The organism is Aeromonas sp. 603079 (genome assembly GCF_049172135.1).
Classification (GTDB): domain Bacteria; phylum Pseudomonadota; class Gammaproteobacteria; order Enterobacterales; family Aeromonadaceae; genus Aeromonas; species Aeromonas veronii.
Genome location: NZ_JAAKPX010000007.1, coordinates 1 through 115343, shown reverse-complemented (window position 1 = coordinate 115343; position 115343 = coordinate 1). Strand labels below are relative to the sequence as shown.

The following is a 115343-nucleotide window of genomic DNA, read 5'->3' as shown; positions in this document are numbered from 1 at the left end:
TGGTCATAGAGGCGAATTCGCTCCCGTCCGGCGAGCTGCACCCCCAGCCAGTCACTGTTCTCGAAGCGGCTCTTGCTGCCCTGGGTTATCTCGAGAAACCGGCTGTAAAACGACTCGAAGCGTTGCAAGATAGTCTCGGCGACGGCCTGTTCCAATGGCTGCTGCATCTCTCTCTTCCTTGTGATCTGTCGGGCCGATAGCGCGAAGGATTGGGTGTAATTTGTTCACACGTCAGGCCACTATCGCAACATTCAAACGTCTGTTCAAGTGGCAATTTTCGGGGATAAACGGTAGATTGCGCCCCTGTTTTGGTGATGGTTTAGCGACTGTTTGCTGTCTGTTTGAGAGGCCGTCCGGCCTGTGAGGAAACCCGATGAAGCTCTATTTTGTCCTGGTGGCACCTGCCCGTCCTGCGAATGTGGGGGCGGCTGCCCGAGCCATGAAAACAATGGGATTCGATGCCATGCGACTGGTGGCGAGCCGGGTACACGAAGAGGAGGAGGCGAGCTGGGTGGCCCACGGCGCCCAGGAGATCCTGACTCAGGCCGAAGCGTTCGAGACTTTGCCCGAGGCGCTGGCCGACATGGATCTGGTGATCGCCACCACCGCCCGTGAGCGCGGTCGTTACCAGCACTACCTCACCCCGGGAGAAATCCGCGAGCAGATCCGCAGCAAGCCATCGCTCGGCAAGGTCGCCATCGTCTTTGGCTGCGAGGAGTCGGGGCTCTCCAACGAGCAGCTGGCCGAGGTCGATCTCATCAGCTATCTGCCCCTCAAGGTGAGCTACCCCTCCCTCAACCTGGGGCAGGCGATCATGCTCTACGCCTACGAGATGAGTCAGCTGATGGATGAGCTGAACGCCGACGGCGCCGCTGCGGTAGCAGAAAATTTTGATAACGCCGGGCAGGTTCGGGTGCTGAAAAGCAAAACAGCAGAATTGCTGGGTGAACTCGGAGTTTCGCAGGATGAAAAACTACATCAATGGGTGATGGACCGGGTGCCCATGCTGCCGCAGCGGGATTTGAACATGCTCCACCTGCTCTGCAAAGACCTTGCGCGCAAACTTGGCAAAGAGGTTTAAGTTGACAGCCCAGCGCCCGCCGCGGTATTGCTAAAAGCCAGCTTCGTCAACGAGTGTTCGTCATGCAGTTATTCACCAACGTCATCACCACCACCATTATTACCGGTACCACCACAGGTGGCACTGGGGCCGGTTGATGCGCTGACGAACAAGCACAGAAATCAGAAAAGGCCCGTACCCACCCAGTACGGGCCTTTTTGTTGGACTGGTTTTTAGATTGAATTTCATAGATTTACAGGGAGAGAAAGCGATGAGAGTGTTGAAATTTGGCGGGTCTTCACTGGCCGATGCAGAGCGTTTTTTACGGGTGGCCGATATCGCGGTCAACACCCACGGCCAATCTCAGGTAGCCCTGGTGCTCTCTGCTCCTGCCAAGGTGACCAATCATCTGGTGGCGCTGGTGGAGCAGACCAGTCGCGGCATGGATGCCAGTTCCACCCTGTTTGAAGTGAATGGCATCTTCTCCCGCCTGCTGGCCGGGTTGAAGGCGGCCTATCCGGCGCTCGATGACAAGGCGCTGCTGGCCCGCCTCACCGCCGAGCTGGATCAGGTGGAGCGGCTGATGCAGGGCATCCGTCTGCTGGGCCTCTGCCCGGACAACGTGCAGGCGCGCATTCTGAGCCGTGGCGAGAACCTCTCCATCGCTTTTATGCACGAGCTGCTGCGGGTGCGTGGTCTGGATCTGGAGCTGATCGTGCCGGAAGAGTTGCTGGTGACCGATGGCGGTTATCTGGAAGCCCACGTCGATATCGAAGCCTCTCGCCTGCGCTTTGCCGCCAAGGGGCTGCGTAGCGATTGCCTCTACCTGATGCCGGGCTTTACCGGTGGCAGCGACAAGGGCGAGACCGTGCTGCTGGGTCGCAACGGCTCCGACTACTCGGCCGCCGTCTTGGCTGCCTGCGTCGATGCCGAGTGCTGCGAGATCTGGACTGACGTCGAAGGCTGCTACAGCTGTGACCCCCGTCTGGTGCCGGATGCCTATTTGCTGAAAACCCTCTCCTACAAGGAGGCGATGGAGCTCTCCTACTTCGGCGCCAAGGTGCTGCACCCGAAAACCATCGCGCCGGTGGCCCAGTTCCATATTCCCTGCCTCATCAAGAACAGCTTCAACCCGCAAGGGCCGGGCACCCTGATCGGCCCCGAGAGCGGCGACGATGACCTGAAAGTGAAGGCCATCTCGGATCTCTCCGGCATGTGCATGTTCAACGTCTCCGGCCCCGGCATGAAGGGGATGGTCGGCATGGCCGGTCGCATCTTCTCAGCCGTCTCCCGCGCCGGGGTCAGTATCGTGCTGATCACCCAGTCATCTTCCGAGTACAGCGTCAGCTTCTGTATCCACAGCTACGACAGTGAGAAGACCCGCAAGGTGCTGGAGCGCGAGTTCGAGCTGGAGTTCAAAAACCAGCTGCTGGAGCCGCTGGATATCATCAGCGATCTGGCGATCATCTCCCTGATCGGTGACGGCATGCGCACCAGCAAGGGGATGGCGGCCCGCTTCTTCACCTCGCTGGCGCAAGCCTCCATCAATATCGTCGCTATCGCGCAGGGTTCTAGCGAGCGCTCCATCTCGGCGGTGGTGCGGGATCGCAAGGTGGCGGAAGCCATCAAGGCGTGCCACCAGAACTTCTTTGGCAGCCAGCAGTTTATCGATCTCTTTGTGGTCGGGGTCGGCGGCGTCGGTGCCGCGCTGGTGGATCAGATTGCCCGCCAGCAGCCGGTACTGGCCGAGCAGGGCACTGGCCTTCGCGTGGTCGGCATCGCCAACAGCCGCCAGATGGCGGTCAACAAGGATGGCTTGAACCTCGCCAACTGGCGCGAACAGCTGGTGGAAGCCCGCGACAGCTTCTCGCTGGAAGGGGTGAAAAAGCTGGTGGAAGATAGCCACATCATCAACCCGGTGATCGTCGACTGCACCTCCTCCGAGGCAGTAGCCGTCCAGTATGCCGACTTCCTCGCCGCCGGTTTCCATGTGGTTACCCCGAACAAGAAGGCCAACACCGGCTCGCTCGATTACTACAAGGCGCTGCGTCGCACCGCCCGCCAGACTCGCCGCAAGTTCCTGTACGAGACCAACGTCGGCGCCGGTCTGCCGGTTATCGAGAACCTGCAGAACCTCATCAAGGCCGGTGACAAGCTGCGCGCCTTCGACGGCATTCTCTCCGGCTCCCTCTCCTTTATCTTCGGCAAGCTGGATGAGGGGATGGCCTTCTCCGAGGCGACCCAAATCGCCCGCAGCAACGGCTTTACCGAACCGGATCCCCGCGACGATCTCAACGGCATGGATGTGGCGCGCAAGCTGCTCATTCTGGCCCGCGAAGCCGGCATGGCGCTGGAGCTCTCCGATGTGGAAGTCGAGCAGGCGCTGCCGCCCGGATTTGACGCCAGCGGCGATGTGGAAGCCTTTATGGCCCGTCTGCCCGAAGCGGACGGCTGGTTCCGCGACCAGTTCGCCGCTGCCCAGCGTGAAGGCAAGGTGCTGCGCTATGTGGGCTCCATCGAGGGTGGCAAGTGCAAGGTCGCCATCAAGGCGGTCGGGGCCGACGAGCCGCTGTTCAAGGTCAAAGACGGGGAGAACGCGCTCGCCTTCTTCTCTACCTACTACCAGCCGATCCCGCTGGTGCTGCGCGGCTATGGCGCCGGTACCGAAGTGACTGCAGCGGGCGTCTTTGCCGATGTGCTGCGCACCCAGAACTGGAAGCAGGAGCTATAAGCATGAGTTCAGACATGTACCCCTCTTATATGGCTGAAGGCGGCAGCGTAGTCGCCTACGCCCCCGCCTCCAGCGCGAACCTGAGCGTGGGATTCGATGTCCTGGGGGCGGCGCTCGCCCCCGTGGATGGCTCTCTGCTCGGCGATCGGGTGCAGGTAAAAGCGGCTGACGTGCCTTTTGCGCTCTCCGCCGTGGGCCGCTACGCCCACAAGCTGCCGGACGATCCGAAAAAGAATATCCTCCATGACTGCTGGGTGGCCTATGGCGAGGCGCTGGAGAAGCGCGGCCTTAAACTCAAGCCCCTCGAAATGGTGCTGGAGAAGAACTTGCCGGTCGGCTCGGGTCTGGGTTCCAGCGCCTGTAGCGTGGTGGCGGCCCTTGAAGGGCTCAACGCCTTTCACGGCGAGCCCCTCGACGAACACGACATGCTGCTGCTGATGGGGGAGATGGAAGGCAAGATCTCCGGCTCCGTTCACTACGACAACGTGGCCCCCTGTTATCTCGGTGGCATGCAGCTGGTGCTGGAAGAGCACGGCGTTATCAGTCAGGGCATTCCGGTGTTCGATCAGTGGTACTGGGTAGTCTGCTACCCGGGGACCGTGGTTTCGACCGCTGCCGCTCGCGCCATTTTGCCGGCCCAATATCGCCGTCAGGATTGCCTCACCTATGGCCGCCGCCTGGCTGCCTTTGTTCACGCCAGCTACACCGGACAGGAGGGGCTGGCCGCGAGCGTCTTGAAAGACGTGATTGCCGAGCCCTACCGCGCGGCGCTGATCGAAGGCTTTGCCGAGGTGCGGGCGCAGGCGGCCCAGAACGGGGCGCTCGCCACAGGCATCTCCGGCTCCGGCCCCACAGTATTTGTGGTGATGAAGGAGCTGGCGCAGGCCGAGCGGATGAAGGATTGGATGGAAGCACATTTCGTGCAGAACGAAGATGGATTTGCCCGGGTCTGCAAACTGGACATGGCCGGGGCACGGGTAACAGGAAGCGAGCTATGAATCTCTACAACATCAAGGACAACAGCGAACAGGTGAGCTTCGCGCAGGCGGTGCGTCAGGGCTTGGGTCGCGAACAGGGGCTCTTCTTCCCCGAACAACTCGAACCGCTCGCCGATGTGGATGCCCTGCTCGATCTACCGCTGGCCGAACGCTCTGCCCGCATCCTGAGCCACCTGCTGGGGGACGAAGTGCCCGCCGCCAAGGTAAGCGAGCTGATTAATGCCGCCTTCACCTTCCCGGCGCCGCTGGTGAAACTCAAAGATGGCACCTATGCCCTCGAGCTGTTCCACGGCCCGACCCTGGCATTCAAGGATTTCGGCGGCCGCTTTATGGCCCAGTGTCTCGCGGCGTTTCGCACCAACGACAAGATCACCATTCTCACCGCCACCTCCGGCGACACCGGCGCCGCCGTGGCCCACGCCTTCTACGGGCTGGAGGGGATCGAGGTGGTGATCCTCTATCCCAAGGGCAAGATAAGCCCGCTGCAGGAGAAGCTCTTCTGCACCCTCGGCGGCAATATCCGCACCATCGCCATCGACGGTGACTTCGATGCCTGTCAGGCGCTGGTGAAACAGGCCTTTGACGACGAGGCGCTGAAAAAGGCCATTGGCCTCAACTCCGCCAACTCCATCAATATCAGCCGTCTGCTGGCGCAGGTTTGCTACTACTTCGAGGCTGTGGCCCAACTGCCCAAGGCCGATCGCGCCAAGGCGGTGATCAGCGTGCCGTCCGGCAACTTTGGCAACCTCACCGCAGGCTTGATTGCCAAGGCGCTGGGGCTGCCGGTGAAGCGCTTTATCGCCGCTACCAACGCCAACGACACCGTGCCGCGCTACCTGAAAACCGGTCAGTGGGAGCCGCACCAGACAGTGGCCACCCTGTCTAACGCCATGGATGTGAGCCGCCCCAACAACTGGCCACGAGTGGAAGAGCTGTGCCGTCGCAAGGGCTGGGCACTGGAGACCTTGGGTTCTGGTATGCGTGACGACGCCCAGACCCGTGATGCGCTGAAGCGGCTGCACCAGCTGGATTACCTGTGCGAACCCCACGGCGCCATTGCCTGGGATCTGCTGGGTGAACAGCTGGCTGATGACGAAGTGGGGGTGTTCCTCTGCACCGCCCATCCCGCCAAGTTCAAGGAGTCGGTGGACGAGATCCTCAATCTCGATGTACCGCTGCCCGGCCCGCTCGCCAAGCACGCCGAGCTGCCGCTGCTCTCCGTTAATTTGCCGGCGGAGTTTGCCCGGTTAAGGGCGTTTTTGGTGGGGTAAGTAGCTGAGCTGAGATAACCGATAGAAATAAAAATCCCCCGGTAACGGGGGATTTTTTTGCATAGGGAAAGGGTAATCAAGTCTGATGGCCTGAACGATAGAGCCGGGCAACCATCTTGCTCATGCTTTGCTCATTGAGGGGGAGATGGCTAAGGCTGCTTTGCCGTGTTCCATGAGTGCGCCCATCCTCTCCCACTTTAGAACTTCTCCAAAATCAGGCATGCTTCGCGATTCAGCGTAATAAATTCCTGCCAGCTAAAATGCTGCAGGTAATTAAGCTGATACTGCTTCTCAATTTGGCAAATCAGCGGACGCGTTTCATAAATTGCGCACAACTTTGTTTCCATCTGATAGTGCCGACAAATACCGTCACCTCGATCGAGGAACTGCGTTTCACTGGCACGATCAACATGACGACAGCATGCTCCGCACTGGTTGCAGGGAAATTTAGGAGTGAGCGTCATAAATTTTGTAGCCAGCTACGCACAGAACGGATATTGCCCGCTTCAAACGGCAGAGTTATATTCCGGCGCTCGACCTCGGCTTGCAGCAACAAGCCGCGCTTTATTTCGCTATTCACTGCGTTAAGATGTAGTGTAAAGCGTGCTAGCTGTGACGAATCTATCGCGAACTCCAGTGCTGAAAGCTCCAGTAAATAACGATCGAGTTCGATATTAACTCGTTCATAATACTCAAGCGCTTTCTGGTACTTATCTTTAAAGGTGTCCAGAAACGCCCAGACTTTTTTCATCAACGCGCTGTGTTCAAGAAAATAGTTCATCACTAGCGTCAGGATACCGGTCGCCAGCGCACCGCAAAAGGCGGCCAATTCCGGGCCAAAGGGAAAAACGAGAATTTTTGCTAATGCTTCGTTAATCACCACACCTGCTGCGACGGCTACCCCGGCAGCCACTAGCTTACTGACCGCCTTTGCCAACTGCCCCGGCGCCAAACTATCTGGATTAAAGACCATCACTTTGAAGGCCTGCACCAGATTGTTCCACATCTCGCGAATAAGCCTCACCATCATTTTCTTTGTAGTAAAGAAGATATTGAAGAGCGTGGTTGTAATGCTGGACAGCATGCCGCCAATCGCGCCGTCCTTAAAGGCGGTCAGGAAGGTATGAAATTTGGTCTGCACCCGTAACCAAACGGCGCGTAATACTTCAGTAGCATCCTGCAGAAAATCTCCGGCATCAAATGCGTAACGATGTTTCTCAAACATCACAGGAATACGTTCGCGGAATTCAAACCAGGTCTCTGCCAGAATCAGTCCAAGCATCTGCCGCGTTCCCATACGAAAGGCGTTGTTCAGCGTAGCGCTGGCGACATTCTTCGCAAACTTGCTGCTGGTGTAATATTCTTGGCTGATAGTGCTGTTGTATTTTTCTCGCGCCTGCTTATCCGCCTCTTTCATGCGTTCAAAATCGGCGGCAGCTTTATTTTCTAGCTGATTCAGGTGTTTCTTCTCTTGCTCGGAGAGTGCTGGTTGGCTGCGCAATCGGGCAATTTCCTGCGTTGTGGCAGCATGTTGGTCTTGCAGCGTTTGCAAGAAGGCATCCATCGTTTTTGCCTTCTTCGCCTTATTTAGTGACTCGTTCGTGAAGGTAAGATTCGATGAGTCATTGGCCAGATCGGCTCCATCTCGCTCGGCAAGAACACGCCCGGGGTCGTTGTGAATCTCATGGGCGGAAATAATGTGGTCGAGATTTTTTTTGTCATTGGCCGAAAAATGTTTACCGGTATAGGTATCAGTTAGTGTACCGTCCTCATGCGCCTTTTTTCCTGCTCGGTTGGTGGCGATATAGTTTTCGTGGTTGTGGTAATGATGCGAATCATACCCTTCGCGCTGTTCATACCGCTGACGTTCGGCATCTGAGGCATACACCCCCTGACGGACATTGTGAATGGTATTCACATCGCCGCCGTGCTTATCCTCCAGCAAGAGAAAATCTAACCCAAACGAGGTTGTGAGGCTCTTGACCACCGTCTGATGTAACTCTTCCCCCCAGTCAAACCTGGCTGCGTTCATTGTGCTTTGTCCATAGCAATGCCGGGCTGGTTAGCCCGGCGGGTTGATTAAATACGAGAGGAAAACGTGTCGAAATCAGAGGCTGATGCCGTCAGTTTTTCATCCAGCGCCTCTTTGTTAAGCAGATTCATACCGTTGCTGTCGGTCTGCAGTTGGATCACCCCATCTTCAATAACGGCTTCGCCATTTTCCTGCGTTACCGGTTTGAACAGTGGCGTGGTAATCACGTCGGTCATGATGGCTGCTAATTTGTAGCCGTGGTCGATAAGCGTTATGATCTCTTCCGACTCATCAATTTTGGTGGTGATATTTTTTTGATGACGTTCAACGATGACCGCGTGCATCGCTTTCAGTGGTTCAAAGTAATGCTGAACGAAGACGGCATGCATACAGGTGATCGACTCATAAATACTATTTACATATTGCTGCACTGTTGTTAGATGTGCTTCAGCTGCATTCATTTTCTCTACAGCCGCGCTCACTTCACGGGAGCTTTGGTAGGCGTTGTTAAGCGCTTTTTCTGCATGGTTATCGTAGGCCCAGCCAGCAATAGCTATCAGTGGAGCCACCACCGCGCCGCCAAGTACCATCGCACCGCCTGCCATCCCCCAACCACCAGCAGCTAGCGAACCGCCACCAATTGCCGCCATCGTGGCATTATAAGCTGCCGCACCAGACAGCGCCGCAATCGGCGTTCCGGTAGAAGCCGCAGCAAAAGCCATCACTCCGCTGTACACGGCAAAACCGGCGGCGGCGCCAGAAACGCCAGCACCGACAACCGTGGTCAGGTATTCTGTTGCCGAAATAGCCAGGTTCTGAATCTTATTAATGCTGTGCTTTGGTACCGTCAGCTTGAGATTCTTATGCCCATCCTTTGCCATTCGTTCAAGAAGTTCAATAGCAATTGTATTGAACTCATTGAAATCATTACCTATTTTAAGCTCCGCTTCGCCTAATTCTGCGAGTTTTTCTGAGGTCGTCTTGTTGGCCGTCTCAAAACTATCTTTATGTTTATCAAAACGGCGCTGTGCGCGATCTAATACGTCGTCGGCTTCTGATTTTTTCTGGTAGCCGTCATACGCTTTTTTTCCACCAAACGCTGTTGCCGCTGCCGCGGCACCCAGAATAATGAAAGGTAATGCCATCGATTGTTATCTCCTGTGCTAAATAAGTTTTGAACGATCGTCAACAGTGGAGTATTGGGTTAGGCGGTATTTCTGTCTGATTCATCCCGTATCTGTATTACACCGTGCTGTGGTCAAGTAAAACTGGCAACGGCTTTCAGCTCCCTGATATCCCGAGTCAGTGAAGACAAACAGTTCCTTGCCATGGACTCGATATTCACTCAATTGAAGTTGTGCTCGTTGGCTGGTCTGGTCTCCAAGCTGTGGGTGAGGACACATTTGGCATGAACGCCGATATGGACCTTCATACCGAGATACTATTGATTTCCTTTTGGGTCAGTTGAATCTTAAAGTCACGCTCTCCACGCTTGTTATTGGTGGAGTTGGGGGCCATCGATGACAGTGGCATCGACCAGAGAACCTTGCTTCATCATGAAGTCAGCCTCACACCACGAGAGTTGGACTTCGCTGCGAACTACATAAATCTCAGCTTAAAACCCACGCAGCCCCCGTGGATTACAGCTGCCAATATGCTCCATTGACCAGCAAGGACAGCAACTCAGCGCAGTAATAGGCACCGGATGGCTATGTTAATCCAATCGAATCTGGTCTCACCAGTCAAAAATTGACGTAACTATCAGGAATATCTGCGTTTTATGCGCTGGCTCAAGAAATCGCTGAGGCAGGGAAAGGATTCCCATGGCCCTTGATTTTATTAGGGGTTGGCGGGTGTGGCGGGAAAGTAGGGGACAGGCTTGCCGCTGAGGAAGGGTTGGCCGGGGACAATCCCGCTCCGGCAATCGGCGCTATAGTGCGGGCGATGGTTGCCCTGTGCTCCGCTCCCAAGCTGGCGAGACGTGGGATCTGCGGCAACAATCAGCTGTTGCCATCACAGCCATTTGCAACACATCGTCATGCAAATATGACCATGCAAACACATCACCAGAGAGAGAGGAGATCTCCCATGAAGCGTACCATCCTGTTCGGCCTGCTCTGCGGCAGCGTGCTGCTGGCCAATCCGGTCTTTGCCAACGACGCAGCCCAGTTGCAGTGCGAGGCGCAGGCCGCGGCCAAAAAGCTTAACGGCGCCGCCAAGACCAGCTTTGTCGGAAAGTGCGTGAAAGATGCCGCTGGCGCCGCAACTGGCGAGTGCGAGAAGGCGGCCGCCGACAAGAAGCTGGCCGGTGCGGCCAAAAACAGCTTTATCCAGAAGTGCGTGAAGACGGGCGCGGCGGTGGATCCGGTGGCCAAGTGCGAGAAGGCGGCAGCCGACAAGAAGCTGGCTGGCGCGGCCAAGAACAGCTTTGTCCAGAAGTGCGTGAAGGATAGCGCCGCCAAGTAAGGCATTTTCTCATCCGGTGTGTTTGCGGGGGGCCATAAGGCCCCCCGTGCTTTTTATGCGTAGTGAACGCCGTGAAGCCCAAGCGTTGTCGGGAACATTAAACTCGGTTGCTGATCTTCTATGACCGGGCTCCCTATCTGGTTTTGGACATATTATCTCCCGCTTGCTGGGCTTTGCCTTGTTCAGCGTCAACCCATGAATGGTATCCATCACGGTTCACCGCCCACGCGATCGCCGATGGATTACCACTTCCGATTTGAGCCATTAACCCGCGAGGGGGCCACCCATCACTGATAAATAGGCATCGGATGGCTGGCGATAAGCCCCTCTTCAGCGGGAAGAGGGGCCGCAATAGTGCTCCCTGGCGGGCCGAGTTAGCCGAGGCTGGCCCAGGCCAACCGCAGTTTCAGTCCCGGGCCCGAGCTCCAGCCAGTGGTGGAGCTCACCACTTTACCCTGCTTGATGATGAGGAAGCTGGGGGTGACGCTCACCTGCCAGCGGGCGGCAAGGTCGCCATGCTCATCATTGTGGGTCGGGAAGGTCAGCCCCTTCCTGGCCATCCCCTGCTGCAACCTGGCTTGGTCGCCGGAGCGCAGCGCCACTGTCAGCACGTTTTCGCCGTCTCGCCATAGCTGCTCCACTGTCGGTGTGGTAACACGGCAGACTGCGCACCAGCTGGCCCAGTAATAGATCAGCAGTGGTCTGTCCCGACTCATTGTCTGCAGGTCGGCCAGAGTGCCATCTTGCAGCAGCAGTTGAGGCAGCGGGCTTTCCTCTGGCAGCGCCGGACTGCGCCAGAGGTCCAGCGCCGTCGAAATAATCACCGCCAACAGCAGCAGCCAGAGGGCCTCCTTGCTCCAGCGGCGCAGACGGAGGATCCGGGATGATGTTGCTGTCATGACTGCCCCTTGATGACCAGTGCGTTTTTGACGTTGCCCCCGAGCGCTATATGAGGGAGATCAGCCGATTGCCGATAATTTCCCCCTTGCGCTGCGGGTATGCCCCGCTCTCCCGGCAGGGTCTGTATGAGCAGGATATATCTCATCTTGTTTCTCCTTGAACAGGGGCGTTCGCAGCGTGCTCCAGAGTGGCCAGCAGAGTTGCACGATCCAGCAGGGGAGAGAGGATCTCGCCACCCGGTAGCCCGGGGCCATAGATTTGGTTGAAAGGAATGGCCACACTGCCGCGTTGGCGCAAGAAGCCGGCGATGCTGTCTGAGGGGCGGCTCCAATCCCCGCGCAAGGCCACCACATCGGGGGCACTCAGGGCTCGTTGCACATCATCGCGCAGCAGCACGTTGAATTTGTTGGCTTTGCAGGTGATGCACCAGTCGGCGGTCACATCGACGAAGACCCGCTTGTGTTGTGCCAGGGCGTCCTGGATGGCCTGCTCCGAGAGTGGCTGCCAGTGGACGGTATCCTGTTGTGGTTTGCCCTCCATGGTGAAGGCGCCGCCGAGCAGCAGGGCTGCGGCCAGCAAGCAGCCCAGCGCCAGCCCCAGGGTTACACCGCGAATACCGTGGCGCCATACGACCGCCAGCAGCAGGGCTGCCAGTATCAGAGCCATCAGGATCACCACCCCGTTATGGCCGATATGGTTGCCAAGCAGGCTGAGCAGCCAGAGGCTGGAGCCCAGCATCATCAGGCCGAGCAGGATGCGCAGGCGCCCCATCCAGCGTCCCGGTTTTGGCAACCAGAGCGCGAGACGGGGCAGGGCGGCGATGAGCAGCCATGGCAGGCTCATGCCAATCCCCAGTGCGGTAAAGACAAGCCAGAGTTGACCGGATGGCGCCCCGAGCGCAAAGGCGACTGCGGTGCCAAGGAAAGGGGCGGAGCAGGGTGTTGCCAGCAGAGTGGCAAAGCAGCCCTGCATAAAGTGACCGGCCATGCCGTTGCCACCCGCGGTTGCCAGACGGGTGTTGACATTGCTCGATAACCTGATCTCGAACAGCCCCAGCAGGTTGGCACAGAACAGCAAGGTCACCACGACCATGAAGCCGATAAACCAGACGCTCTGGAACTGGATACCCCAGCCGACGGCCCCCTGGGTGGCGCGCAGCAGGGTGCTCATCAGTGCCAGCGTCCAAAAGGAGACCAGGATACCTGCGCTTGCCGCCAGGAACTGCAAGCGAACCGGGCGACGCTCACGGGTCTCCAGTTGCAGTACTGATCCCAGCTTGAGGGCCAGCACCGGCAACACACAGGGCATCAGGTTGAGAATAAGCCCCCCAAGCAGTGCTGCCCCCAGGATCCAGCGCAGCGAGTGGCCACCAGCGGGTAGTGGCAGGGGATCACCTATGGTGACCTGGCTCTGCCAGGCTTCGTCACCGTTGACCAGTACCACGCCCAGTTGCTGATGACGGATATCCGGTGCATCCCCTTGCCAGCCATCGCTGACCGGAATGCGGGCAATCAGGGTATTGCCCTGCACCTCCAGGCTGGGCTCGCCAAACTCGACCCCCTCCAGCTGCTGGAGGAAAATCTGCGGAGCCCGCCACCCCTCTTGCTGCTTAGCGCTCAGCTGTAGCCGGTTTTGCTGGTAGCCGGCCTGGAGGTTGACGCTCTTGGGCATGGCTTGAGGCAGCTTGCTCATCGCCTGTGCATAGGCAAGGTCGAATCCGTCCGGTGCCGTACCATCCAGAGCAAGGGCAAAAGGGTAGTCGGTCAGGATGCAGACGTTACTGCAGGTTGAAAGGCGTAACGTGCCGGTCAGCGCCTTGCGGTTGCCATGGCCAAGGCTGATGGGAAAGGTTACGGCCTGCTGATACCCCTGGGTCGACATGCCGCTGACCGCGAATCGCTCTGGCACTGGCCAGTGCCATTGTTGAGTGAGTTTGGGATCATCCCAGAGAATTTCAGGGGCAATTCCCCCTTCACCCGGGTTTTGCCAATAGGTTTTCCAGCCGGACTCGAGTGCCAGACTGAGCAGCACCCGGGGCTGTGCCGGATCCCGGCTATCTGCTTGCAGCCGGATTTGTGCGTGATCGTTGCGGGGGCTGGTGAGCCAGCCGGTATCGCTGGCCAATCCGATGGATTGCCACAGCAGGCTGCCCAGCAAGAGGGCAGTCTTGAAGATGTTTGACATGGTGTTGTCTCTTGAAAATGAAAGTCAGGGTTGTTTAAGCCGCGACTGACTCATTCTCGCCAGACACAAAGGGTGAGATGAAGCCGCCGTTCTGGCGGGGAGATATTTCTGGGTGGGGGGAGGGGGGGCGAGCAACGGGGCAGTGGTGCCAGCAGGGCGATCAGGAATGCGATGGCAAAGAAGAGCTGTTCGGCGCATTGCACGCTGGCGGCACTGAGCCACTTGCCGTTGAGCTGGCAACTGCCGGGTTGCGGCGTTGCTGCGCGGCCATCCTCATCGACATCGACATCGATGGCGGAGGATGGGACGGTCAGCATATGGCAGCCAGCGGCTATCTCCAGCTGAGCCAGCCTGGTCAGCGGCTGGAGTGCACAATTGAGCAGCAGAATGCAGACCAGCAGCAGGAGTCTTGTCGCCACGCGTTGTCGCAAAATCATGTTGCTCCTGCCCTCTTGGAATGGGGCACATCCTATCGATCAATGACAGCCCGGGCAAGCCGGTCGGATGAAGCCCCGTTTCTTGCAACCGGTGAGTCGCCACGTTTGCCCTCGTAGCTGGCCGAGTACCGAGCGTGCTGGCCAGATCAGTCTGCCAATGCTCCGGACAAGGGGGGAGTCGTTCAGCTGCCAATCGCCGATAATGCCCCGCGCATTCCGGCGGTCAGGGCCAACAGCCCCCTCGAGCCCTGAATGGAAATGGGTATATGGGATCCATGCCGCGACGAGGAAGGCCGGGTTGGAGATGGTTCATTTGGTGCAAGATCATCTCTTTAGGTCGTCAAAAATTGAAAGCGTTTTCAGAAATCCTTTTCAATTGTGATCCGCTTCAAAGCTTTTTAATACGTCAACCTCTAGCATTGGCCCCACGAATTAGGGGCTAGCGCTCCCGATTTTCCCGCTGTGGGAGGTAACCGGATGATCCGGCTATTTCCTTCGTTACTTTCGACGGTCATCATGGATGGCCGTTTTTTTTTGAGTTATTTCACGGTAAAGGGTCGAGCCGCTGGCGCTTTACCGTTAAAATTCCGCTTTTGCACTTGCCCGTGAGTCTTGATGTCTGCGTCCACCCTCTCTTCGGATAGTTATGCCCTGCTCGCCACCCTGCAATTGCAGCGCGTTGCCAGTACCCGTTTGCTGCAAGAACAACTGGCGATAGGCCATGCCCTGATCGATAAACTGACCCGACTGCAGGATGCTGGGCTGGTCAGATTGCGCGGGGAGCAGCAGTGGAGCCTGACCGCCGAGGGGACGCTGGCGCTGATCCTGGGGGTGCGTGCCGGTCTTTGCCCGGCGCCGGACTGGAGCCGGGTGCCCTCATTGACCGGGCAGGATCTCACCCATGCGGTGGTGCGCGAGCTCTGCCGCGGCAAGGCGGGGGAGATCCCGACCTATTTCTCGGCCAGCGATCTGCTGACCCTGCTCGATACCCCGGACGCTCACCAGTTGCTGGCGGGCTCCAGCCCCGCCTGGCAGCAACTGTTGCTGGAGCACTTCTCGCTGCAACTCTTGCTCGATGCCCCCTATGAAGAGCGCTGGCCGCTGGCCAATGCGCTGGTGCGCTGCGCTCCCGAGGTGCAGGCCCGGGCCAAAGCGTTCGAGGCGGAGTGGCGCTGGCTCTGCGGGGATGGCGAGAGCACATCGCCAACCGGCGAGGACCAGGATGCCGCCCCCGGCTGGCCAGCCCTGCAGGCACTGGCCCAGCAGAGCCAGAGCGGCCCGCTTGGCGAGCGGCTGCTCACCGCGCTGGGCCAGTGGCAGGCAACCGATGAGGGCGAGGCGGGCCAGTGGCCCCGTTCATTCAGCGCCCTGCTCTGGCTTGGCTGGTTGCAGCAGGCCGATCCCGTCATCGCCAGCGAACAGCGCAAGAAGTGGCAGCGCAGCCTGACTGGTCAGTTCCCCCTGCTTGCCGACCTGCTCAGCCAGTGGGCGGGGGATCGCCACGGTCAGGCGGTCGGCCTGTTCGATACTTTGCAACTGCCGGTAGAGGAGCTCCACTGGGGCTATCTCTGGCTCGATCTCTGCGCGCTGGCCCGTCACGGTGCCCAGAGCCCGCAGGTGGCCATGTTGCACAAGTGGGATCTCTCCCATCTGCTCGATGCCGAGCCCCATCATCGCCTTATGGCATTTTGTCAGGATCTGCTGCGTATCTTGTTGGGCGAGGCGGCCAAAGGGGCGCCCTTGTGCCAACTGCGCGGCAGTGAGGAGAGTGCGCAAGAGGGCTGTGACGAGCAGGATGATGACGGGGACGAGGATAAAACCGCGGCCTCTGCCAGCTGGCTCAACTGGTTGCAGGGGCTGGGACGCTCCAGTGGCGTACGCAAGCCGCAGGAGCGGTTGGTGTGGCTGCTCCATGCTGACGGCCCCGAGCTGGAGTGCAAGATCCAGAAACTCAGTACCAAGGGGGAGTGGACGGCGGGCCGCCGGGTCGATCCGGCCTTGCTCTCCACCCAGTATGCCGCCATGCTCGACGAGCATGACTGGGCAGTGGTGCGCACCCTGCCGCGGGTGATGGGACGCTTGCCCCGGGATGTCTGGGCGCCGCTGGCCGATCACCCCCGCCTGTTCAACGCCAAGGGGCAGAAGCTGCAGCTCGCCATCACGGCGCCGCTGCTGCAGATTATCGCGACCGAAGAGGGGATGAGTGCCTTGCTGATCCCAGATGCAGCCGCCCGCGGGGCCCATATCATGCCGCTGGCGCAGGATCTGTGGCAGCTGATCCTCACCCCGCAGCCGCTGCTCGACCGCTTGCCTGCGCTCGAATCCATCCCGCTGCTGCCCGCCGAGGGGCTGGCCGAGCTGCAACGCACCCTGGACGCTATTCCCGAGCTGCCCTGGCACAGTCAGGTTGCGGGGCTTAGCGGCAACGCCGAACTGGCTCCCTGGCCGGGCATTCCTTCGGTGCAACTGGATTGGCAGGATGGCCAGCTGTCGGTCAAGCTGGTGACCCGCTTTGAGGATCTGCCGCCCCAGCCCCTTGGCAAGGGGGAGGCGATCGTGCGGCAGGGGATCAAGGCGTACCACTATTGGCAGCGGGATCTCGCGGCCGAGAAGCTGCAGGCCCAGCTACTGCGCAATCAACTCCCCATCGGCCTGCCCGGCAGCGAGTGGCTGCTGCAGGGGGAACAGGCGCTGGCGCTGGTCAATGCCCTGCCCGAGCTGGTGGATACCGGTGTGGTCATTCACTGGCATCAGGACAGCGCTCGCCTCAAGAGCCTTGATGAAGCTGCTCTGAGCCTGCGCATCGAGCGGCGGCAGGACTGGTTCCAGGTCGAAGGGGCACTGGCGCTTGATGAGCACCAGATCCTCGATCTGCGCCTTATTCTGCGCCAGATGACCCCGGGGCAGCGCACCGTTCAGCTCGACGAGAAGACCAGCCTGATGCTGAGCGACAAGCTGGTGGAGCGGCTCACCATGCTGGGGGCCATGCTCGATGAAGAGCAGCGCATCAACAACAAGCTGGCCTATCCCCTGACTCGCCTGCTCTCGGTCATTACCACCGAAGGGGATGCGGCGTGGCAATCCCTGCAGCAGGAGTGGCAGCAGGAGGTCGATTGCCCGGACGAGCTGCTTACCTCCCTGCGGGACTATCAGAAAGAGGGGGTGCGCTGGATGGCGACCCTGGCCCATCACGGCTTTGGTGCCTGTCTGGCCGATGACATGGGTCTGGGCAAGACGCTGCAGGCGCTGATTGTGTTGCGCATGCGCCAGCACCTTGGCCCTGCGCTGGTGGTGGTGCCCAAGTCAGTGGTCACCAACTGGCAGGAGGAGGTGGCCCGTTTCGCCCCCGAGCTTGATGTGGTGGTGTTCGAGAACCCGGCCGAGCGGGAGGGGATTATTCGCGAGGCCAAGGCCGGTCAGGTGATCCTCATCAACTACGGCATGCTCGGCAGCCTGGCGGAGGCGCTCAAGTCCCGCCGCTGGTCCAGCATGGTGCTCGATGAGGCGCAGCAGATCAAAAACGCCGGCACCCAGCGCGCCAAGCTGTTGTTCCAGCTCGACGGCGATTTTCGCCTCGCCCTCTCCGGCACCCCCATCGAGAACCATCTGGGGGAGCTGTGGAGCCTGTTCACCTTTATCAACCCGGGGCTGCTCGGCAGCCTTGGCGAGTTCAAGCGTCGCTTTGGCAAGGCGGTCAAGGATCCCCAGCACATGGCGCTGCTGCGGGCGGTGATCAGCCCCTTTATCCTGCGTCGTCTCAAGCAGCAGGTGCTGACCGAGCTGCCGGACAAGACCGAGATCATCCACCACATCAGCCTCTCCCCCGAAGAGCGCCAGCTCTACGAGGCGACCCGGCGGGAAGTGGTGCAGCAGGTGCAAAGCGCCGATGGCCGCGCCCTGATGCATGTGCTGAGTGGCCTGACCCGGCTGCGCCGCCTATGCTGCTCGCCGGAGCTGGTGATGCCAGAGTGGTCGCAAACCAGCAGCAAGCTGGACGAGGCGATGGCCCTGCTGGAAGAGGCGATCGACGGCGGTCATCGGGTGCTGGTGTTCAGCCAGTTCGTCGATCTGCTGAGTCTGTTGCGGACCCGCATCGAGCAGAAGTCTTGGGACTACTGCTATCTGGATGGGGGCTGCTCCGCCAAGTCCCGTCAGGACTCCATCCTGCGTTTTCGTCATGAGGAAGTGCCGCTGTTCCTCATCAGCCTCAAGGCGGGGGGGACCGGCCTCAACCTCACCCAGGCCGATACCGTGCTGCACCTCGATCCCTGGTGGAACCCGGCGGTGGAAGATCAGGCGAGCGATCGGGCGCACCGGATGGGCCAGACCCAGCCGGTGACCGTGTACCGGCTGGTGTGCGAGCAGACGGTGGAGGAGAAGATTGTCGCCCTGCACGACGAGAAGCGGGCGCTGGCAGATGGTCTGCTGAGCGGCCAGTCCGAGGTGCGTGGGCTGGATGTGGAGAGCCTGCGGGCCCTGCTGATGGGCTGATTGGCGACGCCGCCTGACATACCGTCTATCGATACAGAAAAGGGGAGAACATCCAGAGATGTTCTCCCCTTTTCTCGTTTGGGACGCAGATGCGGGATACTCGTTTATCGCGGCAAGGCGACGCAGTTATCCCTGCACCAGCTATCCCTGATCCAGTCACCCCTGATAGAGATAGAGGTGCAGCCGCTCGATGATGGGCTCGCCGCCAATTTTGCGATCTCGCCGCGCCTGCCGGCTCTTGGGAGGATAGTTGCCCAGATGGGTGACTGCGGGCGGGGTATCCGAGCAGAGCAGCAGAGGCAGGCTCGCCTTGATCTGCTGCTTGCGCGGGGTGCGCTCCAGCCAGAGCAGGTTGATCATCGGGTGAGTCTTGACCGGGCGGCGGATCCGCAGCTCGGCATCGGCGGGCAGACGGCGAATGTCGTACACCTCCTGATCCACCATCTTGCTCCACTCCTCGTTGTTGGAGAGGGCCGGTATATAGCGGCGGCTGCGCTCCAGCATCTCCAGCACCTGCTCGCGACTTAGGCGATTGATGGTCTGCTTGTCAGCCCAGGTAAAGCCGAGGGATTGCAGCTCCCCCGCCAACAGGGTCAGTTTGCGGTAGACCTGCAGGGTGATCACGCCGGGCAGGGCGGTATGTACCAGCTCGAACTTATCGTCCCGTCCCCCCGCCTGCTGCACCAGCGCCTTGAAATCGAGCTTGTGCTGGTTGATTTGGTCGATCAGCGGTTGCAGCAAGGGGGCTGCGGCGGCAGGAAAGCGCAACCAGCCGGGCAGCCGATGAGTTGCCTTGGTGGAGCAGCCGGGGCGGGCGCTGTGGTCCCGATAAGCGGCGAGGGTGGCCGCCAGTGCGGCTTCACCGTTGAGATAGCCCACCTCAATTTGCTCGATCGGGTCGTGCTCTTCCCCCTGCGCCACCGGGGGGAGGGGATAGACATGGGCCTCCTGCAGCTCGAGCTGGCCAAGCAGATCGGCCAGCTGGTTGAGAGAGGTTTCAATGGCGGCCATCTGTTGACGCAGGGCGGCGGTAGGGGTAAAGGTATCCATCGATGATCCTGTGGTCTGACCCGCTGTTGACGACATCAGGTATGACATCTGCTGCGGGTAGCAAAACTACTGTATAAATAAACATACCAGCATGCGGTTGGAGTGCCAAGAGGCACTTTGGGGAGGAGGCAATGTGCGCCTCTGAATGGGGATGCAGTAAGGGTTTTATTTATGTTTCGGCATGTTAAATAAAGATCGCCACAAGATCATTAAATTAACAATCACGTGTAACTCCGCTGTTGCCAGCTGTTCACACCTTGTCCATCCCTGCATATGTAAAGCAGTAAAATGCATATATAGATGGGTGCCATGCAGCACAATATGCTGCGCGACTCTGCTGGCCAACCATGAAGATAATTAGTTGTTTAAAATCAAAGCGTTAAAATTAAATCCTGCCATTTTTAGACATTAGATTTACTAATGTAACGTATCAAAATTCGTCAATTGAGTCGGTCTGACTCCCTGACTAAGCTTTGCGCATCAAATTGAAGCCCAGTGCGTAAACAAATATTCAGAGGAGCCACATCATGGCCAACATGACTTATACCGAAACCGGTTACCAGCATTCCAGCCAATTGAATCTGGTTGCTCGCGTTAAAATGACCGTTCTGACCTGGCTGGAGCGCAGCCGTAGCCGTCGTCAGCTCTCCGAGCTGCCCGAGTACCTGCTCAAAGACATCGGCCTGAACGAAGCTGACCGTTATCAAGAGACCACCAAGCCGTTCTGGCGTGGTTGATCTACCGGGCATGGATGCCTTGTTTTTCTGCTGAGTCGTTTGCTGTTCTGCCCCTGTGGGGACCAACTGCCAGGTCTGTTATTGTCTGTTTTATCTCCCCCCGTTTTCCCCCTGTTATTTGTTGATCCTTTTTCCTCTCCTCTTTATTCCACATCGCTACTGTCATTGCTGTCATCGTTCGATTGTTATCACATTTGTATCGTTAATGTTTGAATTTGTTTAAAAAATGATTTTAAGCCACGATGCCTTGCGTATAATCCGGCCATAGTATTCCAGAGCGAGAGGGTGAGACGGATGATTCCCCAGCACGATTTTTTGGCCTTGACCCGCAGCCATGAGTGGCAGCTTGAGCCCTTTGAATTTGCCCTGCCCGATGGTGCGCGGGTCAGCGTCTGGGATACGGGCGTGCTCTGTCTGGAGCCTGCCCGTGGCGCGGGCGATCAGCCGGGAGGACGCAAGGATATCGTCCTCTCCTGCGGTATCCACGGCAACGAGACTGCCCCCATCGAGATCTGCAACCAGCTGCTGAGCCGTCTGCTCTCAGGCGAGCTGAGCGCCCGCCATCGGGTGCTGTTCCTGTTTGGCAATCCGGCGGCGATGAATCTGGGGCTGCGAGAAGTGGAGGAGAACATGAACCGGCTCTTCTCTGGCGCCCACAGCAAGGGGGAGGGGCTCTGCAATCGGGAGCGGATCCGTGCCATGCGCCTCGAGCAGTATGTTAGCCGCTTCTTTGCCGATCCGGCTCGTCCCCGTTACCACTACGATCTGCACACCGCCATTCGCGGTTCGCGCCACGAGAAGTTCGCCGTCTACCCCTTTCCCCACGAGCGGCCCCACTGCCGCGAGCAGGTGCAGTTCCTCGGCGCCTGCGGGGTGCGCACCATTCTGCTCTCCGCCAGCCCGACCACGACCTTCAGCTACTACAGCTCCCGCCAGCATGGGGCCCATGCCTTTACGGTGGAGCTGGGCAAGGTACGGCCATTTGGTGAGAACGATATGACCCGCTTTATCGAAACCCGGCAGGCACTGCAGGAGCTGGTCACTCAGGATGAGGTGGCGCTGGAGCCGTGGCGGGCGGACGATTTCACCCTGTTTGCCATCGATCGGGTGATCACCAAAAAATCGGAGCAGTTTCGCTTTCTATTCGCCAGCGATGTGGACAACTTCACCGAGTTCCCGCAAGGGTTCGTGTTGGCCGAGGATGGTGAGCTGCGCTACACGGTCGAGAAGCCGCGTGAGGCGGTGGTCTTCCCCAATGCCAATGTGGCGATCGGCCAGCGCACAGTGCTGATGGTGGTGCCGACAAGGCTTTGGGAATAGCAGTGATAGTTTTGCCTGCAGAGCGGTGATGCATCCGCAGGTGGCGCCAAGCCATTGTTTTAGTCGGCGGCTTAGACACAGCAGCGGTTAGCCGCAGTAATAAAAAACGGGGCCAGTCAGATGACTTGCCCCGTTTTTATCGGGTTCAAGCGGTGAGGCTTAGGTGTTGTTCTTCACAAACAGTGTCAGCTCCTGACCAGGCTTGAGGTAATCCCCTTTATCCAGCTGATTCCAGCGCATCACATCGTTGATGGCCACCTGGAAGCGAGCCGCGATGGAGGAGATGGAGTCGCCACGGCGAACCTGATACACCATCGATTTGTCGCTCTTCTTCCCTTGCTTGGGATAGACCACCAGCTTCATGCCTGGCTTGAGCGCCGACTTGGCATTCAGACCATTCCACTTGGCGAGCTCTTCGTGGGAGACTCCGTGCGCCTGGCTGATGCTCCACAGGTTGTCACCCGAGCGCACCTTGTAACTGACCTTGGCCTTCTGGCTGCTGCCACGGCTTGCCAACTGCTGCGGTTTGCTGGCGGAGCTGGCCTTGCTGCTGACCTGACCGTGGGTCGGGATCACCAGTTGCTGACCGCGACGCAGGTTGTTGCTGCGCAGATTGTTGGCCAGCTTCAGCTCGTTCACGCTGACGCCATGATTCTGGGCAATGCGCGACAGGGTATCGCCACTGGTGACCTGATAGGAGCGGGTACGAATACGCTCGCTCTTGGGCAGATCGGCCAGTGCCAGCTCCAGGGTATCGGCATACTCCACCGGTACCAGCAGGCGGTAAGGGCCACGGGGCGACATCACGCCACGGCTCAGGGCCGGATTGACCTCCTTGAGCTGTGACGTGCGCAGACCGGCCAGTTGGGCGGCCACATTCAGATCGATCTGGCTGCCAGTCTCAACCACACGCAGCTTCGGCTCGTTGGCGAGCACCGGCAACTGGATATTGTACTTGTCCGCATTGCTGATCATGTCAGCCATGGCGAGGATCTTGGGCACATACATCCGGGTTTCCCGGGGCAGATCGAGCGACCAGTAGTCGGTCGGCTTGCCTGCGCGCTGATTACGTTGGATGGCGTTGCGCACCCGGCCTTCACCGGCATTGTAGGCGGCCAGCGTTTGCAGCCAGTCACCGTCAAAGAAGCGGTTCAGGTACTCCAGATAGTCGAGCGCCGCATTGGTGGAGGCCAGCACATCGCGCCGTCCATCATACCAGTTGTCGTGGCGCAGACCGAAGTTTCTGCCTGTCGCTGGCACAAACTGCCAGAGTCCGACGGCATTGCTGCGGGATCGGGCATGAGGATCAAACATGCTCTCGATCATCGGGACAGTAATAAGCTCCATTGGCAGCTCACGCCGTTCAATCTCCTCTACCATCAGATAGAGGTAGGGTTCAGCCCGGCTGGCAATGGTCGCCAGATGCTTATCATTGCGCAACAGCCACTCACGTTGCTGGCGGATGCGCGGGTTGTCCGGAGTTTCCAGTTGCATATCATCGCTGATACGCACCCACAGATTGTCCGTCTCTTCCATTTCATCCAGATGTTCATCGCCAAACAGGAAATGGGAAGAGTGTTTTTTATGCGCTTTTTTCTTGACCTGGGGGGACTTGATCGGCTCGATTGCCGTTAGCGCCCGGTCATCCTGATGGCTCAGGTTTTGGCAGCCGCTGAGCAACAGCGCTGCCAATAAGGCCGTTCGTACCTTCATCTCGTTCCGGTCATTTTTGGGAAAAACAGCCCGCATCATAAGGGGCAATGGCCCCCTGATCAAGGTTTGTTCAAAAAACGTCCTTCCACTGACGCAAGATGGTGAAGGTATCTACCGGATTTTCCACGCATTTTAGCCCCTTCTTTTCAGCAGAAAATTTTACCGAATCGAGCTCGCAGCGCAGAAAAACATTAAACTTGCGTTCATCCTCCAGCCGGGTGGGCAGGCTTGGCAGCCCTTGTTGCCGCAGTTTGCTGATCAGTCCGATCTGATCACGGATCGCCGGATTGTCCGGTTCAACTGCATAGGCAAAGCGCAGGTTGGAGAGGGTGTACTCATGGGCGCAGTAGATCAGGGTCTCGTCGGGCAGGGCGGCAAGGCGCTGTAACGAGTGGTACATCTGTTCCGGCGTCCCTTCAAACAGGCGGCCACAACCGGCCGAGAAGAGGGTATCGCCACAAAAGAGCATGCCGTTACCATAGTAAGCGATATGGCCACGGGTGTGCCCGGGCACATGGATTACCTCGAGGGCGAGGCCGTGCCAGTTGATCTGATCACCATCTTCGAGCCACTGGCCATGATGATCCGGCATAGGGTCAAGTTTGGGGCCATAGAGCCGGGCGTGGGGGAAGTGGGCAAGCAGGTCGGTGACGCCCCCGACATGGTCGTGATGGTGATGGGTCAGCAGGATGGCATCGAGCACCAGCCCCAATGCCTCGAGCCGCTCCAGCACGGGTGCGGCATCGCCCGGATCGACCACCAGACAGTGATTTTCGTGGCGGATCAACCAGATGTAGTTGTCATTAAAGGCTGGAACTGTGATCACTGGATACATGAGTCTGCTTCTCTTTAGGGAGGGTATCTTATATAACAGGATTGCGTTCGAAACCCCGAGTTGAACCCTATTATGCAGGTGGCACGTACCGAACAACAAATCGAGATCCCGACCAGTTGGTCAGCGCTGCCTATGGGTGACTGGGTGGCGGCCGAAATTCAGGAGCGGCTCGACAGCTGGTGCCCCAACTTGTTCGGGTATCACTTGCTCAAGGTCGGAGCCCTGAGCGCCGAGCTCTCCTGCAAATGTTCATCCATTCGTCATCAGGTGGGTGTCGCGCCTGAGGGACGACTGCTGGACATCTATGGCGATCCCCTCGAGCTGCCGGTGCGAACCGGCAGCGTCGATGCCTGTCTGCTGGCTCACTGCCTCGATTTCTCCGCCGATCCCCATCAGGTATTGCGTGAAGCCGAAAGGGTGCTGACCGATGATGGCTGGCTCATCATCAGTGGTTACAATCCGGTGAGTCTGGTGGGTGTTGGCCACTGTATCCCTTTTTTACGGCGCAAGTTGCCCTGGTCTGCTCGGATGTTTACCCCTGGGCGGGTGACGGACTGGCTGCATCTATTGGGGTGTGAAGTGATGTTTGACGAGCGTTTCGGTTACTCGTTTATGGGTAAACAGAGCTGGCACAGCTGGTGGCGGGAGAGTATCGGGCGGGATTATTGCAAGGCGTTTGCGTCGGTATACGTGATTGCTGCCCGTAAACGGCGTTTTCCACTGATCCCGGTGCGGCGGCGCTGGCAACTGCCAAAGTCCCTCGCTACACCGGGCATGGCCCGTCAGGGCTGGTAACCGGTATCCTCGGCCAGATCCTTGCCGCAGGCGGCATCTCTGGCCAACTCGTCGCACCGTTCGTTCTCCGGATGGCCGGAGTGGCCCTTTACCCAGAGCCACTCAATCTGGTGGCGACCCACTTCTGCATCCAACTCCTTCCAGAGATCGACGTTCTTGACCGGTTGACGATTGGCGGTCATCCACCCCTTCTTTTTCCAGCCGATGATCCACTGGGTGATCCCCTGGCGCACATATTGGCTATCGGTGGTGAGGCGCACCTTGCAGGGCTCGTTGAGGGTTCGAAGCCCCATGATGGCTGCCATCAGCTCCATCCGGTTATTGGTGGTCAACTTGAATCCGGCGGAAATTTCCTTGCGGTGCTTGCCGTAGACCATCACGGCCCCGTAACCACCCGGGCCCGGATTGCCGAGGCAGGAGCCGTCGGTATAGACATCAATCTGTTTTAACATGAGCAATCAATCTGTTTTAACATGAGGCTTGGGGTAAACTAGCGAGTAAGTAAAGCCGAAGTTTGACATAGATTGGATCATGAACACACCCCAACTGAATCGCCAGATCATTCTGGATACTGAAACCACAGGTATGAATACGGCGGGCGGCCCTGTCTATCTGGGGCACCGCATTATCGAAATCGGCTGTGTGGAGGTGATCAACCGCAAGCTGACCGGTAACCACTATCACGTCTATATCAAGCCTGATCGTCTGGTCGACCCGGAAGCGATCCAGGTGCACGGTATCACCGACGAGTTTCTGCGTGACAAACCGTCGTTCAGCCAGATCGCCGACGAGTTCCTCGAGTTCATCCGCGGCGCCGAACTGATCGCCCACAACGCGCCGTTTGACGTGAGCTTCATGGACTACGAGTTCAGCAAGCTCGGACTCAACTTCAAAACGGCGGATATCTGCACCATCACAGATACCCTGGCGATGGCGCGGGATCTCTTCCCCGGCAAGCGCAACAACCTGGATGTGCTGTGCGATCGTTACGGTATCGACAACTCCCACCGTACCCTGCACGGGGCTTTGCTCGATGCGGAGATCCTGGCGGACGTCTACCTGCTGATGACCGGCGGCCAGACCAAACTCAATCTGGCCACCGAAAGCAACGAAAACGAAAGCAATCAGGACACCAGTATTCGTCGGTTAGAGAGCAACCGACCCGCCCTCAAGGTGGTGCGTGCCAGTGCCGAGGTTCAGGCCCTGCACGAGGCGAGACTGGATCTGGTACAGAAAAAGGGAGGAAGTTGTCTGTGGCGGCAATGAGCAAGTGGTGTGCCGGTCTGCTGTTGTTGCTCTCGCTGGGGGCGATGGCGACCGAGGTATTTGCCCCTTCCGATATTCCGCTGCTGGATAACCGCTTTCGCATCGATTACGGTGTGAAGGAGATCACCTTCATCATCAAGCGCAAGCCGGGCACCCCGTCCGTGATCCTGGTTCGCCCCGATGGCAGCAAGCTTTACGTGGGCAAGGTCAAACCCACAGATGTGGGTTGGCTGGCGCTGCCGGAGCATGATCTCATTACCCTGCGCAATCCCATGCCGGGCCCCTGGCAGGCGATTGGCGAGGTGGATCCCGACAACCGGGTGCGCATTCTCTCCGATATCCGGCTCGATATCGCCGCCCTGCCGATGCAGCTCTATCAGGGGGAGGTGGTCAAGCTCAAGGCGTGGTTGCTGATCAATGGTCAGCCGCCGAAAGATAAATACTATCTCTCTGATCTTGGCATGACCGTCAAGCTGCAATCGTTCAGCGATGCCGATAAGAAAGAGGTCGTGCTGGATCAAGTACTTGGCCACTATCGCGATGATGGCAAGGGGCTCGACGAAGTGCCGGGCGATGGCATCATGACGGCGGAAGTGACGCTGCATGATATTCCCGGTGGCAAGTACCGCGCCATGTTCAGCACGGGCAATCAGGTTTTTGTCCGTGCCCGTTATCAGGATGTTCTGCTTTACCCCTATCCGTTCAGCTATAACTTGTCGCCGCCTTCGGATGAGCTGGGTGCCAAGCTCTCACTGCTAATCGACCGTGATGAGCTGGATCCCGCCTCCGTGGTGGTCAAGGGGAGTGTGACCAGCAATGTGGGCGGCCTCTACGAGTTCAGCGAGACCGCCAGCGACCCCAAGCTTGATATCGATCTCTCCAACATCAAGGAGGTCGGTCAGCATGAGGTGAAAGCAACCCTCTATGGCACCACTCGCCTCGGCCGTGAGCTGAAAATCGAGTTGCCGGTGAAAACCTTCAATGTCTTCCCGCCACCGCCGCCTCCTGTAGAGGTGATGTCGGCCGCCGCTCAGGCCTCCAGCGCCGAGTCTACCGAAGAGCAGCCTGAAGAGGGAATGGGGTGGCTACTTTGGGTTCTGGTTGGGGGTGGGGTACTACTGGTGTTGCTGGGAGGCGCAGGTTTTGTGGTGATGCAAAAACGGCGTGCTTTTAAACGTGCGCTAGCAGCAGCTCAGGCTGAAAATCAACAAAACGGCCAACCGGCAGCCAAGCTAGATCTCAACTTGCCAGAGCAGTAGCCCAGACTCGGGAAAAACGATACACCAGAGAGAAGAAACCGCCCTCGATAAGCAGGGCGGTTTTTTAGCTCGAACCCTTAGGATAAGGGATTGGCAGCAATCAGTGATCGCCAATATAGACATCCTTGTTCTGCTCGCGGATTTCGAGGAACTTGTCCAGATTGGCCATCATCAGCTCGACCAGCTGGGGGTCGAAATGCTGCCCCTTCTCCTCTTCAATCAGGGCCAGCACCTTGTCCAGCGGCCACGCTTTCTTGTAGCAGCGATCCGAACCCAAGGCATCGAACACATCGGCCAGTGCCACGATCCGTCCTTCCAGTGGGATATCGGCCCCCTTCAAACCGCGGGGATAACCGCTGCCATTCCACTTCTCATGGTGATTGCCTGCTATGGTGGCGCCAATCTGGAACAACGCCAGATCGCTGCCGGAGAGCATATCCTGACCGAGTTGGGCATGAGTTTTCATGATCTCCCACTCTTCCGGGGTCAGCTTGCCAGGTTTGTGCAAAATGGCATCGGGAATACCCACCTTGCCAATGTCGTGCAGTGGTGAGGCCCGTTTAACCAGCTCGCTCTGCTCTTCGCTCATCCCCAGCAGATGGCAGAAAAGCTCGGTGTAGAGCGCGACCCGTTTGACGTGTAACCCTGACTCCTTGGAGCGGGTTTCGACCAGTTCGCCGATGCGATAGATGATCTCCCGCTGGTTGTCGGCGATCACCTCGTTGAGCCGGATATTTTCAAGTGCCACTATGATGTTTTCGGTAAACAGGGTCAGCAGGCTGGTATCGATCTGACTGAGCTGGCGAGTGGTCTCGATATGAAACAACAGGTGGTGGCGCGGGTTTTGGCAGTAGAGCACCATCTGGTTGGTGTTGTAGATATTGCAGCCCCGGGTCATGGCCTGACGCAGTATCTCGGGTGCCTCTGTCAACCGCACCGGGGGATGACCTGGCAGCAGGGGCTCCAGCAGTTGATCCTTCACTTCGTAGGCATATTGTTTTACATCGTAAATCTGGGTCTCTCCCAGATGGAGCAGGGCGCTCAGCTGCTCTTGGGCGCCTTCGACAAACTGACGCAGCGCCCGTTTCTCAAAGATCCCCTTGGAGGCTTCGATGACTTTTTCCAGCCCTTGCCGATTGCTTTCCAGGGTGCGGATATCCCGATAGGAGCGCAGGCTGGCACGCAGCAGGGTGCGCAGCTTCTGGGAGGTGAGCTCGGTTTTATCCTTGTAGTCGTTGATGTCGTAGTTGGTCACCACGTCATCTTCCGGCGCTTGGCCGGGTTGGCCGGTACGCAGCACGATTCGTACCATCTTGTTTTGCAGCTCTTCACGGACATATTTGACGACATCAAGACCGGCGTGATCGACCTCCATCACCACGTCCAGCAGCAGCAGTGCAACATCCGGGGTGGTGGCCAGCAATTTTTTTGCCTCTGCTGCCGAATAGGCATGCAGAAACTCGATGGGACGATTGTCAAACTCGAATTTGTTTAAAGTGATCTTGGTGATGCGATGCACTTCCGGTTCATCGTCAACAATCATCACCCTCCAGCCTGCTTGCTGCGCGTCGGGGAGGGAGAGCTCGTCATCATCAATAATCAGGATCTGGTCATCCATCATACAATCCTGTTTGGCATCCTGTGCTTACATTAACTGCTTCACTAAGGATAGGAAACTTATTGAGAAATAAAATTTGATCTCGAAAAACTATGGTCGAAATAGGCAAATGGAACCCTGCGTGACAGTGTTGTTGTCCGGCTGCTTTCTTCGTCCAATCATGGGACTAGCGTGCATAAGCCCGTTTCTCTGTTCGGGGGCTGATGGTAGTGATTAGTGATGTTTGAGCCGGATAGACGAGAAATAATCGCATTTGATAGTGATTCCCATTTGTGTGTAGCATAGGCAACACACTCAACGAGGAGCCTCATTGTGTCCCCATCTCTGCCTCCCAATCGTCCCCGTCTGCTGACTGTCAAAGCCATTACCCAGATCACCCCCCATTTGCGTCGTATCACCTTTGGTGGCAGCGAACTGGCTGACTATCCCTTCACCTGCGGTGGGGCCCATATCAAGGTGATGCTGGCCCAGCCCCATCAGGTAGAGCCGGTGCTGCCTGCCATGACCCCGAGCGGCCCGCGCTGGAGTGACCCGGCTGACAAGCCGGTGATCCGCACCTACACCATCCGCGCGTTTCGCCGTGATGAGCAGGAAATTGATATCGACTTCGTGCTGCACGGTGACGGCGGGCCCGCCAGCGCCTTTGCTACCCATGCCAAGCCGGGAGAGAAGGTAATCCTCTCCGGGCCGGGTGGTCCCAACCCTATGCTGCAACCGGCCGATCACTACTGTCTGGTAGGGGATCTCACCGCCTTGCCCGCCATCATGGCGATGTGCGAGGTGATGCCTGCCGATGCCAGAGGGGAAATTGCGATTCTGGTGCCGGATCAGGCCGATGCTCAGCCGTTGACGCTGCCGGTCGGGGTGCGCTGTCACTGGTTTGTCGGCGAGCCCGAGTCCAGCGGCCTGCTGGAGCATGTGATTGCTCTGCCGCTGGTGCGCGATGGTGGCTTCTTCTGGCTGGGTGGGGAAGAGGCGCTGGTGCTGCCGCTGCGCCGCCATTTTCGGTCTGTGCTCGAGGTGGATCGCCAGTCGCTCTACGCCGTGCCGTACTGGCGCCGGGGCAAGAGTGAAGAGGCCTATCACCAGACTCGCCACGATGTGATGGATAATTAAGCGGATGCGAAAGAATACCTGATTCACTCTTGCAAATAAAAATGATTTGCATTTAGTATTGCGCCGTCCCGATGTCAGTCGGTACGGCGCTTTTGTTATTGATGGCTGCGAGTGGCATAGCACAACGCAGGGCCTGCCGTAATGCACTGATGTTCGGGGTGATGGGGCATGGACGACTGTTCATGCCAATGAACTCCATCACTTTGCACCGGGTCTGGCGAGGTCAGACAGGGATGTCGGTGGTGTTGGCCTTGGTTGTTTTATGTGGAGTGTTGATGATGCGTACATCATCCCGACGATTTGCAGTGCATCCACTGGTGTTGTCCCTTTTTGCCCTGCCAGTTCTGGCCCAAGGGACTGCGCCTGTCGCCGCTCATGAAACTATGGTGGTGACGGCGAGTAAAACCCGGCACAGCGAGCTGACCGCCCCGGCCAGCGTCTCTGTGGTGACTCGGGTCGAGCTCGACAAGCTCAATGTCAATGATCTGACCGGCGCTCTGAAACAGTTGCCGGGGGTCAATATCAGCCCTGCCACCAGCTACGGCCGCAGCGAGATCAAGTTGCGCGGGCTGGAGGGGGATTACACCCTGTTGCTGGTCAATGGCCGGCGTATCAGCTCCCGCGATGCTCTTACCTCCGGTTATGGCAATGATTTCGATCTCTCCGCCATCCCGATGGCGGCCATTGAGCGTATCGAAGTGATCCGTGGCCCCATCTCCTCCCTCTACGGCGCAGATGCGCTGGGTGGGGTGGTCAACGTCATCTTGCGCCAACCCGGGGAGAAGACCGAAGCGGCGGCCACCTATACCTTCAGTGACCCCACCGACGGTCACGGAGGGGATATCAACAAGGCGAGTGCCTATGTGGGCGGGGCGCTGATCGACAACAAGCTGCTGGCCAACCTGGTGGTGGAAGGGAACCACAGGGATGCCTGGCAGAGCGAGCAGAGCATCAACCCCAAGGCCGATGCCATCGAGCAGCGTGAAAAGCTGGGGATCCTCTCCAACGTCAAATGGTTGATCGATGATCGTCAGGATCTGGATGTAGGGATGAACTACGCCAAAGACGATCGGGAGGCCCACTGGAACAACTACGGCCAGACGCCGCGCAATATCCAGCAGATGGAGCGACTGGGGCTCAATGCCACCCACGTCGGCCGTTGGGATCAGTTCGACAGCCGGGTCGGCTATGCCTTCGAGCAGGTGGATCTCTTTGATGACTCCGAACTGATGACGGCGCTGAGCAAGACCAGCGGCGATGTGAGCCAGACCAACCACACCTTCGATGGCCAGCTGAGCGGTAATCTGGGCAGCCACCTGCTGACCAGTGGTGCCGAGTACCGCATCACCGAACTCAAGCACAACGTCAACCTCAAGGGGGGCGATGTCAGCGTCAACCAGAGCGCGCTCTATCTGCAGGATGAGTTTGGCTTTGGCGATCTGGCGTTGACCCTGAGTGGCCGGGTAGATCACCACGAGACCTATGGCACCGAGTTCAGCCCCCGCGGTTACGCCCTCTACAGCCTGACGGACAACTGGGTGGTCAAGGGCGGCATTGGCAAGGCGTTCAAGGCGCCGACCATTGCCCAGTCCAACCCGGATTATGCCGTAGCTGCCTGTCGCGGTCGCTGCGCCGTGGTGGGCAACCCGGATCTGAAGCCGGAAACCGCCGTCAGCTACGAGCTGGGCACCGCCTACGATGGTTCGTTCTGGGGCGCCGGGGTTACCGCCTTCCACAACGATATCAAGGACAAGATCCAGAGCGAGGCATGGACCTCCACCTGGCGTCCGGCGGTGATGACCTATCAGAACGTCAGCAAGGCCCGCATCAAGGGGGTGGAGCTGAGCGGCTGGTTTGATATCACCGATACCCTGACCCTTTCCAGCAACGTCACCCTGATCGACGGGGAAGACAAGACCAGCGGCAAGGATCTCTATCGGACGCCGGAGCATACCGCCAACGCCAAGCTGGAGTGGCAGGTCATCGAGAGCCTGAGTACCCAGCTGGGCTGGACCTACACTGGCAGCCAGATCCTCCCGGTTCCGCGCATGAGCGGCACCACCTATGAGACGACTGCAGGATTCCACACCCTGGATGTCGGGGCAGTCTGGAACGCCACCCGGGCACTGGATCTGAAGTTCGGACTCAACAACCTGACCAATACCAAGCGTGACTGGGTTGCCACCGAGGCCGATCAGATCCTCGACGGGCGCACTGTCTATGCCGGTGTGGCCTACAAGCTGTAATGGCTGAACGGGAGCCCGCATTGGCGGGCTTCCGCTGTTGTCAGGGGATCACCTCGGGTGACGGCTTTTATTTCAACCACATGTATTTCAACAACATGCGCATTGCCACCATAAGGAGTTAAAGGGTGTTTAGAGACCAGACCTCGCTGTTCTGGCTGGGATTGTTCCTCCTGTTTGTACTGCTTTCTCTTTCGCTCGCCACCGGTGCGGGTGTCTATGGTGCTCGCGAGGTGCTCGGCTACCTGATGGGGGATGCCCGCTGGGCTGGCGACGAGAAGCTCGCCATGGTGCTCAATACCTTGCGACTGCCGCGCACCCTCTGTGCCATGGTGGTCGGCGCCTCTTTATCTCTGGCTGCCTCCTTGTTGCAGAGTGCGACCCGCAACCCGCTGGCAGAGCCAGGTCTGCTGGGAGTCAACGCCGGGGCCGTCTTTGCGCTGGTGGTGGGGCTCACCTGGTTTGGTGTGGAGTCTGCCTATGGCTATTTGCTCTGGGCCGGACTCGGCGCACTGCTCGGCAACGTGATTGTGTTGGGGCTCGGCATGATGATTGGCCGCTCCAACCCCCTCAAGCTCATTCTGGTCGGGGTGGCGCTCTCCGCCACCTTCGGCGGTCTCTCCAGCTTTCTGCTGCTCTCCAACAAGATGGTGCTGGAGCAGTACCGCTTCTGGAACCTCGGCTCCCTGTCGGCGGCCAATCTCGATGCCATCATCGCCGTGCTGCCCTTCGTGCTGGCGGCGTTTGTCATCACCCTGCTGCTCTGTCGCCAGCTGACCCTGATGCAGATGGGGGACAGTCAGGCCCAGGCGCTGGGGATCCGCCCCAACCGGGTGCGAATTGGCGTACTGCTGGCCGCCACCCTGTTTACCGCCAGTGCCATCGCCATTGCCGGTCCCATCGGCTTTGTCGGCTTTCTGGCCGCCTACTGTGGCCGACTGGTGGAGCCGGTGAAGCTGTCGGTGCAGGTCTGTTTCTCCGCCCTGTTCGGCATGCTGTTTCTGCTGTTGGCCGACATTCTGGCGCGCTGGCTGATCCAGCCGTTCGAGTTGCCCAACGGCGTCATTCTGGCCCTGATCGGCGCACCAGTGCTGATCGCCATCGTCCATCGCGGGGGCTTTCGTACCCTGCTGACCGTCAAGTGAGGGGCTGATGCGCACACCTACCGATATGCTCTGCCTGCGGGCCGGTAACCGCTCTTTGCTGATCCATCTGCCGAGCTGGCGCTGGCTGGCGCTGCTGGCCATGGCGCTGCTGGCGTTGGCTCTGCTGGCCCTGAGCGTTGGCGGCGGCAAGCTCGGTTTTGCCGGGGTGGTCAACACCCTGATGGGGGAGGGGACGCGGCTTGAGCAGCTCACCCTGTTCAAGATCCGGCTGCCGCGCATCCTTGGGGTGGTGGTGGCGGGGGCGGCCATGGGGCTCTCCGGCTGTCTGGTGCAGACGCTGGTGCGCAATCGGCTGGCCACACCCGACATGGTGGGGGTCAACAACGGGGCCTCTCTGGCCATCATCGTCTTCTCCCTCTACCTGACGATAGGCAGCTGGCCCTGGTGGGCGGCCCCTATCGGCGCCATCTTCGCGGCGCTGGTGCTTTATGCCCTATGCCGCAAACCGGGTGAGCAGGGCTATCTGTTCGTGGTGATAGGTATCGGCCTCTCCGAGCTGTTCGAGGCGCTCGGCCAGTTTGTGATGTCCACCCAGGCCCTGCTGCACTTGAGCTCCCTCTATCTGTGGAACATGGGCAGCTTTATCGCCGTGGGTTACAGCACCATCACCCCCATCGCCATCCTGTTGCTGCTGCTCTGCCCGTGGATCGTCTATCTCTCCCGCTCGCTGGCGGTGCTACGCTTTGGCCCCGAGATGGCCAGAGGGCTTGGCGTCAACGGCGATCGGGTGCAACTGGGCATTCTGGCGCAGGCCATTCTGGTGGCGGCGCTCGGCACCGCCATCGGCGGCCCCGTGGTCTTTATCGCCATGGCTGCCCCCATTCTTGCCTCTTGGCTGGTGAAAGACCGGGTGGTGCCGCTCTGGCTGGCGGCGCTTAGCGGCGCCCTGCTGCTGCTTGCCAGCGATACCCTGGTCCGGGTGCTGGCCAGCCCCCACGAGGTGGCGACCGGCATCATGACCCGTATTCTCGGCGGCCTGTTGCTGCTGTTTCTTCTTGTTAACGATCGCCAGAGGGCTGACTGATGACGCTCACCGTAAATCGCCTCCATTTCGCCTATCAGCAGACCCCCATTTTGCGGGACATCTCTTTCAGCGTGCCGAGGGGCAAGCTGGTAGGGATCGTCGGCCCCAACGGTTGCGGCAAATCGACCCTGCTCAAGCTGTTATCCGGCCAGATGAAAGCCCAACGCGGCGAGATCCTGCTCAAAGGCAAGCCGCTTGCCAGCTACCCCATGAAGGGGCTGGCGCGGGAGCTCGCCTATCTGCCCCAGCGGCCCACCCTGCCTGCCGGCATTCTGGTGGAGCAGCTGGTGCAGTATGGCCGTCACCCTCATCAGGGCTGGTTCAATCAGTGGGGTGAGGAGGATGCCCGCATGGTGCGTATTGCCTGCGAGCGAATGCAGCTTGAGGGGATCTGGCAGCAGAGCGCTGCGTCCCTCTCCGGCGGGCAAGCACAGCGGGCGTGGCTGGCGATGATCCTGGCGCAGGACAGCGACATGGTGCTGCTCGACGAGCCCACCAGCGCCCTCGATATCGGTCACCAGACCGAGGTGATGGAGGCGATCCATCGCATCACCGCCGAGGGCAAAACCGTGCTGCTGGTGATCCACGATCTGGCGATGGCGGCCCGCTACTGTGACGAGCTGATCGCCATCGGCGAGGGGACCGTTGCCGCCATGGGCCCGGCCCGGGAGGTGGTGACCAAGTCCTTGATCGACCGGCTCTACCAGACCAGTGTCGACATTCTGCATGCCCCCGGCGACGGGGCGCCCATTATCGTGCCCCGTCGCCACGAACATGGCCGTGCCCTGCGTTCGGCGAGTTGAGTCATATGGGCCTGCTCTGTGGGCCCACCGAGTGTATTCACGCGGCCGATTATCCGGGCCGTGCAACGAGAAGGAGTGAAATGATGAAGCGTTTTGCCGCCCTGGCAGCAGCCATCCTGATGCTGGCCGCGCCGCAGGTTCAGGCGCAGGAGATGCGTGAAGTGACCGATGCGTTTGGCCAGAAGGTGCAGGTGCCAGCCCAGCCAATGCGGGTGGTGGTGCTGAGCGAGCTCGAACTCGACAGCACCCTGACCCTGGGGCTGACCCCCATCGGCGCCGTCAATGGCCGTGGTCAACCCACCTTGCCCCGCTATTTGCTGAACAAGGCGGGCATGGGTATCCAGGTGATCGGCGATCTCGACAGCCCCAATCTGGAGTCGCTGATTGCGCTGGAGCCCGACCTTATCCTGACCGGCCAGACCCGTCCCGAGCTGCTGACCTTGCTGGGGGAGATCGCGCCGACCGTGGTGACCAGCAAGTGGGGTGAGCCTTGGCAGGATAGCTTCCGCCGCACCGCTCACACCCTCAACCGCGACCAGCAAGGGGATACTTTCTTGCTGCAGTATGCCGAGCGGTTGACTCAGGCCCGCAGCAAGCTGGCCAAGCATCAGGGGGAGAGCATCAGCATAGTGCGCTGGAACCCCAAGGGGCCGAGCTTTATGTATCAGGGCACCTTTGCCAGCAGCGTAGTGGAGTCGATGGGGCTGGTACGCCCAAGCAAGCAGCAGGGGACTGGCGCACCCCACTCACCGGCGCTGAGTCTGGAGTCCCTCAACCTGCTGGATGCTGACTGGCTGGTGGTCGGCACTCTGAGCGCCAGCGGTGATGCGGTGGATGCCATGCGTCAGGCGGAGCAGACCCCGGCGTTCCAGCAACTGCCGGTGATCAAGGCCAAGCGCTTTGGCGCCGTTGACGGGTCGCTCTGGACCTCCAGCGGCGGCCCGCAGGCGGCTCTCAAGGTGATCGAGGATGTGGAGCAGTTGCTGGCAACCCGCAGCTGAACGAGCGCGTTATCTGAGGGATGAAATCTGTGCGAATGAACCACAGATAGAGTATCTATCTATCAGTGGTTCATTAATGTGGATGTTAATTTCTTTTATTGGCTCATTCGCAAAAGAGTGCTTTCGTTTATTGATTAATGTGTGAATTGCTGCACGTTCTGGGTACGAGCCTCGCGGTATGGCTTTTGTCGCCCCCGTTTTTCCGTATGGTATGAGCGTTTATTGGGTCAAGGGTTAATTGCTGCTTGTTCCCGTTAAGTGCTTGCTACCAAAGAGGAATCTAAATGAACGAGAGTCGACGTAGAGTCACCCTGGGGCTGTTGAGTACCCCCCTGGTCGCCACCCTCACCGGCTGCAACAGCAGCAATGACAGCCAGGGGAGTGCGGCGGATTTTCGCACCACCCTGACCGACCGGCTGAGCGCCGAGCTGCACGACGAGCAGACGGCCCGCCAGCTGGCCCCCTTCATCGAGGAGGCCTGCTTCAACATGACCCCGTCCCGGGTCGCCATCGACCAGGCCCACTGCGTCATCGCCTTTGCCTTCGGCAACCGCCCCAACGCCTCGGGCAACCCGGATGAACTGGCCGAGCCCGGCCCCATGAACGAGGCTCTGGCTGCCTGCTGTGCGGCCCTCTATCGGCAAAAGCCGGTGCCCATGTACGTGCAATGGGAGATTGCCCGCTTCCTCGACTCGGCACGCTATCCGGACATTCCAGCCCGGGATGTCATCTCCATCGAGCCTTACTGGGATAATGAAGGCAAGCTGGTCTACCTCAGCACGGACGGCGTGGTGGAGGCCATTGTCAGGGATTATGCCGGCGGAGATGCCGCCGCCCTTGGCACGGCGGCCGTTATCGGTCACCGCGACCACGTCAAGCGCTGCATCATCACCTGCCGTGCCCGCAAGGTGGCGAGCCATGCCCCGGAGGGGATCGAACTGCCCGTCTGGTACGACGAGCAATCCGATCAACCCTGGACCCGTCGCCGCGACCTCTATGTGCTGCAGGATATCTCGGTTCAGTTGATGGGGGTGGCGCAGGCCAACATAGCCCAAGCCTATCCGAACGGCTGAGGAGGCCGCTCGGTGGATGGTGCAATAACAGAAAACGGCGGGATGATCCCGCCGTTTTTTTTTGAAATGACTCTGATTACTGTTTCTGGATAGTGGTTACGGTTGGCTTGCCGTCCGGGTTCTCGGCGTGAAAACGCACCGCATCCCCCACCTTCAGATCCTGGAGCTGGGCCGGGTTAGCTACTCGAAAGACCATGGTCATGGGGGGCATCTTGAGGTTCTCGATCGCCTCGTGCTTGATGCCGACTTTGCCGCGCCCCTCATCGAGGCGGGTAATGACCCCCTTGGTCATCACCATTGCGGCCTGTTCGCTCATCTCACCCGTCTGACTCATATCGTGCCCTTCATGGTGCATCATCTCTTCGGCTTGCAGGCTGGTGTGGGTAGCAAGGCCAAGCAGCAGGGTCAGCGTCTTGTAGTTCATGATGGTTTCCTCATCGTTCAGTCAATATGGATCGTGAAATCGGGTTATTCGGATTGCGGGTTCGCGCCCTTGCCAAGGCTGCGGCTGCGCCACAGGTAATAGGCCGCTGGCAGCACCAAGAGGGTCAGCACCAGCGCGCTCACCATGCCGCCGATCATGGGGGCGGCGATGCGCTGCATAACTTCGGATCCGGTACCGTGGCTCCACATGATGGGCAAGAGGCCGGCGATAATAGTCACCACCGTCATCATCTTGGGACGCAGGCGCAGGGCGGCGCCGTGGATCACCGCCCGATGCAGACCCGCCTTGTCCGGCTTGCCACTGGCCACCAGGTTATCCCAGGCATGGTTGAGGTAGACCAGCATCAAGACGCCGGTCTCTACCGCCACCCCCGCCAGAGCGATAAAGCCCACCCCGACCGCCACCGAGAGGTTGAAGTCGAGCAGCCAGAGGGTCCAGATCCCGCCCACCACCGCCAGCGGCAAGGTGGTGAGAATGAGCAGTACCTCCTGAACGCGGCGAAACGCCAGATAGAGCAGCAGCACGATAATGGCTACCGTGAGCGGCACCACGTAGGCGAGGCGCGCCTTGGCCCGCTCCATGTACTCGTATTGGCCAGACCAGGTGAGGGCGTAGCCCGCCGGCAGCACCAGCTGCTTGCCCACCTTTGCCTTGGCCTCAGCTACAAAAGAGCCGATATCGCGGCTGCGAATATCGACGTAGACCCAGCCGTTGAGGCGCGCATTTTCACTGCGCAGCATCGGGGCCTCGTCGCTGATATAGACCCGGGCCACATCCGCCAGCGCGATACGCGCACCGCTCGGAGTCACCACCGGCAGCAGCTCGAGGCTGGCCACTGAATCGCGATAGCTCTGGGGGTAGCGCAGGTTGATAGGGTAGCGTTCACGTCCCTCGATGGTCTGGCCCACCTCCATGCCGCCCACCGCGGTGGCGAGCACCGCCTGCACGTCGGCGATGTTGAGGCCGTAGCGGGCCGCTTTCAGCCGGTCGATGTCCACCTTGACGTAGCGGCCACCGGCGACCCGCTCGGCGTAGACCGATGAGGCGCCCTCCACCTTGCCGACGATCTGTTCCAGCTGCTGGCCGAGCTGCTGGATCACCTTGAGATCGGGCCCCGCAATCTTGATGCCGACCGGGGTCTTGATGCCGGTGGCCAGCATGTCGATGCGGGTCTTGATGGGGGGCACCCAGGCGTTGGTGAGGCCGGGGAAGCGGATGAGGGAGTCGAGCTCTTCTTTGAGCTTCTCCGGGGTCATGCCGGGGCGCCACTGATCGCGGGGTTTGAGCTGGATGCTGGTCTCCATCATCACCAGATCCGCAGGGTCGGTGGCTGATTCGGCGCGGCCCGCCTTGCCGAACACGTTCTGCACCTCGGGCACGGTACGAATGAGCTTGTCGGTCTGCTGCAAAATCTCCCGCGCCTTGCCCACCGAGATATTGGCTGCGGTGGTGGGCATATACATGATGTCCCCCTCGTCCAGCGGCGGAATGAACTCGGAGCCCAGGTACTTGAGCGGCCAGAAGCCCGCCACCGTCACCACGGCGGCGATGGCCAGGGTGGTTTTCGGACGAGCCAAGACGGCTTTGAGCAGTGGCACATAGCCCAGGCTCAGCCAGCGGTTGAGCGGGTTGGCCTGCTCCGCCAGCACCTTGCCACGGATAAAGTAGCCCATGATCACCGGCACGAGCGTGATGGCGAGCCCGGCCGCCGCCGCCATGGCATAGGTCTTGGTGTAGGCGAGCGGGTGGAACATCCGCCCCTCCTGCGCCTCCAGCGCGAACACCGGCAGGAAGCTGATGGTGATGATGAGCAGGGAGAAGAAGATGGCGGGCCCCACCTCTATGCTTGCCTCGGTGATGATGCGCCAGCGGTTCTTATCGGTGAGCGCCTCCCGCTCCATGTGTTTGTGGACGTTCTCGATCATCACGATGGCGCCATCCACCATGGCGCCGATGGCGATGGCGATGCCCCCCAACGACATGATGTTGGCGTTGATCCCCTGCAGGTGCATCACGATAAAGGCGGTCAGGATGGCGATGGGCAAGGAGATGACCACCACCAGCGACGAGCGCAGGTGGAACAGGAAGGCGAGGCAGACCAGCACCACCACCGCGAACTCCTCTACCAGCTTGCCGGAGAGGTTGTCGATGGCGCGCTGGATAAGGTCGGAGCGATCGTAGACGGTGACGATCTCTACTCCTTCCGGCAGGCTGCTTTTGAGCTGGGCGAGCCGCGCCTTGACCCCGTCGATGGTGTGCTGGGCATTCTCGCCATAGCGCATGACGATAATGCCGCCCACCACTTCCCCTTCGCCATTGAGCTCGGCCAGGCCGCGCCGGCTCTGGGGCCCGGTGACCACATCAGCCACATCGCCCAGCAGCAGCGGGGCGCCGCGCACATTGGTACCGAGCGGGATCTGCTTCAGATCCTCCACGCTTTTCAGATAGCCGTTGGATCGCACCATGTACTCCGCTTCTGCCATCTCGATGACGGAGGCGCCGGTCTCCTGATTGCCCTGCTTGATGGCTGTCTCGATAAGGGAGAGCGGGATGCCGTAGGCGCGCAGCTTGTCCGGATCGACCCGCACCTGATACTGGCGCACCATGCCGCCGACGGTGGCGACCTCGGAGACCCCGTCCACCGTCTGCAACTCGTACTTGAGGAACCAGTTCTGCAGCGAGGTGAGCTGGCTGAGGTCATGCTTGCCGGTTCTGTCCACCAGTGCGTACTGATAGACCCAGCCCACCCCGGTGGCATCTGGGCCGAGCTGGGGTCGAGCGGAGGCGGGCAGGTTGGGGGCGACCTGACTCAAATACTCCAGCACCCGGGCACGGGCCCAGTAGAGGTCGGTGTTGTCGTCAAACAGCACATAGACGAAGGAGTCGCCGAAGAAGGAGTAGCCGCGCACCGTGGTGGCCCCCGGCACCGCCAGCATGGCGGTGGTGAGCGGGTAGGTCACCTGATCCTCCACCACTTGAGGCGCCTGGCCCGGATAGGAGGTCTTGATGATCACCTGCACGTCGGAGAGATCCGGCAGGGCGTCCACCGGGGTCTGTTTGACCGACCAGAGCCCCCAGGCGGTGAGCATGAGGGTCAATAACAGCACCAGAAAGCGGTTGCCGATGGACCAGCGAATAATCGACGGGATCATGATTGAACTCCTTTCTCACCAAGTACAGAGAGCGGAGAGCGGTTGCCTGCTAGGCAGCGAATGATGGCAGGGATCATGATTTCTTCTCCACCTCGGGCATCGCCATCTGATGTTGGCTATGGTCCATCCCTTCCATCTCATCTTTTGCCTGCTCCGGAGCGTGGCCGCTGGCCGGGGCCTTCTCCTGATGGATGTTGGTGATGCGGTACTCATCCCCCTCCTGCATTACCTGCAGGTGCAGGGTCTGCCCCTCGACCAGCTTGCTGATATCGACCCCGTCGGCGACGGTGAACTCCATCTCCATGGCGGGCCACTGCCACTCGGGGATGGGCTGGTGGGAGACCATCAGGGTACGTTTGGCCAGATCGATGCTTTCAACCTCGCCCTGAGTCCACACCTGGGCAGGGCGCACCGCCGTCATGCGCTGGAAGTCCGAATCGATGGCCGACTCGGAGTCGAGCAGGAACTGGGCAGAGCTGACGATGTTATCCCCCGCCTCTACCCCAGCCTTGATGGCCACCTTGTCGCCAAACTGGGGGCCCAGAGTGACGGCCACCGACTTGAAGCTGCCATCCCCCAGCGCCAGCACCAGCCGGTCCTGACTGCCGGTGCGGATCACCGCTTCGCTCGGCACCACCAATTGCGGCTCTCCCTTGCCCGCCTGAATGGTCACCTTGGCGAACATATTGGGTTTCAAAAACTCGTCCGGGTTGGCGAAGCGCAGCCGTACCTTGAGGGTACGGGTGGTGGCATCCAGAGTCGGGTAGAGGTAATCCACCTTACCTTGCCAACTGCGGCCGGGGGCATAGTCGAGGGTCATGGTGACCGGATCCCCCACCTTCAGCTGGGCGGCCTGGCGCTCGAACACCTCTGCACTCACCCACACCTGCTTGAGGGTGCTGATGTTAAAGAGCGCCGCGGCAGGCTCCACATACTGGCCTTCTCGCACCTTCAGCTCGGAGACATAACCGCTGCTGGGGGCATAGAAACGCACCGTCTCCTGCACCTGACGGGTGCGCTTGAGGGCCGCTATCTGATCTGCCGGTACCTGCAGGGACTTGAGCTTGCCTTCGGCGGCGCGCAGCAGCAGCGGGTTGGCAGTGTTGAGGGCCAGCAGGTATTCGTGCTGGGCGTTGACCAGATCCGGGGCGTAGAGCTCGTAAATAAGGCTCCCCTTGCTCACCTGCTGCCCTTCGCTCTTGATGGCGAGGGTGCGGATCCAGCCCGCCATGCGGGCGTTGACCGCCTCCAGCTTGTCCTCGTCATAGCCGACGTAGCCCACCGTCTCGATCTGCTGGTGGATAGGGAGCTTCTCCACCTTGGCAAGCCGCACCCCCAGGTTCTGCTGGATCTCGGGGCTGATGGTGACAGTGCCCGGTGAGCCGCCCTGTTTTTCCTCATAGACGGGGATAAAGTCCATCCCCATGTTGTCCTTGGCCGGGGCATTGCGCTTGTCGCGCGGATCCATGGGGTTGACCCAGTAGAGCGGCGTCTTCTCCTTGGCCACGGTGCTAGCAGTGGTCTGTTTGGCAGCCCAGTAACCGCCACCGGCGCCGAGGGCCAGCAGCAGGGCTGATACCAGCAGTTTCTGGCTCATCGCACACCCCCACTTAGTGGCAGGGTGGCAAAGTTCTTGGCGGCGATAAGGCCGGTAACAGGGACAAGTGACATCATATCTCTTCTCTTGTGCAGGCCGCCGGATCGGAGATGGACAAGGCATCACCTAAGGGATTGGCGGCAAACGGGGCGCAGCTGTATCAGCGCGCACGGCTCCCAGTGAGCGGACCGGTTTGGCCGGGGCACAGGGTCAGGCAAGGCGGCAGGAGACGGGCAAGCCGAGGCTTGCCGCTGCCGCAAGAGAAGATCTTTCTAGTGTCGCAGCACCGACAACATCAGGTGTCGGCGCGGCCAGGAGGGGGGATGGGTACCGCGTGATCGCAGGAAGGGATCCCGCAACCAGTTATCAAGCAGTGCAGTTGCGAAGTTACTGCCAAGTAGCAGGGGGAAGATCAGCAGGGCGACCAATACACCCAGCAGAGCTATCGCGCCGAAGGAGAGGGCATTGACGCCGGTCTGCATCTGGCACTCATCGCCCATGGCCGACCCCTCGTCTCCCTGATGGCAGGAGAGGGCCATGGTATCGCTCGGGTGAGACATTGCGGGCATCGCATGAGAGCTCTCGCCATCCGCCATCGCCATGGATGAATCCAACATCACCATTGGCAGGGGGCTGCTTTGGGTCGTCTCGGAGGAGAGGGGAGAAGCATGCCAGCTGATGCAGAGGGTCAGATTGCACACGAGCAGCAGCGCCAGCAATAGCCGGGCTAGCAGGGCAGAGGGCAATCTTGTCGCAAGCTGGGTGAGTGACAATCCGGTCATCCTTCAGGATCTGGTATCCAGACTCTAAACCTTGCTTCTGGGAGAAGGTCAAGGCGAGGGCTGGCGCTGTTGTTGCAGATAGATGTCGCTGTATTTCTCCAGCAGCTGATCTATCCACTGCCTCATGCCCGGCGCTTGCAGCATGGGTTCCAGCTGTTCGAGGGTGCCAAGATGGGGAGATTGTAGTGAAACAGAAATATAGAGCTCACCGCGCTGCAGTGGCCACTGCAGATCAGTCATTCCGCTGCTCGGGTAATTTTCGCTCAAAAACAGGCGGCCGGAAGAGCGGCCATAGGGAACGAAGTCGACCCGGTCACTGGCCAGCAGGCCAAATACCTGCTTGAGGGAGTTGACCCTGTAGATGCGGGTATTTGCTTGCAAAAAATCATCCATTTCGCTGCCAAGGCTGACGCCTATCATCATGGCTCCCCGCAGTCCGGTCAGATCCTCCCGTCGCTGCAGCAAGCGGCTGCCGGGTTGGCGCACGAACACCGCCATGTCATTGATGGCCATGGGCGTTCGGGTAAAGCGGGAGTAGTGTGCTCTCTCTTCGTTGCGCAGCGCACAGATATTGATGTCGACCTCTCCTTTCGCCACTTTCTGCTGACAGCGGGCCCAGGGGCCCACATAGGAGAGATCCACATTGAAACCCAACCGTTGATAGAGGGTACTGACTACTTCGGCACAAACGCCGATGATCTTGCCATCGCTCAGCCAGTTCCAGGGGGGATAATCGTGATGACCACAGGCGGAGAGGGTAGTGGTCGTCAAGGTCGTCGCGAGCCAGAGCTGAGCCAGCATATCCGGATCCTGTGCAAAAAAGTCTCGATGTGTGTCATTGAAGCACACCGCAGACAAAAAAATACCCCCGCACGGGCGGGGGTAGTTTGTTATCGGTGGCACGCCCGTGGAGAGCGTTACGGCTTGGCGCGTTTTTCCGACCCTTTCATGATGAGGCGGAAGAAGAGCGGGATAAAGAAGATGGCGATAAAGGTGGCCGCCAGCATGCCGCCGATGACCGGCCAGCCGAGAGCGTGACGGCTTGCGGCACCGGCGCCGCTGGAGGTGACCAGCGGCACACAGCCGAGGATGAAGGCCAGCGAGGTCATCACGATGGGGCGAAAACGCAGGCGCGCCGCCTCCAGTGCCGACTCGATGAGGCTCATCCCCTCCTCGTGCTTCATCACCGCGAATTCCACAATCAGTATGGCGTTCTTGGCGGCAAGGCCCACCAGGGTCACCAGCCCGATCTGGAAGTAGACGTTGTTGGTGAGTCCTACCAGCCAGGTGGCCAGCAGGGCGCCGAACAGGGCGAACGGTACGGCTGTGATCACCGCAAACGGCAGGCTCCAGCGTTCGTACTGGGCTGCCAGGATGAGGAAGATCATCACAATACCGAAGCCGAACGCCATGCCTGCGCTACCGGCAGAGGCCTTCTCCTGATAGGCGGAACCGGTCCACTCCAGCTTGGCATCGTTGCCAAGGGTGCTGTTGGCCACCTCTTCCAGTGCGGCGATCGCCTGACCCGAACTGTAGCCGGGTGCCGGCTGTGCCATGATCTTGGCTGCCTGGAAGATGTTGAAACGCTCTACCAGCTCGGGGCCAGTGGCATCACGGACCGTCACTAGGCTGCTGAGCGGGATCATCTCGCCGGTGTTGGAGCGCACGTAGACGTTGCGGATATCGCTCTTCTTGGCGCGGTAGTCCGCTTCGGACTGCAACTGTACCCGGTAGGTTCGGCCAAACTGGTTGAAGTCGTTGACATAGACCTGACCGAAGGTGGCCTGCATGGTGTCGAACACCGCATTGATCGGCAGCCCCAGCGCCTTGGCTTTCTCGCGATCCAGGTCGAGATAGACCTGCGGCACATTGGCACGGAATGTGGATGTGACACTGGCAAACTCGGGGCGCTCCTTGGCGGCGGCGAGGAAGCGCTGTACTTCGCCCGAAAACTCCTGGGCACTGCCGGAACCCCGGTTTTGCAGGTAGCCTTCCAGTCCGCCGGTGGTGGACATCCCCTGGATGGGGGGCGGGTTGAAGGAGGCAACAAAGCCGTCAGCCAGCCCCATCAGGCTCATCCCCTGCAGAGTTTTGGCCAGATCGAAGGAGTCCTGGCCTGTCCCCTTGCGCTCGCTCCAGTCCTTCAGGGTAATGAAGGTGAGACCGCTGTTGCTGATGATGGCGTTGGAGAGGATGTCGAAGCCCGAGAAGGTGATCACATCCTTCACATTGGGATTGGCCATGGCGAGCTTGTCGAACTGATCCGCCACTGCCTGTGTCCGGCTCATGGCGGCGGCATCCGGCAGCATGACGGCGGAGATGAGGTAGCCCTGATCTTCGTTCGGTACCAGCTCGCCCGGCACTTTCAGGAAGAGACCGTAGATGGAGAGCAACAGTACGGCGATGATGGCAAAAGCGACCCCCACCCGACGGTTCAGGAAGGCCACACCCCGTACATAGCCGCGGGTCAGCTGGTCAAATTTATCGTTGAACCAGACGAAGAAACGGGCCGGTTTGTGATGTCCCTCTTTCAGCAACACGGCGCACAAGGCCGGAGAGAGAGTCAGAGCCACCAGACCGGAGATGGCCACCGAGACCGCGACCGTGATGGCGAACTGCTTGTACATCACCCCTGTCATGCCACCCATAAAGGCGACCGGCAGGAACACGGCGCAAAGCACCAGCACGATGGCGACCACCGGACCTGAGACCTCCTGCATGGCGAGGATGGCAGCCTCTTTGGGCGAACATTTCTTCTCGCTCATGATCCGCTCGACGTTCTCGAGCACCACGATGGCGTCATCCACCACGATACCGATGGCGAGCACCATGCCGAACAGGGTCAGCAGGTTGATGGAGAAACCGAGCACCAGCATGCCGGCGAAGGTCCCGATGAGCGACACTGGCACTGCGATACAGGGGATCAGGGTGGCGCGGAAGTTCTGCAGGAACAGGTAGACTACCACGAACACCAGCACGATCGCCTCGAACAGGGTGTGTACCACCTCTTCGATGGAGATCTTCACAAACTCTGTGGTGTCGTAGGGGATCTGGTACTCGATATCCTGCGGAAAGCGCTCCTTGAGCCGCTCCATGGTGGTGTGCACCGCATCGGCGACTGCTACGGCGTTGGCACCGGGCTGCAGATAGGTAGCGATACCGATGGCCGGTTTGCCGTTGGCGCGGGCCACCAGATCATAATCCTTGCCCCCCAGCTCGACCCGGGCGACATCGCGGACCCGGATCTTGGAGCCATCGGGCATGGAGCGAACTATGATGTTCTGGAACTCTTTCACATCTTCAAGGCGACCCTTGGTCTGCACCGTGTAGGTGAAGTCGATGGGGGTCGAGGTGGGCTGAGCGCCGATCTTGCCTGCCGCAAACTGGGTGTTCTGCTCGCGGATGGCGCTAATCACATCACTCGGGGTGAGTTCGAGCTGGGCCAGTCGATCCGGCCGCAACCAGATGCGCATCGCATAGTCGGTACCGCCAAACAGAGTGGTATCACCGATGCCGGGAATCCGCTTGAGCTCGTCGATGATGTTGAGCAGGGCATAGTTTGACAGATAGGTGGTATCAAACGAGCCGTTCGGCGACTGGAGGGTGACCACCTGCAGGATGGAGGTCGATTTCTTCTTGACCGTTACCCCCTGCTTTTTCACCTCTTCCGGCAGCTGGGCCATGGCGGCCGATACCCGGTTGTTGACGTTGATGGTGGCCTGATCCGGATCTGTGCCGATCTCGAAGTAGACGTTGAGGTTCATCTGGCCGTTGGAGGCCGAACCCGATTGCATATAGATCATCCGCTCGACGCCGTTGATCTGCTGCTCCAGCGGTGCGGCGACAGTCTGGGAGATCACCTCCGGAGTGGCCCCCGGATAGAAAGCGGTCACCGAGACCACCGGCGGGGTGATCTGGGGATATTGCTCGATGGGAAGCGAGCGCATTGCCGCCAATCCGCCCAGCACGATAATGATGGAAATCACGCTGGCGAAGATGGGACGCTCGATAAAAAACCTAGAAAACATACGAGCTCCTTACTTGGCCGCTGAGTGGCTGACCATCTTGGCGGTGATGGCTTTCATCTCGTCGGCAGAGACAGGTTTCACCACGCTGCCGGGGCGAGCCTTCATCAAGCCTTCGACGATGTAACGGTCACCGGCATTGAGGCCGCTGTCGATCAGCACCCCCTCGGAGACCACCGGGCCCAGTTTGACCGGACGGGGGATCACCTTGTTCTCGGCATCGACCACCATCACCATGCGGTCAGCCTGGGACTGGACGATAGCGCGGGGCGGCACCACGATGGCATTCTTGCGGGTGCCCAGATCGATGGTCATACGGACAAACTGGCCGGGCAGCAGCACGCCGTCCTTGTTATCGAAGATGGCGCGGGCACGGATGGTGCCGGTCTGGGGATCGACCCGGTTGTCGGAGAAGTTGAGCTTGCCCGCTTGTGGGTAGACAGAACCATCGGCCAGGCGGATATGGGTGCGCCAGTTGGTGGCGTCCTTGGCTTCAATGGTCCCTCTCTTGACCGAGTTCTCGAAATCGAGGCGATCCTGCTCCGAGTAGGAGAAGTTGACGTAGAGCGGATCAAACTGGGTGATGGTAGTGAGCAGGCCGTTGTCGCCACTGGTGGAGATAAGGCTCCCCTCGGACTGGGAGCTCTTGCTCGCCATGCCGTTGATGGGGGCAGTGACCTTGGTATAGCTGAGGTTGAGCTCGGCCTCCTTCACCTTGGCCTGAGCGGCCTGATGGCTGGCGATGGCCGCTTCATAGTTGGCGATGGTGTCGTCATAGTCCTTGCGGCTTACCACCTGGCGCTTGAAGAGGGGAATGATGCGATCCCGATCGGCGCGAGCCTTGTTGAGTCTGGCCTGCTCCTGGGCCAGGGTGCCTTTGGCCTGCTCCAGCGCCACCTTGTAGGGCTCGGGGTCGATCAGGAACAGTTGCTGGCCGGCGGTAACCGGTTGGCCTTCCACATAAGTGCGCTTGAGCAGGATGCCACTGACCCGGGAGCGCACATCGATCTCGCGAAAGCCGGCAGTTTCGCCAACCATCTCGGTGGTGAGCGGCACATCGGTCAGGATCGCCTCGTTGACTACCACGGGCACGGCCGGCATGGTTTGCGCCGTCTGGTTTGTTTCCCCGCCACAGCCGGCCAGTGCACCGGCCAGCGTCAGAGCGAGCATCCCCTGTTTGAATAATCCTGCTCTGGTGTTTGGCTCCATCATCATTTCACTCCAGTTGGCCCGATTGCGGCCATCATGCACACCTTTTTTTTCGGCTGACGTGATTAACTTCATGATTACAAATTAACTCATTGGATTATTGAAGTTTTTCAATCATAGAGCATGAACATTGAACCCAAGCTGCTTGATCGAAAAAGTTCTCTCTGTTCTTCACAACAGAAGCCGTTCTGCTGCTGAAAAATGGAGTAAAGAGTATCATATGAGAACGAGATTGCCGACAGGATAGTGCTTACGATGACAATAGCCAGGAGGAAAAAAAGGGGGGGGGAGTATTGTGGCGGGCGAGAGGAGCCCTCGCCCGCACTCAATCAATCAGGCGAAGCAGGCCCAGATGGGAGCGTGGTCGGAGGGTTTCTCGATGCCGCGCAGTTCATAGTCGATACCTGTCTCGGTCACGCTGTCCTTGAGGGCGTCGGAGGCCATGATGAGGTCGATGCGCAGGCCGCGATTCTCGTCAAAGCCCTTGGATCGGTAGTCAAACCAGGAGAAACGCTCGCACTCGGTAGGGTTGGCGGCGCGGAAGGTGTCGGTGAGACCGAACCCTTTCAGCCGCTCCATCCATTCGCGCTCGATGGGCAGGAAGGAGCACTTGCCATCCCGCAGCCAGCGCTTGCGGTTCGCTTCGCCGATACCGATGTCGAGATCGGTGGGGGAGATATTCATATCCCCGATCAGCACCAGCTGGTCGTCCGGCGTGTGATGAGTTTCGAGATAGTGCTGCAGATCCTCGTAGAACTTCTGCTTGGCCGGGAACTTGGTCTCGTGATCCTGGCTTTCACCCTGCGGGAAGTAGCCGTTCATCACCTTGATGAGAGAGCCGTCTTCGCGCTCGAAGGTCGCCATGATCATCCGGCGCTGGGCCTCTTCGTCATCGGTGGGGAAGCCTTTCTCCACCTTGACCGGCTTCTGCTTGCTCATGATGGCGACCCCATAGTGGGCCTTCTGGCCGTGAAACTCCACGTGATAGCCCATGGCCTCCACATCGGCCAGCGGGAAAGCCTCGTCGTGTACCTTGATCTCCTGCAGGCCGATCACATCGGGTTGGTGCTTGTCGATGATGGCTTGCAGCTGGTGCAGGCGGGCGCGCAGGCCGTTGATATTGAAAGAGATGATCTTCATGTCCGGGATGCTCATGTCATTTTTATAAGTGGCTATTGGACTAGGAATCGGCGGTGGATGCAAGTTCGGGGCGCGGGTCAGCACCAGTGGCCGACCCGCTTGGCAGGGAGAGGCGTCAGCGGGTCATCTTTTTGACGAATACCACCACAAACAGCGCCAGCGTGAAGCTGCCGGTAAAGGCTTCGAAGGCGGCAAAGATCCTGGAGAGCCCGACCGGAGTGAAGTCGCCGTACCCCAACGTGGTGAAGGTGACCACGCTGTAGTAGAGGCATTCGAGCAGGAAGATGGCGTTCTCTTCAAGGGGCGCCTCTGGTCGATAGATAAGGTAGTTACCCGCGAAGTTGAGGCCGCAGAAGAAGTAAAAAATGCTGCAGATAAAGATGAGCAGCAGAGAGAAGAGCACCACCCTCATCGGGGCCTCGCCATAGCCGCAGAAGAGATCGACCACCCAGGAGGTAAAACGCTGGGTCGACCAGAACGGCAGTTGCAGGCGGCGCATGGTGAGCTCCTGCTGGATATAGTTGCCGGACATGGTGAAGATCCCCTGCGCCTCGGAGGCTTTGCGCAGATCCCGGTAGGTCTCTTCCGCCTCCTTGAACCAGATGCGCGCCTGTTTGGGATCCCGTTCGCGGCGCCCCTTGCGATCCTGCATCACCCGTTTGCCGGTCTGCATGTTGTCGAGCCGGGTGTTGTGCCAGCGGATGCCGAGCAGGTTGACGTCATCGAGGGTGGCGCACTGGAGGTTGGCATCACTGAGATCGGCTTTCATCAGGCTGCCGCCCTTCATGCGCAGGCCGTAGAGGTGACCACCGCGCAGGTTGGCGCGATAGAGGTTGCACTGCTCCAGCAAAAATCCCTGATCGGACTCCTTGTTGACCAGATTGAGGCCCGCCAGATTGGCCCGTGACAGCTGCAGGCCGTGGCAGAGTCCGCCAGCGCGAACGTACTGTTCAAGCGCCTCGGCGGTGTGGGCTTCCTGATGGGTATGGTGGGGATCATGCCAGTGGCAGAGATCGTGCTCGCCAGCCTCTTCACTGCAGTGGCGGCCATCGGCCACCAGATAACGACACATCGCCATCTTCGTTTCCCTCGCATTGCCGAACTGGTTTCAGCATAGGCGGGGAAAAGGGGGCACGGCGGCGTCTTAGCTGAACTGGTTGAACTCCTGGCGCAGCTTGCGAAAACGCTCCTGCTGGGCCGGGTTGAGGGGGATGCCGTCGAGCACCTCCAGGGTCTCCTTGCATTCGGCACCAAACTCCGGGCTCTTGCGGTTTTTCTGCATCAGTTGCAGCAACACCTGGATCTTGTTGAGGGCGGCACCGGTATTGGCGGGCGCGCGGCGCAGGGCCTCGCGGAAGTGACCGAGTGCCTGTTCAAGCTCCCCGGCCTGATAGGCTTTGATCCCCAGATCGTTGAGCTGCTGGTAGCGCTGACGCCGCTCCAGTACCGTCTTGTCATCCCGGGTTGCCTGAATACAGGTGGTGAGCAGCCGGTCTTCGTCCTCCGCCAGCAGGCTCTGCAGGCTCTCGGCGTACTCAAACTCGCCGAGCTGATAGAGAGCGAGGATGGTTTCGCCAAGCAGGGCGGGGGGCATGGTGGCCGGTTCGTCGAGCCAGTTCTGGTTGGCGCGATAGAGCATCTTCTTGCCCTTGAGCAGCTCGCCCAGCGCGATCTGTACCCGAGCCTGACAGATCTGCTCGAACACCGGGTAGTTGAACTCCGACATCATCAACGAATCGCGGATGCGCGACAGGGCCGAATTGACCTGCTTTTGCAGGTTGGCGATGTGGTAGCTGTCGTTGCTGTTGAGGGCGTAGAGGGTCAGGGTCTGGATATAGGCCCCCAGATAGTGGGGGGTGCGGTGAATGGAGTTGCGGGACAGGTCGATCAGCGACAGCAACACATCCTTGGCCTGGGCATAGTCGTGGCGCAGCAGGCACACCTCCGCCAGTCGGCGGGAGAGTTGCACCGACTGGGGGGAGATGTCCACCGCCCGCCTGAGCTCTTGCTGCGCCTGCTCGTCATTGCCGAGGGCGAGTTGGGATTCCGCCAGCCAGAGGTGAGCCTCCACCATCAGCGGGGTATTTTTGAGGGTCGCCTGCAGATGGCTGACCGCCTCTTCATGGAGCCCCAGAGTGTTGCACGCCTTGCCCAGCGTCAGGCGGGCCCAGCTGTTCTCCTGGCCGGCCAGCAGCTGGCGCATCAAGGCGCGAGCCTCCTGTGCTTCACCCAACTTGAGGTGGGTATCGGCCTGCAAGCAGCGGCAGTAGTTGGCAAAACGGGGCACCGCATCGGCTCGCTCGGCACAGGCGGTAATGAGAGCCTGGAAGTTGTTGTCGGCCAGGGCGGTGAATACCGGTGCTAGGGCATGACGCCGGGCGAGGGCGCGTCTGAGGCGAAACGAGAACTGCTCCTGGGAGAAGGGCTTCATTAGGTACTCGTCGGGCTCGGCCTCCAGCGCACTCAGCACCATGGCGCGGGAGCTGTCGCTGCTCACCATTATCACCACGCTCTGGGGCGGGATCAGGCTCTGGTCACGCAGACTCTCCAGCAACTGGCGGCCATTTTCGCCGACCCCCAGATCGTAATCGATGAGATAGATGTCGAAGCTGCCCTTCTGGCAGCGACGCCGTGCATCCTCGGCGGTATTGGAGTAGGTGATGTTGCTGATACCCAGATTGAGCAGCATCGCCTTCATCATCACCTGAAACGAGCGCTGCTCATTGACCATCAGAATGCGTTGTGGCTTGGCAGGGCTCTTCTTTTCTGACGCGTTTTCCGGTGTCTGCATTGTTCTGGGTCGAGGCGCTACGGGTTGATGGGAGAAAGTGTGCCACCAAAGCGTGTCAAGTGGCAATCAATGTGCTTTTGTCACGCAACTTTCAGTTTCCATGTCACGCTCTGTGCCTGGTGGCCAGGGCGATGTGGTTGATCCATATCAAATAAAGCTCAGATGGGGTGGCAGCACGCGGCACACTTTTTAGACTGATAGAGGGGGCAAAGACAAGCCTCGGTCACATATAGGCCCCATCAGGCAGGTATCAGGGCCTGCCTCTGTCAGTCCATGAATCACGGAGGGATCAGAGATGAGTTTGCTACCAAGCCGTACCAGTCTGTTCGATGACCTGTTTCGCGATATGGCGTCCGGCTTCTATATTCGCCCCTTGCACGGGGACCCCTTGCCGAGCCAGATCAGGCTGGATTTGAAGGAGAGTGATGGCAACTATGTGCTGCAAGCCGAGTTGCCGGGGGTTGCCAAAGAGGACATCCATGTGGATATCCATGGTAAACAGGTGACGCTGAAAGCGGAGATCCGCCAGTTTGACAGCCAGAACAAGGATGAGCGAACACTGCGCAGTGAACGCTATTTTGGCAGTGTTTCACGCACTCTGGAGTTGCCGGTCGAGGTGGCGCTGGACAAGGTCAGCGCCAGGTTCGAGAACGGTATCCTCACGTTGCAACTGCCCAAGCAGGTGGAAACGCCAGCCCCTCACCGGGTGACCATCGAATAGCCCGTGACAAGTTCATCATCAACCGTAATGAGAAGGCCCCGTTATCGGGGCCTTCTGTTTATCAGTGCTTTTCTGTCGGTTGCTTCGCCAGATAGTGGGCGAATTGGGGCGTGTACTTGGCCTTGAACCCCTGTTCGGTCTTGATGATGAGATAGACTGCCAGCTGGTGCTGCTTGGCAAATGCCAACCCCGCTTCAGGCCCCATCACCATCAGCGCGGTATCGAGAGCATCGGCCTCCAGCGCGGTCGGGGTGATCACGCTGGCGGAGACCAGCTTGTGGGTGACCGGCTGGCCGGTGGCAGGATCGATGATATGGGAGTAACGCTGGCCATCCAGCTCGTAGTAGTTGCGATAGCTGCCTGCGGTGCTGAGCGCCATACCGTTGGGGATGACGATATCGGAAAACGCCCCCGGCTGATCGGAGGGTTCGACGATGGCCACTTTCCATGGCGAGCCCTTGCTGTTGTTGCCCTTGCTGCGCACCGCACCGGCCACTTCGATCAGGTAGTTGTGTACCCCCTTGCCCTCGAGCAGGGTGGCGATTTCATCCGATGCCGCCCCTTCGCCGAGAGTGGAGAGGTCGAGATAGAGATCCGGGATCGTTTTTTCGAGCAGGAAGTGATCCCCTTGCGGGGTCAGGGTCAGCTTGTCGATGCCCACCTTGTGGCGGGCGGCGGCGATGGCTGCCTCATCGGGCCGCTTGACCGGCCGTTTGTCCGGGCCAAAGCCCCACAGATTGACCAGAGGCCCCACGGTCACATCCAGCTTGCCGTTGGTCAGCTTACCGGCATCAATCCCCTGCTGGACTATGATGGCCATGGCGGGCGGGATGGCAAACGGGGTATTGGCGGGCCCCTGATTGAAACGGGAGATGAGCGAGCCCGGATCGTAGGTGGAGATCTCCTTGTTCATCCGGGCCAGCAGGCTCTCTACGTCGCTTTTGAGGGCGGGCTCCCCACCGGGGTAGCTATCGCTCAGGGTCACCACATAGTAGGTACCCATGGTCTTGCCCTGAATACGGGTCTGGGCAGGCGGGGTGGGCTGGCAGCCGGCCAGCGCCAGCAGCAGGGTCAGCAGCAGGCCGCGCAGGGCCGCCACGGGGGTTATCGCAATCATCCGGCGCTCTCATCTGGAGAAGGTTCATATCGGGGCGCTAGCTTAGCCAAGGGGCGCCCGCCGGGCGAGCCCTGATGGGGGCAATCGGAGGGAAAAGGGCAGAAAAAATTAAACATTTTTGAACCTGTGGCTGGAGCGGGTCGTATCGTCCATCCGTGAGGGAGATAGTGGCGAGTAGAGCACCGTCTGGTGACCTAGCCCGCAGCTTTGGCCAAAACCCATCGCCGATTGAAAACAATTGAGTAAAATGAAGGTCGATTTAGACGGCATCTTTGCGAAGCGTTCACCGCATCCGCCAAGTCGTTGCCATCCATTGCCAATCAAAGGAGAAGATGATGAAAAAGGCGATTACCCTGCTGTTTCTGAGTACTCTGGCTGCCCCGGTTCTGGCGGATGAGTGTGCACTGGTCATCGAAGGCAATGATGCCATGCAGTACAACCTCAAAGAGATGAGCGTTCCGGCCACCTGCAAAGAGGTGACGGTCACTCTGAACCATACCGGCAAGCTGCCTGTGACCGCCATGGGCCATAACTGGGTGCTGTCCAGCACCGCAGACTATCAGACTGTGGCGACGGCGGGGATGAGCGCCGGGGCCGAGAACGGCTATCTGCCCAAGGATGATCCCCGCGTGCTGGCGCATACCAAGCTGATCGGCGGTGGCGAGAGCAGCAGCGTCACCTTCAAGACCGACGGTCTGGCGGGCAAGGATCTCACCTTCTTCTGCTCCTTCCCCGGCCACTTCGCCATGATGAAGGGCTCCTTCAAGGTCAACTAAGGTGCTGAGCGGCATCGAGCCGGTTGCCTCAATAGAAAAAGCCGGGATTTCCCGGCTTTTTCATATCTGTCGCTTGTTGTGGCGTGGCATGACTGCGCACAGCCGACTTTCGCGTTATTTGGCCTGCAGGGTAAAGAAGGCGATGGTGGTCTTCTTCTGGCATTCGAAGTGAATGCTCTCTTCACCGGTCACCACCAGCGTCTCGTTGATGGCCACCTCTTTGCCCTGCACGGTCAGCTGGCCGCTCAGCAGGTGACAGAGGTAGGTCTTCCCTAGCTCGAGGGTCAGGGTCAGCGGGAAGGGGAGGTTCAGCACCCGCACGTTGGCGCTGATGCGAGCCGGATGGTAGATAAGCCCCAGATCGGTCACCTCTTTTTTCAGCAACTCGCAGTGGATCTCCTCGTCGCCGCTAAAATGCGCCGCCTCGAAGGTGGCGTAGGGGTGGCCGTTGAGCACAAAGCCAGCCCCGCTTACCGGCAGCAAAATGCGCTGATAGCCGGGAAAGGGGGAGAAGGGGCCCGCGCTCTTGATGGGTGCCGAGCTCAGTCGATAGTCAAAGTCGAGTTTGGCAAGGCTGCTCCCCTTGGGGGAGATGAGGATCTGGCTGGTTGTGCCCTGCTGGTTTTTCCAGGGCATCTTCTGGTGGTCAGACTCTTTAATCAGGGTGATCACGGGCACTTCCTCACGATAAAAAACGCAGGGAGCCGGGGACATCAACCCCGGCTCCCTGATAGAGATTGGCGATGGTAAAGGCGATCAGCCCTGACCATCCAGTGCGGCCAGCCGCGCTTCCATGGCGGCGAGACGACTCTTGAGCTCGCTCACCTCCTGCTCCAGCTCGCTCAGGCGGTCGGCGGTAGGGGAGGCATAGGCAGCCGCAGGAGCGGCATTCATCATCGCCTGAATATCCACCTCACCGCTGAACAGGTGGGCGTAGCGGGATTCGCGCTTGCCCGGCTCGCGCGGCAGCTTGACCACGTAGGGGCCACGCTCGATGAGTTGGGTCAGCACCGCATCCACCTCGGTGACATCATCGAAACTGCAGAGGCGGTTGGTGCGCGAGCGCAGCTCCCCCGGTGTTTGCGGGCCGCGCAGCAGCAGCTCGCAGATGATGCCGAGCTCCTGGGCATCGAATTTCAGTTCACCAAACTCGGTGTTGCAGAATCTGTGCTGGTAGCGGGGGACCCGGGCATTGAAACCGGCAGTGTTGACTACCAGGCGTCGGCGGATCAGCTCGTCCACCACGGCGCGGATATCGAGCTCGGCCAGATCCAGTACCGGCTCGCGGTTGCTCTTCTGGTTGCAGGCGTTTACCAGCGCATTGAGGGAGAGGGGATATTGATCCGGGGTGCAGATCTCTTTTTCAATCAGACACCCGATGACACGGGCCTCCAGTGGGCCAAGTACTAACTCCATTTCCTACTCCCTAGCAAATCGCGATATCAAGAGCCCCCTATCTTAGTCATGCCCCGCACCGCGTCCAGTTTTGCGCGCCATTTTTGCGAGCTAATCAGAGGGTTGGCGAAAGGCTCGCCAACGCCGGAGGTCTCTGTTTTTAGCGCTGCCCCTGATAGAAGCGCGCCTTGTCGGCATACATGGCGTCATCCGCCACCCGGCTCAGCTCCGCCAGCGGGGTCTGGTCGCTGCTGCTCCAGCCGATGGCAAAACGCAGCGGGAAGCTATGCTCCCCATGTTGCACGATGGCGTGCTGCTGGCTTGCTTCCAACCTGCCTGCCAGCTGCTGGCAGGCGAGGTGATCCGCCTCTGCCAGCAGCACGAATTCGTCTCCTCCCATTCTGAATATGCTCTCATTCTGTCGGCACAGCGTGCGCAGTAGTCGTGCCATCTGGATCAGCAGGGCGTCGCCCGCCTCGTGCCCATACTGGTCGTTGGTGCGCTTGAGGCCGTTGAGGTCGAGCATGAAGAGGGCGAGGTGACGCTCCGGATGGCGCGCCAGCACAGCCTGATAGTGATGGAACATCTCTTCGAACGCCTGGCGGTTGGGCAGGCCGGTGAGGTTGTCGGTGCGGGCGACCCGTGCCAGCTCGTCGGTGAAGAGACGCCCCTCGATGCCCACTGCCAGTTGCTTGGCAAACAGCCGCAAGATAGCCCTGTCCTCCGACTCCAGCCCTTCGGCGCTCACCATCAGATAGCCAAACAGCACGCCACTCTGGCTGCCGGGCAGGGTCATGATCTTCCAGAGTGCGTTATCCCACTGGCATTCGGAGTGTTTGACCTCCTCATCCATCAGTTGGGTCAGCTTCTCCTGCAGGGCATCCCGCAAGGGAGCATCGACCCCCTGGGTCAGGGAGTAGTGGGGCTGGCCATCGCGGCGGATCACCAGCCCCCAGCGGTGACCGGGATAGAGCTGGGAGAGCTGCAACAGGGCGGAGCTGGCCAGCTCGGCGATATCCACATCCAGTTGCTGGTGCAGACCGAACTGCAGCCAGGATTGCAGCACATGGCGGCTGCGCTCCTCCCGGCTCAGGGCCGAACGCAGGGCGGTCGTTTGGGATGCCACCTCTTGCTCCAGCTCGTCATTGAAGCCGAGCAGCCGCTGGTTGAAGGCCTCTTTCTCGCTGTTGGCCTGCTGCAGTTGTTCGTTCTGTTGATAGAGTGCCCGCACCTGGGCCGAGATGGTGTAGGCCATCTCCTGCAGCAGTTGGCGTACCTCGTCGTACTCCACAAAGCGCAGCGGTGCCTGCCGTTGCTGGTAGTTGCCCTTGCCATAGCTGCGCACCAGCGCGGCCAGCGAGCGCAGCGGTCGGGTGAGCCAGCGGGTAAGCCAGACACAGCCGATGGCCACCAGCAGCAACATGACGGCGATGCTGATGGTGAGCAGCTGCTGGGATTTGTTCAGCTCGCTAACCCTGTCATCGCTGTAGCTGTAGAGGGTGATGGTGGGGGTAATCATCTCTGCAAGTTGTGGCCAACCGATGGTCAAGAGCTGCGCCATCTGGCTGGGGACCCGGTCATCCATGTCTCTGGTGTTGTCATGTGAGCCCTCGTAGAGAGGGGTATCTCCTTGTGAAATGACCAGATACTCGCTCCCCTTGAGATAGGGTTCCAGCAGCTGGGCCATCTGTCGCCAGGGGAGGATAGCCATCACGAAGCCGGAAGGGGTCTGCATCACGCCAGCACGCTGGTGATTGCGATAGATGGGGGCCACCAGCGCCAGTCCGCCGCTGCGGTCCTGCTCCATATCGCCGATCAGCAGGGGATCATCCACAGGCATCAGCAGATGTTTACCCTGTTTGGCTTCCCGCGTCTTGCTCCAGGCCATCAGCTGTGGCATCAGGTTGCTCGATTCAAGGTGGGAGGCCCGGCCGTTGATGTACTCCACTACCCGACCCTGATCATCGATCAGGTAGGCCGAGGTCAGTAAACTGTTGGACTTGATGAAGGTAGCCAGCGCCAGCCGGGCATGACTGGAGAAGAGAAAATTCTCGAGTGCCTGATTGAGCACCCGGTCGTTGCTGAGTTGCTGAAGTTGGGTGCCGATCAGCTCGCTGCGAAAGCGTGCCTCACGGGTCATGCTGGTGAGGGCCCGTTCCAGCTGGGATTGTTCGCTCTGGGCAATGATCTGGTGCTGACGAGCCAGCAATATGCCGCTCACCAGCAGCGCAGGCAGCAGGGCAACGGTGAACAGGATGACGATGAGCGTGGGGCCGAGACGAAAGGTACGGTGGCTCATTTTGACTTGACCTGCCGGTACTGCTGATCAGCCAGTTGCTGCATGTAACGGGCCGCATCAGCAGCACTGCTTCCCTCCTTGAAACGCTCGAACCCCTTGTCCATCGCCTGCCAGGCAATGGACATGGCACTGTCGGAAGGCATGGGAGTACTGAGGGTAAACTGTTCCAGCAGCACCTTTTCGTGCGGGGCGGGGTGTTGGTTGATGGCGGCAAAAGCCCGCTGATTGATTGGCAACAGCGCTCCCTGCCGATAGATCAATTGCTGATTATCGTCCCGCTGGATGAAGGCCATCAGGGCTTTGATGACGGCCTGCCGCTCTTCATCTGCCATTGCCCAACGAGAAACACTGAGAACGTAGGCTCCGCTCATGGAGTGCATCGGGCGCTCTTCCCAGTGAGGCAGCATGGCCACCCCAAGCCGTTCACCCATGTTTTTCACCAGGTCATTGAAAGCCCAGTCCCCATTGACCAGATAGGCACTCCTGCCCTCGTTGAAACGGGCCAGGGCGGTATCATAGTCGCAGTCGGGATCGCCCCACTGCTCTCTGGCGACAGTACGGTATGCTTCCAGGGCCTGAACCATGGCCGGGGTGTCGAGAGTGATGCGCCCTTCGGTCACCGGCGAGCCACCAAAGGTAAGCAGAAACGCCGCAAAGTAGTACATGTCGTGATAGGGCCAGCTGACGGGGGAGACCCCTTGTGCAAGCAAGGGGGGAGTAATGGCGTTCAGCTCTTGCCAGCGGGTGATTGGGGTTGAGACCAGTGTCTTGTTGTAAAACAGCATCAGATGGTTGCCTTGCATCATGGGCATGCCCCAGCGCTGCCGGTCGAGGGTGACATAACGCAGGGCGCTGGCCATCAGCGCGGGGGAAAACCACTCGGCCGGGATGGGGGCGAGGGTCATCTGGCGATAGAGGCCGATAAAATCGGAGGGGATCAGCATCAGGTCGGGCAGCCCCCTTGCCTGAGCCGCCAGCAGGATATCTGCCTTGATCTTGCCCGGCTCGATCTGGGTGACGTGAACCTTGTGATTGCCTTCCTGATTGAAGCGGGTGATCACGTCGTCGATCACATACCCGGCCTGCTGTGAGTGCCACAGCTCCAGTACTGGCTCCTGGGCCCGCAGTGGCTGAATGCCAGAGAAGATGCAAAGCAGCAAAAGATGATAAAAAACGCGATCTATGGTCATGTTACCATCACATCTGTACCTTGGATCAGAAATGAAAAATGTAACAAACAACCGCTCCTGTCGGTAGTGTGGTGGATCAACTAATTGAGTTAAGAGACAAAAAGCCCGGCGCTTGGGCCGGGCTGAGGGATAAATTGCTTATCCGGATTATCTTCGAGGCATCTATTGTGGATGTTGCTTGAGGATGTCGTATATCTCCTCTTTCAGTTTGAGTTTCTGTTTTTTCAGATCCCTCACCTCGGCGCTATAGTCGCTGGCGTGATGTTTTTCCAGCTTTCTAATCTCCGCATCCAGGTCGTTGTGCAAGTCAAACTTCTTCTGGAAATGGACATCACTGCTCTTCAGTTTCGAGATAAGTTCTCTGTACTCTGGGAACATGTAATGGAGCCTCCTTGGTTTCGTTTGATTGTGCCTTAGGGACCAAACTACCCCTTCCCCCCCCAGATAAATGTGATCCGGATCCAATTCGGCAACAATGGTTTGCTGCATAAAGAGTATGTTTTTTAACTTCTTGAATCAAAAGCAGATCAGACATTCATTAGTCAGAGGGAGAGGGAAAAACTGGAATCCTGATCACAGTTGTGACGGCGGGATGATGGCCGTTAGCCGGTAAACGGCAGCAAAAAAGGGGCATAGAGCCCCTTCATGTAACCGGTATGGCGTTTACTCTTTTTTCTTTTTCTTCTCGGGCAGCGGCTTGCCGTCGCGGTGGATCACCTTGCCCGCTTCAAAGCCAATCTGGGCGGCCAGCTCCTCCAGATCCGCCGACTTGGCCTGATCACCGATGGCGTAGCGATAGTTGGCGATGGATAGCTTGTCGGCCACCGGCGTGCCCGGGACGATAGGCTCGCGCCAGCCCTGGCCGATGTGGGCCACCAGGGTGCCGTTCATCAGCAGCTCGCCGACGATCTCCTGGGTCGGATTGCCCTTGCCGTAGGTGAGACCCTGCGGGTGCTTCTTGCCGACCAGCGGCTCGTTGCTGGCGGGGATCAGCTTGGTGCGGATCAGCCACTTGGGCTTTTTGGTGTTGCCCACCGCCTTGCCGGTCTGGTACTCGTTGATCTTGATGGTCTTGATCATCTGGGCCATGAAGTCCTTGGTCAGCGCCTTCTGGGCGTCGCTGGTTTCATCGATGGCGATGGGGGCCACATACCAGGTCTGGGTGGCTTGAGCCTTGGGAGCGGCAGGGGCAGTTTGCGCCATGGCCAGGGGGCTGAGCAGGATGGCAGCCAGCAAGAGTCCTATCTTCTTCATTGTGATTCCGCTTTTGTTTCAACAAGAATTTTGTTTTGCCAGCGACGACTGCGCCAGCGCCAGAACATGGCCAGACCGCGCACCCACTCGTCGCAGGCCAGCGCCAGCCAGATACCGACCAGTCCATAACCCTGCATGATACCGAGGAAATAGGAGAGTGGCACGGCAATTCCCCACATGGAGAGCAACGCCATGTAGAGGGGGAAACGGGCATCCCCGGTGGCCCGCAGGGCGTTGATCACCACCAGATTGAAGGTGCGGCCGGGCTCGAGGATAAGGCTGATAAGAAACAGTTGCGCCACCTGGGTGATGATGTCGGCATCATCGGTAAAGAGGCTGATGATGGTACGGCCATTGAGGGCAGCCACCACGGCGATGACGCAGGTGACTGCCAGCCCCAGCTTGAGGCTCTTGAGCAGCTGTTGATAGGCGCGATCGAACTGCCTGGCACCTGCCAGATGACCGATGATGATTTCGTTGCCAAGGCCGATAGAGAGGCCAAACAGCAGGATAAACAGGCAGATCTGGAAGAAGTAGGATTGGGTCGCCAGCGCCTTGTCCCCCAGCAGTCCGACAAAGGCTGTCACCACCATAAACTGCAGCATCCAGGAGAGGTTCTCTCCTGCCGCCGGCAGGCCGATATGGAGTACCTTGCCGAGCATCTCCCGGCTGGGGTGGACGATATCGCGCACCACCAGTCGAATGCCGGTCTTGCGGGCTACCAGCCACACCAGCAGCACCACGCCGACCAGTCGGCCCGCGACCGTGCTGATGGCGACACCGGCGACCCCCAGCTGGGGCAGGCCGAACCAGCCGTAGAGCAGCAGCAGGTTGCCGACGAAGGTGATGAGGTTGACGATGAGGGTCACATACATCGCCTGACGGGTGTGGCCGTGAGCGCGCAGGGTGGCTGCCAGACAGAGGGCTGCTGCTTCCGGTAACAGGCAGAGACCGATGATCTGCAAGTAAAGCGTCCCGTCGCTCATCAGATTGGCAGGCAGGTTCATCAGCGCCAGCATGGTGCTTGCTCCTGCCATCACGCCGATGGCGGCTACCAGACCGATCAGCAGGTTGAAGCCGATGGCGGTGTGGATCACCACCCGACTCTTCTCTCGATCGCCCGCCCCCAGATACTGGGTGATCACCACACTGGTACCGATGCTGACGAAGCTGAACAATGTGATGGCGAGATCGAACACCTGATTGCCGACCGCCAGCGCGGCCACTCCCTGATAGGAGACGTGACCCACCATGAAGGTGTTGAGGGCACCGGTCAGAAAGTGCAGGGCGAGATCGATAAAGAGCGGCCAGGTCAGCGCAAATAGCGTGCCCGGGCCTGCATGGGATTGAGATTGCATGGCATGTCCAACAGCTGGGAGTGCACGGGGGAGTGCCCTCTGGGGGCGCATTTAACACCAAGGCCAAGGCCGGTGCAATCCTTGTGCAGGATTGCACCGGCCAGGGGAGCAGGCCAAGGGATCAGGCAGGCGTGGCGCCCGCCTCCTGTTCGCTTGGCAGGGTGAGGCGAGCCGAGTCGGGCAGGGCATCATCCTGCGGCCAGTTGGAGCGGATGGCATCAGTGGTGCTCTCCACCACCGCATCATCCTTGAACACCGGCTCGCGGTAGCAGCGAGTCAGGCGTAGCGCCTGATACATATCGGGGCAGAGGATGATCCCCTCATCGCCCACCCGCACGCCTGCCTGCTTTAGCCAGTGGGTCATCTGGCCGTGGCGACCCGCCATCACCATATGGATGCCGCGCCGTTTCAGCTCTTTGTGCAGCTCTCCCACCATGCTCATCACGCTGATGTCCTGATGGGTGAAGCAGGCGACAGCATCGATCACCAGACACTTGGGGGCTCGGGGATCCTGCACCAGCAGGGCCAGCACCCGCCGCTTGAAATAGGGTGCATTGAAGTAGGTGAGCGGTGAGTTGAAGCGATAGACCAGAATACCCGGGATCGCCTTGGCCTGTTCGTTGTCCCCCAGGGTACGTACTACCCCCTCGTCATCCATGCCAAGCAGCTGGTCGGTGGGGCGCATCACATTACGCAGGAACTGGAATAAGCCCAGCAACACGGCGAGGGTGATCCCGGGGATTACCCCCATGGTAAGCACGCTGATAAAGGTGACCAGCGCCAGCCAGAAGGCGGATCGATCGGAGTGGCGCAGTGCCCAGAGGCCACGAAAATCGGTGAGCGAGAGTGAGGCCATCACCAGCACCACCCCGAGGGCGGCGGTGGGAATATATTTGAGCGGTGCCGTCAGATAGAAGGTGATGAGGGCGATCACCGCCGCGGCGATGATAGAGACCAGCTGGCTCTTGCCGCCGTTGGCGTCGTTGACCGCGGTGCGTGAATCCGCCCCGCTGATGGCAAAACCCTGTGAGACCGCGGAGGCGAGGTTCGCCATACCGAGGGCCCGAAACTCTTTGTCTGCGTCGATTTCGTAACCGTTTTTGGCGGCAAAGCTGCGAGCGGTCAGCATCATGGAGACGAAGCTCACCATGGCCAGGTTAAGGGCGGGCAGCACCAGCTCTCGCATCAGACCGGGGGGAAATTCCGGCATCTGGAACGCGGGCAGGCCGGAGCCCACCGTCCCCAGGGTGGCGATATCAAACTGGCCGAGATTAAAGCCCCACACCAGCGCAGCGGTCACCACCATGGCCACCATGGAGGAGGGCCATGCCGGTTTGTAGCGCTTGGCCAGCAGCAGGGTGAGCAGGGCTACCAGACTCATGGCCAGGGTCGGCAGATGGGTCTGGGTAATATAGGTGGCGCCGCTGGCGATCCGCTCGATGAGGTAACGTTCGCTGAAAGTGAAGCCGAAGATTTTGGAGAGCTGGCCCACTATGATGGTGATGGCCACACCATTGAGCAGCCCCATCAGGATCGGGCGGGAGAGAAAGTCCGCCAGCACCCCCAGCTTGAAGCGGCTGGCAATCAGGCACCAGAAGCCGGTCATGGCGGTCATGGTCATCACCAGTTGCCAGTGACGGGTGGGGTCGCCTGCGGCCAGCGGCGTTACCACGGCGGCGATGACCGCACAGGTGGCGGCATCAGGGCCGACGATCAGCTGGCGGGAGGTGCCAAACAGGGCATAGACCAGCATGGGCAGAATGCAGGAGTAGAGGCCGACGATGGCGCCGACCCCCGCGAGCTCGGCATAGGCAATGGCCACGGGCAGGGCCACCGCAGCGACCGAGAGTCCAGCGCGAAGGTCAGGCATCAACCAGGCGCGCTGGTATTGCAGCAGGGCGGCGAGACCCGGCAGCCAGCGTTCGAGAGAGAAGAAGTCGCGCATTATTTAACCCATTGAGTTACAACCAGCTTTTACCCTAGTGTGCCCAAGGTTATCGAAAGATTGCAATCAGGTTATGGCCAGTTTACCTGAAGGTCAGGCCAGAGGGTCTGCCACTGCTTCTCCTTGATGCGCTGGGTGAAGATCTGTTTGTCCTGGCGGCATCTGGGGTTGGCACTCACTTGCAACGACCAGTTGATGGCAAAGCCATAGGGGGCAAGCCACTCGAACTCGCCATCTTGGGTCAGGCGCACGCCAATGCAGGTGGGCACCTCGACCCAGTGGCTCAGCGCCTCCAGGCTGCTGGTAAACGGCGCCACCAGCTGGCGAGTGTGCATGCGGGCCTGATTGCGCACTTCCCACTGTTGGCCGGGCAGCCGTTTGGCGAGCCAGGCTTCGTGCTCTGCTTCGGCCAGCCCTTGCGGGTCGCTGCTATCGAGGTAGATAAGGTCGATATCGTTGAGCGGGGTGGGCTCGGTTTTGTGGTGGAGATGATCCCAGATGAGGTTGCGGATAAAGCCGGCCCCCAGCGCCCAGTCGGGCAGATTGAGCTCGGCGGCTGCCTGCAGGCAGGCCATCCGCTGCGGATCGGCCCGCAGCAGCGCTTCGGTTTTGGCTTGGAAGGCGTGTTCTTGCTTGGGATCTAATGGCTCAACTATTGGCATTTCGGCGTAACCAGACGTCAATGTAACTGCAGCTGGGCACTATAGTGAGCCCCTCTGCCTGAGTCCAGTTGAAGAGGGCGCGGGCCAGCTGATCGGCAATCCCTTGCACCCGCAGCTCGGGCGGTACAAAGGTGCTGTAGGCATCGATGGTCTTGGCATCGAGGCGCCGGTAGCGCAATCTCGACTCCTTTCCCTCCACCATACAGATGAATTGCTGCTGGTTGGCCTGATGAATGATGTCGCTCATGGTGGGCACCTCTGGCATGAAGATGGCTGTCTGCACAATAACTGTTAGCCAAGGTATAGAACAGATAACGGCAGCATGGGGTCAATATCCTCCCCTGATGTGCCCTCTCTGCGTCATATCGGGATCCTGCTCAAAAGATACCCGGCGCTCTGCCGGGTATCTTTTGTCTGCGTGATTCAGGCCCAGGCCCGCTCCAGCAGAGTGAGCAACTGCTCACGGTCGGCATCCTTGCGATTGAACAGCATGGCACCGTCGTTAACGGCCAGATCCCGTATCTCCCCGAGTAGTGAACGATCGCTTACCCCCGCCTCGCTCATGGTGCGCGGCAGCTTGACCGCCTGCCACAGGGTATCGCGCAGGGTACGAATGGCGGTGATGGTCGCCTCGGCCCGCAGGTGGGCAGGGGTGGCGGCAAAGCGCTCGGCTCCCACCAGCGGCAGCAGCAGGCGGGACAGCTCGCCATCCACCTCGGGGCGGTTGTAGTCGAGCACGGTAGGCAGGAATAGGTTCATGCACAGGCCGTGGGGCAGATGGCAGCGAGCCCCCAGACTGTGGCCTAGGGCATGCACCAGCCCCACCATGGAGTTGGAGAAGGCCATGCCTGCCAGTGTGGAACCTTCAGCCAGCTGCAGCCGCAACTGCTTGTTTTGCGGATCCTTGAGGATGAGAGGCAGGGCATTGGCGATCTTCTCTACCGCCATCAGGGCCAGCGCATCGCTCACCGGGTTTTTGGCGGTGCCGATAAAGGCCTCGATGGCATGGGTCATGGCATCCATGGCGGTAGCGGCGGTGATGTTGAGGGGCAGTCCCTGAGTCAGACGCGGGTCGAGCACCGCCAACTGCGGCAGCAGGAAGGGGGAGGTGAAGGGCACCTTGCGCCCACTCGTCTCATCCTTGATCACCGCCACCAGCGTTACCTCGGAACCTGTGCCCGCCGTGGTGGGCACCACCGCCAGCGGCTTGAGGGGGCGGGTCAGGCAGCCCGCGCCCGAGTAGTCGAGCAGGTGTTCACCCCCCATGGATGCCAAGATATTGACCGCCTTGGCGGTATCGATGACCGAGCCGCCCCCCAGTGCCACCAGACTGTCGCAATCTAGCTCGGCGTAGCGTTTGGCGATCCGCTCCACCACGGCAGTGGAGGAGTCGGCCGGGATCTCGTCCCAGATGGCGGCGACCGGCAGCTCCCCCTCGGCCAGCACATTGGCCAGCAGGGTGGCAAGACCGGTGGCATTGACCCCCTTGTCGGTCAGCAGCAGGGGGCGGCGAGCACCAAGGCTTGCCAGCTCGCTGGCCAGCTGCTCCAGCGCCTGTTCACCGGCCAGCAGTTTGACCGGACAGAAAAAATCGTAATAGCGGCTCATATCAAGGCTCCTTGCGCTCAGCCGGTTACCAGACCCAGATAGATATTGCAGGCACGGCCAAGCTTGTTGTGCTGGGCCGGATAGTGGCGCAGCAGCGGCCGCGCGATAAAGGCAGGCAGGATCAGGGACTGCAACTGCTCAAGCCCCCGCACCAGATGCATGGCGGTGGTCAGATCCCCCTCTACCAGCAGCCGGTTTTCGCCAAATGCCTGATTGACCCCGAGCCGAAAGCTCAGGGCGCGAAACGCGATATTGGGGTGCTTGAAGCGCACCCGCAGCGGATGGATGGTGGCATGGGGTGCTGCTGGCGCACCGGGATACCAGCGCCCTCCTTCTTTATGCATGTTCATGGCGTAATCAAGCCCCCCCACCTCAAGGCGAATGGCCAGGCCATCCGGCAAGGGGGCCAGTTCACGGCGCACCGCCTCGTCGATGCGGGCGGCGCGGCAGAGAGTACGGCCCACCACCCAGAGCAGAGTGGTGATCCAGAGGCGGCGGCCCAGTGCGGCCAGAGATTCAACGGTCGGAGTTGTCATAGGGGTTGGCTCCTGAGATGGCTGACCAGAAGAGGGCAAAGGCACTGGCTTGCCAGTGGGAATCCTGCCCAAGCTCGGGTTGATCGACAAACAGTGATGCGCAGGCGAGGAACTGCCCCTGACACACCTCCAGCAACAGCGGCGCGGGGGCCTGCATCAGCTCGCCGCTGGCCTGCCCCTTTACCAGCAGAGCGGGCAGAAAGCGCAGAGTGTCATTCAAGATCTGGCTGCGGGCCGGGCGGGCCAGCAGGGGAGAGTGAAAGAAACCCAGCACAAATTTGAGCTCATTGGGGTGGGCCAGCATCCAGCTCATCGCCTGCTGCCAGTAGTGGTGGATCTGCTCGCGCAGTGCCAGCTCGGGATCGGCTTCGCAGATGGCAGCGCCCATCCGGGTCTTCACATCCTGATAGAGCTGGAGGATCAGTGCCTCCTTGCTCGGAAAGTGGTGGAACAGGGTGCCGTTGGCGACCCCGGCCGCCTTGGCAATGCGGGCGGTAGCTGCTCCCTGCAGACCATCTTCGGCGCAGAGGGCGAGGGCGGCATCCAGGATTTGGCGGCGCTTGTCGGTCATGGCGGGCTCCGTCAACGCAGGAAGAAAGCCATCATCAGCTTCTGGATCCAGCTGTTGTAGGGCGGATGGATCAGGGAGCCGGTGGTGAACTTGCCGCGGGTCAGCACGGTTTTCGCCTTGGAGAAGGTGAGAAAGCCCTCGTGCCCGTGGTAGTGGCCCATGCCGGAGGCGCCGATGCCGCCAAACGGCACATCATCGGCCGCCACCTGGAACAGACTCTCGTTGATGGCCATGCCGCCGGAGTGGGTCTCCCGGGTCACCCGCGCCTGCAGTTCGGGATCGAAGCTCATCAGGTAGAGAGCCAGCGGGCGGGGGCGCTCGGCTATGTAGGCGAGCGCCTCCTCCAGGGTGTCGTAGGGGATAAGCGGCAGCAGCGGGCCGAAGATCTCTTGCTGTATCACCTGACAGTGGCCCGGCACCCCGGTCAGCAGATGCGGGGCCAGAAGGCGGCGCTGATCATCCCGCGCCGGAGTGGAGCAGGGGTGGAGCTGGGCTCCCGCCTGTTTGGCCTCATCGAGCCAGCTGACCAGCCGCTGATACTGGCGATCGTTGATGATGGCGCCGTAGTCGGGGCTGGCGAGCCCGGCAGGGTAGAGCTTGGCAAAGTGGTTGCGATAGGCGGCGATAAAGTTATCCACCTCGCTACGGGGCAGCAGCACATAGTCGGGGGCGACGCAGATCTGCCCGGCGTTGAGGCTCTTGCCGAAGATCATCCGCTCGACCGCGGTGGCGACCGGCATGTCGGGGGCGATGAGACAGGGGCTCTTGCCACCCAGCTCAAGGGTGAGGGGGGTAAGCTGGGGCGCGGCGGCGGCCATCACCAGCTTGCCCACCATGGTGGAGCCGGTAAAGAGCAGGTGATCGAACGGCAGTGAGCTGAACGCCGCCGCCATCTGGGCATCTCCTTCGATGATGGCGATCTCGCTTTCGTCAAATACGCTGGTGAGCATGGTGCGCAGCACGGCATTGGTATGGGGAGTGAACTCGGAGAGTTTCAGCATCGCCCGGTTGCCCGCCGCGATGGCGGTGATGAGGGGGCCAAGGCTCAGCATCACCGGAAAGTTCCACGGCACGATAATGCCGACCACCCCGAGTGGCTGGAAGTGCACCTCTACTTTGGCGGGGGCCAGCAGCAGGCCGGTGTGACGGCGGTGGGGCTGCATCCAGCGCTTGAGCCGCTTCTGGGTGTAGTTGATCTGCATGATGCAGGGCAGCACATCGGCGATCAGGCTGTCGTAGTGGCTGCGCTGGCCATAATCTGCTGCCAGCGCCTTGCACAGCTGCCCCTTGTGGGCGAGCAACGCCTGCTTGAGTTTGGTCAGCTGCGCCCGGCGCTCGGCCAGGGTTGGCATGGGGTGAGCCAGACTCGCCCGCTTGAGCCGCGCCAGCTGATCCGGCAGGGACATCTTGATGGCGAGGATATCCTCAGGAGTGTGTTGAAGCTGCGCCGCACCCATGTTGTTCTCCGTATGAAAAATGACCGACTGATTAGTCGGTCTAAATCTAGCTGTTTGTTACCGGAATGTAAAGCTGGCAAGCTGTCTGCCGTTCACCACAAGCCAGACGCAAGAGAGAACTGTGTGTCTCCCCACACTTTTGTGGTTTGCTCGTTGGTGGCTTATCTAATAAGGGGTAGTTTTTGGCTATTAACCTACACGGAGAGAGCACTATGACCAGGGAACTGAACAGCTTGTTGGCCCGGCTTGAAGATGTGGTTGAGCGGATGCCGGATTGCTTCAACACCTACGAATTCGCCCAGAAGCTGGCACTGCAATATCAGCCGGAGTTCTTTGCCGCGGGCCACTCTCTGGCCGAGCACGAGGGCAAGGTACTGCGGGTGCTGCACCAGAAGATCGCCGAGGCGCTGGCGGGCAGCGAGATGGTGATTGAAGGGGCACTGCTCCCCTGCGTCACCCCCTGGGGGGAGAAGGCGACCTCACCGCGTTGGCACCGCAAACACTGAGGATCCGGTCAGGCAGATCACTGCCAGATAGCAGATAACGAACAACGATAAAGGGCGCGGCGCTGACAACAGGGCCGCGCTTTTTTTATGCAGATTGTCGCCAGCAGCGCCCCCGCTGCCGGGAGCAAAGGCCCGGTCTGTGATCCCATGCCGGGATACGAGACCGTCAGCCGGGTAGACTCTCCCTTTTGTCGCAGGGTTTGTCACCGTAGGAATTTCTCATGACCCATAAAATCATTCTGGATACCGACCCGGGTATCGACGATGCAATGGCCATCCTGTTTGCCGAGGCCCACCCCGCCATCGAGCTGCTCGCCATCACCACAGTTTTTGGTAACGCCACCATCGACAATGGTACCCGCAACGCCCTCTGGCTCAAGCAGAAGTACGGCATGAAGGCGGATGTGGCCAAAGGCGCGGCTGCCCCGCTGCTGCGCGAGCCGGTCGGCCCTACTACCATAGTCCACGGCCCGAGCGGCTTTGGCGACATGGAGGCGGGGGAGGTGACTATCGCTCCGGATCCCCGCCCCGCCTGGCAATATATTGTCGAGGCGGTCAAAGCCGCACCGGGGGAGATCACCCTGGTCACTATCGGCCCGCTGACCAATCTGGCGCTGGCGCTGCAACAGGCGCCCGAGATTGTCTCGCTGGTGAAACAGGTGGTAGTGATGGGAGGAGCCTTTGGCGTCAACGGCCATCGCGGCAACGTCACCCCCTATGCCGAAGCCAATATCCACGACGATCCCGATGCCGCCGACCGGGTCTTTACCGCCGATTGGCCGGTAGTGATCATCGGGCTGGACGTGACTCAGCAGAGCTTCTTCAGCAGCGCCTATCTGGATGAGCTCAGGGACAAGGCGGGGGAGCCGGGCCGCTTCCTGTGGGATGTCAGCCGCTTCTACCTGCGCTTCTACTCCGAGAAGCTGGGGCTCTCTGGTTGCCACGTTCACGATCCGTCCGCCATCGCCTATGTCATTGACCCGACCCTCTTTACCCTGCGCGAGGGGCCGGTGCGGGTGATTACCAGCGGCCCGGCCATCGGCCACACCCTGCAAAAGTTCGATGGCAAACGCCACTCCCACGATGATTGGGCAGCCTATCGTCCGCAGCAGGTCGGGGTGGCGGTGCGCGATGAAGCCTTGCTGGCGCTCTATCGCGAGACGCTGGTGGGCTGGGGCAAGGATTGCTGAGCAAAGAGGCGCTATTGCGTTGACGCGGGGGCTGTGATCGGCGCCAAACAATCGGAACGCTCGGCCGCTTATACTGCCTTATATCAAGAGCTTGGGAGGGATGAAGATGGCCTGGATTTCCTTGATAGTGGCGATAGCCCTGATCTGGTGGTTGATGAAGCTGGGGCGTGGCGCCCTGTTCGAGATCCGTCTTGCCCCCGGCAAGGTAGTGGTCAAGCAGGGCAAGGTGTCACCCGCCTTTATTGAGCATGCCAAGCAGATCCTGCGCCACGACACGGTGCGCGGTCGCATTGTGGGGCAGCGTGATGGCGATGGTGTAAAGCTGATCTTCTCCCGCTCCATCCCCGAGCCGGTGGCCCAGCGTTTTCGCAATATCTTCCCTTATGGCGATTACCGCCAGCCAACGGCGCCGCTGCCGGGGCCAAAATCCCGCAAGGGATAAGCACCGGAACCTGGTTCATCAATAGCAAACGGGCCTCCAGTGGAGGCCCGTTTTTTATGGCACTTGGCCAAGAGAGGGCTGACAGCCCTTACTCTTTACCGTGCAGCTCGCGCTGGGCCTTGACCGCAGCCGCCTTGACGGCGGTGCCTTCATTGCCCCAGGAGGCGCGCAGGGTGTTGACCAGCTCGGCGAGCCGCTCATCATCCATGGTCCAGCCATAGCCCGGCATGTGGTAACCCAGATGGCCGTGGGTGACCGGTGTTTCGGCGCCGTGCAGCAACACATTGATCAGGCTCGACGGATCGCTCGCCAGCACGGTGCGGTTGTTCACCAGCGAGGGGATGACGTGGTCATTGCCCTGGCCGTTGACCCCGTGACAGGTGGAGCAGTACATGGCGTAGTCCGCCTTGCCGCTGGCACTGGCGTAGGCGCGGGCCCCTTTCTCCGCCACCGGTTCATCTTTCAGATCGGTCAGATAGGTGGCGATGCTGGCCAGATCGGCGTCGCTGAAATACTGGCTGCTGTGAGTGATCACTTCCCCCATGGGGCCCGCGACCGCTTCATGCTGGCTGCGGCCGGTTTTCAGCAGATCGATCAGCGCCTGCTTGCTGTAACGGCTGCCGCGAATGTCGGGGGCATACCAGCCATCCAGCGCCGCCCCGCTCAGGTAGACAGGGTCCGCCTCGGTCAGCGCTTTCTCCTGCATGCCAAGCCCGCGCGGAGTGTGGCAGCTGCCGCAGTGGCCGGCACCCTGCACCAGATAGGCGCCGCGGTTCCACTCCTCGCTCTTGCCTGCGACCGGGGTGAAGCGGCTGTCATCGTGGTAGATCCAGTTCCAGCCCATCAGCGGCCAGCGCATGTTGAGGGGCCAGGGGATGTCGCTCTCCTTGTTGGCGATGGCCAGCGGCTGTACCTCCTTCATCAGGTAGTGATAGAGATCTTCGAGATCCTTATCGCTCATCTTGGCGTAGGCGGTGTAGGGCATGGCCGGATAGAGGCGATGGCCATCGCGGGCCACCCCTTCGCGCATCACCTTGATGAACTCCGGCAGGCTGTAGTTGCCGATACCGTGGGTCTTGTCGGGGGTGATGTTGGTGGCAAATACGGTGCCGATGGGGGTCGGGAACCCTTTGCCGCCCGCCAGCGGCTTGCTGGTTTCGCTGGTGTGACAGGCGGCGCAATCGCCGAGCTTGGCCACGTATTCCCCCGCCGACATGGCGTGGGCGGCAAGGGCAGGCAGGGCCAGCAGCAGGGCGCTGGCGGTCAGTGACAGGGCGCGGCTCATTGGGCACCTCCCTTGCTCATGGCAACCAGCTCGTTGACGGCGCGCCACGCTTCGTCGATGGCGGCGTGGGCGTAGGGGCTCCAGCCTGCATCCGAGTTGGCGATGGTGATGTTGCCGATCGGCTGGCGACCCAGTTCAATCCATTTTTCGCACTGTGTTTCGTCATCAAACAGGGTGTTGGTGACATAGGAGTAGCCGTGAGACCAGCGGTTGACCGTGATGGCGAGGATATCCTGCTCATGGTTAAAACCGGCGCTGCCGAGCATCCCTTGCAGCTGTTCGCGGATCATCTGCTCATGCTGTTCGAACGGCATGCCGAGGATCATGGCGCGCCCCTTGCGGGACTGTTCGCGGGCCGACAGACCGCTGCCCGGCAGGGTCGGCACATAGACCATGTGCAGGCACATCGGCTGATCCGGGCTATTGGGATGCTCGTAGCCACCCATGCTGACTGGATAGTCGAGCTTGACCCGGCTGTAGGGGGCTGCGGGGGAGTAGACCTCGTGCACCCCCAGCTTGACGAAGGCTTGCCAGTTCTTGATCACCACCTTGGTGTAGACCAGCGGCGCCTTGGCATTCTGGCGCAGCGCCTCCTTCTGGGGCTCCGGCATCTCGGGCACCATGTAGGGGATCATCATGTTGTAGCCCGCCATGATCGACTGCTTGGTCCGCACCCGATGCAGTTTCCCCTCCTTGATGTAGGTGACATCCACCGCCAGCTTGCCGTCGGCGAGGCGCACGTTTTTGGCCTGCAATGCCGTGCTGCCAAGGCGCAGTTGCACCTTGTGCTCAGGCAGGTCGAGTTTGCTGTAGTCAAACTTGGCCAGCACCACATCCTGCATGGTGTGACCCGGCGCCACTTGCGGAATGAGCTTGCGCACCATCAGGCGGGTGAGACCGGCGTTGCCATCGGGGAAGTGGAAGATGTAGGGATCGTCCAGCTCCGCCTGCTCCTCGGCATCCAGCGGCGTCAGATTGAGGCCGTCGAACCCCGGCAAGGCGCAGAGGCGCGCATCGGCGCAGGCGGTGGCGTCGATGCCGACCGCCTGGAAGTCGTTGGTGCGCTGCTGGAAGTAAGTGATCGCCCGCTCGCTGAGGCCCACTTTATCGCGCAGGAAGGTGGTGTAGCTGTTGCGGGTCACCCACTCGTCCTGCTGCTCGCGGGTCATGCCGCTCAGGTAGTCGATCTTCGCTTCGTGCAGGGCCAACAGGGCGGCCTTGTCAGCATCATCGAGGGGGAAGTCACCGATAAATTCTGCCAGCGGACGACCGTTCAGGCGATCGCGCGGGATATCGTCCGCCACGTTGTGGCCCGGATCCCCGTTCACTATCTTGTTGATGCCAAAGTGCTTCTCGTCGAAATAGACGCCGCGGCTCAGCCCCAGATCCGGATAGAAGGTCTGCTGGAAACCGGCGGCCAGCTCGTCGATGTTGACCTCCAGCGCCTTGAGCAGACCGAGCGCAACCGGGCTGTAGACCGAACGCGGTGATTGCAGGGATTCACTGCCGCCGTAACCCAGACGCAGGCCATCGGGGGTGGTGAACTCGTTGCGCTTGGCGTGGCCGCCGAAGTCATCGTGGTTGTCGAGTAGCAGGATCTTCTTATCCGCGCCGAGCAGTTGCTGATAGAAGCAGGCGGCGGCCAGACCGCTGATCCCGGCGCCGACGATCACCAGATCGTACTCCCCCTCAAGGGGAATATTGGCGAAGTCATACTGCTTGCCGTCACGGGCGATGCTGTGGGCCGGTTCGAAGGAGCCCGGGTGGTTGCCGCGCAGCCCGGTGAGGGCGGGCGGGTAGGCTAGGGTTTTATCCGCCAGCGTGCTGCCGCCTTCGGCAGCCTTGAGCAGATTGATGGGGGCGACGCCTGCCGCAATGGTGATGGCAACGCCGTTGAGAAAATCTCTGCGTGTAATACTCATGGCAATACCTGCTGTATGAAAAATGGAAAAGTACAGAGTGGGGTAGCTGGCCAGCAGCAAGAGGACGCAACCTACCGCCATATTTTTATGGCGTCTATATGGGTTGATAATAACTTATTAAACAGATTGATCAAACGAGTATGGAGTGACATATCTGTTTGGGTTCGAATTGTTAAAAAACAATCCAGCTAAAAAATATCGTGCTGTGTTCTGTTCGTCGCGTTTAATTACGTAAATGATGATGAGTTCAAATTGTCGCAGATCATCAAAGTCGACAGGTGTTTATTATTCATGCTGGAGGATTAATTTTTCGTCATATATACCCATATGCTATGTAAGGTTAGTTGGCGAGATAATGCTCCCTGTCCAATTATAAATTGAGAAGAGAGTGTCATTGATTAATTATGGGAAAAGGCGCCATTAATAGTGATACGGATGCAAAATTAACATTTTTCACATGCTGAGGCCAAGTTTGGCACAATCTTAAGATTAATTTTCCATGTTGTTTACATGTTCCGGTTCTGATCACAATGTTGCCCGTTTTTACAACTTTAGCCTTGCGACCATAAGGACACTGCATGAGACCTTTTGAATTAAAGAGGGGCTTGGGTGCTTTGCTGTTGATCGCATCGGCCAGCTTGCTGACCGGCTGCGACATGGCCTTGATGAATCCCAAAGGGCAGATTGGTCTGGAACAGAAATCACTGATATTAACCGCCTTGGGGCTGATGTTAATTGTGGTGATCCCTGTGATTATTATGGCGGTGGTCTTTGCTCGTAAATACCGGGCATCAAATACCAATGCCAAATATACTCCGGATTGGTCTCACTCCAATAAAATTGAGGCGGTTGTCTGGACCGTACCAGTTATTATCATCGTCATTCTGGCAACCATTACCTGGAAAACTTCCCACGAACTGGATCCCTACAAGCCGCTGGAGTCCACGGTGAAGCCGATCCAGATTGATGTTATTTCCCTCGACTGGAAATGGCTGTTTGTCTACCCAGAATTAGGGATTGCCTCGGTCAATGAATTAGCATTCCCGGTCAATACCCCCGTCAATTTCCGGGTGACTTCAGACACTGTCATGAACTCCTTCTTCATTCCCAAGCTGGGCGGGCAAATTTATGCCATGGCAGGTATGCAGACCAAGTTGCATCTCATTGCCAATGAAGCAGGCGCGTATGACGGTATCTCCAGCAGTTATAGCGGAGCCGGTTTCTCGGGCATGAAGTTCAAGGCGATTGCTACGCAGGATCAGGCCGGTTTTGATACCTGGGTTGCCAAAGTCAAGGCCTCTCCCAAGATGCTGACCACCATGGATGAGTTCAATGCGCTGGCCAAGAAGAGCGAAAACCACCCAGTAGAGTATTTCTCAAGTGCCGATCCGGCCCTTTTCGTCAAGCTGATCAACAAGTTTATGGGTGACATGGGGCATGGCGAGCACAAGGGGATGACCCATAAAGCCCCCTCAGAGCATGGCGCCGCCATGAATCACGATGACATGGCACATATGCAGATGGACCATGCCGCTATGGCGCATGACGGGCAGAAGGAGCATGCCGGACATATGAACGCGCCGTTGGATAACAAGGCTGTGCAAGCAGGATCCGAGGAATAACCGATGTTTGGAAAATTAACACTCGATGCCATTCCGTTCCATGAACCCATCATCATGGTGACGGTAGCCGGTATCATTTTGGGGGGGCTGGCCGTTGCCGGCCTGATCACCTATTTCGGCAAGTGGCAATATCTGTGGAAAGAGTGGCTTACCTCGGTCGACCACAAGCGTCTTGGGGTCATGTATCTGATCCTGGGTATGGTCATGATGCTGCGCGGCTTCGCCGACGCTGTGATGATGCGTACCCAGCAGGTGATGGCTTCGGCTGGTGGTGACGGCATTTTACCGCCCCACCACTACGACCAGATCTTCACCGCCCACGGGGTCATCATGATCTTCTTCGTGGCGATGCCACTGGTGATCGGTCTGATGAATATCGTCGTGCCGCTCCAGATCGGTGCCCGTGATGTGGCTTTTCCCTTCCTCAACAACATCAGCTTCTGGTTCACCGCCGCTGCCGTGGTGTTGATCAACATCTCCCTCGGGGTCGGTGAATTCGCCCAGACCGGCTGGCTGGCCTATCCGCCGCTGTCGGGGCTGGAGTACAGCCCGGGGGTCGGGGTTGATTACTGGATCTGGAGTCTGCAGATATCGGGTCTGGGCACCTTGCTGACTGGCGTCAACTTCTTCGCCACCATCATCAAGATGCGCGCTCCTGGCATGACCATGATGCGTCTGCCGGTGTTCACCTGGACGGCTTTGTGCTCCAACGTGCTGATCATCGCCTCCTTCCCGATCCTGACCGTTACCATCGCCCTGCTCACCGCAGACCGCTATCTGGGTACCCATTTCTTTACCAATGACATGGGTGGCAACATGATGATGTACATCAACCTGATCTGGGCCTGGGGCCACCCCGAGGTTTATATCCTGGTGTTGCCGGTATTCGGGATCTTCTCCGAAGTAGTGGCCACCTTCAGCAAGAAGCGGTTGTTCGGCTACACCTCGCTGGTATGGGCGACCATTGCCATTACCGTGCTCTCCTTCATTGTCTGGTTGCACCACTTCTTCACCATGGGCTCGGGCGCAAACGTGAATGCCTTCTTCGGCATTACCACCATGATCATCTCCATCCCGACCGGGGTGAAGATCTTCAACTGGTTGTTCACCATGTACCGTGGTCGCATCGAGTTCACCTCACCCATGCTGTGGACCGTCGGTTTCATCATCACCTTCACCATAGGTGGCATGACAGGGGTACTGCTCTCGGTGCCGGCGGCCAACTTCGTGTTGCACAACAGCCTGTTCCTCATCGCTCACTTCCATAACGTCATCATTGGTGCCGTGGTATTTGGCTGCTTTGCCGGTATCACCTACTGGTTCCCCAAGGCGTTCGGCTTCACCCTGAACGAAACCTGGGGCAAGCGTGCTTTCTGGTGCTGGATTATCGGCTTCTTTGTTGCCTTCATGCCGCTTTACGTACTGGGCTTCATGGGGATGACCCGCCGCATCAGCCAACAGCTGGATCCGGCCTTCCACCCCTGGCTGGTGGTAGCAGCATGTGGTGCCGGCCTGATTGCCCTTGGTGTCTTGTGCCAGGTGATCCAGCTGGTGGTCAGCATCCGTGACCGCGAGCAGAACCGTGATGTGAGTGGTGACCCCTGGGGTGGCCGGACGCTGGAGTGGGCGACTTCTTCACCGCCGCCCTTCTACAACTTCGCCATCGAGCCGAAGATCACCGGTCTGGATGCCTTCTGGGATGCCAAGCAAAACGGTTCAGCCTATCAGCAGCCCAAGCAGTATGCGCCGATCCACATGCCCAAGAACACCGGGGCTGGGGTGATCATCGCGGGCTTCAGCGCCATCTTTGGCTTTGCCATGATCTGGCATATCTGGTGGATGGCGATCCTTGCCTTTGTCGCCATGATTGGCAGCTGGATCATCCATAGCTTCAACGATGGCGTGGACTACTACGTCCAGGTTGACGAGATCACGCGCATCGAAGATCAGCATTTTGCCAACATTAACAAGGGGGCGTGACGCTATGGCGACCGACGTTCTACATCACACTCACGAGAGTGCCCATGATCATGGGCACCATGATGCCGGTGCCAACAAGGTGTTTGGTTTCTGGATCTACCTGATGAGTGACTGCATCCTGTTTGCATGTCTGTTTGCAACCTATGCGGTCCTGGTCAACGGAACTGCCGGCGGTCCGAGCGGCAAGGATATCTTCGAACTGCCGTTCGTATTTGCCGAAACCATGCTGCTGCTGTTGAGCTCCATCACCTTCGGTTTTGCCATGTTGGCGATGAACAAGAACCGGGTGTCTACCGTCAATGGCTGGTTGCTGGTGACCTTTGTGCTGGGTGTCGGTTTTATCGCGATGGAGATCTACGAGTTCCATCACCTGATCGCAGAAGGTTACGGCCCGGATCGCAGCGCCTTCCTCTCCGCCTTCTTCACCCTGGTCGGTACCCACGGTATCCACGTCACCAGCGGCCTTATCTGGATCATCGTGATGATGGTGCTGGTGGCCAAGAAGGGGCTGACCGATCGCAACCGCTCCCGCCTGATGTGCCTGAGCCTGTTCTGGCACTTCCTCGACGTGGTGTGGATCTGCGTCTTTACCGTGGTCTATCTGATGGGGGCAATGTAAATGAGTCATTCCGTTGATAATCACGGCGCCAGCCACGGCAGCGCCAAGAGCTACCTGATCGGCTTCGTGCTGTCACTGATCCTGACTGCCGTACCGTTCTGGATGGTGATAGACGGCTCCGCCTCCCACACCACCGTGCTGGCCACCGTGGTTGGCATGGCGGTGGTGCAGATCTTTGTCCATCTGGTCTACTTCCTGCACATGAACACCTCGTCCGAGGAGCGCTGGAACCTGGTGGCACTGGTCTTTACCGTGCTCATCATTGCCATCGTGGTCGTGGGTTCCCTGTGGATCATGTACAACCTCAACATCAACATGATGGTCCACTGAGCAGGCTGGCAATGATGAAGCAATACCTGCAAGTGACCAAGCCGGGCATCATCTTCGGCAACCTCATCTCGGTGATCGGGGGATTTCTGCTGGCTTCAAAAGGAAGCCTGGACCTGCCCCTGTTCATTCTGACCATGGTGGGTGTTTCGCTGGTGGTGGCCTCCGGTTGCGTGTTCAACAACTACATCGACCGGGACATCGACTGCATCATGGAGCGCACCAAGAACCGTGCTCTGGTGAAGGGGCTGATCGCCCCCGGCGTATCGCTCTGGTACGCCACCGCGCTTGGCATGGCGGGCATTGCACTGCTCTATTGGGCGGCCAATCCGTTGGCCGCTCTGCTGGCGGTGCTGGGCTTCATTGTCTATGTGGGGGTCTACAGCCTCTACATGAAGCGTCACTCGGTCTACGGCACCCTGGTGGGCAGCCTCTCCGGCGCCGCGCCGCCGGTCATCGGCTACTGTGCGGTGAGCGGTCAGTTCGACTCGGGGGCCTTGATCCTGCTGGCGATCTTCAGCCTGTGGCAGATGCCGCACTCCTATGCGATCGCCATTTTCCGCTTCAAGGATTATCAGGCGGCCAACATTCCGGTGTTGCCGGTGGTGAAGGGAATTTCGGTGGCCAAGCACCACATTACCCTCTACATCCTGGCCTTTATGGTGCCGACCCTGATGCTGTTCCTCGGCGGTTACGCCGGCTACAAGTATCTGGTGGTGGCCACTGCGGTGAGTGTCTGGTGGCTGGGGATGGCGCTGTCGGGTTACAAACAGCTGGTTGATGATGCTCTCTGGGCGCGCAAGCTGTTTATGTTTTCCATCGTCACCATTACCTGTCTGAGTGTCATGATGTCGGTAGACTTCCAGCCAGAGGCCGAGTCTGTGGCGCTGGTGAGCATGTTGCTCCGATAGTGTGCGTTGCTTCCGATTGCATGAGATCCAGAGCCGGGAACCTCCCCGGCTCTGTTATTATGGGGCCGCCCATCGGGTACTTTTCCCCTCTGTCGGGTGTGGCATGGCGCGTGTCGGCCACCCCTTGAGTCTTCCTTTTCCCTGACCTATCGAGGCCATCATGAATGATTTCACCATGACGAGGGGCGAGCGCCGTGCCACCTGGGCGCTCGGCTCCGTCTTCTCGTTGCGCATGCTCGGCATGTTTATGGTGCTGCCGGTGCTGACCACCTACGGCATGTCGCTGGCGGGGGCCTCCGAGGCGCTCATCGGCCTGGCCATCGGCATCTACGGCATGACCCAGGCGCTGTTCCAGATCCCGTTCGGTCTGCTCTCCGACAAGGTGGGCCGCAAGCCCCTCATCGTCGGCGGCCTGCTGATGTTTGCCCTCGGCAGCGTGATCGCGGCGCTGACCCACTCCATCTGGGGCGTCATCGCCGGCCGCGCCCTGCAGGGCAGCGGCGCCATCTCGGCCGCCGTGATGGCGCTCTTGTCGGATCTCACCCGCGAGCAGAACCGCACCAAGGCGATGGCCTTCATCGGGGTGAGCTTTGGCATCACCTTCGCCATCGCCATGGTGACCGGCCCCCTCATCACTCATGCGCTGGGACTCTCCGGCCTGTTCTGGCTCATCGCCCTGCTGGCGCTGGGGGGCATTGCCGTCACCCTCTGGCTGGTGCCGACACCGACAACTCATCTGCTCAATCGCGAGTCCGGCATGGTCAGGGGCGGGATGCGCACTGTGCTGACCAATCCGCGCCTGCTCAAACTCAATCTCGGCATTTTGTGCGTGCATACCCTGTTGATGTCGAGCTTCGTGGCGTTGCCGCCGCTGCTGGAGCAAGCGGGTCTGCCTCGGGACAGCCAGTGGCAGGCTTATCTGGTCACCATGCTGATTGCCTTCGTCAGCGTTGTACCCTTCATCATCTATGCCGAGACGCGCAGAAAGATGAAGTTGGTGTTCCAGATCTGCGTGCTGGTGATGCTCAGCGCCGAAGTGGTGCTGTGGCAGGCTGGCCTGCAGCTGTGGGGCCTGCTCGCCGGCCTGCAGCTCTTCTTCATCGGCTTCAACGTGATGGAGGCGTTGCTGCCATCCCTGATCAGCAAGGAGTCGCCACCGGGTTACAAGGGTACGGCCATGGGGATCTACTCCACCAGCCAGTTTATCGGAGTGGCTATCGGTGGCAGCCTGGGGGGCCTGCTCTACAGTCTGGGTGGTGGCGCCCTGGTGTTTGGCGGCTGCTCTGCGCTGGCCCTTGTCTGGCTCGGGGTCAGCCTTACCATGCAGGAGCCCCCCTATGTGAGCAGTCTGCGCATCCTGTTACCGGAAGGGGTGGAGGCGAGCCCTGCACTGGAGCAGAAACTCCGAGCCTGCGACGGGGTGAACGATGTACTGCTGGCACGGAAGGAACGTTCGCTCTATGTGAAGGTGGACAGCAAGCGGGTCAGTCGCCAGGATCTGGAGCTGCTGGTGATCGACGCCGGACACTGATCGCGCTAAGCTCGGTTCGGATCTGCAACTACTTGTTTTTGAAAACAGTCTGGAGGCGCAATGAACTGGTATATCTCGGTCCTCAAGCAATATGCGGTATTCAGCGGGCGGGCCCGTCGCACCGAATACTGGATGTTCGTGCTGTGCAACGTCATCGTCATGTTGCTGCTCGGCATGGTGGACAAGCTGATCGGCGGCGACAATGAGCTGATAAGCTCCATCTATTCGCTGGCTGTGCTGCTGCCATCTCTGGCGGTGGCGGCCCGTCGTCTGCACGATACCGACCGCAGCGCTTGGTGGCTGCTGCTCGGGCTCATCCCCATTATCGGCACCCTGGTGCTTATCTACTTTATGGTTTGCAACGGTCAGCAGGGGCCAAACCGCTTCGGTGACGATCCCAAAGCGGCCCCCTCACAGGGCTTTATCGTCAGCTAACGGGCGAGGCTTGGCCAATCATCGGTCAATAAAAGAGAGGGAGGCATCGCGCCTCTCTCTCTTTTTCGTGTTGATGGCCGATCAACGCTCGATCAGCGGGGCGGAGCGGTAGCTCCACATGCCGTAGGTGCGCAGGGCGTCGCGGTAGATGCCGAGCAGCTCGCTCTCGCTCGGGGTAGCCAGCTCCTCGAGGGGCTTGTCGGGGTAGCTGACGCTCGCCACCTTGATGTTGGCCGGACCAATCTGGTCGCAGGCGATTTCCAGCACCGTCTGGCCGCGGCGCACATGGCTGGCGGAGCTTACCAGCACCGCATAGTCAATCTGGTGGCGGGCGAGGGCATAGGCGCTGTAGAGGGCGTTATCCACCGTGCTGGTGGCGTAGTTCTCTTCAATCAGGCGGCTGCGGTCGATGCCGTGGTTGGCCAGCCAGTCGGCCATCAGCTTGCCCTCGGTCTGGCGGTTCTGAGGCACGCCGCCGGTCAGGATGAGCAGCGCTTCCGGGTCGGCTTTGGCCAGCTCAAGGGTGGTTTGCAGCCGGCCCAGCAGGATCTTGTCCATGCTGCCGTCGGGATTGAGGGCGTAGCCCAGGGTGACGATAGCGCGTTTGCCCTCTTTGCTGGCCTTGACCTGATCCTCGGTCAGTTCGGTCTGCAGCGGGGCGGTGGTGATCCGCTGCACCCGGGCGATGATCTCCTCCAGATCCGCGGCGCGGCCACTGTTGCGATCCGCAACTTTCGCCAGATAGCTGCGGGAAGCCTCCTTGTTACCCTTCACCAACTGCCAGATGGCGAGATAACTGTTGATGTCGAGATCATCGGGAGCGACGGCTTGCGCCTGCTCCAGCAAGGTGATGGCGCGGCTCAGGTTGCCGTTGTAGATCTGGGCGTTGGCCGCCGAGATGAGCAGGTCGGTGCGGTAGGGTTCCAGCTGGTAGGCGGCCAGCAGCCGCTCGGTCACCAGCTCCATATTGCTCGGCATCTTGGCGGTAAAACCTGCGTGGGAGATCTTGGCTGGCGACTTGTAGATCCGCAGTGCTTCGCCGAGCAGCATGTCCACCGCCTGCCGTTTGCTGACCAGAGTATTGAGGTCATGCTCCATCTGCATTGAGCTCTCGGCCGCTTGCAGAGTGAGGGGCGAGAGCGCCAGCAGGCCGCCGAGGGTGAGGGCAAGAAGGGTCTGTTTCATCAAAAGGTCCTCTGTCGGGCTGAATCGCGCCGTAGTGCGCCGGCGTGTGGGCCGATGGGATAAGGCAAATGTGCGTCAATTCAGTCTGTTAGTGCCAAAGAGAGGCAATATACCAGTTAACGGTGCGGCAAACTGTGAGTCGAGGCGGGTCGTCGGGTTATGCCACACCTGTGGCCGCAAAAATGGCCGCAACGGGTCAGCAGCCATCTGAAAAGGGCAGGGGGAGCGTGACTCCCCCTCCCTCTGTTGCGATGCAAGACAGATGGAGTTTCAATCCATCTGTTGGCGAGTGTTCGCAGTCAGTTCCACATCGGGGAGATGCGGGCTTCCAGCGTCTCTTGCTGCTCTTCGGGCATATCACTGAAGAAGTTGAGTTGGGTCTGCTCTTCCACCTCGCGTACCGAGACCCGGTAGTCGGCGATCTGGCTGATGGGCACCTCTTCCTGCGGCATGATAAAGGCGATGGCCTGCAGTCTGGCCGGGTCCATCACGATCTTGTAGTAGGCGCTCGGGATCGCCACACCCTGACCGATGGACTCTTCAGAGCCGGTAAAGATGGGGCCGGTGATCACCTGCACATCCTTGCGGGAGACCGCCCACTTGTTCACCTTGTCCTCCAGCACGCGCCACGCCTTCTGGTTGAGCACCCCGATCTGCGGTGTCATGTTGCTCAGCAGGAAGCTCTCTTTCATGGTGTTCTTGTTCGATTTCATGTCCCCCGCCGGGGCCTGATGGCCACGGTCGTAGCCCGAGCCCTTGTAGTCGGAGAGGGTGGCGCGGTAGGCAACCGGGATCTCCCTGTCCTCGGCGAAGGCATCCTTGCGGGGCACTGTGCCCTGTGCGCTCTGGGCGGTCATCCGGTAGGAGACCCAGTCCGCCACCTTGTAGTCGTAGTTGTAGCCGACCGCATACCCTTCACGGCAGAGCTTCTGATCCGATTCGGAGGGCAGACCAAAGCGCACGTGCTCACCGCACTCCCAGTGGGCTGCCAGCAAGGGGGTGGCAGTGAGGGTGAGGGTAACAGCCAGAACCAATTCATTGATTTTTATCATTTTTGTGATGCTCCAGTTTAGTAGGCGGAGCCATTTGACATGAGATCTGACTAGCGCTTCAATTGCTGTTTTTTTACACGTCACCGTTCTGTGACGGCTCGCCAAGAACCGTGATGTGACTGGTTAATATGTTTTAAATCAGTGGCTTGGTCGGTGGGATGATATGCGGTTGCTTAGCAGGTAACGAAAAGGGGCCAGTGATGGGCCCCTTGTTATAGGTGGAGTCTGACGGTTATCAGGCGGCGTTTGCCTTGTTGCCCAGCGTGCGGGCCAGCAGTGCTTCCGGATTGTGAATCGCCTCTTTGGTTTTCACATCGATGACCTCGATATTGGTGAAGCGCTCGCGGTTCTTGATCGCCACGTCGTGGGCGAAGATGACGCAGCGGGCGTTTGCGACATCCTTGGCGGTGATGCGGTTGATGATGCCGTTGGCGCCCTGGGTCTCGACCTTGATCTTGATCCCCTGCTTGGCAGCGGCCTTCTGCAGGCTCTTGGCGGCGAGGAAGGTGTGGGCCACGCCAGACGGGCAGGCAGTGATGGCCAGAACGTCTGCTTCCCCTTCCGCTTCAATGACTTCGAAGCTGGTTTGGGTGGTAGTGACGTCATCTTCTTCGCTCACTGGCTTCTTCAGCAGGTTGACGATGATGGCGGTGGTCAGAGCGCCGAGGATGGTACCCAGGATGTAGCCCATCTTGCCTTCAACAACCGGCAGGACAATCCAGCCACCCCAGGGGGCGTGGTTGATACTGTGCATCATAAAGCCGGTGATGTTGCCGACGATGCCGCCTGCGACGATGGCCGGGATAACGCGCATGGGGTCAGCAGCGGCAAACGGGATGGCACCTTCACTGATACCGATCATGCCCATGATGGCGGCCGCTTTGCCGGATTCACGCTCCTCTTTCTTGTAACGCTTCGGAGACATCAGGGTAGCCAGTGCCATACCGAGCGGCGGCACACAGATGGCGATGCCGACGCCGCCCATCAGCCAGGGCTGGGTGTTGACCTGAGTCTGGGCAAACAGGGTAGCAACCTTGTTGACCGGGCCGCCCATATCGAAGGCGGTCATACCACCCAGAATGGCACCCAGCATCACTTTACCTGAGCCCGCCATGCTGGAGAGCCAGTGGTTCATCCCTTCCATCATGGCGGCGATCGGGGCACCGATCCCCCACATCACGATGCCGCACACCAGAAAGGTACCGATCAGCGGATAGATGAAGATGGAACCGAGGGAGGTCATGGAGTCAGGCAGCTTGATCCGTTTGAGCTGATTGACCACGAAACCGGCGATAAAGCCCACCAGAATGGCGCCGAGGAAACCGGTTTGATAGTGCTGAACGGCAATCCAGGAGCCGATCATGCCCGGGGCCAGGCCCGGCTTGTCAGCCAGCGAGTAGGCGATATAGCCACCCAGCACGGCGGTAAACAGGGTCAGACCGGCGATCCCCATGGTTGCCATGTCTTTGAGGAAGCCCGCTTCCGGCACGGCGCCCTTGCCGCTCATCATCACCGACAGTGACAGCAGCACACCGCCCGCCACGATGAAAGGGATCATGTGGGAAGTACCAAACAGCAGGTGCTGCTTCATGGTATTGAGGCGATCCTTGAAGGTGCGCTCTTCGGGTTCAGCCGGTGCAGTGGCAGCCGGTTTGGCGGCTGGGGCCGGTTTTTGCACTTTCGGGCCTTGCTTGAGCAGGGTCAGCGCTTGCTCGACGGTGGTGGCGGCTTTCATCTGCTCGATAAAGCCCGGTTCCAGCAGACGGGTGGAGAGCTCGGCCAGCACTTCGATGTGGTGGTTGGCGCCGCCATCCGGGGAGGCGATCATGAAGATCAGTTGAGTTGGCTTGCCATCTTCGGCGCCGTACTCGATACCCTGACGGCTGACACCGATGGCAATGGCCGGACGACTGACCGCCTTGCTCTTGGCATGGGGCAGGGCGACACCCTGCTCGAAGCCGGTGCAGTCCAGCTGCTCGCGGGCCCAGATATCCTTGACGAATTGCTGTTGATCAGACACGGCGCCATCGCGCGCCAGCATCTGTGCCATCTCGTCGAACAGAGCCTCCTTGCTGGTGGCCTTCAACTCCAGGCAGATGAGTCTGCCGTTGGTCATGGTGGGTAACATCTCACTCTCCTTCCCTGTAAGGGCTAAGTCATGCGTTGCGAATTGGGCTCATTATTGCCCTCAAGGGTAGGGTTGGACAGGCGATGAATGTAGCAATAACTGGATTTTTGTTGCATGGTTTTGCTGGTGTGATCCAGCTCGCAAAGTGTTGATCTTTAACTCAATAGTGGTTTTTGTTTAATTAATGGCAGGATGTGACAGCGGTCAAGATATGACAGAAAAACCCTTGTAATGGGATTTACAGCCATTTTTTGCGGTTTATTGCCCGATTTAAGGCATGTTTGAGAAAAACGGCTTAATGGCTGAACCTGGGCTTCCCACTGGAAAATAAAATGGCCCAGCGCTGATTGGATTTTATCAATCCATCTGGCGTGGGCCGTCGGGTATCACAAAGTGACATTTTCGGATTGCGTGCTGAATGTCACCTCAATGCTATCGATCGTTACTTTTGTGGCGGGGTATCGCCCATCACGAAGTGGAGGTTGCCCCCCGGTATAAACTCCTTGTGCTCGAAGAAGAGACCATCCTTGAGCGGTTTGCCATTGATGGTGACCGACTGGACATAGCGGTTCTTGGCGCTGTTGTTATCGGCGATGATGGTGAAGGTTCCCCCCTTGACCGGGATGGTCGCTTTGGCAAATAGCGGGCGGCCAATAGTGTAAACGGGGTCTGCCGCATTCACCTGATAGAAGCCAAGTGCTGACATCACATACCAGGCAGACATGGAGCCCACATCCTCGTTGCCTATGATGCCTGCCGGGGTGTTCGAGTACATGGTGTCGAGGATGTAGTCGACCGTCTCCTGAGTTTTCCAGGGCTCCGATGTCCAGTTGTAGAGGTAGGGAATATGGTGGGAGGGTTCATTGCCGAAGGCCACCTGACCCATCATCCCGGTCATGTCAGCGGTCTCCGACCCCTGACTCTCGGCGGCAAAGGTGGCGTCCAGATTCTGCTTGAAGGCCTCTTCTCCGCCCATCGCGGTTTTCAGACCCTTGATGTCATGGGGCACAAACCAGGTCCACTGCCAGGCGTTGCCCTCTGTATAGTTGCCGGTCTCATGTTCGGTGCCATAGGGATCAAACGGCGTCATGAAGGCGCCATCGATCATCACCGGACGCATGAAACCGGTCACCCCGTACTGGGCGTATTCGGCCGCATTGTGGTCGAAGTAGCGCTGATAGCCGTTAGAACGGGCCAGATAGCGCGCTTCGGCCGCCGGGTTGCCGGCCGCCTTGGCGATCCGGGCGATGGCCCAGTCATAGAAGGCGTTCTCCAGACCGTAGGAGACCGACTCGAGGGTGTAGTCAGCGAAGACGGGCTGACCGTCGATCCGCTGCACTGCCGGGGCAAAGCCGTTCTTTTCGATGTAATCGATGTGGTTGGTCAGGGTCTTGTCCAGCACCGCCTTGTCCCACTCGGTCGCCAGCATGGGGTAGTTGGTATAGGTGGAGGAGTCGATGGCGGCCGTGAGCGCCAGATTTTTCTCCTGCGCAGTGAAGGCATCGGGGTATTTGGTGATGGCGTCGGCAATCACCACCACCGCCGGATAGCCCACCATGGTGCCTGTCTCATCCCCCAGATGCTCCCACTTGGGCAGCAGGCCGCTCTCCAGATACTTCTGGAGCAGGTTCTTGGCATACTGCACGGCGCGGGTGGGTTCGGTGATGGTTTTAAGCGGGTGCAGCGCTCGCTGGGTGTCCCACAGTGAGTAGACCGAGAAGTTGGGCTGATCTTCGCTTGCCTGGCCATAGTGGATGGAGTAGCTGCCTTCCCCCTTGGCCTGCGCCCCTTTGCCCATGCCGCGGTAGTTGCCATCCACATCCTGATGGACGATGGGGGCGATCTTGGTGTGGTAGAGGGCGGTGTAGAAGATCTCGTTTTGCTCCTTGCTGCCCCCCTCGATGGTGAAATTGAGGGCGTTGGCCCACTTCTCGCGGGCGTTGGCGCGGGCCTCGTCAAACGAAACATCCCCTTCGGCCTGGTAGTTGTTCCATGCGCCGGTGGCATCGACCGCCGATAGGGCAACTTTGGCGTTCAGTTGGGCTGAGCCGCCCTCTTCAAATTCGACGTAAGCGGTGACATCCGCTTTGGATTTGGCCTTGTGCTCGGCGCTCAAGCCCTCTACCGGCACACCACCAGCGAGGATGTAGACCCCTTTGATCTTCTTGTCGAAGGTCGCATGGAAGAAGATCTTCTGGTTTTTCGCCCAGCCGGAGAAGTGAGTCGCATCTCGCTCGCCGGTGATGGTGTAGCCATCTTCGCTGACGGTGAGTTTGTTGCGCAGCGAACTCGATCCCCAGTCGCTGTTGAGGATCGAGTTCAAATCGATCTTCAGCCGTTGGGGTTGCCCCTGCGGATAGGTGTAGCGGTGAAAGCCCACCCGCTCGGAGGCGGTCAGCTCGGCCTTGATGCCATTCTCGGCGATGCGCACCGCATAGTAGCCAGGCTCGGCCTGCTCGGATTTTTTGTCCATTTTGACCGAGATGGCTTTGCGGTAATCATCGCTTTGCTCGATGTATTTGGATTTATCTTCGGTAAAGGGCAGGAACAGAATATCCCCCAGCCCCCCCATGCCGGTGCCTGAGAGGTGGGTGTGGGAAAATCCGAACAGGGTATCTTTGTCAAAGTGATAGCCGGAGGAGGAGTGCCAGCCGATCAACTCGGTATCCGGCGAGAGTTGCACCATGCCCTCCGGTACCACAGGGCCGGGAAAGGTGTGACCGTTAAAGCCAGTGCCAACGAATGGGTTCACATATTGCAACACATTGGTTGGCGTTGGCTTTTGATCGTCGTTATTGTCGCTGCTGTTATCTGAATCGCAGCCGGATAACATGGCTACTGTGCTGGTCAGGGCAATGGCTAGAATATTTTTCTTGAACATATTGAGCGGCTCCATCGGGTAGAGGGTGAGCAGTCATGATCTATTTTTATGAGACCGGAGCGATCCCTGAGCAATATTGGTGCTCGATGGCATTGATCCCGGCGAGCACTATTATTCCCATGCCATCTGTTTCATCGACAGAGTAAAAAAGTGTCATTCACTAGACTTTTGTGGCAAGGCGCGCTGTTTGTGATCCGGGTATCATGTAATTGCGTGCGGTATATTTTTGAACATTTTTGTTAGTGAACAAAAAAGAGGCACAAAGGAAGCTTTGGGCCTGAACATATATTGATAGTGCATGATGGTTATTTATTATCTGAGCGGATCGGTTTTTGCGCCGTCATGATAAATTTCAGTTCACCACCGGCACGAATATCGCTGTGATTGAACGTCAGGTTTTCCCCCAATGGTTTGCCATTGATGGTGACCGATTCCACATAGATATTTTGGGTGCCATTGTTTTCGGCGATCACGGTGAATTTTCCGCCATCGATATCCATGATCACCTTGTCAAACAGTGGCTGACCTATGGTGTAGACCGGGAGCCCCGGCGTGACCTGATAGAAGCCCAGCGCACTCATGATGTACCAGGCGGACATTTGCCCCACATCCTCATTGCCAATCAGCCCTGTGGTGGTCGGGTGGAAGAAGTTGCGCACCGCCTGATCCACATACTCCTGGGTTTTCCACGGCTCCTTGGTCCAGTTATAGAGGTAGGGAACATGGTGATCCGGTTCGTTCCCCATCACGAACTGCCCGATATAGCCGGTCATATCCCCTTGCGAGGTATCAGCGTTGGAGTTGGCGGTGAAGAGGGCATCCAGATTCTTCCGGAATCCCTCCTCGCCCCCCATCACCTCTTTGAGCCCCTCGATATCGTGGGGAACAAACCAGCTCCACTGCCAGGTGTTGCCTTCGGTAAAGTCCTGCCCCCTGTGCTCGGCCCGATAGGGCCAGAAGATGTCATAACGGCTGCTGTCGTTGGTGTCACAGTTTTGTGGTGGTGTAACGGGATTGCCGTTTTTATCGATGGCGCAGGAGGGGTAATTGTTGACCCAGCTGCCATCGTAATTTTTGGGGCGCATAAAGCCGGTCGCGCCATATTTGCCATATTGCGCCGGGTTGTAGTCAAAATAGGCGCGCCAGGTAGTCGCCCGGGCCAGATAGCGGTTCTCGGCGGATTTGTCGCCAGCCAGTCGGGCCAGCTGGGCGATGCACCAGTCATAGTAGGCATTCTCGACACCGTACGAGACGGACTCGTTGACCAGTTCATCGTACTTGTCCTGCGCCATGCCGCCCTCTTCCGGCTTGAGTTTGACGTTGGCGGGGACATAGCCGTGCTGCTCGGCATACTGGCCGTGACGGGTCATCACGGTGAAGCGCTTGTCGCCGTTCCAGGGATCCTGATAGGGCACCCAGCTTTTGGTCAGCGCGAGGTCAAAGTTGGCGGAGACATTGGCCGCCTGCAGCGCCAGCTTTATCTCTTCCTGTGTGAATGCATCCGGGTATTTGACGATGACGTCGGCGATGATGGAGACCGCCGGGTAGCCGACCATCTCGCCGGTATAGTCGGAGTGCAGCTCCCATTTGGGCATGATGCCGCCGGTTTTATATTTGTTGAGCAGATCGTGCACATAGTCGATGGATCGCTCTTTTTCGATGATGGTCTTCAATGGGTGGGCGGCGCGGAAGGTGTCCCACATGGAGTAGACCGAATAGTTGGTAAAGCCCGGCTTGGCCTGATGCACCTTGCCATCCATTCCGCGATATTGACCATCCACATCCTGATAGACGAAGGGGGCGATGTAGGTGCGATAGAGCGAGGTATAAAACATCGTCTTGTCGGCATCGCTGCCACCCTCCAGGGTGAACTTATTGAGCAGTTTCGCCCATGCCTGCTTGTTCTCCTGCACCACCTGATCGAAGCGGTAGCCATGTTCATCGGCGCGCAGGTTGGCCATGGCCCCCTCAATGCCGGTGCCCGAGATGGCCATCTTCATGGTGATGGGCCGTTCCCCTTTGGCAAAGTTGAGCTGGGTCACCACATCCCGTACCCGGGGTCTGGTTTCGCCATACCCGATGTAATCGGCCAACCCCACCTCGGTGTCGTTGCTCAATTTGCCATCGACATAGAGGATCTGATCCACAAACGGTTCGGAAAACTCGGCGTAGAAAAAGACCGTCTGCCACTGCCCCCACTCGTTGCTGGTTCTGGCTCCGGCAATGGCGTTGTCGCTCACCCGCTTGAAGTAAATATTGCGGGAGTGGTTACCGTACTGCTCCAGCAGCTCGTGCTGCAGATCAAGCTGGACTTTGCGATCTTCACCCGCCGGATAGCTGTAACGGTGGAAGGCGACCCGCTGGGTGGCAGTGAGTTCGGCCTTGATGCCGGTCTCCACCAGATCCGCTTTGTAATAGCCTACTTCCGACTGTTCGCTCGTCTTGTTGATGGTGACCGGGTCGGTATTGCTGCCGATGAAGGGCAAGAAGGCGAAATCATTGAGATCCCCCTTGCCTGCCCCCGAGATATGGGTGCTGCTGAAGCCGGAAAGCTTGGCCAGATGGTGGTGATAGTCGGAAGGGGATCCCTTGCCATTCCAGTTGGCCGGATTCCAGTTGTCCGGGCCCGGCTGGATCATCCCTTCCGGCATGACCGGGGCCGGATTGACATTGCCCAGCCCATCGGTGCCGATCAGCGGATCGACATATTGCAGCACCTGCAGGGCATTATCGGGGCGGCCATTGTCAGTAGTCTCATCATTTGTGTTGCAGCCATAGAGGCCAAGCAGGGCTGTCACCATGATGGCCAGCTTGTGGGGTTTGAACATTGTTGTTCCTCAAATTCCGGAGATGAAAAAGCGGCAAGCCGGGTGGCTTGCCGCTTGTAGAGTTACGGGGTCGGTTGCTGGTTGGTCATCACAAAACGCAGCTCACCACCGGGACGGATCTCGCTGTGGGCGAAGGTGTTGTACTGGTTGAGTGGCTTGCCATTGATGGTGACCTCTTTGACATAGAGGTTGTCCGGGCTGTTGTTCTGCGCTACCACGTTGAACTGACCGTCGGGCAGGTTGATGGTGACCTTGTCAAAGATGGGACGACCGATGGTGTAGGTCGGGTCGCCCGGGGAGATTTGATAGAAGCCCATGGCACTCATGATGTACCAGGCCGACATCTGGCCGACGTCTTCATTGCCGATCAGGCCATCCGGGGTGGTTTTGTAGAACTCCTTATAGACCCGGTCGAGGTACTCCTGCGCTTTCCAGGGCTGGGCGGTGCGATTGTAGAGATAGATGACGTGGTGTGAGGGCTCGTTGCCATGAATGTACTGCCCGATGTAACCGGTCATGTCCTGATGTGCTTCGCCCCCGTTGGGGTCGGCGTTGAACAGGTTGTCGAGCTTGTCGTTCAGTCCCTGCTGGCCACCCATGATCTCGGTCAGCTTGTCGAGATCCTGCATGAAGGACCACTGCCACTGCCAGGCATTGCCCTCGGTGTAGTAGAAGGCATCCGACTTGTAGGGATCGAAATCGGCCGCCGCGTATTTCAGGGCGCACGGGTCACCGTTTTTCAGCTCGGTCGGTACGAAGAAGCCTTTGCCATCGGCATTGCCAGCCTGGGGATCCCAATGTTTGAGCGAGTTGTAGGATCGTGCCTTGAACTCCTGATAGGTAGTCATGTCGCCCGCGGCTTTCGCCATCTCGGCGATGGTCCAGTCGTAGAAAGAGAACTCCAGCGAGTAGGAGACCGAGTTCCAGTTGGGATAACGGACGCACTGCTCTTTCTCGTGATAGCTGAGCTGACCGGCCATCAGCGAGCTCAGGATGTCGTCATGGATCTGCGGGTAATCGGCAGGCCGGTAGTGGGCCGATTTGACCGAGGCTTCCAGTGCCTCTTGCGCATCGATCAGCCCCTTGGTCACCGCATCGGCAAGGATGGCCGCCGAGGGGTAGCCAATCATGGTGCCGGTTTCCGAGCCGTGGCCTTCCCATTTGGGCAGCAGGCCGAACTCCACGTTGGATTTGCGGATCAGATCCTTGGCGTAGAGAGTCGCCTGTGGCGGGTCCATGATGGTCCACATGGGGTGAACGGCGCGGAAGGTATCCCAGGTCGAGTAGATGGAGTAGTTGGGGGTATCGCCAGGTTGCAGGGTGCGCAGGGTGCCTTGCATATCAAGATACTTGCCATCCACATCGTAGAGCTCGATAGGGGCGATCATCATGTGGTAGAGAGCGGTGTAGAAATTGGTCTTCTCGGTCTCCGTCCCCCCTTCGGTTTTGAGTGTTGCCAGCTTTTCGGCCCACGCGTATTCTGCGTCTGACTTCACCTTGGCAAAATCAAAGGTGGGGGCTTCCGCCTCCAGATTCTTCTGTGCTCCTTGCCAGCTCACCGCCGAGATACCGACCCGGATCTCGAGCGGTTGGTCACCCTGGCCAAAATTGAGGTAGGCGGTCAGGTCATCCCCTTGATAGACGCTGTTGGGGCGCATCTCCCGGGTGGGCATCTTGTCCTGCTCGCCCAGCATGGCCCTGGCCACAGGTTGGTTGAATTTGGCGTAGAAGAAGATGTTCTGGCCCTGATGGTTCTGTCCCTGGAACCAGCCAGTGGAGGTTTTGCGGCCACGCAGGGTGTACTCATCCACCACTTCGATTTTGTTTTTCAGCGATTGGCCGTTGTTGTTCAGCAGGGTATGACCCAGATCGAATTTCACATTCCGATCCGCTCCTTTGGCGAAGGTGTAACGGTGCAAACCGACTCGTTTGGTGGTGGTCAGTTCAACCTCAATCTCCCCCTTGTTCAGTCTGGTTTTGTAATAACCGGCGCTGGCGTGCTCATTGGTTTTGTCAAAGGCGTTTATCTGGGCGTCGGCCATCTCGGCGTAGGGCAGTACCAGAATGTCGCCCAGATCGGTGGCGCCGGTGCCGGAGAGATGGGTATGGGAGAAGCCGTAGAGCGGAACATCGGTTGCGACGATCTCGCCCGTGAGGTAATTGGAAGAGTCCCAGTAGCCGGAGGCTGAGTGCCAGGGGTTGAGTCCGCTCTCGTGATCGGTGTTGGAGCCAATAAAGGTATCCGGCGAGAGCTGCACCATGCCGGCAGGGCGGGTGGCACCGGGGAAAGTGTGGCCTGATGCGGCGGTGCCTATCATGGGGTCAACGTATTTCAGTACCGACAGATCGACAACCGGAGTTACCGGTTTCTCGATAGCGGTAGACTCGCTCTCACTGTTGCAACCGGCGATGCCACCGGTCAGTGCGGCAATCACCGCAAGAGAAAGAAGATTGCACTTGAACATGGTCATTCCATTTTTGAGTGGTGATGGGGGAGGAAGTCCTCCCCCGAACAGGTGATTAACGGGAACCGGCAGGCAGGTCGCCTTCGTGCAGGAAGGTGCCGATACCTTGCGCGGGCGGCAGATCTTCCGGCTGGCTGCCCCAATTCTGGTTGGGGCTATCGCCCATCACGAATTCAAGCTTGCCGCCACTGAGGATTTCCTCATGGGTGAGGTAGCTGCGATTGAACTCGCTGCCATTGAGGCGAGCGGACTGGATGTAGATGTTGTCGCGGCTGACATTCTGGGCCGTGACGGTGAACTGTTTGCCCGCACCCACATCGAGCGAGGCGGTTTCGAACATGGGGGTGCCAATCTCGTAGATGCCGGAGGAGGCATTGACCGGGAAGAAGCCCAGCGCCCGGAACACGAACCAGGCAGAGAGGGTGCCAAAGTCATCGTTGCCACAGATGCCGTCAGGGGTGTTCTTGTAGCAGACGTTGGTGGCTGCCACGATGGCGGCCTGTCCCTTCCAGGGCTGTCCTACGTAGTTGTAGAGGTAGGGCACATGGATATCGGGCTCGTTGCCCTGCACATGCTGTCCCACGTTGCCGGTGTTGAATACCGGGAACTGGTTGTCGCCAGCGTTGCGATCCGGATAGGTACTCCAATACTCGTCCAGCCGTTTGGCAAACAGTTCGCCCCGTTTGGCCTGAGGATTCCGGGTCTGGTCGAACCGGGTCATCAGATCGACCAGGCCATGAATGTCATGTTGAACGCTGAAGGCGTATTGCCAGCCGTTGGACTCGGCGAATGACCAGTTGAACATGTCGGGGCGCCAATCCTTGCCCACTGCCCGGCCGGTTTTCGGGTCTACCCAGCCGGCATCGATGAAGTTGCCATCGTAGTCACGGGCCTTGAACCACCCTTTGTACTGCTTGCCGCCAAAGTCAAACTGCGCCTGCCAGTTCTTGGATCTATCGGCAAACTCCTGATAGCGGGGGTCACTTTCGCCAAATACTGCCTTGATCGATTGGGCGATCGCCCAGTCATTCATGGAGTACTCCAGCGAGTAGGAGGAGGTCCAGGCATCCTTGAAGGGGGAGTGAGATTCCCAGTCATTGCCCGGCGGTGTGTCATGCAACTGGGCAGGCACATAGCCTTGCTGCTCGTACTCCTTGATCCAGGCGACTCCCTGGCTGGTGGCTGCGCGGGCGTCGGTGATCATGGCGGTCACCAGTCGCTCCTTGATCTCCTGACGTTCCGCATCGCTGAAGCCCAGCGCGATCATCCGTCTGTCCAGCGAGCCTTTGGAGAGCACGTCGTGGATCACCGGGGTGGAGTGCATCCCCATCATCATGCCGGTCTCGTTACCCTTGAAGGTCCACTCCGGCAATCTGCCCTTGCGCAGGTTGCCCAGATCGTCCATCCACTCCTCCTCGGCGTAGGAGAGCATGGAGAGCACCACATCGGCGAGGCGATCCGGCTCCAGCAGTGACGAGAGGGGTTGTACTGCGCGGTAGGTGTCCCACAGGGAGAAGGTGTCGTAACGGGTAAAGTCCGCTTTGCCATCCCGGTTGGCATCGGCGGTACGCACCGACTCCTTGAGGGTGTCGATCTGCTCGCCCCACGGCGTGTTGCCATCCGGATAGGCGTTGCGCCCCTGATGGACCTGGCGGTAGCGTCCGTCCAGATCAGAGTGAATGGTCTGGCCCAGATAGGTGTGGTAGAGCGCGGTATAGAAGGTCTGTTTGTACTCCTCATCCCCACTGACCCGGATTTTGCCCAGCTCCTTTTCCCATTTTTGGGTCGCAGCCTGACGGACATCGTCAAACGACATATTGGCCACTTCGGTCATGTTGAGTGAGGCGCCAGCGTTGCCATCCCGGCCGATCTCGACGTTGGAGAGGGCTACCTTGGCCTCGACAGTCAAGCCCGCCGCTGCGGTATCAAATTCCACATAGGCACGCGCGTACTGATATTTGCCACGGGTCTCGTTGCCGATCTCGGTGGTGCCTTCCGGCAGGTCCAGATAGCGGTTTTGGTCTTTGTCAAAGTAGGCGAAGCGGATGTTTTTGATGGGCTGGTCGAACTCCATCACGAAGAACTCTTTCTGGCTGGGGGCCCAGCCGTCAGAGAAGCGATGGCCCTCGATCCGGTTGTGGGTTTTGTCCCATTTCAGATAGGAGTCGGAGGTGTAGTCCCAGTTGACCTTGAAGCCGAGGTTGACCACGATTTCCGATTTTTTATCTTGCGGGAAGGTGTAGCGATGAACCCCCACCCGATCCGAGGCGGTCAGCTCGGCCTTGATCCCGTAATCCTTCAGATTGACCTTGTAGTAGCCCGCCGTTGCCTCTTCATCCTTGTGGCTGTAGCGGGAGGCCTCCAGATTCAGTGAGGCCGACCCCTCGTTCAGCATGAAATTGGAGCGTGAGTTGATCGGCATCACCAGAATATCGTTGAGATCTCCAGCTCCGGCCCCCGAGAGGTGAGTGTGGGAAAACCCGGCGAGGCGGTTGTCGTGGTAGTAATAGCCGGAGATATATTCCCAGCCATTGGCCCCATTATTGGGCGACAGTTGCACCATGCCATGCGGGGTAGTGGCACCAGGATAGGTGTTGCCCAAATTACCTGTGCCGATGAACGGATTGACGTAACGGGAGACGTTCGTCTCTTTATTGTTATCGACAGCGGTATCCGAGTCATTTTGACAACCGGATATACCAACCAGGCCAGCCAGTACTGCACACGCGAGCAGGGAACGTTTCAGTTTCATATTTGTCGCCACAGGTTAATGAAAGTAGGGTATCGAACGTATAAAAACAGATAATGCAGAACGCCGGGCCAGCCAATGAATATCTGCCGGATGAGAGAGCCATCTGCATGTATTACCCCGACTGTCACTGGATATAGAGGGTGACGGGGGGAATATCAGCCAGATAAAATGGATAGTGAAAACGTTCTGGCCATACAGGCGGAAAAATAAATGCGCAGGAAAATAACAGGCACCTATAGCCTGATTTAAAAAATCGCCCCTTACACTTATGAAATAAGTGGCTGAGCTGTGTTACATCTGGAATATATAAATGCTCTTAAATGTTTTTCCTGCTGCCTGTAAATTAACTGTTTCTATTATTTCGTTGATTAATATCCTGGGACAGAGGAAAAAAATGGCATTAACTGGATTTTTATGACGTGTGGGGAAGGGTGTGAGCTGGCTCGCATAACTGCAGGGTGGCGTGACCAGGGAGGCTAAATGATATTAATCATTATAATTCAGCGTGTTATTCTTCGATGTTGAGTTAAATGACCGATTTTGTGAGTCGTACCGGGCTCTACATGGTCAGATGAGCTGAAAAAAAGGGCCCTGCTGGGCCCTTTGAACAGAGAGTGATGAGCCGATGGCCCACCAGGATCAGCGGTTGCTGGCGCGGGCAAAACGCCCTTCAGCCGTCACGCGATAATCGCCGGTGCTGGCGGGTACAAATGCAGATTGCCCTATGGTCAGTGTCAGACGCTCACCATCCTGGCCAATGAGGGTGATGGGCCCATCGATGGCGAACAGGATCTCGGCATTGCCGGTGGTGAGGGCATGTTCGCCTGCGCCATATACGCTGAAGGTGAAATCCGGTACCGGCACGTCGAAGTGCTGTACTGTGCCTTCCATGCGAGGGGTGAGCAGGATCTGGTCGTCCGGTTTGGCGACACAGCGGGTGCATGCCAGCAGCTCCGGCACATCCATGTATTTGGGGGTCAAACCGGCACGCAGCACGTTGTCGGAGTTGGCCATGATCTCGAGGCCAGTGCCGTGGATGTAGGCGTGGGGGGTCTGGGCATCAAGGAACATCGCCTGACCCGGCTCAAGTGTCACCACGTTGAGCAGCAACGGCGAGAAGAGCCCCACATCCCCCGGGTACTGGTTGGCCAGCTTGCTGATGGTGGCGAAAGTCTCTTCATCCTGATGGGCGGCGGCATAGGCCAGCAGGCGAGCCAGCGCCTCGTCCTTGCGATCACCGCTGAGGATCAGCAACTGGTGGAAGAAGTGCCGCAGGCCAGCTTCATCCTGTGACTGGCGAAGCGCCGCGGTCAGGTCGACCAGGGCGGGCAGCGCCATGCGATCGAACAGGGCCAGGATGGCCGGGATGGCGCGAAAGCCGTTCATCGCCTGATAGCGGGTGAGGGCAAAGACCAGCTCCGGCTTGTGGTTCGGATCCTTGTAGTTGCGGTTGCTCGCCTTGATATCGATGCCTGCGGCCTCTTCTCTGGCAAAACCGGCTTCGGCCTGTGCCTTGCTCGGATGTACCTGAATGGAGAGGGCTTGCTCGGCGCAGAGCACCTTGAACAGGAAGGGGAGTGAGCCGAAACGAGCCTGGGTAGCTTCGCCCAGCATGGCGACGGGGTTGGCGTCAATCAGGCTGGAAAGCTTCACGGTCTCGCCTGCCAGGGTCACTTCGGAGCAGCCATTGGGGTGAGCGCCCATCCACAGTTCAGCTTGTGGTTTGCCTTCGGGATTTTTGATGCCAAACAGCGTGGTCAGGGAGTCACGACTGCCCCAGACATAATCCTGGATCGGGTTGCACATTAGAAAAAACGGCGGGTAGCTCATGGATGGCTCCTTGTATCAGAACGATTTTTTGGGAATTTCAGTCTGGCGCGGACTATAGCATGGCAGGGGCAGCGCACCGCAATCGGTTGCTCTCTGCATCTTGATCAGGATCATTCATGAGTATCATCTTTACCCAGCTGTTGGACGGCTTTCTAAGTGAGGGGGGAGGCTTTGAGAAGGTGTTGTTTGCCTCTGACAAAGGGGTGCCTCCCTGCTTCAGTTATCAGGTCAATTTTCCGCGTCTCGAGCTGGTATTCAGTGGCCACTATCTCAACCAGATCTGGTCCCCGGAAGGGGATGTGCAGTCGGTACAGATGGGGCCGCGGGAGGCGATGTACATTCCCCCCAACGGCTGGAACAAGCCGGATTGGGACAATGACTGTTCCGTGCTCAGCCTGTTGTTCGGCAAGCGTCAGATAGGGTTCAGTCTGGTGAGCAAGCACAAGGGAGACACCGGCTTCTTCGATGTGCAGAAGCACAGTATTCAGGCCGGTGCCGGACGGGCGCTCGATCATATCCTGCTCTCCCTCAACACCCTTGCGCAGGAGCCGATAAGGGCACCGATGGACAATCACCTGCTGCAGGCGCTGCTAAGTTATTCACGGCAGTTGCTGGTGGAGTCGGAGAGCGGTCGTCCTCGTGGCTCCGATCTTTTTCACGGCATCTGCATCTACATTCAGGAAAATTTCCACCGCCCCATCAGTCGCGAATGCATCGCTGCCCGCTTCAATCTCTCCCCCAGCCACCTCTCACGCCTGTTCCGCCAGCAGGGGCACATGCGGCTAGCGGACTACATCAGCTGGGTGCGGCTGGAGCGGGCCAAGTTCATGCTGAAAAAGTATCGCTTCCGTCTCGAAGAGGTTGCCAATCGCTGCGGGTTTACCGACGTGAACTACTTCTGCCGGGTGTTCAAACAGAAGACCGGCTTGACCCCTTCCCAGTACCGTTCCCTGAGTCAGCCGCAGGCGGCGGCCAGCGAGCTGGAGGGATAACGGGGCGGGGTCGGCAAGGCGTTGTGACGGTGCACTGGCGGGTGGCTACCTCTTTGGTCTGACATGCTTTCTTGTCGTTTTATTATGAAAATGAATGGGCTAAGATGGCCGCGCGCAACAAACAAGTTGATAACAAACGGAAGTTAGGAGATGCCGATGGAAAGCAAAGTAGTAATCCCGACCCAGGGTCAGAAAATCACAGTCGATGCCAACGGCAAGCTGCAGGTTCCCAACCATCCGATCATTCCGTTTATTGAAGGGGATGGCATCGGTGTTGACGTAACCCCTGCCATGTTGAATGTGGTGAATGCTGCGGTCGAGAAAGCCTACAAGGGCGAGCGCAAGATCGCCTGGATGGAGATCTACACCGGCGAGAAATCGACTCATGTCTATGGCGAAGGTGCCTGGCTGCCGGCCGAAACCCTGGATTTCATTCGTGAATATTGCGTGGCCATCAAGGGCCCGCTGACTACTCCGGTCGGTGGCGGTATTCGCTCTCTCAACGTAGCCCTGCGTCAGGAGCTGGATCTCTACATCTGCCTGCGTCCGGTACGTTACTACGACGGCACCCCGAGCCCGGTGAAACGTCCTGATCTGACCGACATGGTGATCTTCCGCGAAAACGCCGAAGACATCTACGCCGGCATCGAATGGAAGGCCGACAGTGCCGAAGCGAACAAGGTGATCGCCTTCCTGCAAAACGAGATGGGCGTGAAGAAAATTCGTTTCCCCGAATCCTGCGGGATCGGCATCAAGCCGATGTCCAAGGCCGGTACCGAGCGTCTGGTTCGTGCCGCCATCGAGTATGCCATCGACAACGATCGTGACTCCGTGACTCTGGTGCACAAGGGCAACATCATGAAGTTCACCGAAGGTGCCTTCAAGGATTGGGGTTATGCCCTGGCCCAGAACGAGTACGGTGCCAAGCTGATTGACGGCGGCCCCTGGTGCTCCTTCAAGAACCCGAAAACCGGCAAGACCATCGTCATCAAGGATGTCATCGCCGACGCCTTCCTGCAGCAGATCCTGCTGCGTCCGGCCGAGTATGACGTCATCGCCTGTATGAACCTCAACGGTGACTACATCTCCGATGCGCTGGCTGCTCAGGTGGGCGGTATCGGTATCGCGCCGGGTGCCAACATCGGTGATGGCGTGGCTCTGTTCGAGGCAACTCACGGTACTGCACCGAAATATGCCGGTCAGGACAAGGTCAACCCGGGCTCGCTGATCCTCTCCGCCGAGATGATGCTGCGCCACATGGGCTGGGTCGAAGCGGCCGATCTCATCATCAAGGGGATGGAAGCGGCGATCCGCAACAAGACCGTCACCTATGACTTCGAGCGTCTGATGGAAGGGGCCACCCTGCGCTCCTGTTCCCAGTTTGCTCAGGACATGATCGACCAGATGTAATCTGCTGCTTGCCAGAGACGCAAAACCGGCGCCATGTGCGCCGGTTTTTTTATCGCGAAAGAGTGCAGGGGCTTATTGCGCCTGCTCTACGTGTTGCTGATAGCGTTGCTGCCATTTGCTGGTTTCTGCTTCATCACCCTGGGCCTTCCAGAAGGCGCAGATGGTGTTGGCAAGTTCCGAAGCCATCGCGTGATCTCCGTCACGTCGGCTCATCAGATAATCTCCCAGCCAGCTTTGATATTGTTTCATTACCCGATCTCCTTATCTCATGTGCCCTTGAAGGTGCCCACCTTGACGGGAGCCTGTCGGCTCATCTTGGGGGGAACATCATCAGGCATGATGGTGCAAAGTCACGACCCGGGCAGAGAGCCCGATGGGCAATCTGGCGGCGAACGTGACGCGAGATGTCAAAAAATGAGCGCCATTTTAGCACAAACTGACCAACTTGGGGGAATTGTCGCCATGGATTGCGACAGAACTGCCCATCCCCTTGTTCTCAAAACAGAAAACCCGCCGTGAGGACGCGGTTGGTTTGGATGAAACCCAGGGAAACAGGGTGGGGAACCCTGTTGTGTCCGGTTGCATCGACGAGCTCGACACTTGGTTCTGGATGAGCAGTGTCATGGACTCAAGAAATGGTAGAGGGGGCATGCAAAAGGGCGTTATGCGGGAACTTGCTATGCGCGAAGCAATAGGGGGCAGCCTTGCTGCCAACAGATGGCTGGCAGCAAGGTGACGGTCGGGATCAGGTGGTCTTTTCCAGATGGTTCTGGTAAATCTGCTGCCACTTGTCCAGTTCGGTTTCATCTCCCTGTTGTTGCCAGAACTCGCAGATGGAACTCGCCATCTCGCATGCCATGGCGTGGTCGCCGTCACGGCGACTCATCAGGTATTGCCCCAGCCAGTTTTGATACTGTTTCATTGGATGATCTCCTTATCTATTTAACCCTTGATACTGCTGCTGTGAGCCACCCGTCCGGCAGTGCTGTCACAGCCACTTTCGCTGCTTCGCTTATTGTCAATCAGGACAGATAGCGTATGAGAAAAGCGCGAAAGTGCTAAAAATTGGCCACCATCTTATCACAAAATGGTATGAAAGGCAGGTTTTGGGGCCAATTGAGTTTTCAGTGCAGGGGATTATCTCGACCTGGCGACCGGGATTGACGGAGTCCAGCAGTATAACGGGCAGGTGTTTGAACCTTTACTGGGTTACCCGACGGGCTTGCCAATAGCGGCTGTTCCAGTAGACATTGTCGAGTCTCGAACGGATTACACCCTTGCTCGTGGAGGCGTGGATAAACTCGCCGGCACCGGTATAGACCCCCACATGGTACTGCTGCCAGCCGGTTTTGAAGAAGACCAGATCCCCGTGTTGCAGCCGGTAGCGATCCACCGGTTTGCCGATACTGGCCTGGGATTCGGTGGTTCTTGGCAAGTTGACTCCCAGCACCTGATTGTAGGCGAGCTGGGTGAAGGCGGAGCAGTCGAGTCCGGCGCGGTTGGTGCCGCCCATCCGGTAGGGGACGCCACGCCACTGCTGGTAGAAACCGTCAAAGGCACTGCTCTGCTGGCGGGGCGGCGGTGGCTCTGGCGTGCTGGAGCAGGCGGCCAGCAGCAGGGTCAGCAGGGATAGCATCAGCTTGCGGTACATCGGAGAGCTCTCCACAACGGGGTCTACCAATAGAGACGTCTGTTAACCGCCACCCCGGACAGAATATGGTGACGGCCGCCAGTGGCGTGACAACTTTTCCATCATAAACAGGGATCTGGCTTGATACCTAGTCCCGAAAGGAGAAAATGCGGCAAGTGAGCGAAAAACGCCAGCCTGCGGCTGGCATTCGGGGTCAGTGGGCGGGATTGATCAGTGGGGTAAGCAATTCGGCCAGCTTATAGAAGGTTTGCACCCGGGTGGTACTGGGACGCCAAACCATGCCGATCTCGCGATAGGATTTTTCCCCCGGCAGGGGAATGGCGACCAGATCCGAATTGGCAAGAATGCCGGCGTCGATGGCCATCTGAGGCAGGAAGGTAGTGCCAAGTCCCGCCTCGACCATCTGCACCAGAGTGTGCAGGCTGGTGGCGGCAAAGGGATTGATCTTGCTCTTGTCCCGCAGACGGCAAGCGCTCACTGCGTGCTCGGTGAGGCAGTGCTCCCGCTCCAGCAGGAAGATGCTCTGGTTTGGCAGCTCCTTGTAGTCGAACGGGGTGTGTAGACCGGCCGCCATGCTGGCGGGCATCACCATGTGGAACGGATCCTGGCCGACGGTCTTGCAGTGAAAACCACCGATCTCGATGGGGAGAGCGAGGATCAGCAAGTCGAGCTGACCTTGTTCCAGCTGCTTGAGCAGATTGCTGGTGGTGTCTTCCCGCAGTAACAATTCGAGGTCAGGATAGGTTTTGCTGCATACTTTCAGCAGTTTGCTGAGCAGGAAGGGGGCGATGGTGGGAATACAGCCCAGACGCACGGTCCCCTGCATCACACCACCCTGGTGTTGACCTAGTTCCATCATATCTCGCGCATCGGAGAGCAAATTGCGAGCGCGCTCGACGATTTCCATGCCGACCGGGGTCATAATGAAGCTCTTGTGGTCCCGCTCCACCAGTTGCAGGTTCATCATCTCTTCCAGCGTCTGGATCCCGGTACTCAAGGTCGACTGGCTGACATGACAGGCCTTGGCGGCGCGGTTGAAGTTCTTGTGCTCGTCGAGAGCGACCAGATATTGCAGCTGTTTGAGGCTGGGCCAACGTTGCATAGGAAAATCCGATTAATGCTATCTATTTAATTTGATTTAACTAATCTACCACCGGGTCTATAGTTTGTCGCTTGAATTAGACGGACTAGGCTCTTGGTAGCCCAATCCTGACTGGATTGTTCACTTCACTTAAAGAGGAATTGAATATGGTATTGGTAGGCCGTCCCGCACCCGATTTTACCGCCGCAGCCGTTCTGGGTAATGGCGAGATCGTTGATTCGTTCACCCTCTCATCCCACATCAAAGGCAAGGCAGCCGTCCTGTTCTTCTATCCGCTCGACTTCACCTTCGTCTGCCCGTCCGAGCTGATTGCCTTCGATCACCGTCTGGAAGAGTTCAACAAGCGTGGCGTGGAAGTGATCGGTGTTTCCATCGATTCCGAGTTCTCTCACAACGCCTGGCGCAACACCAAGATCGAAGACGGCGGCATCGGCCCAGTCAAGTACCCCTTGGTGGCCGACATCAAGCACGAGATCTGCAAAGCCTATGATGTCGAGCACCCGGAAGCCGGTGTGGCGTTCCGTGGCTCCTTCCTGATCGACAAAAACGGTGTTGTTCGTCACCAGGTAGTCAACGATCTGCCGCTGGGTCGCAACATCGACGAGATGCTGCGCATGGTGGATGCCCTGCAGTTCCACGAAGAGCACGGCGAAGTGTGCCCGGCTCAGTGGGAGAAAGGCAAGAAAGGCATGACCGCCTCCCCGGATGGCGTTGCCAAGTATCTGTCCGAGAACGCCGCTTCCCTGTAATCGGGTCTGCGTGCCGGATAGTGAAAAACCGATGCCCAGGCATCGGTTTTTTTATGGCCGTTGTTTGGCTGTCTGGTTCTGTCCCATTGCTCGGCAGGATTGTCGTTGCCGGCAGCGCGCCGATAAACGGCAGTCATAAAAAAGCGCGCCCTTTGGCGCGCTTTTGACATGGGGGGCGGGACTACTCGTCAAAGATACCGAAGTGTTCTTTGGCAAAGTTGACCCGCTGCGCCACGCTCATCTTGACCTGTCCCAGCTTCTCGATGGTCTTGAGGTTGGGCACCAGGCCACGACCGTTGGCGATTTGAATGGCCAGACCCGGGCGGGCGTTGAGCTCCAGCAGCATGGGGCCGCGGAACTTGTCCAGCACCATGTCGGTACCGATGTAGCCCAGACCAGACATCTCGTAACAGGAGGCGGCCAGGGTGAGCAGGGTATCCCAGTGGGGTACCTTGAGCTCATAGAGGTCGAGGCCGGTATCCGGGTGGTGTCGCAGCGGATTGCCAAACTGCACCGCCCGCAGCGCGCGGCCGGTACGCAGGCACAGACCCACCCCAACGGCGCCCTGGTGCAGGTTCGCCTTGCCATCGGAGGCCGAGGTGGAGAGGCGCATCATCGCCATCACCGGGAAGCCTTTGAAGATGATCACCCGGGCATCGGGCACCCCTTCGAACGAGTAGCCGTCGAATACGTCATCGAAGTTGATAAGGCCTTCGACCAGCGCTACGTCTGGCTTGCCACCAAGCGAATAGAGCCCCGCCAGAATGTTGGAGACATGGCGCTCCAGATCCTGGCCGTTGCAGGCGCTGCCGTTGGGTTTGTAGAAGAGACCATCTTCCTGACGGAGGATCACCAGGATCCCCTTGCCGCCAGAGCCACGGGCCGGCTTGATGCAGAAGCCCGGCCAATCTTTTACCAGCTCGGTGATGCGACCTACATCGTGCTGGGCACGGATGGTGCCGATCAGCTCAGGCACCGTCACGCCTGCATCCAGCGCAATTTGCTTGGTCTGCAGCTTGTCATCCACCAGCGGATAGAGGCTGCGCGGATTGTAGCGGCTGATGTAGGAGTGGTTGCGCTTGTTCATACCGAGGATGCCTGCCTGCGACAGGCTCCACGGAGTAGTGTACTTTTCCCAGAACCACATCTGTTACTTGTCCTTACCCGGGGTGGCGCCAGACTTGATCTCGTCCACCAGCGGCTTGAAGCGCTTCAGCTCACTCAGCTTGTAGCCGGTGTAGTTACCCATCAACAACACGGTCGCCATCAGTACCAGCTGCAGGCCGAGGAAGTTGAACGTGAGGTGACGGATCAGTTCGTTGTCCATGGCCAGATAGGCGATGATGGCCACCAGCAGGGAGCCACCGCCCTGACGGAACACCTCTTTCGGGCCCTCTTCTTCCCACAGGATGGACATCCGCTCGATGGTCCAGGAGAGGATGATCATCGGGAAGAAGGTGATCTTCATACCGTCGGTCAGCCCCAGCTTGAAGGCGAACGCGGAGAAGATACCGATCATCGAGATAACCATGATGATGATTGCCGATATTCGGGCGACCAGCAGCAGGTTAAGCCGAGATAGATAGGAGCGGATGATGAGACCGGTGCCGACGATCAGCAGGAAGCCGATGAGACCGGTGATCAGCTGGGTCTGGATAAAGGCGACGGCGATCAGCACCGGCATAAAGGTACCGGAGGTCTTGATGCCGACAATCACGCGCAAGAACACCACCATCAGCACGCCGATCGGGATCAGCAGCAAGCCCTTGAACAGGGTCTGCTCTTCCAGCGGCAGGCTGTGGATAGAGAAGTTCATCATCTCTGATTTTTCAAACTTCTGGGCCAGCGCCACGCTGACCGGCTGCTCCTGCTCGATCATCGAGAAGCTGACACGGGAGTTGTGACCACCGGTCACATCCAGCAGGGCGCCGGAGTTGTACTCCCACAGCAGCAGGTTGGCCGGACGGCCCTGTTCACCGGTTTGCGGGTTGAACAGCTTGTAGTCGGTCGGGCTGTTGAATACCTGCAGGTAATCCACCAGCTCCTGACGACGGCGGCCATCTTCCAGATTCAGAGCATGCACCACGCGGGTGGGGACGTCAGCATTGTTGAGCAGCTCGGCGATCAGGTTGGCACGGCTCTTGTGCTTTTTCAGCAGCTCGGCGTTCTGCTCCTGCTTCTCGATCTCCTTGATGATCTCGCGAGTCAGGGTGTAGCCGTCGGCAGAGCGCTCCTGGGCCCGCTCGAGGATCTGCTTCATCGCGGTGGCATAAGGCTCACTCTCGATCTGCTTCTCGATGGCAGGCGGCTGCGGATTGGCGGCCGGTTTGGCATGGGCATCTGCCATCATGTCGACGCGGTAGTAGAGCTCCTGACGGCCGGAGGCGGTGCGGATGGACCACTCGGCGCGGGCATCGCCATCTTTCTCGACAAAGGAGAGGCCGTAGCCGGGGCTGGCGGCGTTCTCGTTCATCAGGGTGAAACCGGGCTGGGTGCCCGGAATGGCCAGGGAGGCGATCACCGGCTCACCGGTCGCCTCAAACTCCAGCTTGGCTTCGATGGACCAGATCTGGCGCTTTTCACCGGGCGTCAGCGGCACATCCAACGCGATATGGTGATAGATCGTCATCCCCAGGCCGACAATGTACAGCAGGGCTACCAGCAAATAGAACGGCTTACGGGAAACCATGGATTATTTCACATCCTTGAGCTTGGGTTTGGGTTGGATATATTCGCGGGCCACATCAACCACGGCGATGTCTTTCAAAAATTCGCGACCCAGCAGCACCGGGAAGGTCATGTCGCTGCGGTCCTTCAGGGTAAATTCGGCTTTCTCGGTCATGTCGCCAATCCGTACCGCCAGACGGACCACCGGACGGCGGTCGAGATCGTCGGCAGAGGCCTGACGCACCCGCACATGGCGTACCAGCGGCGCTTCGATCTGGATCTTGTCATCCACATCCTGATGACTCAGGAAGAAGCGCACCCAGTTTTTGCCATTGCGTTCGAAAATGGTGATCTCCTGGGCACTGATGGAGGAGGTGGTCGCACCGGTATCGACCCGCGCCTGGAAGGCGTCGTTGGCGGCATCAACCCAGATCCACTCCGCTTCACCGACCATCAGCTTGCCATCGATGGTGTGGCCCTGATTGGGGGCCGGGCACTTCTCGGTGGGGATGGCCATCGGTTTGGGTGGCTCGGAGGGGAGAGCTGCGAGCTTGTGATCTACTTGCTTGACGGACTCTTTCATATTGGTGACATCTGTGTTGAGCTGAACCAGCAGGTGCTGTTGCTGCACATACTGCTTCTGTTGCTGTTCCATGGATGTTTGCAGGCGCAGCTCGCTCTGGCTCAGCTCGCTACGAAGCTCGGCCAGCGTCAGAGCGGGAACCTGAGGCGTTTTTTCCATATTGACACACCCGCCGAGACTGAGCAGGGAGAGCAGGGTCATTCCTTTTAATTTGCTTTTCATGTCATTCATTTAACTGTGCTTCCTGGAATTGGGTCAGTGTAACTTCCACAAGCGCCACCGGCTAGTCTTTGGCCTTGCGGGCAATCAGTACGGCACGTTTCGGCGCCGGGTGTCCTTCTACCGTGAGTGCCGGATTGTCTGGATCCAGATAGTCACTCAGGGATTCATTAATCATCCAGTCGGTACGACGCTGTTCGTCGGTGCTGGTCATATTCTCGTCTACTATTCGCACGTCGGTGAAGCCGCAGCGCTCGACCCATAGCTTGAGGGCGCGGCTTGAGGGAATAAACCAGACGTTGCGCATCTTGCCGTAACGATCGGTGGGCATCAGCACGTCGTTGACACCGCCGTCAATCACTAGCGTCTCCAGCACCAGCTCGCCATCATCTTTCAATTGATTGCGCAACTGCTCGATGTGCTCGATGGGGGATTTGCGGTGATAGAGCACTCCCATGGAGAAGACGGTGTCAAAGGCACGCAGCTCCGGCAGCTCCTGAATACCGAGCGGCAACAGGTGGGCACGCTGATCATTGCCCGCGAAGTGGCGAATGGCCTCGAACTGGCAGAGGAACAGCGGACTCGGGTCTATGCCGACTGCAAGCCGAGCCCCTTCACCCACCATGCGCCAGAGGTGGTAGCCGCTGCCGCAACCCACATCCAGCACGTAACGTCCTTCGAGCGGGCTGATATGGGGCAGCACCCGATCCCACTTCCAGTCAGAACGCCACTCGGTATCGATGTGGATGCCGTGCACGGTGAACGGCCCCTTGCGCCAGGGCATGAAGTGGCGCAGCAGGCTTTCGACCTTCTTGCGCTCCCCTTCGCCCAGGCTCTCGGCCGAGCCAATCTCGACCCGGCTTTTCAGCTCGACGTTGCCGGGGGAGACCACCGGCAGCTTGTTGAGAGCGCGGTTCCAGCGCGGCAGGTCGCCATGCTGGTTGTCATGTTGCCAGGCGTGCAGCTGGGCGGGCAGGGTATGCAGCCAGTGGCTCAGCCGGTTTTTGGCAATCAGTTGATAGAAATTGGCAAAGTCGATCATGGCTGGGCGTCGCTGGATTTGATGGCAATCATGGAGCCGAAGTTAAAGCACTGGAACCAGAGATCCTGATGGACGAAACCGGCGTCCCGTAGGCGAGCCTGATGCACCGGCAGGCTGTCGGTGCGCATCACGTTCTCAAGGGCGGTGCGTTTCTGGCTGATCTCCAGCTCGCTGTAGCCATTGGCCCGCTTGAAGTCGAGGTGCAGATCGATGAGCAGCTCGTTGACCGGTTCATCTTCAAAGCGGAACTTCTCGCTCAGGATCAGGATCCCGCCCGGGCGCAGACCATCGTGAATGCGCTGGATCAGGGCAGCACGCTTTTCGGGCTCGACAAATTGCAGGGTGAAGTTGAGCACCACCACGGAGGCGTTCTCGATCTCGATGTCGCAGATATCTGCTTCCACCAGCTCCACCGGCACCTCGGATTTGAAACCGGAGAGGTGGGCGCGGGCGCGCTCAATCATCGGGTGGGAGAGATCCACCGCGGTGATGCGGCAGCCGGACTGGCTGACATGGCGACGCATCGCCTGGGTCGCGGCGCCCAGTGAGCAGCCGAGATCATAGAGTCGGCTCTCGGGTTGGGCGTAGCGGGCGGCCATCATGCCGATGGCAGAGATGATGTTGCTGTAACCCGGCACCGAGCGCTGGATCATATCGGGAAACACGTCGACGACCTGTTCGTCAAAACAGAAGTCACCCAATCGGGCGATCGGGGCGGCAAAAATTTGATCTTTGGTATGCATGCTGGCGCAACCTGACAGTCGGGACATCACCCGGCTGTATTGTTCAATTGAGTCGTTGGGTGACACCCATCAGAGTAGATTTATCACCTGTTTACGAACGGGGTGGCTGGTCGTGAAATCCTTTGGACCTGTCCTGTTCGTACGGGCCATGTTCCGGACCCTTACTTGGGGCGGTAGTGTAGAGGATTGATGGCCGTTTGTCTTGACGCCAGGGCTTGCCACGCCACAAAAAAGCACTTTTTTTGCAGCGAAACGATGGCCGCAGAATGGGTTGGCTAAAAGCGCAGCACTCCCTGCCGTGCGCGATCGTTTTCCCCTGGCCAGGGGGCCATCTCCTGCTCCAGCAAGCGGGTGATCTGGCGGGCCAGCTCAGGTGCCTGGGCGTTGTCGGCAGTATGTATATAGAGGTAGAGATCCTTGCCCTCGGAAAGCCACTGGCGCCAGTGGGGGAGCCAGCTGGGCAGGAAGGGGTGATTGGCCGCCGGATCCGGCAGGCCGATAAAGCGCACCATGGGGGCGTTGGCGGTGGCCAGCAGATGTACCGGCAGGCGTGGCTTCTTGCCCTGGGCATCGACAAGGGCTGGCGTGGTTGCTTGCACCGAGAAGAGTGGCCGGCTGTCGAGCATCACCCGGTTGATGCCTTGTTCCATGAGCAGCCGGTTCAATGCTCGCTCGGCCTCCCCCTTGGCGAAGAAGTCAGGGTGACGCACCTCGAGGGCGTAGCGAAACGCCCGTGGCAGCCGCTCGATAAAGGCCGCCAGTCTGGCCAGCCCCTGTGGCCCGAAACGGGCGGGCAACTGCAGGGTGAGCAGCCCCAGCTTGTCGTGCAGCGGGGCGAGCAGGCGAATAAAGTCGGCGACTTGTTTGTCTGCGCTCACCAGATCGCTCTGGTGGCTGATGGTTTGCGGAAATTTGAAGTTGAAACGAAAGTGATCGGGCACCGCATCGGCCCAGCGCTGTACCGTGTCCGGTGTCGGCAGGGCGTAGAAGGTGGTGTTACCCTCCACTGAGTTGAACACGGTGGCGTAGTGGGCGAGGTGTTCGGCAGGCTTGGCGCCAAGGCCCAGTAGCTGGCCGGGCCAGCCGGGGTGGGACCACTGCGGCAGGCCCAAATAGAGGCTCATGATGGCTATTCTCTTCACTCTTGGTGCATTCGTGCCGATTTTTTACCCGCTTTTTGCCATCGAGTGCAAAAAACTGGCGAAAGGAGGCTGCTGGCCATTTTACCCAAAAGGGGGTTTTCCTCTATAATGCCAGCCCTTTTGTTTTTCAATTTCTTGTGACCCATGCCTATCTACGAATATCGTTGCGACGTCTGTGGCCATGAATTGGCAAAACTGCAAAAGCTTTCCGATGCCCCCCTGACCGACTGTCCGGCCTGTAGCAAGCCGAATCTGGTCAAGCTGATATCGGCGGCAGGCTTCCGGCTCAAGGGAACCGGATGGTACGAGACTGATTTCAAACCGGGTAAGAAAAAGAATCTGGCCAGCTGTGAGACAGACGGTGCTTGCCAGTCGTGCCCGGCGGCCCAAGGTTAACCGTCTCTCTACAATTTCGAAGGAAGAAGTCCATGCGCTCTATCTATTGCGGACAGGTCAATGAGGCCCATGCAGGGCAGACCATTACATTGTGCGGTTGGGTTCATCGTCGTCGTGATCTCGGCGGTCTGATCTTTATCGATATGCGCGACCGGGAAGGGATCGTTCAGGTGTTCTTCGATCCGGACAAGCCGGACGCGTTCGCCCTGGCCTCCGAGCTGCGCGGCGAGTTCTGCATCCAGGTGACCGGCGTGGTGCGCACCCGTCCCGAGTCCCAGCGCAACAGCGACATGGCCACTGGCGCCATCGAAGTGTTCGCCCACGAACTCAACATCATCAACCGTGCCGAGCCGCTGCCGCTGGACTTCAACCAGGTCAACAGCGAAGAGATCAGCCTCAAGTATCGTTACCTGGATCTGCGTCGTCCCGAGATGGCCAAGTACCTGAAGACCCGTGCCAAGGCCAGCGCCTTCGTACGCCGCTTCATGGACGAGCACGGCTTCCTCGATATCGAGACCCCGATGCTGACCAAGGCCACCCCGGAAGGTGCCCGTGACTATCTGGTGCCGAGCCGCGTGCACAAGGGCAAGTTCTACGCTCTGCCGCAATCCCCCCAGCTGTTCAAGCAGTTGCTGATGATGTCCGGCTTCGATCGCTACTACCAGATCGTCAAGTGCTTCCGTGACGAAGACCTGCGTGCCGACCGCCAGCCGGAATTCACCCAGATCGACGTGGAGACCTCCTTCATGACCGCGCCGCAGGTGCGTGAAGTGATGGAAGAGATGATCCGTAAACTGTGGCTGCACATCCTGAACGTGGATCTGGGCGACTTCCCGATCATGACCTTTGACGAAGCCATGCGTCGCTACGGCTCCGACAAGCCGGACCTGCGTCTGCCGATGGAGCTGGTCGATGTGGCTGATCTGCTGACTGCTGTCGAGTTCGCCGTGTTCGCGGGCCCCGCCAACGATCCGAAAGGCCGTGTGGCAGCCCTGAAAGTACCGGGTGGTGCCGAGCTCTCTCGCAAGCAGATCGACGAGTACACCAAGTTTGTCGGTATCTACGGTGCCAAGGGCCTGGCCTGGATGAAGGTCAACGAAGCGGCCAATGGCATCGAAGGCGTGCAGTCTCCGGTTGCCAAGTTCCTCTCTGACTCCATCGTGCGCGAGATCCTGGCCCGTACCGGCGCGGCCGACGGCGACATCATCTTCTTCGGTGCCGACTCCAAGAAAGTGGTTTGCGATGCCATGGGCGCCCTGCGTCTGAAAGTGGGCCGTGATCTGGGTCTGCTGGAGAACAGCTGGAAGCCGCTGTGGGTCATCGACTTCCCGATGTTCGAGGAAGATGGCGAAGGCGGTCTGGCTGCCATGCACCACCCCTTCACCGCGCCGAGCAACATGAGCCCGGCCGAGCTGAAAGCCAACCCGGTGGGTGCTTACGCCAACGCCTACGACATGGTGATCAACGGTTACGAAGTGGGTGGCGGTTCTGTCCGTATCCACAACAGCGAGATGCAATCCACCGTGTTCGATATCCTGGGTATCACCCCGGCCGAGCAGCGCCTGAAGTTTGGCTTCCTGCTGGATGCGCTGAAGTACGGCACCCCGCCGCACGCCGGTCTGGCCTTCGGTCTGGACCGTCTCAGCATGCTGCTGACCGGCACCGAAAACATTCGGGACGTCATCGCCTTCCCGAAAACGACCGCGGCCGCCTGTCTGATGACAGACGCCCCCAGCCTTGCCAACGCCGCCCAACTGGGTGAGCTGGCGATTGCAACCACCGTCAAGGGCGACGAGTAAGCCGATACCGGCACCGGAGGCCGCCGCCGTGCGGCCTCTGTGTTTCCCTTGGGTTAGTCATGATCAGTGTTACTGACATTTAAAAAATAACGGAGAGTCTCTATGGCAGGTCACAGTAAATGGGCCAACATCAAACACCGCAAGGCCGCTCAGGACGCCAAGCGTGGCAAGATCTTCACCAAGCTGATCCGCGAAATCACTACCTCCGCGCGTCTGGGTGATGCCGATCCCGCCAACAACCCGCGTCTGCGTGCTGCGGTGACTGCCGCCCTGACCAACAACATGACCCGCGACACCATCAACCGTGCCATTCAGCGTGGCGCCGGTGGTGGCGATGGCGAACAGCTCGAGACCATCGTATACGAAGGTTACGGCCCGGCTGGCTCTGCCGTGATGGTAGAGTGCCTGACCGACAACCGTAACCGTACCGTAGCCGAAGTGCGTCACGCCTTCAGCAAGTGCGGTGGCAACCTGGGTACCGACGGCTCCGTTGCCTATCTGTTCAGCAAGAAAGGTCTGCTGACTTTCGTGGGCGTAGACGAAGATGCCCTGATGGATGCCGCGCTGGAAGCGGGCGCCGATGACGTGGTCACCGAAGAGGATGGCACCATCGAGGTGTACACCACCCCGAACGACTTCGGTACCGTGCTGGATGGTCTGGAAGCTGCCGGCTTCAAGGCCCAGAGCGCCGAAGTGACCATGATCCCCTCCACCGAAGCGGAGCTGGATGCAGAAACTGCACCCAAGCTGATGCGTCTGATCGACATGCTGGAAGATCTGGACGATGTGCAAGAGGTGTATCACAACGGCTCCATCTCCGATGAAGTCGCTGCGACCCTCTGATCGCTGAATCGTGCTCTCCCGATGGCAGCCTGATGGCTGCCATTTTTTTATCTTTGCATCGTGGCAACTGCTGATGTGTCGGTTGAGCAATCGGCGCAACAATTCTCTTCACTGACAATCTTTCCCGTTTTCTCTGCGAATTATCATTGCTCTGTCTCTGCCAGTTGGTTGGCCCTGTACGTATGCCAGTCGCAGTTCTGCTGCATTGCGTTAGCGAGGCTCCGCTTATCCTGTTTATCACACCTTTAGCTCTTGAGATGGCGTTGACTGCTCATATCTGCCCGTCAGGGTAATTCGTTGGGGGTAGGGGATAGGAGGTGATGGAGTGTGCTCTTGTTATCACAGGTGCCCATCAATACAGAGTGACAGGTTGGGATGTTGATAGCGGATTGGCTGGGGCGAGTTGGTTAGTTGGTTAGTTGGTTGGTTGGTTGGTTGGTTGGTTGGTTGGTTGGTTGGTTGGTTGGTTGGTTGGTTGGTTGGTTGGTTGGTTGG

93 protein-coding genes (1 of these 93 running past the window's edge) are annotated in these 115343 nt (G+C 59.0%); 36 read left to right on the top strand and 57 right to left on the bottom strand.

Annotated features, from left to right (window positions below):
- On the bottom strand, window positions 1-167 hold the beginning of the coding sequence (gene aceK, locus G5287_RS06835) for a bifunctional isocitrate dehydrogenase kinase/phosphatase (protein ID WP_064341569.1). The gene continues 1561 nt to the left of window position 1, outside the view; the window shows 167 of its 1728 coding nt (coding positions 1-167); the start codon lies at window positions 165-167; its stop codon lies off the left edge, out of view.
- A gap of 206 nt (window positions 168-373) precedes the next feature.
- On the opposite strand from aceK, the gene G5287_RS06830 reads away from it, so the two are divergent.
- The 4 genes from G5287_RS06830 to thrC all read left to right on the top strand — a co-directional run bounded on the left by G5287_RS06830 (window position 374) and on the right by thrC (window position 6060).
- Window positions 374-1081, top strand: a complete 708-nt coding sequence (locus tag G5287_RS06830; RefSeq protein ID WP_216951409.1) for a tRNA/rRNA methyltransferase — start codon at window positions 374-376, stop codon at window positions 1079-1081.
- 250 nt (window positions 1082-1331) lie between these two features.
- On the top strand, window positions 1332-3791 hold the full coding sequence (gene thrA / locus G5287_RS06825) for a bifunctional aspartate kinase/homoserine dehydrogenase I (protein ID WP_227342297.1): 2460 nt from the start codon (window positions 1332-1334) through the stop codon (window positions 3789-3791).
- 2 nt (window positions 3792-3793) lie between these two features.
- Window positions 3794-4789: a homoserine kinase gene (thrB, locus tag G5287_RS06820; protein ID WP_227342298.1), complete on the top strand. Its 996-nt coding sequence runs from the start codon at window positions 3794-3796 to the stop codon at window positions 4787-4789.
- Entirely contained in the window at window positions 4786-6060 is a 1275-nt protein-coding gene (thrC, locus tag G5287_RS06815; RefSeq protein WP_227342300.1) for a threonine synthase, read from the top strand. Before thrB ends, thrC begins: the two co-directional genes overlap by 4 nt.
- 197 nt (window positions 6061-6257) lie before the next feature.
- Here the strand turns inward: thrC and G5287_RS06810 are convergent, their stop codons facing one another.
- Genes G5287_RS06810 through G5287_RS06800 form a run of 3 tightly spaced genes read right to left on the bottom strand, consistent with a single transcriptional unit; the run spans window position 6258 to window position 9237 of the window.
- Window positions 6258-6524 (bottom strand): YkgJ family cysteine cluster protein, encoded by a 267-nt coding sequence (locus tag G5287_RS06810; protein WP_421201261.1) that lies wholly within the window; start codon window positions 6522-6524, stop codon window positions 6258-6260.
- Complete coding sequence (locus tag G5287_RS06805) at window positions 6521-8092, bottom strand: hypothetical protein (RefSeq protein WP_227342303.1); 1572 nt, start codon at window positions 8090-8092, stop codon at window positions 6521-6523. The genes G5287_RS06810 and G5287_RS06805 overlap by 4 nt, the downstream gene beginning before the upstream one ends.
- Before the next feature lie 47 nt (window positions 8093-8139).
- Entirely contained in the window at window positions 8140-9237 is a 1098-nt protein-coding gene (locus G5287_RS06800; RefSeq protein WP_421231064.1) for a hypothetical protein, read from the bottom strand.
- A 943-nt stretch (window positions 9238-10180) separates the two neighbouring features.
- Between G5287_RS06800 and G5287_RS06795 the strand changes: the two genes are divergently transcribed.
- Window positions 10181-10558 (top strand): hypothetical protein, encoded by a 378-nt coding sequence (locus G5287_RS06795; RefSeq protein ID WP_227342306.1) that lies wholly within the window; start codon window positions 10181-10183, stop codon window positions 10556-10558.
- 374 nt (window positions 10559-10932) lie between these two features.
- Here G5287_RS06795 and G5287_RS06790 read toward each other — a convergent pair whose 3' ends face one another.
- From G5287_RS06790 to G5287_RS06780, 3 genes are all read right to left on the bottom strand, one after another.
- Window positions 10933-11457 (bottom strand): protein disulfide oxidoreductase, encoded by a 525-nt coding sequence (locus G5287_RS06790; protein ID WP_216978388.1) that lies wholly within the window; start codon window positions 11455-11457, stop codon window positions 10933-10935.
- 142 nt (window positions 11458-11599) lie between these two features.
- Window positions 11600-13642, bottom strand: a complete 2043-nt coding sequence (locus tag G5287_RS06785) for a protein-disulfide reductase DsbD family protein (protein WP_337072820.1) — start codon at window positions 13640-13642, stop codon at window positions 11600-11602.
- Window positions 13643-13692: 50 nt separating this feature from the next.
- Window positions 13693-14079: a hypothetical protein gene (locus G5287_RS06780; protein WP_421208660.1), complete on the bottom strand. Its 387-nt coding sequence runs from the start codon at window positions 14077-14079 to the stop codon at window positions 13693-13695.
- A gap of 615 nt (window positions 14080-14694) precedes the next feature.
- Here G5287_RS06780 and G5287_RS06775 point away from each other — a divergent pair.
- Entirely contained in the window at window positions 14695-18570 is a 3876-nt protein-coding gene (locus G5287_RS06775) for an SNF2-related protein (protein ID WP_421231063.1), read from the top strand.
- A gap of 156 nt (window positions 18571-18726) precedes the next feature.
- On the opposite strand, the gene G5287_RS06770 is transcribed toward G5287_RS06775, so the two are convergent.
- On the bottom strand, window positions 18727-19620 hold the full coding sequence (locus G5287_RS06770) for a DNA replication terminus site-binding protein (protein WP_421231062.1): 894 nt from the start codon (window positions 19618-19620) through the stop codon (window positions 18727-18729).
- Window positions 19621-20147: 527 nt separating this feature from the next.
- Here G5287_RS06770 and G5287_RS06765 point away from each other — a divergent pair.
- Both G5287_RS06765 and astE read left to right on the top strand, forming a co-directional pair.
- Window positions 20148-20357 carry a DUF1127 domain-containing protein gene (locus G5287_RS06765; protein WP_005337823.1) on the top strand — a complete coding sequence of 70 codons (210 nt, stop codon included), beginning with the start codon at window positions 20148-20150 and terminating at the stop codon, window positions 20355-20357.
- A 294-nt stretch (window positions 20358-20651) separates the two neighbouring features.
- Entirely contained in the window at window positions 20652-21677 is a 1026-nt protein-coding gene (astE, locus tag G5287_RS06760; protein WP_158112368.1) for a succinylglutamate desuccinylase, read from the top strand.
- Between the two features lie 159 nt (window positions 21678-21836).
- On the opposite strand, the gene G5287_RS06755 is transcribed toward astE, so the two are convergent.
- Window positions 21837-23390, bottom strand: coding sequence for a LysM peptidoglycan-binding domain-containing protein (locus G5287_RS06755; RefSeq protein WP_421231061.1), 1554 nt, complete (start codon window positions 23388-23390; stop codon window positions 21837-21839).
- Between the two features lie 70 nt (window positions 23391-23460).
- Window positions 23461-24225, bottom strand: a complete 765-nt coding sequence (gene gloB / locus G5287_RS06750) for a hydroxyacylglutathione hydrolase (protein ID WP_421171792.1) — start codon at window positions 24223-24225, stop codon at window positions 23461-23463.
- 72 nt (window positions 24226-24297) lie between these two features.
- On the opposite strand from gloB, the gene G5287_RS06745 reads away from it, so the two are divergent.
- Window positions 24298-25020 (top strand): methyltransferase domain-containing protein, encoded by a 723-nt coding sequence (locus G5287_RS06745; RefSeq protein WP_202003466.1) that lies wholly within the window; start codon window positions 24298-24300, stop codon window positions 25018-25020.
- Here the strand turns inward: G5287_RS06745 and rnhA are convergent.
- A complete protein-coding gene (gene rnhA / locus G5287_RS06740; protein ID WP_005337815.1) occupies window positions 25008-25472 on the bottom strand; it encodes a ribonuclease HI in 465 nt (154 codons plus the stop codon). The genes G5287_RS06745 and rnhA overlap by 13 nt on opposite strands.
- A gap of 79 nt (window positions 25473-25551) precedes the next feature.
- Here rnhA and dnaQ point away from each other — a divergent pair, with 79 nt between their 5' ends.
- Window positions 25552-26286: a DNA polymerase III subunit epsilon gene (gene dnaQ / locus G5287_RS06735; RefSeq protein ID WP_047439188.1), complete on the top strand. Its 735-nt coding sequence runs from the start codon at window positions 25552-25554 to the stop codon at window positions 26284-26286.
- Entirely contained in the window at window positions 26283-27545 is a 1263-nt protein-coding gene (locus tag G5287_RS06730; RefSeq protein ID WP_421231060.1) for a TIGR03503 family protein, read from the top strand. Before dnaQ ends, G5287_RS06730 begins: the two co-directional genes overlap by 4 nt.
- 100 nt (window positions 27546-27645) lie before the next feature.
- Here the strand turns inward: G5287_RS06730 and G5287_RS06725 are convergent, their stop codons facing one another.
- Window positions 27646-29163 (bottom strand): HD domain-containing phosphohydrolase, encoded by a 1518-nt coding sequence (locus G5287_RS06725; protein ID WP_216954328.1) that lies wholly within the window; start codon window positions 29161-29163, stop codon window positions 27646-27648.
- Window positions 29164-29475: 312 nt separating this feature from the next.
- On the opposite strand from G5287_RS06725, the gene G5287_RS06720 reads away from it, so the two are divergent.
- From G5287_RS06720 to G5287_RS06690, 7 genes are all read left to right on the top strand, one after another.
- Window positions 29476-30279, top strand: coding sequence for a siderophore-interacting protein (locus G5287_RS06720; protein ID WP_069526731.1), 804 nt, complete (start codon window positions 29476-29478; stop codon window positions 30277-30279).
- A gap of 278 nt (window positions 30280-30557) precedes the next feature.
- Window positions 30558-32525 carry a TonB-dependent receptor domain-containing protein gene (locus G5287_RS06715; RefSeq protein WP_421231095.1) on the top strand — a complete coding sequence of 656 codons (1968 nt, stop codon included), beginning with the start codon at window positions 30558-30560 and terminating at the stop codon, window positions 32523-32525.
- 125 nt (window positions 32526-32650) lie between these two features.
- Window positions 32651-33667: a FecCD family ABC transporter permease gene (locus tag G5287_RS06710; RefSeq protein ID WP_019446608.1), complete on the top strand. Its 1017-nt coding sequence runs from the start codon at window positions 32651-32653 to the stop codon at window positions 33665-33667.
- Window positions 33668-33674: 7 nt separating this feature from the next.
- Complete coding sequence (locus G5287_RS06705; RefSeq protein ID WP_227342322.1) at window positions 33675-34712, top strand: FecCD family ABC transporter permease; 1038 nt, start codon at window positions 33675-33677, stop codon at window positions 34710-34712.
- Entirely contained in the window at window positions 34712-35515 is an 804-nt protein-coding gene (locus G5287_RS06700; protein ID WP_227342324.1) for an ABC transporter ATP-binding protein, read from the top strand. The genes G5287_RS06705 and G5287_RS06700 overlap by 1 nt, the downstream gene beginning before the upstream one ends.
- An 83-nt stretch (window positions 35516-35598) precedes the next feature.
- Window positions 35599-36516: an ABC transporter substrate-binding protein gene (locus G5287_RS06695; RefSeq protein WP_100645523.1), complete on the top strand. Its 918-nt coding sequence runs from the start codon at window positions 35599-35601 to the stop codon at window positions 36514-36516.
- A 284-nt stretch (window positions 36517-36800) separates the two neighbouring features.
- On the top strand, window positions 36801-37589 hold the full coding sequence (locus G5287_RS06690) for a hypothetical protein (RefSeq protein ID WP_227342325.1): 789 nt from the start codon (window positions 36801-36803) through the stop codon (window positions 37587-37589).
- A gap of 76 nt (window positions 37590-37665) precedes the next feature.
- Here the strand turns inward: G5287_RS06690 and G5287_RS06685 are convergent, their stop codons facing one another.
- From G5287_RS06685 to G5287_RS06640, 10 genes are all read right to left on the bottom strand, one after another.
- Window positions 37666-38013, bottom strand: coding sequence for a copper-binding protein (locus G5287_RS06685; protein ID WP_421231059.1), 348 nt, complete (start codon window positions 38011-38013; stop codon window positions 37666-37668).
- 44 nt (window positions 38014-38057) lie between these two features.
- Entirely contained in the window at window positions 38058-41186 is a 3129-nt protein-coding gene (locus G5287_RS06680) for an efflux RND transporter permease subunit (RefSeq protein ID WP_421231058.1), read from the bottom strand.
- Between the two features lie 73 nt (window positions 41187-41259).
- Window positions 41260-42783 carry an efflux RND transporter periplasmic adaptor subunit gene (locus G5287_RS06675; protein WP_216978399.1) on the bottom strand — a complete coding sequence of 508 codons (1524 nt, stop codon included), beginning with the start codon at window positions 42781-42783 and terminating at the stop codon, window positions 41260-41262.
- Window positions 42784-43055: 272 nt separating this feature from the next.
- Entirely contained in the window at window positions 43056-43556 is a 501-nt protein-coding gene (locus tag G5287_RS06670; RefSeq protein ID WP_227342331.1) for a hypothetical protein, read from the bottom strand.
- Window positions 43557-43613: 57 nt separating this feature from the next.
- Entirely contained in the window at window positions 43614-44366 is a 753-nt protein-coding gene (locus G5287_RS06665) for a substrate-binding periplasmic protein (protein ID WP_216978400.1), read from the bottom strand.
- A 116-nt stretch (window positions 44367-44482) separates the two neighbouring features.
- A complete protein-coding gene (locus tag G5287_RS06660; RefSeq protein ID WP_100645526.1) occupies window positions 44483-47593 on the bottom strand; it encodes an efflux RND transporter permease subunit in 3111 nt (1036 codons plus the stop codon).
- Window positions 47594-47602: 9 nt separating this feature from the next.
- A complete protein-coding gene (locus G5287_RS06655) occupies window positions 47603-48760 on the bottom strand; it encodes an efflux RND transporter periplasmic adaptor subunit (RefSeq protein ID WP_408082994.1) in 1158 nt (385 codons plus the stop codon).
- Between the two features lie 372 nt (window positions 48761-49132).
- Window positions 49133-49939: an exodeoxyribonuclease III gene (gene xthA, locus G5287_RS06650; protein ID WP_100653387.1), complete on the bottom strand. Its 807-nt coding sequence runs from the start codon at window positions 49937-49939 to the stop codon at window positions 49133-49135.
- A gap of 115 nt (window positions 49940-50054) precedes the next feature.
- The gene (locus tag G5287_RS06645; protein WP_201937181.1) at window positions 50055-51017 is read right to left on the bottom strand and encodes an ion channel; all 963 of its coding nucleotides are present in this window, start codon (window positions 51015-51017) and stop codon (window positions 50055-50057) included.
- 66 nt (window positions 51018-51083) lie between these two features.
- On the bottom strand, window positions 51084-52730 hold the full coding sequence (locus tag G5287_RS06640; protein WP_421231057.1) for a tetratricopeptide repeat protein: 1647 nt from the start codon (window positions 52728-52730) through the stop codon (window positions 51084-51086).
- 295 nt (window positions 52731-53025) lie between these two features.
- Between G5287_RS06640 and G5287_RS06635 the strand changes: the two genes are divergently transcribed.
- Window positions 53026-53451 (top strand): Hsp20/alpha crystallin family protein, encoded by a 426-nt coding sequence (locus tag G5287_RS06635; RefSeq protein WP_103250619.1) that lies wholly within the window; start codon window positions 53026-53028, stop codon window positions 53449-53451.
- A gap of 61 nt (window positions 53452-53512) precedes the next feature.
- Here G5287_RS06635 and G5287_RS06630 read toward each other — a convergent pair whose 3' ends face one another.
- Window positions 53513-54568, bottom strand: a complete 1056-nt coding sequence (locus G5287_RS06630; protein ID WP_421231056.1) for an FAD:protein FMN transferase — start codon at window positions 54566-54568, stop codon at window positions 53513-53515.
- Window positions 54569-54903: 335 nt separating this feature from the next.
- On the opposite strand from G5287_RS06630, the gene azu reads away from it, so the two are divergent.
- Window positions 54904-55344 carry an azurin gene (azu, locus tag G5287_RS06625; RefSeq protein ID WP_227343020.1) on the top strand — a complete coding sequence of 147 codons (441 nt, stop codon included), beginning with the start codon at window positions 54904-54906 and terminating at the stop codon, window positions 55342-55344.
- Window positions 55345-55458: 114 nt separating this feature from the next.
- Here the strand turns inward: azu and G5287_RS06620 are convergent, their stop codons facing one another.
- The 14 genes from G5287_RS06620 to G5287_RS06555 all read right to left on the bottom strand — a co-directional run bounded on the left by G5287_RS06620 (window position 55459) and on the right by G5287_RS06555 (window position 69619).
- Window positions 55459-56016: a HutD family protein gene (locus G5287_RS06620; RefSeq protein WP_216953233.1), complete on the bottom strand. Its 558-nt coding sequence runs from the start codon at window positions 56014-56016 to the stop codon at window positions 55459-55461.
- Between the two features lie 84 nt (window positions 56017-56100).
- Window positions 56101-56760, bottom strand: coding sequence for a YceH family protein (locus G5287_RS06615; protein WP_421231055.1), 660 nt, complete (start codon window positions 56758-56760; stop codon window positions 56101-56103).
- A gap of 139 nt (window positions 56761-56899) precedes the next feature.
- Window positions 56900-59038, bottom strand: coding sequence for a sensor domain-containing diguanylate cyclase (locus tag G5287_RS06610; protein WP_216953235.1), 2139 nt, complete (start codon window positions 59036-59038; stop codon window positions 56900-56902).
- Window positions 59035-60228 (bottom strand): sugar ABC transporter substrate-binding protein, encoded by a 1194-nt coding sequence (locus G5287_RS06605; RefSeq protein ID WP_421231054.1) that lies wholly within the window; start codon window positions 60226-60228, stop codon window positions 59035-59037. Before G5287_RS06605 ends, G5287_RS06610 begins: the two co-directional genes overlap by 4 nt.
- A 162-nt stretch (window positions 60229-60390) precedes the next feature.
- Entirely contained in the window at window positions 60391-60606 is a 216-nt protein-coding gene (locus G5287_RS06600; protein WP_005337763.1) for a YdcH family protein, read from the bottom strand.
- A 285-nt stretch (window positions 60607-60891) separates the two neighbouring features.
- On the bottom strand, window positions 60892-61482 hold the full coding sequence (locus tag G5287_RS06595) for a hypothetical protein (protein WP_204382038.1): 591 nt from the start codon (window positions 61480-61482) through the stop codon (window positions 60892-60894).
- Entirely contained in the window at window positions 61479-62840 is a 1362-nt protein-coding gene (locus G5287_RS06590) for an MATE family efflux transporter (RefSeq protein ID WP_216978410.1), read from the bottom strand. Before G5287_RS06590 ends, G5287_RS06595 begins: the two co-directional genes overlap by 4 nt.
- Before the next feature lie 121 nt (window positions 62841-62961).
- A complete protein-coding gene (locus tag G5287_RS06585) occupies window positions 62962-64785 on the bottom strand; it encodes a SulP family inorganic anion transporter (protein WP_421171814.1) in 1824 nt (607 codons plus the stop codon).
- A 71-nt stretch (window positions 64786-64856) separates the two neighbouring features.
- Complete coding sequence (locus G5287_RS06580) at window positions 64857-65447, bottom strand: nucleotidyltransferase family protein (protein WP_421171816.1); 591 nt, start codon at window positions 65445-65447, stop codon at window positions 64857-64859.
- Entirely contained in the window at window positions 65434-65694 is a 261-nt protein-coding gene (locus G5287_RS06575; RefSeq protein WP_033114285.1) for a GNAT family N-acetyltransferase, read from the bottom strand. Before G5287_RS06575 ends, G5287_RS06580 begins: the two co-directional genes overlap by 14 nt.
- 176 nt (window positions 65695-65870) lie before the next feature.
- The gene (locus G5287_RS06570) at window positions 65871-67055 is read right to left on the bottom strand and encodes an iron-containing alcohol dehydrogenase (RefSeq protein ID WP_421171818.1); all 1185 of its coding nucleotides are present in this window, start codon (window positions 67053-67055) and stop codon (window positions 65871-65873) included.
- A 17-nt stretch (window positions 67056-67072) separates the two neighbouring features.
- Window positions 67073-67591, bottom strand: a complete 519-nt coding sequence (locus G5287_RS06565; protein ID WP_421171820.1) for a hypothetical protein — start codon at window positions 67589-67591, stop codon at window positions 67073-67075.
- The gene (locus G5287_RS06560) at window positions 67572-68162 is read right to left on the bottom strand and encodes a TetR/AcrR family transcriptional regulator (protein ID WP_421171822.1); all 591 of its coding nucleotides are present in this window, start codon (window positions 68160-68162) and stop codon (window positions 67572-67574) included. Before G5287_RS06560 ends, G5287_RS06565 begins: the two co-directional genes overlap by 20 nt.
- Window positions 68163-68173: 11 nt before the next feature.
- Window positions 68174-69619, bottom strand: coding sequence for a coniferyl aldehyde dehydrogenase (locus G5287_RS06555; RefSeq protein WP_421171824.1), 1446 nt, complete (start codon window positions 69617-69619; stop codon window positions 68174-68176).
- A gap of 212 nt (window positions 69620-69831) precedes the next feature.
- Here G5287_RS06555 and G5287_RS06550 point away from each other — a divergent pair, with 212 nt between their 5' ends.
- The 3 genes from G5287_RS06550 to G5287_RS06540 all read left to right on the top strand — a co-directional run bounded on the left by G5287_RS06550 (window position 69832) and on the right by G5287_RS06540 (window position 71757).
- Window positions 69832-70125 (top strand): hypothetical protein, encoded by a 294-nt coding sequence (locus tag G5287_RS06550; protein WP_005353197.1) that lies wholly within the window; start codon window positions 69832-69834, stop codon window positions 70123-70125.
- Window positions 70126-70346: 221 nt separating this feature from the next.
- On the top strand, window positions 70347-71315 hold the full coding sequence (locus G5287_RS06545; protein WP_005337734.1) for a nucleoside hydrolase: 969 nt from the start codon (window positions 70347-70349) through the stop codon (window positions 71313-71315).
- 106 nt (window positions 71316-71421) lie between these two features.
- Complete coding sequence (locus G5287_RS06540; RefSeq protein WP_005353195.1) at window positions 71422-71757, top strand: DUF3634 family protein; 336 nt, start codon at window positions 71422-71424, stop codon at window positions 71755-71757.
- Window positions 71758-71845: 88 nt separating this feature from the next.
- Here the strand turns inward: G5287_RS06540 and G5287_RS06535 are convergent, their stop codons facing one another.
- Window positions 71846-73042 (bottom strand): c-type cytochrome, encoded by a 1197-nt coding sequence (locus G5287_RS06535; RefSeq protein WP_216953242.1) that lies wholly within the window; start codon window positions 73040-73042, stop codon window positions 71846-71848.
- The gene (locus G5287_RS06530) at window positions 73039-74964 is read right to left on the bottom strand and encodes an NAD(P)-binding protein (protein ID WP_421231053.1); all 1926 of its coding nucleotides are present in this window, start codon (window positions 74962-74964) and stop codon (window positions 73039-73041) included. Before G5287_RS06530 ends, G5287_RS06535 begins: the two co-directional genes overlap by 4 nt.
- A 578-nt stretch (window positions 74965-75542) precedes the next feature.
- Between G5287_RS06530 and cyoA the strand changes: the two genes are divergently transcribed.
- The 7 genes from cyoA to G5287_RS06495 all read left to right on the top strand — a co-directional run bounded on the left by cyoA (window position 75543) and on the right by G5287_RS06495 (window position 82389).
- On the top strand, window positions 75543-76586 hold the full coding sequence (gene cyoA / locus G5287_RS06525; RefSeq protein ID WP_216953244.1) for a cytochrome o ubiquinol oxidase subunit II: 1044 nt from the start codon (window positions 75543-75545) through the stop codon (window positions 76584-76586).
- Between the two features lie 3 nt (window positions 76587-76589).
- Complete coding sequence (gene cyoB / locus G5287_RS06520; RefSeq protein WP_421171827.1) at window positions 76590-78566, top strand: cytochrome o ubiquinol oxidase subunit I; 1977 nt, start codon at window positions 76590-76592, stop codon at window positions 78564-78566.
- A gap of 4 nt (window positions 78567-78570) precedes the next feature.
- Window positions 78571-79185 (top strand): cytochrome o ubiquinol oxidase subunit III, encoded by a 615-nt coding sequence (locus G5287_RS06515; protein WP_421231052.1) that lies wholly within the window; start codon window positions 78571-78573, stop codon window positions 79183-79185.
- Window positions 79186-79515 carry a cytochrome o ubiquinol oxidase subunit IV gene (locus G5287_RS06510; protein WP_216953247.1) on the top strand — a complete coding sequence of 110 codons (330 nt, stop codon included), beginning with the start codon at window positions 79186-79188 and terminating at the stop codon, window positions 79513-79515.
- Window positions 79516-79526: 11 nt separating this feature from the next.
- Complete coding sequence (cyoE, locus tag G5287_RS06505; protein WP_421231051.1) at window positions 79527-80423, top strand: heme o synthase; 897 nt, start codon at window positions 79527-79529, stop codon at window positions 80421-80423.
- A 160-nt stretch (window positions 80424-80583) separates the two neighbouring features.
- Window positions 80584-81954 carry an MFS transporter gene (locus G5287_RS06500; protein WP_266135111.1) on the top strand — a complete coding sequence of 457 codons (1371 nt, stop codon included), beginning with the start codon at window positions 80584-80586 and terminating at the stop codon, window positions 81952-81954.
- Between the two features lie 60 nt (window positions 81955-82014).
- Entirely contained in the window at window positions 82015-82389 is a 375-nt protein-coding gene (locus G5287_RS06495) for a DUF805 domain-containing protein (RefSeq protein ID WP_005337730.1), read from the top strand.
- A gap of 81 nt (window positions 82390-82470) precedes the next feature.
- On the opposite strand, the gene G5287_RS06490 is transcribed toward G5287_RS06495, so the two are convergent.
- The 8 genes from G5287_RS06490 to manA form a co-directional block, all read right to left on the bottom strand.
- The gene (locus G5287_RS06490; RefSeq protein ID WP_421171829.1) at window positions 82471-83574 is read right to left on the bottom strand and encodes an ElyC/SanA/YdcF family protein; all 1104 of its coding nucleotides are present in this window, start codon (window positions 83572-83574) and stop codon (window positions 82471-82473) included.
- A 299-nt stretch (window positions 83575-83873) separates the two neighbouring features.
- The gene (locus tag G5287_RS06485) at window positions 83874-84626 is read right to left on the bottom strand and encodes a DNA/RNA non-specific endonuclease (protein WP_319919931.1); all 753 of its coding nucleotides are present in this window, start codon (window positions 84624-84626) and stop codon (window positions 83874-83876) included.
- 235 nt (window positions 84627-84861) lie between these two features.
- Window positions 84862-86754, bottom strand: coding sequence for a PTS fructose transporter subunit EIIC (locus G5287_RS06480; protein WP_227342359.1), 1893 nt, complete (start codon window positions 86752-86754; stop codon window positions 84862-84864).
- A gap of 442 nt (window positions 86755-87196) precedes the next feature.
- Window positions 87197-89635 carry a GH92 family glycosyl hydrolase gene (locus tag G5287_RS06475; protein WP_337072789.1) on the bottom strand — a complete coding sequence of 813 codons (2439 nt, stop codon included), beginning with the start codon at window positions 89633-89635 and terminating at the stop codon, window positions 87197-87199.
- A gap of 305 nt (window positions 89636-89940) precedes the next feature.
- A complete protein-coding gene (locus G5287_RS06470) occupies window positions 89941-92463 on the bottom strand; it encodes a GH92 family glycosyl hydrolase (RefSeq protein ID WP_421231050.1) in 2523 nt (840 codons plus the stop codon).
- Window positions 92464-92525: 62 nt separating this feature from the next.
- Window positions 92526-94928, bottom strand: coding sequence for a GH92 family glycosyl hydrolase (locus G5287_RS06465; RefSeq protein ID WP_216953255.1), 2403 nt, complete (start codon window positions 94926-94928; stop codon window positions 92526-92528).
- Window positions 94929-94983: 55 nt separating this feature from the next.
- Entirely contained in the window at window positions 94984-97680 is a 2697-nt protein-coding gene (locus G5287_RS06460; protein WP_227342364.1) for a GH92 family glycosyl hydrolase, read from the bottom strand.
- Between the two features lie 639 nt (window positions 97681-98319).
- On the bottom strand, window positions 98320-99510 hold the full coding sequence (manA, locus tag G5287_RS06455; protein ID WP_216953257.1) for a mannose-6-phosphate isomerase, class I: 1191 nt from the start codon (window positions 99508-99510) through the stop codon (window positions 98320-98322).
- Window positions 99511-99626: 116 nt separating this feature from the next.
- Here manA and G5287_RS06450 point away from each other — a divergent pair, with 116 nt between their 5' ends.
- Window positions 99627-100502, top strand: a complete 876-nt coding sequence (locus G5287_RS06450) for an AraC family transcriptional regulator (protein ID WP_005347181.1) — start codon at window positions 99627-99629, stop codon at window positions 100500-100502.
- Window positions 100503-100658: 156 nt separating this feature from the next.
- Window positions 100659-101912, top strand: a complete 1254-nt coding sequence (icd, locus tag G5287_RS06445; protein WP_421231049.1) for an NADP-dependent isocitrate dehydrogenase — start codon at window positions 100659-100661, stop codon at window positions 101910-101912.
- A 72-nt stretch (window positions 101913-101984) separates the two neighbouring features.
- On the opposite strand, the gene G5287_RS06440 is transcribed toward icd, so the two are convergent.
- The 4 genes from G5287_RS06440 to G5287_RS06425 all read right to left on the bottom strand — a co-directional run bounded on the left by G5287_RS06440 (window position 101985) and on the right by G5287_RS06425 (window position 104665).
- Window positions 101985-102161 (bottom strand): hypothetical protein, encoded by a 177-nt coding sequence (locus tag G5287_RS06440; RefSeq protein WP_005337712.1) that lies wholly within the window; start codon window positions 102159-102161, stop codon window positions 101985-101987.
- A gap of 496 nt (window positions 102162-102657) precedes the next feature.
- Window positions 102658-102834 (bottom strand): hypothetical protein, encoded by a 177-nt coding sequence (locus G5287_RS06435; RefSeq protein ID WP_005347176.1) that lies wholly within the window; start codon window positions 102832-102834, stop codon window positions 102658-102660.
- Between the two features lie 279 nt (window positions 102835-103113).
- Window positions 103114-103563, bottom strand: coding sequence for a C40 family peptidase (locus tag G5287_RS06430; protein WP_216953259.1), 450 nt, complete (start codon window positions 103561-103563; stop codon window positions 103114-103116).
- A gap of 193 nt (window positions 103564-103756) precedes the next feature.
- On the bottom strand, window positions 103757-104665 hold the full coding sequence (locus tag G5287_RS06425) for a hydrogen peroxide-inducible genes activator (protein WP_421231048.1): 909 nt from the start codon (window positions 104663-104665) through the stop codon (window positions 103757-103759).
- A 146-nt stretch (window positions 104666-104811) separates the two neighbouring features.
- Between G5287_RS06425 and G5287_RS06420 the strand changes: the two genes are divergently transcribed.
- Window positions 104812-105414 carry a peroxiredoxin C gene (locus G5287_RS06420; RefSeq protein WP_216953261.1) on the top strand — a complete coding sequence of 201 codons (603 nt, stop codon included), beginning with the start codon at window positions 104812-104814 and terminating at the stop codon, window positions 105412-105414.
- Window positions 105415-105595: 181 nt separating this feature from the next.
- Here G5287_RS06420 and G5287_RS06415 read toward each other — a convergent pair whose 3' ends face one another.
- The 6 genes from G5287_RS06415 to G5287_RS06390 all read right to left on the bottom strand — a co-directional run bounded on the left by G5287_RS06415 (window position 105596) and on the right by G5287_RS06390 (window position 111792).
- Entirely contained in the window at window positions 105596-106561 is a 966-nt protein-coding gene (locus tag G5287_RS06415; RefSeq protein WP_216953262.1) for an alpha-L-glutamate ligase-like protein, read from the bottom strand.
- Between the two features lie 3 nt (window positions 106562-106564).
- Window positions 106565-108103, bottom strand: coding sequence for an inactive transglutaminase family protein (locus G5287_RS06410; RefSeq protein WP_227342369.1), 1539 nt, complete (start codon window positions 108101-108103; stop codon window positions 106565-106567).
- A 3-nt stretch (window positions 108104-108106) separates the two neighbouring features.
- Entirely contained in the window at window positions 108107-108895 is a 789-nt protein-coding gene (locus G5287_RS06405) for an ATP-dependent zinc protease (RefSeq protein ID WP_227342371.1), read from the bottom strand.
- 52 nt (window positions 108896-108947) lie between these two features.
- Complete coding sequence (cmoB, locus tag G5287_RS06400) at window positions 108948-109925, bottom strand: tRNA 5-methoxyuridine(34)/uridine 5-oxyacetic acid(34) synthase CmoB (protein WP_042056497.1); 978 nt, start codon at window positions 109923-109925, stop codon at window positions 108948-108950.
- Window positions 109922-110668, bottom strand: coding sequence for a carboxy-S-adenosyl-L-methionine synthase CmoA (cmoA, locus tag G5287_RS06395; protein ID WP_069529805.1), 747 nt, complete (start codon window positions 110666-110668; stop codon window positions 109922-109924). The genes cmoB and cmoA overlap by 4 nt, the downstream gene beginning before the upstream one ends.
- Before the next feature lie 275 nt (window positions 110669-110943).
- Window positions 110944-111792, bottom strand: a complete 849-nt coding sequence (locus G5287_RS06390) for a DUF72 domain-containing protein (protein WP_227342372.1) — start codon at window positions 111790-111792, stop codon at window positions 110944-110946.
- 162 nt (window positions 111793-111954) lie between these two features.
- Here G5287_RS06390 and G5287_RS06385 point away from each other — a divergent pair, with 162 nt between their 5' ends.
- From G5287_RS06385 to G5287_RS06375, 3 genes are all read left to right on the top strand, one after another.
- The gene (locus tag G5287_RS06385; RefSeq protein WP_005337686.1) at window positions 111955-112206 is read left to right on the top strand and encodes an FmdB family zinc ribbon protein; all 252 of its coding nucleotides are present in this window, start codon (window positions 111955-111957) and stop codon (window positions 112204-112206) included.
- 32 nt (window positions 112207-112238) lie between these two features.
- On the top strand, window positions 112239-114005 hold the full coding sequence (gene aspS, locus G5287_RS06380; RefSeq protein ID WP_157162313.1) for an aspartate--tRNA ligase: 1767 nt from the start codon (window positions 112239-112241) through the stop codon (window positions 114003-114005).
- Window positions 114006-114107: 102 nt separating this feature from the next.
- Window positions 114108-114848, top strand: coding sequence for a YebC/PmpR family DNA-binding transcriptional regulator (locus G5287_RS06375; protein ID WP_005337681.1), 741 nt, complete (start codon window positions 114108-114110; stop codon window positions 114846-114848).
- The last annotated feature ends 495 nt before the right edge of the window (window positions 114849-115343 follow it).

What these genes read in the sequence shown, in the direction of transcription:
- G5287_RS06830 (WP_216951409.1), top strand. Translation starts at nt 374, where the DNA reads ATGAAGCTCTATTTTGTCCTGGTGGCACCTGCCCGTCCTGCGAATGTG.
- thrA (WP_227342297.1), top strand. Translation starts at nt 1,332, where the DNA reads ATGAGAGTGTTGAAATTTGGCGGGTCTTCACTGGCCGATGCAGAGCGT.
- thrB (WP_227342298.1), top strand. Translation starts at nt 3,794, where the DNA reads ATGAGTTCAGACATGTACCCCTCTTATATGGCTGAAGGCGGCAGCGTA.
- thrC (WP_227342300.1), top strand. Translation starts at nt 4,786, where the DNA reads ATGAATCTCTACAACATCAAGGACAACAGCGAACAGGTGAGCTTCGCG.
- G5287_RS06810 (WP_421201261.1), bottom strand. Translation starts at nt 6,524, where the DNA reads ATGACGCTCACTCCTAAATTTCCCTGCAACCAGTGCGGAGCATGCTGT.
- G5287_RS06805 (WP_227342303.1), bottom strand. Translation starts at nt 8,092, where the DNA reads ATGAACGCAGCCAGGTTTGACTGGGGGGAAGAGTTACATCAGACGGTG.
- G5287_RS06800 (WP_421231064.1), bottom strand. Translation starts at nt 9,237, where the DNA reads ATGGCATTACCTTTCATTATTCTGGGTGCCGCGGCAGCGGCAACAGCG.
- G5287_RS06795 (WP_227342306.1), top strand. Translation starts at nt 10,181, where the DNA reads ATGAAGCGTACCATCCTGTTCGGCCTGCTCTGCGGCAGCGTGCTGCTG.
- G5287_RS06790 (WP_216978388.1), bottom strand. Translation starts at nt 11,457, where the DNA reads ATGACAGCAACATCATCCCGGATCCTCCGTCTGCGCCGCTGGAGCAAG.
- G5287_RS06785 (WP_337072820.1), bottom strand. Translation starts at nt 13,642, where the DNA reads ATGTCAAACATCTTCAAGACTGCCCTCTTGCTGGGCAGCCTGCTGTGG.
- G5287_RS06780 (WP_421208660.1), bottom strand. Translation starts at nt 14,079, where the DNA reads ATGATTTTGCGACAACGCGTGGCGACAAGACTCCTGCTGCTGGTCTGC.
- G5287_RS06775 (WP_421231063.1), top strand. Translation starts at nt 14,695, where the DNA reads ATGTCTGCGTCCACCCTCTCTTCGGATAGTTATGCCCTGCTCGCCACC.
- G5287_RS06770 (WP_421231062.1), bottom strand. Translation starts at nt 19,620, where the DNA reads ATGGATACCTTTACCCCTACCGCCGCCCTGCGTCAACAGATGGCCGCC.
- G5287_RS06765 (WP_005337823.1), top strand. Translation starts at nt 20,148, where the DNA reads ATGGCCAACATGACTTATACCGAAACCGGTTACCAGCATTCCAGCCAA.
- astE (WP_158112368.1), top strand. Translation starts at nt 20,652, where the DNA reads ATGATTCCCCAGCACGATTTTTTGGCCTTGACCCGCAGCCATGAGTGG.
- G5287_RS06755 (WP_421231061.1), bottom strand. Translation starts at nt 23,390, where the DNA reads ATGAAGGTACGAACGGCCTTATTGGCAGCGCTGTTGCTCAGCGGCTGC.
- gloB (WP_421171792.1), bottom strand. Translation starts at nt 24,225, where the DNA reads ATGTATCCAGTGATCACAGTTCCAGCCTTTAATGACAACTACATCTGG.
- G5287_RS06745 (WP_202003466.1), top strand. Translation starts at nt 24,298, where the DNA reads ATGCAGGTGGCACGTACCGAACAACAAATCGAGATCCCGACCAGTTGG.
- rnhA (WP_005337815.1), bottom strand. Translation starts at nt 25,472, where the DNA reads ATGTTAAAACAGATTGATGTCTATACCGACGGCTCCTGCCTCGGCAAT.
- dnaQ (WP_047439188.1), top strand. Translation starts at nt 25,552, where the DNA reads ATGAACACACCCCAACTGAATCGCCAGATCATTCTGGATACTGAAACC.
- G5287_RS06730 (WP_421231060.1), top strand. Translation starts at nt 26,283, where the DNA reads ATGAGCAAGTGGTGTGCCGGTCTGCTGTTGTTGCTCTCGCTGGGGGCG.
- G5287_RS06725 (WP_216954328.1), bottom strand. Translation starts at nt 29,163, where the DNA reads ATGGATGACCAGATCCTGATTATTGATGATGACGAGCTCTCCCTCCCC.
- G5287_RS06715 (WP_421231095.1), top strand. Translation starts at nt 30,558, where the DNA reads ATGCGTACATCATCCCGACGATTTGCAGTGCATCCACTGGTGTTGTCC.
- G5287_RS06705 (WP_227342322.1), top strand. Translation starts at nt 33,675, where the DNA reads ATGCGCACACCTACCGATATGCTCTGCCTGCGGGCCGGTAACCGCTCT.
- G5287_RS06700 (WP_227342324.1), top strand. Translation starts at nt 34,712, where the DNA reads ATGACGCTCACCGTAAATCGCCTCCATTTCGCCTATCAGCAGACCCCC.
- G5287_RS06695 (WP_100645523.1), top strand. Translation starts at nt 35,599, where the DNA reads ATGAAGCGTTTTGCCGCCCTGGCAGCAGCCATCCTGATGCTGGCCGCG.
- G5287_RS06690 (WP_227342325.1), top strand. Translation starts at nt 36,801, where the DNA reads ATGAACGAGAGTCGACGTAGAGTCACCCTGGGGCTGTTGAGTACCCCC.
- G5287_RS06685 (WP_421231059.1), bottom strand. Translation starts at nt 38,013, where the DNA reads ATGAACTACAAGACGCTGACCCTGCTGCTTGGCCTTGCTACCCACACC.
- G5287_RS06680 (WP_421231058.1), bottom strand. Translation starts at nt 41,186, where the DNA reads ATGATCCCGTCGATTATTCGCTGGTCCATCGGCAACCGCTTTCTGGTG.
- G5287_RS06675 (WP_216978399.1), bottom strand. Translation starts at nt 42,783, where the DNA reads ATGAGCCAGAAACTGCTGGTATCAGCCCTGCTGCTGGCCCTCGGCGCC.
- G5287_RS06665 (WP_216978400.1), bottom strand. Translation starts at nt 44,366, where the DNA reads ATGCTGGCTCAGCTCTGGCTCGCGACGACCTTGACGACCACTACCCTC.
- G5287_RS06660 (WP_100645526.1), bottom strand. Translation starts at nt 47,593, where the DNA reads ATGTTTTCTAGGTTTTTTATCGAGCGTCCCATCTTCGCCAGCGTGATT.
- G5287_RS06655 (WP_408082994.1), bottom strand. Translation starts at nt 48,760, where the DNA reads ATGCTCGCTCTGACGCTGGCCGGTGCACTGGCCGGCTGTGGCGGGGAA.
- xthA (WP_100653387.1), bottom strand. Translation starts at nt 49,939, where the DNA reads ATGAAGATCATCTCTTTCAATATCAACGGCCTGCGCGCCCGCCTGCAC.
- G5287_RS06645 (WP_201937181.1), bottom strand. Translation starts at nt 51,017, where the DNA reads ATGGCGATGTGTCGTTATCTGGTGGCCGATGGCCGCCACTGCAGTGAA.
- G5287_RS06640 (WP_421231057.1), bottom strand. Translation starts at nt 52,730, where the DNA reads ATGCAGACACCGGAAAACGCGTCAGAAAAGAAGAGCCCTGCCAAGCCA.
- G5287_RS06635 (WP_103250619.1), top strand. Translation starts at nt 53,026, where the DNA reads ATGAGTTTGCTACCAAGCCGTACCAGTCTGTTCGATGACCTGTTTCGC.
- G5287_RS06630 (WP_421231056.1), bottom strand. Translation starts at nt 54,568, where the DNA reads ATGATTGCGATAACCCCCGTGGCGGCCCTGCGCGGCCTGCTGCTGACC.
- azu (WP_227343020.1), top strand. Translation starts at nt 54,904, where the DNA reads ATGAAAAAGGCGATTACCCTGCTGTTTCTGAGTACTCTGGCTGCCCCG.
- G5287_RS06615 (WP_421231055.1), bottom strand. Translation starts at nt 56,760, where the DNA reads ATGGAGTTAGTACTTGGCCCACTGGAGGCCCGTGTCATCGGGTGTCTG.
- G5287_RS06610 (WP_216953235.1), bottom strand. Translation starts at nt 59,038, where the DNA reads ATGAGCCACCGTACCTTTCGTCTCGGCCCCACGCTCATCGTCATCCTG.
- G5287_RS06605 (WP_421231054.1), bottom strand. Translation starts at nt 60,228, where the DNA reads ATGACCATAGATCGCGTTTTTTATCATCTTTTGCTGCTTTGCATCTTC.
- G5287_RS06600 (WP_005337763.1), bottom strand. Translation starts at nt 60,606, where the DNA reads ATGTTCCCAGAGTACAGAGAACTTATCTCGAAACTGAAGAGCAGTGAT.
- G5287_RS06595 (WP_204382038.1), bottom strand. Translation starts at nt 61,482, where the DNA reads ATGAAGAAGATAGGACTCTTGCTGGCTGCCATCCTGCTCAGCCCCCTG.
- G5287_RS06590 (WP_216978410.1), bottom strand. Translation starts at nt 62,840, where the DNA reads ATGCAATCTCAATCCCATGCAGGCCCGGGCACGCTATTTGCGCTGACC.
- G5287_RS06585 (WP_421171814.1), bottom strand. Translation starts at nt 64,785, where the DNA reads ATGCGCGACTTCTTCTCTCTCGAACGCTGGCTGCCGGGTCTCGCCGCC.
- G5287_RS06580 (WP_421171816.1), bottom strand. Translation starts at nt 65,447, where the DNA reads ATGCCAATAGTTGAGCCATTAGATCCCAAGCAAGAACACGCCTTCCAA.
- G5287_RS06575 (WP_033114285.1), bottom strand. Translation starts at nt 65,694, where the DNA reads ATGAGCGACATCATTCATCAGGCCAACCAGCAGCAATTCATCTGTATG.
- G5287_RS06570 (WP_421171818.1), bottom strand. Translation starts at nt 67,055, where the DNA reads ATGAGCCGCTATTACGATTTTTTCTGTCCGGTCAAACTGCTGGCCGGT.
- G5287_RS06565 (WP_421171820.1), bottom strand. Translation starts at nt 67,591, where the DNA reads ATGACAACTCCGACCGTTGAATCTCTGGCCGCACTGGGCCGCCGCCTC.
- G5287_RS06560 (WP_421171822.1), bottom strand. Translation starts at nt 68,162, where the DNA reads ATGACCGACAAGCGCCGCCAAATCCTGGATGCCGCCCTCGCCCTCTGC.
- G5287_RS06555 (WP_421171824.1), bottom strand. Translation starts at nt 69,619, where the DNA reads ATGGGTGCGGCGCAGCTTCAACACACTCCTGAGGATATCCTCGCCATC.
- G5287_RS06550 (WP_005353197.1), top strand. Translation starts at nt 69,832, where the DNA reads ATGACCAGGGAACTGAACAGCTTGTTGGCCCGGCTTGAAGATGTGGTT.
- G5287_RS06545 (WP_005337734.1), top strand. Translation starts at nt 70,347, where the DNA reads ATGACCCATAAAATCATTCTGGATACCGACCCGGGTATCGACGATGCA.
- G5287_RS06540 (WP_005353195.1), top strand. Translation starts at nt 71,422, where the DNA reads ATGGCCTGGATTTCCTTGATAGTGGCGATAGCCCTGATCTGGTGGTTG.
- G5287_RS06535 (WP_216953242.1), bottom strand. Translation starts at nt 73,042, where the DNA reads ATGAGCCGCGCCCTGTCACTGACCGCCAGCGCCCTGCTGCTGGCCCTG.
- G5287_RS06530 (WP_421231053.1), bottom strand. Translation starts at nt 74,964, where the DNA reads ATGAGTATTACACGCAGAGATTTTCTCAACGGCGTTGCCATCACCATT.
- cyoA (WP_216953244.1), top strand. Translation starts at nt 75,543, where the DNA reads ATGAGACCTTTTGAATTAAAGAGGGGCTTGGGTGCTTTGCTGTTGATC.
- cyoB (WP_421171827.1), top strand. Translation starts at nt 76,590, where the DNA reads ATGTTTGGAAAATTAACACTCGATGCCATTCCGTTCCATGAACCCATC.
- G5287_RS06515 (WP_421231052.1), top strand. Translation starts at nt 78,571, where the DNA reads ATGGCGACCGACGTTCTACATCACACTCACGAGAGTGCCCATGATCAT.
- G5287_RS06510 (WP_216953247.1), top strand. Translation starts at nt 79,186, where the DNA reads ATGAGTCATTCCGTTGATAATCACGGCGCCAGCCACGGCAGCGCCAAG.
- cyoE (WP_421231051.1), top strand. Translation starts at nt 79,527, where the DNA reads ATGATGAAGCAATACCTGCAAGTGACCAAGCCGGGCATCATCTTCGGC.
- G5287_RS06500 (WP_266135111.1), top strand. Translation starts at nt 80,584, where the DNA reads ATGAATGATTTCACCATGACGAGGGGCGAGCGCCGTGCCACCTGGGCG.
- G5287_RS06495 (WP_005337730.1), top strand. Translation starts at nt 82,015, where the DNA reads ATGAACTGGTATATCTCGGTCCTCAAGCAATATGCGGTATTCAGCGGG.
- G5287_RS06490 (WP_421171829.1), bottom strand. Translation starts at nt 83,574, where the DNA reads ATGAAACAGACCCTTCTTGCCCTCACCCTCGGCGGCCTGCTGGCGCTC.
- G5287_RS06485 (WP_319919931.1), bottom strand. Translation starts at nt 84,626, where the DNA reads ATGATAAAAATCAATGAATTGGTTCTGGCTGTTACCCTCACCCTCACT.
- G5287_RS06480 (WP_227342359.1), bottom strand. Translation starts at nt 86,754, where the DNA reads ATGTTACCCACCATGACCAACGGCAGACTCATCTGCCTGGAGTTGAAG.
- G5287_RS06475 (WP_337072789.1), bottom strand. Translation starts at nt 89,635, where the DNA reads ATGTTCAAGAAAAATATTCTAGCCATTGCCCTGACCAGCACAGTAGCC.
- G5287_RS06470 (WP_421231050.1), bottom strand. Translation starts at nt 92,463, where the DNA reads ATGTTCAAACCCCACAAGCTGGCCATCATGGTGACAGCCCTGCTTGGC.
- G5287_RS06465 (WP_216953255.1), bottom strand. Translation starts at nt 94,928, where the DNA reads ATGTTCAAGTGCAATCTTCTTTCTCTTGCGGTGATTGCCGCACTGACC.
- G5287_RS06460 (WP_227342364.1), bottom strand. Translation starts at nt 97,680, where the DNA reads ATGAAACTGAAACGTTCCCTGCTCGCGTGTGCAGTACTGGCTGGCCTG.
- manA (WP_216953257.1), bottom strand. Translation starts at nt 99,510, where the DNA reads ATGAGCTACCCGCCGTTTTTTCTAATGTGCAACCCGATCCAGGATTAT.
- G5287_RS06450 (WP_005347181.1), top strand. Translation starts at nt 99,627, where the DNA reads ATGAGTATCATCTTTACCCAGCTGTTGGACGGCTTTCTAAGTGAGGGG.
- icd (WP_421231049.1), top strand. Translation starts at nt 100,659, where the DNA reads ATGGAAAGCAAAGTAGTAATCCCGACCCAGGGTCAGAAAATCACAGTC.
- G5287_RS06440 (WP_005337712.1), bottom strand. Translation starts at nt 102,161, where the DNA reads ATGAAACAATATCAAAGCTGGCTGGGAGATTATCTGATGAGCCGACGT.
- G5287_RS06435 (WP_005347176.1), bottom strand. Translation starts at nt 102,834, where the DNA reads ATGAAACAGTATCAAAACTGGCTGGGGCAATACCTGATGAGTCGCCGT.
- G5287_RS06430 (WP_216953259.1), bottom strand. Translation starts at nt 103,563, where the DNA reads ATGTACCGCAAGCTGATGCTATCCCTGCTGACCCTGCTGCTGGCCGCC.
- G5287_RS06425 (WP_421231048.1), bottom strand. Translation starts at nt 104,665, where the DNA reads ATGCAACGTTGGCCCAGCCTCAAACAGCTGCAATATCTGGTCGCTCTC.
- G5287_RS06420 (WP_216953261.1), top strand. Translation starts at nt 104,812, where the DNA reads ATGGTATTGGTAGGCCGTCCCGCACCCGATTTTACCGCCGCAGCCGTT.
- G5287_RS06415 (WP_216953262.1), bottom strand. Translation starts at nt 106,561, where the DNA reads ATGTGGTTCTGGGAAAAGTACACTACTCCGTGGAGCCTGTCGCAGGCA.
- G5287_RS06410 (WP_227342369.1), bottom strand. Translation starts at nt 108,103, where the DNA reads ATGGTTTCCCGTAAGCCGTTCTATTTGCTGGTAGCCCTGCTGTACATT.
- G5287_RS06405 (WP_227342371.1), bottom strand. Translation starts at nt 108,895, where the DNA reads ATGAATGACATGAAAAGCAAATTAAAAGGAATGACCCTGCTCTCCCTG.
- cmoB (WP_042056497.1), bottom strand. Translation starts at nt 109,925, where the DNA reads ATGATCGACTTTGCCAATTTCTATCAACTGATTGCCAAAAACCGGCTG.
- cmoA (WP_069529805.1), bottom strand. Translation starts at nt 110,668, where the DNA reads ATGCATACCAAAGATCAAATTTTTGCCGCCCCGATCGCCCGATTGGGT.
- G5287_RS06390 (WP_227342372.1), bottom strand. Translation starts at nt 111,792, where the DNA reads ATGAGCCTCTATTTGGGCCTGCCGCAGTGGTCCCACCCCGGCTGGCCC.
- G5287_RS06385 (WP_005337686.1), top strand. Translation starts at nt 111,955, where the DNA reads ATGCCTATCTACGAATATCGTTGCGACGTCTGTGGCCATGAATTGGCA.
- aspS (WP_157162313.1), top strand. Translation starts at nt 112,239, where the DNA reads ATGCGCTCTATCTATTGCGGACAGGTCAATGAGGCCCATGCAGGGCAG.
- G5287_RS06375 (WP_005337681.1), top strand. Translation starts at nt 114,108, where the DNA reads ATGGCAGGTCACAGTAAATGGGCCAACATCAAACACCGCAAGGCCGCT.